We start from the raw sequence: 93,124 nt of genomic DNA on the forward strand, positions 1-93,124 counted from the left end.
GGCACTTTTACACAGCATATGCCTTCACAATTGTCTATTACTCCGTTTATATATAAGAATTTTATGTTTTCATCATATATATTAAATTCTATATTATTTGGTTCAAATAATATTTTCATCATTAATTCTTTTTCTTTTTTTGCTTTGTTTATTATATTTGATATGTTTTTGTCTATATATACTCTCATATAATCATATAATGTTTTTTCAAAATGTTTTTCTGTTATTATTTTTTCTCCTTTTGCTTTTTTCATTACTAAGTCATATGCAAGTCCATTGGTTAATCCTGGTTGTCCTGCTGCGTTATGCCATATTAATTCTTTTACTTTTTCTTCGAATATTTGTCCTGTTTCTTTTTCGTGTTGATTTAGTAAATCATATACTTGTTCTTTTGTAAAGTACGGCACTTCTAAATGTTCTGCTATGTTGAATGGACTGGCATTGTCTTCTAATATTCCGCTTAAGTATCCTACGCTTATTAATATTACACTTCTGAGTTTGTATATTTCCCTATCATGATATATGCTTCGTATTACATGTAAAAATTCATTCATTATTTTTTCATCTAATTTTTCAAATTCGTCTATCATTAATACTACTTCTTTTCCTGTTGTTTCATTTAATCTCATCATAATTCTTCTTATATCATCCATTTCTTCCGGCTCTTCGATTTCTATATTTTCAGAATAAAGTGATTTTATCTTTATTTTGAAATCTCTTACAATTGTTTTTAAGAATGATGTTTTTGTTTTATCCCCATAACTTTCAAATGAAATAAATATTGTTAAATATTTATCTTTTATTTTTTCAACTATATCATTTAGCAGTGTTGTTTTTCCACTTTGTCTTGGTGCTGATACTGTAAAGTATCTCCAATTTTCTATATGATCAAGCGCTTCTTTCATTATATCTGGTCTTTCTATGTAATAACATGTCTTTTTATCAACGGGACCACTTGTGCAGAATCTTCTCATGATTCACCTCCGGTGTTACACGCCTACGGCGGGTTATAGGATAAAGATTAAAGATTTTAAAATTAAAACTTTTCAATATTTTCAAAGAAAATATTCACACTTACGGTGGGTAATAGGATTAAAAATTGGATTTTAATTAAAAAAAATTTTGAGATGTCGCTCTCCTTCGGTAAATATTAGGATAAAATCATTTTATTTTAAAAAATAAATTCTTAAAATATTTGCAAAGCAAATATTTTCGCCTACGGCGGGTTATAGGTTAAAGATTTAAGATCTTAAAATAAAAACATTTCAATATTTTCAAAGAAAATATTCACGCCTACGGGATAAACAATGGTGATTTTTTAATTATTGTCAGACAAAATTTAATAAGAAATTTTTAAGTTTTTCCATTTTTTCAAAATTCCAATATCCTTTTTTAGCTGCTAAACCAAGTGAATTAACGGGTTCTTTTTGCGAAGCCAGATAAGCAAGTGTTTTAGATTTTGAGAGATTTTTAAAGTTCGTTATTTCATTGTTATTTAAACATATAAAAAACTCTTCGAAACATTTTATTTCTTTTTGCTCTTTGATTGAAGATAAGCATAAATCTTCAAGCATCCCTGGACTTTTATGATCTGGCATTATGAATATTCCAATTTTTGGTTTTCCATTTGAAAATGAACCATCTTGATTAACCTGAAATCCAAGATTGGATAATATAGTTACAATACTTTTTAATGAATTGTGAAATGAGTTATCTGCATCTTTTACTATTCCCATGATTTTAATTTTTTCAAAATCTGGAAATTTGGTAATTAATTTCAGTTCTTTTTTAAAGTTTTCTTTTCCTTGAACTGTTAGTATTTGAATATTTGATATGTTTAAGTGTTTTAAGAAGGCTAATAAGAAATTTTCTTCATCTTTTCCTTCAACTAATAATAGTTTATCTGATTCTATTTTCTGATTCACTTATCTCAGCTCCCAATTATTCTGGAGTGATAGGTTTATCAAATCATTCTCATATTCTACGATTTTGAAATTTTCTTCGTTTTTATCAATTCTGTATAATTTTATGTCATTTTCGTTTTTTAAAGTTTTTGAGAATGCTTCCAGGCATTCCCATGAATGGGTTGTTGCAAACACCTGAACGTTGAATTTTTTTGATGCTTCGTTTATGCCAGACCATAATGACTTTAGGGATGAGTAATGTAAACCATTTTCTATTTCATCTATTATTACTATACCGTTTTTGTAATTATACATGGCAGTGAGGATTGATAGCAACTTTACTATTCCATCTCCCATCAGGTTTATTGGAAATAATTTAGGCAACCCTGTATCGCAGTATATTATTCCATCCCCTCCAATTTCAAGGTCTTTTATTGACGGATCTATTTTTTTCAGTATTTCTATTATATCTTTTTTCTTTTTTTCTATTATTATTTTCGAGAACATTTGAGGTAATCCAGGAGTATTTCTTGTTTGTGCATTTAAGAATATTCCGTGAAATTCTTCGTTGAATGTGTTCCCTTCTGTTTTTATTTCAAAATTATTCTCGTGGGTTATTAGATATGTTATTATTTCTTGTTGGTCATATTTTGATATGCTTTTTAAACCTTTTATTGTTTGGATTGGAGTATCCAATGATGGATTTTGATATGTAATATTTGTATTTTGATATGGAATTATTGTTATTTTTCTGGTTTTTGTTATTTTGTTTTTTAGTGTTGCCGTTAGTTCTATTTCTTTTTTTGTATCCATATTTTTAAAAAGCGATTGGATTATATATTCTATATTGGCAGGTGATACTATGAGCCCCCTAAAAGCATTTATGTTAAGATTTAATTGTATGTTTTTTGGTGATGTTAGTAAGAAAATTGATTCTAATATTGCTGTTTTTCCAGCATTATTTTTTCCGACGAAGAGGTTTAGTCTTTTTAGATTGTTGATAGTAAGTTGTTCAAAAAGTCGGAAGTTTTTTATTGTTACTGAAGTGAACATAAAAAACACCTCTTTTCGTACTTTGATATAAGCAATTTTGTATTTTTTCTAAGTTATTTAATAGTAAATTTAGTTCCTTCTGGTGCGTCTTTTAAAATTATTCCAATAGATTTGAATGTGTTACGGATGTAGTTACTGAGTTGGAACTTTTTTTATTTTACATAGTTTATATTATACTACCTTATTGATAAAGAATTAGGTATATTATTTTAGATTATCAATAATTGGAAGTATCTCTTTAATATTATGAACGATATAATCTGCATTTTTAACTTCTTCATCGCCAAAACCATAGGCACATCCTATAGAAATAAAACCATTCTCTTTTGCTGCTTCAATATCCTTGTGTCTATCACCAACCATTATAAAATTCTTATTACCATTTGAAATTAAGTTCAAAACATAATCTTTTTCTGCCCAATCATACATTTCAGCACAATGAGGAGAATCGATATATTTATTCAACCCTTTTTCAAGTAGGGCTGTCATATATTTTATATTACAATTAGAAAGGATGAATAATTTATGATTATCTTTTTTTAATGTTTCCAGAACCTCGAAAACACCATCGAAAAAAATGGTTTCTATATTTTCTTTTTTAATTATATCAATTTCATATAAATCGAGTAATCTAATAGCTTTATTTATAATATTTTTATCTTTAGTTTTTAAAAGTCCTTCAAAAATATCATCAATTGTATAACCAATATATTTTAATATTTCTTTTTTATTTATCTTATAGTTATAACCTAAATCTTTTAATACGTTTCTAATGGCAGGTAAGGCAATATTTTCAGTTTTTACGAGTGTTCCATCAAGATCAAAAACTATATTCATATTCTCCTCCTTATTTTTTGCTTCTGATAGTAATTTCAATTATTTGATTTCCCTGAATATAAATTGAAAGTCTATCTGAGTTTAGTGTTTTTTTAATTATATTTCCCGAAATTTTAATTATATTTAAAGATTGACCAGTTATATTTATTTTAGTTTTTTTATCTGAATTTATAGTTATCCTAAAAGTTCTTTCAGTGTATTTTTTGTTTCTAATGTCATTTAATATTTCAAGAGAAGCAGTTGAATTCCATGATTGCCCTAAATTTATATCAACATATTCATTTTCTTTAGTTTTTGGAAATTTTGAAGATTTATATATGTATTCATTATTATCTTTTTTTGTATACAAATAAACATTTCCCTGAATTAAAGGAATACCTAGGCCATTTTCCTTTGAATTTTTAAATTCTCTGACGATATCAATGTATCTGGATTCAAAAGAAGAAGAATAAAAATTCAGGTTTAAGTAATTAATATCTTCATAATTTTTTATAGTTCCTAACCTTTTGACTTTCGAAAAAACGCCGTCAAAAGAATTTATTTTTCCCAGATTAATAATTGCACTTTCACTTATTATTTCCGGAATATAACTTGAGGATTCAAGAGACAGAGATTTATACACTCTATTTTGTTGTTGCTGGGTGTTAAAGTTATCATCGATTAAAAAAACATTATAATTATTTTCTAAAGTTTTTAAAGATCCATTTATATTATATGTAACAAATAAATCACCATTGGATTTAAGACTATAAGATAAATTCCAACTTAATGGCCTGGAAATTAAAACGGAACCTTTAATATTTTTAGCATATAATTCTTTATTATTTAATAATAAGCTCAAATTATCTTTATCCGTTTTGCACCACAGGTTAATATATTCATTGAAAAAATATATAAAATTGGGATTTAAAGCATCTTTTAAAATTAATGGTTTGGTATTAAGAATGGAAATTCTACTTCCAATAGAATTTTTTAGATCCTCATTTGTTCCTATGATTTTAAATTTAATATTTTCAATATTTAAAGGTTCTATTTTATAAAATTCTGCATTTTCAACAAATATTACATTTTCTTTATCATCTAAAGGTATAGTTAATTCATCAGTCCATGGATATTCAAGATGCATTATACCAATATTTCTGAAAATATAGAAATTTTGAGAGAAACTCATAATAAATAATATCATAAAAGCAAAAATAAAAATTTTTTTCATACCATCCCTCCAGTTTTTATATTATTTCTTTGAAAGTTTATTTTTTTCTTCTAAATCTTTTTCAAGCAAATATCTTTCAAGAGCTTTTCTTGCAATTGGTGCAGCAACCTCAGAACCATAACCACCATTTTCAACAAAAGCAACAATAGATACTTCAGGATTATTTGCCGGCATAAATCCTGCAAACCATGAATGAGGAGATTTTCCACCAGTAACCTCTGCAGTTCCAGTTTTTCCTGCCACCAAACCGTTAAAATCCTTAAAAACATGGTATGCAGTTCCACCATTAGAGCTATTACCGGGAAATGTAGTAACTTCAATAAGTCCTTTTAAAATATTAAAATAATAAACTGGGTTAATGTTGTATGTAAAATTTAGTTTTTTTTCATAAACAACCGGTTTTTCATATATGTTTTTTACATATTTATTTAGAACATGAAATTTATAATATTTTCCTTTAGTTGAAAGAATATTGTATAAACGCAAAATTCCAATAGGTGTGAATTGCATATATCCCTGTCCAATTGAAGTTAAAATTGTCTCACCTATAAACCAATTCTTTCCAAATGTCTCTTTTTTCCATACTCTATCTGGAAAAACAGAATTAATTTCTCCAGTTAAATCTATTCCTGTTTTATCATTTAATCTAAATAATTTAGCATAAGAACTCATTGTATCTATTCCAAGATTTAGTCCAAGGTTATAGTAATATAAATTACACGAAACTCTTAATGATTTTACAAGATCAGTAACACCATGACCAAAAATATTCCAATCGTAATACTCAGCAATAACATTACCCTGAGAATTTTTCAATTCAAATTTACCATCACAAACAATAGTTGACTCCGGAGAAATACCTTCCTCAAGTCCAATTAAAGCAAAAAACGGTTTTATTACAGATCCAGGCGCATATACAGAAGAAATAGCTCTATTAATCAATGGCTGTTTTGTATCATAAATAATCTTTTTCCACTCCTGAATTGATAAACCACTTGAAAACAAATTTGGTTCAACAGATGGATAACTAACAAGAGCTAAAATACTTCCATCATTGGGATTTGACATTATTACGGCTCCAGGTTTTTTATACTTTTCCATTTCATCGTATATATATTTTTGTAAATTATAATCAATAGTAAGATATAAATCCTTTCCTTTTATTGGATCAACCGTTTCTAAAATTTTATCTATTCTTCCTCCAGGTGTAATTTTTACAATTTGATATCCAGGTTTTCCTTCAAGTATATTATTATAAAGTTTTTCAACACCATATAAAGGAACACCTTCAGAATTAACATACCCGATTATAGGATATATTGTATTATCTTTATACTTTCTTATATATTTTTCAGAAACTCTTATTCCTTTAATATTAGAAATTTGTTTTATATTAGCTGGAGTTAGTTTTATATTTAGTTTTTTTTGAAATATTAGTTTGTCAATATATGTTTCTGGTGAATCTGTAATAGTTGAAAAAACATTTTTTAATAATTGTATATCTTTTTCAGAAAAAGATTCATTAAAATTTTCAATAACATATATTTTTTCATTCCAGGCCAATAAAATACCATTTTTATCGTATATATTACCTCTGATAGGGTTTAAAGTTATAATTTTTGTACTTAGTTCTTCAACCTCTTTTTTATATTTTGAATTATGAAAAATTTGTATATACATAGCTCTTGAAATCAAAATAAAAAAAGATAAAAATATTATGGTAACAAATAATTTAAAGCGTGATTCGTTCATTTTTCCCCACCCTTCCAACAATGACAAAATGGGTAATAGAAAGAAGAATATATGATATTAACAAAACATAATAATTCTTATTGATAAAAACTAAAAAAAATAGTGGAATAAAAGTGCTGAAAAGACTTCTTAGATAGCTCTTTTCTAAAAACTCAAATATATGAAAAGAAAAAATTGTTAGAATAAAAAATACAATGGTCATTAATCCAATATCATATTTCGATGAAAAATATAAAATAGAATATAACAGAGTAAAAAAATACATTTTTTCTTTAAGTAAATACTGAACTACAAGAAAAACAATAGGAAAAACAAAAAATAGGATATCCCCCATCCATCTATCCCATGATGACGCAATTAAAGTCATAATGATAATATAAATATAATTCATTATCTCACCCCAAATTCGCTAAAAAACACGACAATAGAATTAATTTTATCGGGCTTTAAATAGTAAATAGTGTTGGATTTTTTATATACAACGCCTTTTAAAATCAAATTTTTATTAAACCAATTTGAATTGGAAATTAAAATAGAAACATTCTCTTTATTTTTAAATAATTCCATCCCTTCAGGAATATTAATTATAATATTTCCATTTCCGCTTTCTTTTATTAATAATTCTGTATTTTTATAAACTCCAAAAATTTCATGATTTCCCCAACCAAATTTTTGTATAATTTTCTCTTTTTTAAATGTATCATAAACAAATCCAAGAAGAATACCATCCTTTGTAAAGACTATCTCGCCCTTTTTAACTTTTTCATCGCTTTTTATATAATAATATTTTCCATCTTCATTTATGAAAATTCCAGGAATTAATTCAATGGATACTTCAAACTCCATATTTTTTATATATATAGATTTACTGTTTTTTGAAATAGCATTTTCCAGAGTTTTTAAATAATCTGCATTTTTTGTTAATAATAAATAATTATTTCTAATCTCAAAAAAAACAATATCCAGAGGATGATTTGCTCTGGATATAATGTGATTAATATCAGGATAAAGCGTAGAAATTATAGAAATGAATAAAAGTATAATGGTATAAGATATAAATTTTCTAAACATATTATTTTTGTAATTTCGATAAATTTTCCAGTATTTTTACTTTGTCTAATACCATACCAGCACCTCTAGCAACAGCTGTTAAAGGGTCTTCTGCAACAATAACCTTGATTTTTGTTTCATATTCAATTAATTCTTTCAACCCTTTTAATAAAGCACCTCCACCGGACAAATAAATCCCTTTCATTACAATATCCGTTAATAGTTCTGGGGGAGTTTCTTCAACTGTTAATTTAATCTGTTCAACAATCTTAAAAACAGGATTATCAATTGCTTCTCTTATTTCATATCCTTTTAATATAATATTTCTTGGAAGACCTGATAAAATATCCCGACCTATAATTTCAATTTCTTCATTATCGTATTCTTCATTTGGCCAGGTATTTCCGATTCTTTTTTTAATTCTTTCAGCTGTTCTTTCACCAATTAAAAGACCAGTTTTATCTTTTACATAACTTATTATAGCTTCATCGAGTTCATCGCCTGCAATTCTAATTGATTTTGAAAGAACAATATTCCCTAGCGAAATTACGGCAATTTCTGTTGTGCCGCCACCAATATCCACAACCATACTTCCTGAAGGTTCTTCAACATTCAATCCAACTCCAATAGCTGTTGCCATGGATTCTTCAATTAAAAATGCTTTTCCAGCCCCGGCATCTAAAGTAGCTTTATGTAAAGCATTTCTTTCCACTTCTGTAGCATCAGTTGGGACGCCTACAACAACAGTTGGTTTAAGAAAAGTAAAAGAGCCAACAGAAGAACTTATAAAATATTTCAACATGGCTAAAGCTGTATTATAATCAGCAATAACACCATCTTTTAATGGCCTCACGGCTATAATATTTGCAGGAGTTTTTCCTATCATTCTTTTAGCCTCTTTACCAACTGTTAAAATTTCTTTTGTATCTTTTTCAATGGCAATAACAGACGGCTCATTAACAACAATACCTTTTCCTTTTACATATACCAGAGTATTAGCAGTTCCTAAATCTATTCCTATATTTGATCTCATCTTTAAATCCTCCTGAAAAATTTTGTTTTAAAAATTATATCACATAATGTTTAATAAACAAAGAATATAAGGTATTATTTAGTCATCATAGTATTATTTAGCATGTCTAAAAAGTCTCAAATGAAATGAAGGCTCGAAGATTGCCTTTACACGCTACCGCGGGTAATGGTTTAAATATTTTTGATTTTAATTAAAAAAACTTTTGAGCTATCGCTCTCCTTTTCCCTTAGATTTTTTATACCTAAAAAATCTAAGCGTAAATGAAAGCCGTCAAAAAAACAGGATGTTTTTTTGAGTGAAGCTTTTTCATGGATGAAAAATCTGAGCGACGGCTGAGAATGAATAATTTTAAGGATAAGCAATCAAGCTGCCTGAGTGAATTTGGCTTTTTTGACAACCTTTATTATTTTATGATTCTATAATTACCATGGCAAAAAGCAATAGCAAGTGCATCGGCTGCATCATCGGGAGTGGGATTTTTCTTCAAATTAAAAACAACCTTTAACATTCTTTGAATTTGTCCTTTTTCTGCACGACCATATCCGGTAATAGCTTGTTTTACTTGATACGGAGTATACTCAAAAATAGGTATATTATTTTTTTGTAAAGTTAGCAAAATAACTCCACGAGCCTCCCCGACCTGAATGGCTGTTTTTACATTTTTGAAAAAAAACAGACTTTCAACAGCTGATTCGTCCGGATTGTATTTTAATATTAAATCATTTATTCCATCAAATATTTCCAACAATCTGGAATTTAAATCGGATTTTTTATTTGTTTCAATTACCCCAAAATCAACTAATTTAAAATTATTTCCATCTTTATCGATAATCCCAAATCCGATCCGTCCATATCCAGGATCTATTCCTAAAATTCTCATATTCCACCTCCAGGAGAATTATATCATAAAATGCGAGTTTTCATTTCATTTGAACATTTTGATACACTCTATCTGGATTTATAAATTTTTATGTTATAATTATATTAAAAGTATGTAGTCTGTAAAAAAACTATGCCGGAGGGGAAAATGAAAAAAAATCTTATTGTATTTGTATTTACAATTTTAATATTAATAATACATGGAATTTCAAATACAATCTGGGAAGCAATCCCGTCTAATTTTGAAGTTATCCAGTATAACAAAAGAATAACATTATCCTGGAATATAAACAGAAAAGTAAGTTTTTATAAAATATATTTTGGAAAAGACTACAAAAATTTAACTTTGATATACAGTGGAGAAAACACAAAATATATATTGGAAGATTTAATACCCAATCAAAATTATTACTGGAAAATAAAGGCTTATGCTGTTGATGGAATTATAGAATCGGATATATATAAGTTTTATCTGCAATTACAGCCACCTAAAATATATGATGTATATCCTAATTTCAATCATAAACTGAATTTTGAAAGTATAACCTTTAAATGGAAAATAAATTATTCTGTTAATTATACTATGAATTTTATATTATATCAGGGAAAAACAAAAATTATAGAAAAAACTCTATTTAATAACAATTATACCGTAACTTTAAAACCAGGTCTGAATTATAAATGGTATATTATTTTAAAAGATGAATTTAAAAATAAATATATATTTGGGCCATATATCTTCACTACAAAATATATAGAATTTCTAACAACAATAAAAAATGAAATATTCAATGTAAAAATATATGGAGAATATATAGAAAAAAATAGAATTTATGCATCTGATATAAATATAAAAAATATAAAAGAATTTAAAAACTTTATTATTGCGAGCATACAAAAAGGCATTGAAATAATACATAAAAGCGGAAAAAAAACATCCGAAATAGCTTTAGAAAATATAAAAGACTTTTTTGTAAAAGAAGCAAATAAAAGTGTATTATTATATATAGTAAATGGTGAATATTTAAAAGTTTATGATATAACCAATCCATACTATCCTTTCATGGTAAAAAAAATAAAAGGAAACTTTATATCCATCACATTAAACGAAGAAAAAATAGTTCTTATAACCCCGGAAAAGGTATTATTAATGAATAAATATTATAAAATATATTTTCAAAAGCAAATAGAAAAATTGCGAAAAATAATATATAATGATAATAAAACACTTATTATCTTATCTGCAGATAAACTAATAAAATTTAATTATAAAAATAATATATTATATTTTGATAGAGAATTGAATTTTTCTGGAGTAATTGATTACAGCGTATATGAAAAGAAAATCGCTTTTTTGACTATAAATAATGAAATATATATATATGATATAGATTTTCACTTGATTAATTATAGATATTTTACAGAAAAAATAGAAAAAATAAAACTTTATGTAGATTATATTTATAAAATATCCGAAGAATTAAAAATTATAGATATGAAGGAGTGATTAATTTGATTGCTGTAATAGGAGGGGGAATTGTAGGCACGCTTATAGCCAGAGAATTGAATAAATATGTAGAAGACGTATGGCTTTTCGAGGCAAAAACGAATTTTGGAATGGGTGTAACAAAATCCAATTCTGCAATATTACATGGGGGATATGATGATCCACCAGGAAGCTTGAGAGCTCAATTATGTTACAAAGGAAATCAATTATATACTCAATTACAGAAAGATTTGAAGTTTGATTTGAAAAGAGTAGGTTCTCATGTTGTTGCCATTGAAGATGAAGAAACAAAATATATATACAGCCTCCTTAAAAAGGCGGAAAAAAATGGTGTAAAAGAGATTCGAATTATTGAGAAATTGGAATTACTAGAAATGGAAAAAAACATAAATCCTAAAGCAAAAAGATCGTTGTTTTGCGAAATAGCAGGTATTTTTGATCCATGGATAGTAGCAATACAAGCAGCTAAATCTGTAAGGGTTAATGGTGGAAGAACTTTAATAAAAAAGCGATTGGTAGAAATTGAAAAGAAAAATGGTAAGTTTTTATTGAAATTTCAGGATAAATCAGAATATTTTGCAGATTTAGTTATAAATGCAGCAGGATTATATGCTGATGAAATAGCTAAAATGTTTGGTGATGAAGTTCCTGAAATATTTCCAGTAAAAGGTGAATATTTTTTACTATCAAAAGACTATCAATATGTTAATTCTGTAATATTTCCTGTCCCAACTGGAATTTCAAAAGGGTGTCTTGTATTGCCAACAGTTGATGGTGGATATCTGATAGGTCCTAATGCAAATAGAGTAGTATCGAAAAACGATACCGCTACAACGAAAAATGGATTAAATGAAATAAGAGAAAAAGGAATGAAATTAGTACCTAATCTTAATTTTAGGAGACATCTTGTAAAAACATTTGCAGGATTAAGGCCTGAAACAGATAAAAAAGATTTTTATATTAATGTTGGAAAAAGTGGAGCTATACATGTTGCAGGAATAAGATCGCCGGGTTTAACTGCTGCGCCAGCAATAGCTGAATATGTAGTTGAATATTTAATACAGGAAAAAATTGGCTTGAATTTGTATAAAAGGGAAAATTATATATCAAAAATTGAAAGAACACCGCATTTGGTTCATATTGAAAGGGAAAAATGGAATGAGATAATACAACAAAATCCTGATGCAGGAGAAATGGTGTGTCATTGTAATAAGGTTACAAAAAAAGAAATAATAGATGCGATAAATCAGGGCGCAAGGACACTGGATGATATAAAATTCATGACAAGAGCGTCATTTGGGGAATGTCAAGGAGGTTTTTGTACAGCAAAGATTTTAAAGATACTGGCAGAATATACTGACAGGGATCCAAGAGAAATAACTCAAAATGAAGATGGAACATGGATTGTGAATGCGAAGGTGAGAATATGAAATATAAAACAGATGTAGTTGTAATTGGTGGTGGTGCTGCTGGAATGGCAGCAGCATATAGAGCTAAAAAAGAAGGGGTAAACGTTATATTATTGGAAAGAGATGAAGACACTGGTGGTGTTTTAAACCAGTGTATACACAACGGTTTTGGTCTTCAATATTTTAAACGTGATTTAACAGGTCCTGAATTCAAAGAACTTGCAAAAGAAAAGCTTGAAGATATAGAAATATTATATGGTACTTATGTATTGGAAGTAAAAAAAGACAAAAAAATAATTTTTGTGGATAGAAGGGGAATACATGAAATTGAAATGAAAGCTTTGGTTATGGCAACTGGAGCAAGAGAAAGACATTTTAATTCATTACCTGTTCCTGGAAAAAGAATAACTGGTGTATTTACAGCAGGACTTGCACAGCGATTTATAAATCTTGAAAACTTAAAACCAGGTAGTAAAGCTGTAATTCTGGGTTCTGGAGATATTGGATTGATAATGGCAAGAAGATTAACCTTAGAAGGTATAAAAGTAGAAGCTGTTCTAGAAATTATGCCATATCCAGGTGGATTAGAGAGAAATATTCAACAATGTTTGACTGATTTCAACATACCATTATATTTATCTCATACTGTAACAGCTATTGAAGGAGATAGAAGACTGGAAAGAGTAATAGCTGCACAAGTTGATTATAAATGGGATCCAATACCAGGTACAGAAAAAGAGTTTGAAGTTGATACATTAATAACATCTGTAGGACTTATTCCGCAAACAAAACCTGTAGATTTTGTTGAAGCTGATCCAGGATTTCTTGTTTCAAATACAAATCAAACAAGTGAAGAATGGATATTTGCAGCTGGTAATTGTACTGTAATATTTGACCTGGTTGATTATGTTGCAAAAGAAGGAGAAAAAGCTGGGAAATATGCAGCATTATATGCAAAGGGAGAATATAAAAAGGGGAAAAAAGTTAAAGTAAGAAAAGGTGAAAATATAGGAATTATTCATCCGTTATATATTGATCCAACCCAGGAATCTACTTTATATATAAGAGTATCAAAGGTTTTTGATAGAGCCAGTATAAAGGTAGAGCCGCTTGGAATAGAAGTAATAGAAAATGAAGCAAGACCTCCCGAAATGGTTGTAATAAAGATAAAACCATTTGATGAAAATATAAATGAAATAGAGGTGATGGCAGATGAGCTCATCTCAAAACTTGGTTAAAGAACTTACATGTGTAAGATGTCCATTAAGTTGTAAAGTTAAAATCGAATACACAAAAGAGCTAAAAGTATTGGAAGTTTCTGGAAATAAATGCCCACGAGGTAGAGAGTATGCTATTCAGGAAATAAGTGATCCACATAGAATTTTAGTAACAAGTGTAAAAGTAAAAAATGGGAAATATTTGCTGGCCTCTGTAAAAACATCTGAAGCCATACCATTGAGATTATTTAATGAAGCTATGAAAATAATAGAAAAATTAGAAGTTGAAGCTCCTGTTAAAAAAGGCGATATTATAATAAATAATTTTTTAAATACTAAGGCTAACCTTATTATTACCCGAAGTGTTGAAAGGTTGTGAAAAATGGCATCAAAAGATATAATCCCAAAAAATATGGTGATTGAAACATATTCCAAAATTTCCGACCTTGTAATGGAATTGAGTTCTTTAAACAACTTATCTCAGCTTGAAAAATCTATACATTCTATAGTAAATAGAGTTGTACCCATAAATGAAGAATTTTTTTTAAAACCACATAAGAGTGATTATATTGAGATTAATGAAAAAGAAATATCAGATGAAATTAAAGATTTAGCTGTTTGGGCAGCTAAATCTTTAAAAATTTCTATTTTCACATTAGAAAATGGAGAAAATGCATTGATATTACCTTTTTCAAAATCTCAAAGGTTGTTGTTATTATATATATGTAAAACAGATGTTGAGGAAATATCAAATGAAATAATGCTCTTTTTAAATATTATGAGTTTTTTAACAGCGACAATTATTGAAAATCTTGAATTATATGAAGAAATTCTAAAAACCAATGAAGAGGTGGAAAAGAATAGAGATTTTTTAAATCAAATCTTAAATTCTATGATTAGTGGATTGGCAGTATTCAATCACGAATATAAAAAGATTTTTACCAATTCAAATTTTGAGAATTTTGAAAAAGAATATGGAGAAGAATTAATAAAATTTATAAAAAATGAATTGATAAATTTAGAAATTGCGGGAGAAAAGATTACAAAAGAATTTGAATTTAAAGAGCATTTTTTATCACTTGATTTTTTAAAAACTAATAATGAAAATTATCTGGTCATTATTTCTGATATTACTGGCACCAAGGAATTAGAACGATTAAAAAGATTAGATCAGATGAAAACAGAATTTTTATCAACTGTATCTCATGAATTGAGAACACCTCTTGCTGCAATAAAAGCTTATTCTGAATCAATTGTTGATAGTCTGGAAATACTTGATATGGAAACGCTTAAAGATTTTATGGAAACAATATTAAATGAAGCAGACCATCTTCAAAATTTACTTGATGAAATACTTGATTTTTCAAGGTTAGAAATGAAGACAATAAATATAAAAAAAGAAGAATTTTCCATAAATGATTTAATTGAAGAGATATATTTGTCGAATAAAAATAAAGCTGAAATAAATGGAGTAAAAATGTATAGAGTTTTACCAAAAGAAAAGATAATTGTAAACTTAGATAGAACAAGATTAAAACAAATTCTGTCTAATTTAATAGATAATGCGATAAAGTATTCTGATAAGAGAAAAGATATGAGATTTATAAAAATAACGGTAAAAGATGAAAAAGATAAAGTATTGATATTGGTAGAAGATAATGGTATAGGTATAGCTAAAGAGCATCATGATAAAATATTTGAAAAATTCTATAGAGTTGATTCATCATTAACCTATGAAATTTCTGGAACAGGAATAGGCTTATCTGTTGTTAAAGAATTAGTTGAAATTCAGGGCGGAAAAATATGGTTGAAAAGTGTTGAAGGTAAAGGAACAAGGTTTTATATAGAGTTTAAAAAAGGATAGTGATAATTATGGCACCAACAATGAAAGAAGTAATAAAAAAAATCTCTGAATTACCAACGCCAGATTTTATATTAAAACGAATAATGGATATAGCTTCAAATCCCTCGTCAAATACCAAAGAACTTGAGGGTGCGGTTTTACAATCGCCACCATTGGTAGCAAAAATATTGAAATTAAGCAATTCAGCATATTATGCATTACCAAGAAAAATAACAAAAGTATCACAGGCAATAAATATATTGGGTTTTAAAACAGTTAGAAATTTAGCTTTAGGGATATTTGTTGCAGATTCTTTTTTCAGAAGAGAGTTTGATTTTCTTGACTCAAAAAAATTCTGGCAACATAGTATAGCTGTTGCCATAGCATCTGAACAACTTGCACAGATAATAAATTATCCAGACAAAGAAGAGATTTTTTTAAGCGGGATGTTACATGACCTTGGTAAAATGGTAATGGGCATAATAACACCTGAGACGGTGGAGATGATATTAAATGTTGCAGAGTATAAGAAAGTTTCATTTTCAAAAGCAGAAGATATGTTAAATGTAATGACACATCAAACGCTTGGCAAAATATTATTTGAAAATTGGAATTTGGCTGAAAATGTAATATATACAGCAGAATTTCATGATATACCTGAAAAACTCCAGATAGACACATTTTCAATGAATGTATATATAGTACATCTTGCAAATATGGCTGTAAATTCCATATATTATGGATATTCTGGATGTTATGATATCCCTGTCCCATCAGATGTTGTATGGAACAAATTTGATATGACATCAAAGAAATTTTTGAATTATTTAAATAATTTAGAAAAAAAATTAAGCGAATCAAATGATTTTATAAATCTTGATGCATTTATAGAAGATTCAGAAGAAGATTCGGAGGAGGAGAAAGATGGCTAAAGAATTTAGAAAAGAAATGATTGAATCAGAAATATTAAAATTAATAAACATGAATATAAATAATTTGAGAGATCCAAAGTTACAGGGTAAAATAATATCAATAACAAGGGTAGAATTGTCACGTGATAAATCATTTGCAGACATATATGTTTCAGTATTAAATGGAGAAATTGATGAAATAATAAATGTATTAACAAAAGCAAAGGGTTTTTTCAGAAATCTAATAGCTAAAAATATAAGAATGTATAAAGTTCCAGAAATAAGATTTCATAAAGACAAAGGATTGGAGGAAAGTATAAAAATACATAAGCTTTTAAATGAAATATCTAAAAAAACGGATAAAGGTGAAAATAATGAATGATGGTTTTTTGTTGGTAGATAAACCTGCAGGTATTACCTCGCATGATGTTGTAGATATAATAAGAAAACGTTTCTTTACAAAAAAAGTAGGACATTCTGGAACACTTGATCCTTTCGCCACGGGATTGCTGATTTTGGGAATTAATAAAGGAACAAAATTATTGGAATACCTTCAGCATCAAAACAAAAAATATTATGTAAAAGCAAAATTAGGAATAATCACTGATACATATGATATAACGGGTGAAATAAAAGAAAAATATAATCTTGAGAAAATACATATAGAAAGATTAAGAGAAATTATATTATCCTTTAAAGGAAAATATATGCAGGTTCCACCTATGTATTCAGCAAGGAAATACAATGGAAAAAAATTATATGAACTTGCACGTGAAGGGAAAATAATCAAAATGCCGCCAAAAGAAGTAGAAATTTACAGTATAGAAAACATCAAAATTTCTGAAAATGGGACATTTGAATTTGAATGTGAGGTATCATCTGGAACATATATAAGATCATTAATAATGGATATAGGATATAAATCTGGAATAGGCGCTGTAACTATGGAGCTGAGAAGATTAAAAATAGGTAAATTCAAAGTAGAAGATAGCATAAAACTTGATGATATTTCAGATATAAATCCTCTTTTTGAAATGCTTTCATTTCCATCTGTACTATTAAATGAAAAGGGAATTCAAAGGGCATTAAACGGTAATCATATATTTTTAGAACATGTTGAAAAATATGAAGAATTTAAAAAAGGAGAATTTATTTCGCTGATAGATAAAGAAAAAAATTTAATAGCAGTAGCAATTGCTGAAAGAAATTCAAAATTTTTAAATACTCTGGAAAAACATGGCAAAAATGAGCGTGTATTTAAAATAAAAAAAGTATTATATCATAATTTAAAAAGCGGGTGATAAGATGGAGGGTAATCATCCTTATGTGAAATGGGCGATAGAGTGTATAGAAAATTTTGTTAAACATGGACAAAAAATAGAATTAAAAGAAGATTTACCAGAAGAATTGCTTACAAGAAAAGCTGCGTGTTTTGTTACATTGCATAAATTAAATGGAGAATTACGTGGTTGTATAGGAACAATAGAACCGGTATATGAAAACCTGGCGATAGAAATAAGAGAAAATGGAATAGCTGCAGCTACACGGGATTATAGATTTTCACCTGTAACAGTGGAGGAATTAAATAGTCTCATGATAAATGTTGATGTATTAAGTGAGCCAGAATATGTAGAATCAATAGATGAATTAGATCCAGAAATTTACGGAATAATTGTTGTTAGTGGTTGGAAGAAAGGAGTATTACTTCCGGCTATAGATGGTGTTGATACTGTTGAAGAACAATTAAGAATAGCAAAATTAAAAGCTGGAATATACTCAAAACCATATGATATATATAAATTTACAGTAGAAAGATACTTTTAGCAGGCAGCGCAGAGCGGCAGCAAGCCCACCGCAGAGCGAAAGCGAGCCCACCGCAGGTGTGTAATGTTCAGGTGAAAGCATGAAAAAAAATCCTATTAAAAAAGCTCAGTTTTATGAAAAATATAAAAATAATATGGTAAAATGTTCGTTATGTCCTCATAATTGTATAATAAAAGAAAATTCTACAGGCATTTGTGGAGTGAGAAAAAATATTGGTGGAGTCTTATATACATTAAATTATGGAGAGATAACAGCATTAAATATTGATCCAATAGAAAAAAAACCATTATTTCATTATTATCCAGGAAAAAAAATATTTTCCATAGGTACATGGGGTTGTAACTTTAAATGTGCATTCTGTCAAAATTTTGAAATTTCACAAATACATCCATATAGTATATATAAAATATCACCCGAAGAATTGGTAGATATAGTTGTGAAAAAAAATATGGATATGGTTGCATTTACATATTCAGAGCCCATTGTATGGTATGAGTATGTATATGATACAGCTAAAAAATTAAAAGAAAATAATATCAAAACAATTCTCATAACAAATGGATATATAAACAGAGAACCTTTATTAAAATTATTGCATTATATAGATGCAGTAAATATAGATTTGAAAGGTTTTAATGATGAGTTTTATAAAAAAGTAATTGGTGGAGAAAAAGAACCGGTAATGGAAAATATAAAAATACTAATAAAAAACAAAATACATACAGAAGTGACAACATTAGTTGTAACTGAAGGTAATGATAATAAAATAGAATTGGAAGATTTATTTAAATGGTTAGGTGAAACATCAAAAGATATACCACTACATTTAAGCAGATATTATTCTGTATACAAATATAATAAACCTCCTACTGATATTATTTTTTTAAAGGAATTATATCAGATAGCAAAAAAATACCTAAATTATGTTTATTTAGGTAATGTTTGGGATAAAAGCTACGAATCCACATATTGTCCCAAATGTGGAAGTTTAATAATAAAAAGAGAAGGATATAATATAAAAATACAGAATATAGATGACAAAGGAAGGTGCAAACATTGCTTAAAAGAAATACCGATATTTTTTTAAAAAACAAAAGCATGTTATACTTTTCAATATTGATTATAGCTATAGTATTAACCATATTTTTTATATTTCATAAACCTTTGCCAGAATACTACGAAAAAAAGGATTTTGCATTAGGGACATGGGTTAATGTTGTAGTTGCAAGCAGTAAAATAGATTCCGAAAGATTAGCAGATATAGCATTTGACGAGATGAAGCGAATAGAAAGGAAATTCAGCAAAAATATTGAAGGTAGTGTAATTTTCAAATTAAATAAAGAAAGAAGTATTGTTGCAGATAAAGAGACATTGTTTTTAATTAAAGCTGCGATAAATTATGCGGATTTAACAGGAAGTGCCTTTGATCCAACAGTTGGTGCAATAATAAAATTATGGGGATTTGATGATATAAATAAAGAAAAAAGGGTTCCTACACAGGATGAAATAAATAATGTTCTTGATGGAGTGAGCTATAAATTTATTAAAATAGAGGGAAACAAAATAACTTTATTAAATGGAAAAACTCAAATCGATTTAGGTGGTATTGCTAAAGGATATGCAGTTGATATGGCAATTAGAAAAATCAAAGATCTTGATAAAAATGCAACAGGGTTTATAGATGCCGGTGGAGATATAGGGATAATAGGTCCTAAATTTGGAAGATTTGCGTGGTCTATAGGAATAAGGGATCCAGATAAAGGACCTTATGATATAAAAGAGAAGGTATATTTAAAAGAAGGAGCAATAGTAACTTCTGGAAATTATGAAAGATTTTTTATAAAAGATGGAGTAAGGTATCATCATTTAATAGACCCGAAGACTGGGTATCCTGTTAACTATTATAAAAGTGTTACTATAATCTCTGATAATGCAATGAAAGCCGATGCAATGGCAACAGCTATATTTATACTTGGTGACAAACTAATAGGACTAAATTCAATGACCAGGTATGGAATACAAATTTACGGCATTACATCTGATGATAAAATCATTAAAACAACAGGATTTGAATATTATCTAAAAGAAGAAAAATAAAATTGGAGAGAAAAAAATGAAAAAAGATATAATATTTGTTTTAATTATATTAATAATAGTTTCTGGAATTATGATCTTGCAAAATATGTTAAAAAATGATTTGAAAGGTGCAGAAGTTTATTTAGAAGGAAAAGAATTATTTAAAATAACAAAACCAGGAACATATGCTGTTTATGATGACAAAGGAGATTATAAATTGAAAGTAGTTTATAACGGTGAGAAAGTAAGGGTTATAGAATCTGATTGTCCATTAAAACTATGTGAATATACTGGTTGGGTGGATAATGCATCACAGGAAATTATATGTCTTCCTAACAAAGTTGTTGTAAAACCAATTGGAAAAGAAAAAAATACAGGAGTTGATATAATTTCATGGTAAAAAACAACCTTCCGAGATTAGCAATATTAACCGCATTATCTTCAGCCGTTTATTATATAGAAACTCTTGTTCCTTTTCCGATACCTTTACCAGGAGCACGATGGGGATTTTCGAATTTTGCAATATTATATTCTTTGAATTATGATGGAATATTGATAAATGGTCTTTATATAGCTATTTTTAAAAATATTTTGGGAGCATTACTCTCAGGTAAATTCTTAAGTCCAACATTTTTTATGGGAATATCCGGAAGTTTGGTTGCAACATTAATTATGTATATTGCAATAAAAACGAAAATATTTGGTATAATAGGAATCAGTGAATCAGGAGCGATATTCAATAATTTAACCCAGGTTACAATAGGCTGGTTATTCATTGTAAAATCAATAGGAATATTCTGGTATCTTCCTCAAATGATATTATTTGGAACATTTTCAGCAATGGCAAATGCTTTTGTTGTAAAATCTGCATTCAGGAGTGTAAACAAATGAAAATAGTATTGGGTTCATCATCACCAAGAAGAAAAGAAATATTGTCAAAATTGGGATTATCATTTGAAATAAGAATATCGAATATAGAAGAATACAGTGACAGAGATAATCCAATTGAATATGTTAAAGAATTAAGCCTTAAAAAATCGAAAGATATAAAAATATATGAAAATGAAATATTGATAACCGCAGATACAATTGTGGCTTTTGAAGATAAAATATTGGGAAAACCTGAAAATAAAAAGGATGCATATGATATTTTAAAAATGCTTTCAGGACAAAAACATGAAGTAATAACAGGAATAACCTTTCGAACATTATCGGAAATATATACAACATATGATATAACAGAGGTTTTTTTTCATAAAATACCTGAAGAAATGATAAAATATTATATAGATAATTATTTACCATTGGATAAAGCAGGAAGTTATGGAATTCAGGATTTTGGTGGAGTCTTTGTAGAAAAAATAAATGGAGATTATTATAATGTTATGGGGTTACCATTAAATAAAATATTTTGGTATTTATATGAAAAACATTTATATTAGGCGGTCTAAAAAGTCTCAAATGAAACGAAGGCTCGAAGATTGCCCTTAAAATTATGAATGTAAGCCGTCAAAAAAACAGGATGTTTTTTTGAGTGAAGCTTTTTCATGGATGAAAAATCTGAACGACGGCTGAGAATGAATAATTTTAAGGATAAGCAATCGAGCTGCCTGAGTGAATTTGACTTTTTTGACATCGTATGAAAAACATTTATATAAAAAAGGAGTTTTTAATGAATACTGAATTACCAAGAGAAAAGTTATTAAAGTATGGTCCAAAAAATTTGACTATTGATGAATTATTAGCTATAATAATAAGAAAGGGAACAAAAGAGAAAAATGTATTTGAAATTTCAAAAGAGATTTCAAATGAGTATTCTCTAAAAGACCTGTTTTTTATGAATATAGAAGATTTATGCAATATAAATGGTGTTGGTGAGGTTACGGCAATAACATTAAAAGCAGTTTTTGAACTTGGAATAAGATTTCATAAAAAAGCATTAGAAAAAGAAAATTTAAAATTAGATTCTCCGGATAAAGTATATGAATTATTATATGATGAAATGATTTTTTACGATAAAGAAGTAGTAAAATGCATATCATTAAACAGCAAGCTAAACCCTATCTCAATAGACACAATTAGTATTGGCACGGCAAATAGCTCTATTTTACATCCAAGGGATGTTTTCAAAACTGCAATAAAAAACAACGCGGTTTCTATTTTGATTGTTCATAATCATCCGTCTGGAGATAGTGAGCCAAGCATTATGGATTATGAAATAACGAATAAACTTGAAAAAAGCGGAGAGTTGCTTGGAATAAAATTATCAGATCATGTCATAATTGGAAAATCAGAATATTACAGTTTTAAAATGGGAAGAAAGGTGATTAGAAATGGATAATATCCCTGATAACTTAAAGGCTTTAATGCAATTAAAAAAGAAATTTGAAAAGGATTTAAAGAAAAAAGGAATTAATATTGAGAAGAAAAAACAGAAAACTGTAGAAAGGGCAAAAATAGAAATAAAATACATATCTGTACCTATTGATGATGTTCAAACAATAGTTGATCTAAATCTTTACGATTTCAAAAACAACAATTTAGAACTGGCACGACATATAGAAAAATTACTTGCAAATAAACCAAAAAGCTCTTATGTAAATCAGGTTGCAGTGGTGCATTTATTAAGGGAAGAATTTGATGAGGTTAAAGAACTAATTGATAATCCATCATTTCCCGAGGATTATTTTAATCTTGGCATGGCTAAATTCTTTCTTAAAGAAAAGGATGCATATGATTTTGCGGAAATGGCAGTAAAGAGATTTCCAAACAATAAATACACAAATTTATTGCTTGCAATGAATGCTGTGTATAATGGTCATTATGTTAAAGCATATAAGGCGATTGAAGAAGCAGCAAGAAGTTCAAACGATCCGTTGCTTTATTTCGTAATCCATTTATACAATAAAGATTATGTAAAAGCAAAAGAATACTTAAGTAAAGTATTTTTGCAAGGTAAAGTAAAATACGTTGCTTCTATATACCAAGGATATCTTCACTATTTATCCCAGGAAGGCGATAAACTTTATCAAATGAGAAAAAATTTTGAAAATAATATTCCATGTGCCAATTGTTTGTTAAGGTATTCAAAAATGAAAGCAATAAATGTACCTCCAGATTATTGTAAATACTGGAAAGTGTTGGAAGCTTTTGAATATGAAACATCCGGAAGATTCGAGACAGAAATGAAATTACCAGAACAATCCATAATTAGTTTCTTAGGTTTTTATAATTATAATAATGAAGAAATGGCAAATAAAAGTTTTGAAGAAATTTCAGAAATGTTTGGTGAGGTTAGAATAGTATTTTTCCCAAATGATTCTCATGTAAAAGGATTAAAAACATTTACAATGGAACCGATAAAAAATGGAAAAGTAGCAAAATTATTTGGACCGGGTGTTTTCCAGAAACTAAAAAATATAATTCAAAGATTAGAGTCAAAAGAAGGAGTACGATATGATTTTGCAATAGATTTACCATTTTATGAAGGCATAAAAATGTTATTTGGATGGAGAACCTGTCAGTTATATTATGGAGGGGATGAGGAATGACAAGAGATGATGCTATAAAATTATTAAAAGAACATGTAAAAAATGATAATTTAATTAAGCATTGTATAGCAGTTGGTGCTATAATGAAAGGCCTCGCAACTGAATTGGGTGAAAACAGTGAGAGATGGGAAATAATAGGTATATTACATGATTTAGATTATGAATATACAAAAGACAATCCAGAAAAGCATGCTAAAAAAACAGTAGAACTTTTAGAAAATGAATTAAGTGAAGAAGAAAAAAATGCAATACTGGCACATAACGAACACGCAGAACTTAATTCAAAATTAGATTATTCATTATATTCAGCAGATCCAATATCAGGTCTTGTAACAGCAGCAGTATTGGTAAGGCCTGAAAAAAAGATAGAAGGATTAAAAGTAAAATCATTAAAAAAGAAATTCAAAGATAAATCATTTGCAGCTGGTGCAAATAGAGAAAACATAAGAAAAATAGAAGAAATAGGAATAGAATTAAATAGATTTTTTGAAATATCTATAGAATCGATGAAGCAAATTGCTGATGAACTTGGATTATAATATGACTTTTTAAATATTCTATATATTAAAAAAATTGTGTATATAGTCGATATATAATATGACACAACCTTAAGAAGGTGATAATATGATTAATCCTGTAAGTGGTGTTTCATATCAATATACACCTCAGGTAATTTCGAGTCAACCGAGAGCAGCGATATCATCATCAGTACAGCAAACATCAAAAGATTTCGAAAAACTTCTAAATGCAATAGTCTACAAACAGGATGGGTTAACCAGAAAATTAGTCAGAATTGTTGGGGAAATGTATAGTGGACAAAAACTTGATATTCTCGCTTAATGCGGGCAGTTTGCCCGCATTAAATTATTATAGGGAGGTTATTTATGTTACTGGATTTACACTCGCACTCCACTTTTTCAGATGGGACATATACACCAGAAGAATTAATTTTAAAAGCTAAAGAAAAAAAATTAGAACTGTATTCTATAACAGATCATGATAATATTAATGCCCAGAAGGAAGCTATATTTTATGCAGAAAAACATAAAGTTAATTATATAACAGGACTTGAAATTAGCTGTAAATTTAAAAATATGTTTGATATATTGGGATATAGAATAGATTTAGATAATAACGCATTAAACAAAACATTGGAAAAGGTTCAGACATTCAGGAAAAACAGAAATAAATTGATGATTGAACGTTTAAACAGTCTTGGTTTTAATATCACATTAGAAGAAGTGGCAGAAGAAGCGAAAGGAGACGTTATTGGAAGACCACATTTTGCCAGAGTATTACTTAAAAAAGGATATGTAAAAGATAGAGATGAAGCATTTGATAAATACCTGGGAGATGGAAAAATAGGGCATATACCAAAAGAAAAAATAGATCCTAAAGAAGCTGTAAAATTGATAAAGGATGCTGGAGGTTTTCCTGTAATTGCTCATCCAAAATCTTTAAAATTATCTTATACTGAATTAAAAAAAGTTATTTTAGAATTAAAAAAGCATGGATTATGGGGAATAGAAGTATATTATTTAAATCATACAGTTTCGGAAATAAAAATGTTCAGGGAAATAGCAGTTGAAACAGGATTATACATAACTGCTGGAAGTGACTTTCATGGTTCAAATAAACCAGATATCGATTTAGGAATAAAAGTTGAAGATGAATTGCTGGAAAAATCCATTAATATACTGCTAACATAGGAGTGAAAATATGGATTATATAAAAAGAGAAAAATTATCTACAAAATCATCGTTAATTTCGATAATTACAAATACACTGCTGGCAATATTAAAAATATTAATAGGATTTTTTACAAATAGTATGGCAATTCTGGCAGATGGATTTGATACAGCAACGGATATTTTAACCTCATTTATGACATTGATTGCCGGTAAGATTTCAAATCGTCCTCCAGACATTGAACATCCATATGGTCACGAAAGAGCAGAAACTATTGCAACAAAAGTTGTTTCGCTTGTTATCATATATGCAGGGTTTGAAGTTTTTATAAATTCTCTAAAAAGACTAATAAACAAAGAAATCATTATAGAAAATATAATTTATGTTGTTATAGTGGCATTTATCTCTGTAATTACAAAATATATATTATACAAATATAGATTATCAATTGGAAAAAAAATAAATAGTAATGCTATTATTGCTGATGCGTTAAATATGAGAAATGATATATTGACCTCGTCATCTGTTTTAATTGGAATAGGAATATTATATTTTACAAAAGTATGGTGGTTGGATCCGTTAATTGCAATAGGCGTTTCATTTATGATATTCAAAACAGGTTTTGAACAATTTATGGAATCATCCAATGAATTTATGGAAAGTTCACAAGAATTAAAAAAAATCTATAATGATGTTATAATTGAAGCAGAAAAATTAAAGTGTGCCAGAAAACCACATAAAGTACGTGCGAGAAAGTTTGGGCATAAAATTTTTGTAGATATGCATTTGGAACTTCCACCAGATATGACAGTAAAAAAAGCCAATGAAATATGTGCAAAACTTGAAAAAAACATAAAGAATAGAAATAATGATATTAGAGATATAGTAATACATATAGAACCATATGGAAATGCAGAAAAAGAATGTTTTGGTCTTTCGGCAGAAAATATAAAAGATTTAAAGGGGGAATGATCTTGTATCCTGTACTTCATATCTATCCTGACAGAATAGAACATAATGCAAAAAATTTAAAGAAACTTTGTGATAGTAGAAAAATTAAAATTACAGGAGTTACAAAAGTAGTTTCTGGAAATATTGAAGTAGCTCAAGCAATGCTGAAAGCAGGAATAACCTCAATAGGTGATTCAAGAATTCAAAACATAATACATATGAAAAAAAATGGGATTAATGCTGAATTTATAATGCTGAGAATTCCTATGAAATCTGAATTGGAATTAGTTGTTGAAAATGTAGATATTACACTTGTATCTGAATTAAAAACGGTAGAGTGGCTAAATGAAATTGCAAAAGAGAAAAACAAAATTCAGGATATAGTATATATGGTTGATGTAGGGGATTTGAGAGAAGGAGTATGGTATGAAAATGCGGTGAGTGAAATAGTTTCAGCTCAAAAATTTAGTAACATATGCTTAAAAGGAATTGGTACAAACCTTGGATGTTTTGGAGGAGTATTACCGAGTATTCAAAATATGAATATATTATTGGAAGTTAAAAATGAAATAGAAGAAATATTAAATAGAAAACTGGAAATAATTTCTGGTGGAAATAGTGCAGCATTACCATTAATAGAAAGTGGAAAATTACCAGAAGGAATTAATCATTTTAGATTGGGAGAATCTATAATTTGTGGAACTGATGTGACAAATAATAGAAACGTACCCGGAAACAGGCAGGATACAGTTATATTAGAAGCACAAATAATTGAACTAAAAGAGAAACCATCGGTACCGGTGGGAGAAATAGGGTTTGATGCATTTGGAAGAAAACCTGTTTTTGAAGATAAAGGAAAAAGATTAAAAGCCATACTGGCTATAGGAGAACAAGACATATCGCCAGATGGATTAATACCTCTTGATGAAAAAATTGAGGTGCTTCATTCAAGCAGCGATCATACCATTGTAGATTTAACTGAATCGGATAATCAATATAAACTTGGAGATACAATAAAATTTAAAATGAGTTATGGAAGTTTATTAAAAGCAATTACAAGCAAATATGTAGAAAAGAAAATTGAAAAATAAAAAAGCCCCATTTCGGGGCTTATTGGTTTATTAGATAGCTTTAACGTTTTTAGCCTGTAATCCTTTTTCGTTTTCTTCAATTTCGTATTCTACTTCTTGACCTTCTTCTAAAGTCTTAAATCCGTCCATAGCAATTGCTGTGAAATGAACGAATACGTCCTGTCCATCTTCACCAGAAATAAAACCATAACCTTTTTTTGCATCAAACCATTTAACTTTACCTTTCATACTTTCCTCCATGTTCCTACCGAGTTACCCATTGCAACTACGGATGTGATTCTTTTCCCTTAAGGGACATATTAATTATATACCTTTTTTTTATAAATGTCAACTATAAATTAAAAGCCCCATTTCGGGGCTTGATTGGTTTTATTAGAGAGTAGTTACATTAACTGCCTGTAACCCTTTATCGTTTTCTTGAATATCATATTCTACATCCTGACCTTCTTCTAAAGTCTTAAATCCGTCCATAGCTAAAGCTGTAAAATGAACAAATACGTCATTTCCATCTTCACCAGAAATAAAACCATAACCTTTTTTTGCGTCAAACCATTTAACTTTTCCTCTCATGTTTTCCTCCATGTTTCTCCGTGTTACCCTTTGTAACTACGTGTGATTTCTCTTATAGTATATACCTTTATTATTACAAACAAACACTTTAATTATTACAGTCTGACAACAAAAGATTTTTAACAAAATATTTATAATAAACCGCAAAAAAATAACCCCCTTCTGTTTTACAGAAGGGGTTATTTTTATTATTTCTCAACAACAACTCTCTTTGTATTATCGTAATTTTCTATAGTTCCTAAACTCTGGATATATTCTTTAACAACATCGGCTAATACAAATCCTGTATCGTATCCTTTTAGACCTTTTAACATTTTATAACCGTCTCCACCACCAGCAATATAGTTATTTGCAGCAACTCTATATTTTGCATTTAAATCAATAGGTTTGCCATTTACCATTACATCAACAGGTTTTTTATCTTTAATCTTATAAGTTACACCTGCAACGTGTAACCATGCACCTTTACCTGCAGGAATAGTTGCGGCGTATTCTAATACTTTCATTAAATCAGCACCAGTCATTTCAAAAACATATGTTGTATTCCCAAAAGGTAAAACTGTTAATATATCTCTATATGTAATTTTTCCTGGTTGAATTGAAGCCCTAATTCCACCACCATTTTGCAAAGCAACATCAGCACCTGTTTTCCAGATTAATGCGTCTGTAATCAAGTGACCAAGATTTGTATCTCCACTTCTTACATGTGCTCTTTCACCATCTAATAATATTTTTGTTTCTCCAATAACTTTATTCAATTCTTCTGCACCTAAAGAATAATAATAATCAGCAATCATTTTTATAAATGGATCTTCTGGAATAGGTTCTGTTACATATTCATATTTGGATTTTCCGTTTTCATCTTTTCCAAGATATTTTTTCATGTTTATAGGAATTGGAGCCCATTCATAATCTACGATTTTACCATTTTCAACCCATAAATCCAATCTTCCTAAATATTTGCCCCATTCTCCAGCCTGGACAACTATAGTTTTATTTATGTATGCAGCCTTATCCATCAATGTATGAGAATGACCATCAACGATAACATCTATGCCTTTCACGTCTTTAGCTAATTGATCAGAAGTAGTATATTCAACACCTAATGGTTGGTATTCACCATCATAACCTAAATGACCGAGAACAACGATAATATCTGCTTTTTTCTTCAGTTCAGGTAGGTATTTTTTAACTGTCTCTTCAACATTTAAGAATTTACCACCATTTAAATGAATAGGTTCTAAAATCTGTGTTTGTTCAGTTGTAACACCAAGGATAGCAACCTTAACTCCACCAACATTTTTTATAATGTATGGTTTGAATAACTGTCTTCCATCTTTTGTAACAAAATTAGCTGATAAAAATGGGAAACCAGCATATCTCTGTTGCATAAACGTTGTTTCAAGTGGATTATCGAATTCATGATTACCCAAAGCCATAGCATCAACACCCATATAATGGAAAGCTACAAAATCTGGAACAGCGTCAAGTTGATCTGATTCAGGAACACCGGTATTAGCATCTCCAGCGTGTAAAAGCAATACATTTGGATTTACTTCTCTTTCTCTGTTGACCAACGTTGCAATTCTTGCAAATCCCCCAATATCAGGATTGTGATACTCACTATAAGGCCATACATGACCATGTGTGTCATTCATGTGAAAAATAACAATATGTGTTGGAGCAGCAAAAGCAGCTACTGTCAAAAGAGTTAATAAAACTACCAAAAACTTCTTCATCATCTTACCCCCTTTAAATAAATATATACTATTTTACAAACAATCTTTTCCTTGAAAAGATTAAATCTCCGATGTTAACCCCTAAATCTCTTGAAACAACCGGACATTTAGCCATCAAAACGAAGTAAATATTTTCATTTTCTTCGCTTAATCCTTCAAAATTCCCCTGACCTTTAGAAATTATTATATCTGCTTGCTTATAAGCAATCATAAATTCCTGATTTACATCGCTTAAAAGCGTTCCTGGTATCTTACTTCCAGAAGAAATTATTTCTGAAGAAACCTCATCTAAGCCAATTTCTTTCGCATCTTCAAGTGTAACATCATTTATTATGGGTGCTCCTCTAACAACAGAAACTACGTGTAAATCAGGAAATTCTTCTTTAATTAGCTTAATGAATAATTTGTCCAAAACAATTTCTCCGGCATTATCATGTATATAAAGTAAGATTTTTGAATTTTCTAATGATTCATAAAAACTCTCAAAATCATCTAAAGCAAATTTTTTTATTTTCAAAATATTTTCCAATTCCCATTCCAACTCACCAAAAGAATTTTTAACACCATAATCTATAACATTACCAAGGGCTGATAATTTTGCTGCGTTTTTAAGTGGATTATCTGAATCTTTCAAAAAAAGATACATTTCATCAAAAACATCCAGAAATGTTTCATTTGATTGTTTTTTTTCTTCTTTAAAATAGTCTGTAGTACCTGTATATTCGCTTAATTTATCGTATATTATTCTTGCCATTTCAATAGGTTTTTTTCCATAATCCGAATATTTTAACATATCAAGCGATATATTTTTCATAATTTCAAATTTTTCTCTTTCGGTATAATTCTTAAAATCTTTATTAATTATACTTTTCATTTGATCTATAATACATACAATACATTCATATTTAGCATACATATATATTACCCCCGTGTTTTATTTCTATAATTAAATTATAGAAATAAAACTTTACAGTTTTAAATATTTAACTTGAATATACCTTTTAGATTTTATTAACCCTTTACAACAGCAACAGGAATTAATTTCACAACTTTTCTTGATATTTTTGTATTTTCTATAATAGTTATAACCTCTTCAATGTTCTTATAAGCTTCGGGGGCTTCTTCGACAATAGTGCTTTTTGACCTGGATATTAAATGTATATTTTTCTTTTTTAATTCATTAAAAACAGTTGATGAATTTAACATTTTCTTTGCCTGTCTTCTGCCAAGGATTCGACCAGCACCATGAGCAGATGAACCAAACGCTATATCCATTTCAGTTCCAGATAGGATAAAAGAAGCTGATCCCATATTTCCAGGGATAATTACAGGTTGATTATTAAAAGCTCGAGTGGCACCTTTTCTATGAACAATTAAATTATATTCTTTACCATGAATATTATGTTTTTCTAATTTTGCGATATTGTGAGTAATATCATATAATAAACTCACGTCAACTCCAAACAAATGTTTGAAAATTTTTCTAATTTTATGTCCGATGACCTGTCTATTTGCAAAAGCAAAATTAGCTGCACCATTCATTGCATAAAAATAATCCTGACCATATTGGCTGCTAAAAGGAGCATTAATCAATTGTTTATCGGGAATCTCTTTATTCCAATCTTTTAAATTATCTCTGAAAATTTTTATATAATCAGTAGCTATTTGATGACCCAAACCTCTTGAACCGGAATGAACGGAATATACAATTTGATTTTCAAACAATCCCCACTTTTTAGCAAAATTCGAATCAAAAATTTTTTCAACCTTCTGAATCTCAATAAAATGGTTTCCTGAGCCAAGAGTTCCTAACTCGTTGGAAACTCTTTTTATAGCAGTTGAACTTATTGCATTAAAATCCGTGTATATAATTTTACCGCTATCTTCAATATTATTCAAATCTTCTGGTATTCCATAATCATTATTAATAGCCCAATAAGCCCCATTTTCTATAATATTCTTCATTTCTTTTACAGAAAATTTAAATAAAGTTCTCGATCCTATTCCAACAGGTATTTCATTATAAATATATTTGATTAATAAATCGAGAGAGTCCTTAACATCATTATAAGTTAAAGGTGTAGTCATTACTCTCACACCACAATTAATATCAAACCCAACTCCTCCAGGAGAAATAATACCGCTATCTTTATCAAAAGCAGCAACACCACCAATGGGAAACCCATATCCCCAATGAATATCAGGCATTGCATATGCTGCATCTATAATTCCGGGTAAAGTTGCAACATTGAGCAATTGCTGTATAGCTTCACGAAAATCATGATTATAAATAGTTTTTGAATCTGTAAAAATTATAGCATCAACATTCATATTACCAAATTTTTTAATTCTCCAGACATAAGGACTTTCTTTAATTATTTTCATAAAAGTCACCTCAAATAAATTATAACATATTTAAAGCAAAATAGGTATCATTATAAAAAAAGTGGCTTACGCCATATCAGTCTGTCGACAAAAATTTTTATACTTAAAAATAACTTTGCCTACAAACTGAGTAGCGCTTGCCACACTATATGATGTCTAAAAAGTCAAACAAGCGAAAACTCAAATATCAAAATTTCTGTTTTTTATAATGGCAAAACTGTTTTACCCAATTTTTCATTCAACACTTCACCCATAGCAGTATAAATCGCAGATGCTCCACAAAAAATACCTTCCCATCCAGCTATAACTTTAATTAAAGCATTTCCTGTAAAATCTCCAATTGCAAGCAAGAAAAAAAGTACCGTTAAACTACCAAAAACAACTTGAAGAGACTTGTTTCCGTTTAATGTTCCAAAAAACATAAATAAAGTAAATATACCCCACATCAAAAGATAAAAAGCTACAGCTGTTGAAGAGGCTGCATTACCCAATCCCATTTTTGGTAATGTCCATATACCAACCAAAGACATCCAGAATAAACCATAAGATGTAAACGCCGTTGCTCCAAAGGTATTATTTTTCTTCATTTCAAAAATTCCCGCAATAACCTGTGCAATTCCACCATAAAATATTCCCATAGCCATAATCATAACATTTAATTCAAAAATACCGGCATTATGCAGATTCAGCAAAACAGTTGTCATTCCAAACCCCATCAATCCAAGAGGTGCGGGATTCGCTAATTTCTCAGAAACACTAACGTTTTTTATTTCCATATCTTCTCCTCCTATAAAAAATTTTAAAATCTAAAAACCCTCGCTATTTTAATAAATAAATATTAATTTTAAGTGAAACATATCTTACAAAAAAAACCGGGATATCTATGTAAGGTTCTATACTTTTTCCAATTCTTCTCTTTTTACCAGTATTTTTAATACTAAATTTGCGTTTGAGCGGCTTTACTTTTTGGACATCGTAATTAGTTTAGTATTAGGCCGTCTAAAAAGTCTCAAATGAAACGAAGACTCGAAGATTGCCCTTAAAATTATGAATGAAAGCCGTCAAAATTACATGGATGTAATTTTGAGCGAAACAATACACGATGTATTGTTTGAGCGACGGCTGAGAATGAATAATTTTAAGGATAAGCAATCGAGCTGTCTGAGTGAATTTGACTTTTTAGACATCATAATATCATATTAAAAAAGTTATATCATTAAATTTTTTGACACTTAATATAAATATGATATAATATGTTCGTTATAAAAATATATCTCAAATAACATTATCAAAATAAAAAGAGGTGATTTTATATGGAATTAAGAGATTTAATTCAATCGGAAATAGAAAGATACAACAAAGATTTTAAAATTATGGAAAAAGATATAGTTTTAAAACCACAAGATGTTGCTCGATATATAGACCATACCATTTTAAAAGCAACGACAACACCAGAAGATATCAAAAGAATATGTAAAGAAGCTAAAGAATATGAATTCTTTTCTGTTTGTGTAAATCCAGTTTATGTTCCACTTGCAAAAGAGGAATTAAAAGGTTCTGATGTAAAAGTTGCTACAGTTATAGGATTTCCTTTGGGCGCAAATGCCATTGATGTAAAAGCTTATGAAACAGATATAGCTTTAAATGATGGTGCAGATGAATTTGATATGGTTATAAACGTTGGAATGTTAAAAAGTAAAGAATACAAATATGTTTATGATGAAATAAAAGCAGTTGTTGAAGCTGCTCAGGGAAAAACCGTAAAGGTTATTATAGAAACATGTTATCTAACAACTGAAGAAAAAATTGCAGCATGTGTTATATCAAAAGAGGCTGGCGCTCATTTTGTTAAAACATCTACAGGTTTTGGTACAGGTGGAGCTACAGTTGAAGATGTAGCTTTAATGAAATTTGTTGTTGGAAATAAATTAAAAGTTAAAGCTTCTGGTGGAGTTAGAAGTTTCGAAGATGCTGAAAAGATGATAAAAGCTGGTGCAGAAAGAATTGGAGCCAGTTCAGGAGTTAAAATCGTAAGTGGTGAAAAATCAGAATCTGATTATTAAAAAAACCGGATTTATCCGGTTTTTTTTTAATATTTTTTAATTTGTTAAGTTGTCTAAAAAGTCAAATTCACTCAGACAGCGATTATCCTTAAAATTATTCATTCTCAGCCGTCGCTCAAACAATACATCGTGTATTGTTTCGCACATTACATCCATGTAATTTTGACGGCTTTCATTCACGCTTAGATTTTTTGGGATAAAAAATCTAAGGGGAAAAGATTTATAATTATATAATAAAAATCTTTTATCCTATACCCGCTGTAGGCGTGTAAGGGCAATCTTCGAGTCTTCGTTTCATTTGAAATTTTTTAGACATCATATTAATTTGTAAGAACTCAAAATTTATGATAAAATATAAATAAATTGTTTAAAAAAGGTGATAAAATGAAACTTTTTTATTTCCAAGGTAAAAATTTTAGCATATCTATAAATGGTTATATAGTGGGTAAAAATGATATAGATGCGCTAAAAAATATAGATAAATCCATAGAAATAGAAAAGTTTGAATACGTAAAAAAAATAAATTTCAGAAAACTAAATACAAAAGAACATTTTAAACTGATAAAAATGCTGAAGGCGTTTATATCATCTGGACTGCAATTTTTTGATGCAATATTGTTTATAAGAGAAAATCAGGAAGTTTCACAAAAAATAAAAATAGCCCTGGACTTATTGATAAACAACATAAAAATTGGCATGCCATACAAAAATGCTATGGATTCTAATACCTATTTTGATTATGAATTTAGAAAATCATTGTCAAAAGCATCTGATAATAATGAAATGTTAAAAATATTGAAAAGACTTGAAAATGTATATGAAAATAGAATAAAAAACACACAGGAGATAAAAAATTTATTATCTTATCCTATTCTGCTCTTTTCAGGAGTAATTAGTTTGTTATTATTTTTACAATTTATGATTATTCCAATATTTAAAAGTACATTCAATACCAGTTTTAATTTTAACATATCATGGTTTCTGGTAGGGTTTATATCAAGCATAACAGCAACATTAATATTATTATTAAAAAACAAAAGAAAATTCGATAGTATATTGTATAAAATTCCAATAATAAAAAAAATATACAGGAAATATGCTTTACTGGAATTTGTTGAAACGACATTAATATTTATTGAAAGTGGGCATACAACTTATGAGGCATTTGAAAAGAGTTCAGAAATTTTGTCATCAAAGAAAATAAAAGAAGATATAATACACATCTTAAATAAACTTGAAGAAGGAAACAATATCATAGATATTCTCCAGAAAACCGATTTAAATGAATTGCTTTTTAGCATTTCACTATCAAGGGATTTAAACGATTTAAAACAGCCTTTTAAAATATTAGAAACAGAATTAAATTTTGAAATAAATCAAATAATACAACGAATAAAAAAGCTTTTAGAACCAGTGTTGATAATGGTTATATCTTTAATAATATTAGAGGTGGCATATGGGTTTTATGGTGGAATATTCAATACAATAAATAATTTAGGGTTATGAAAAAGGGATTTATATTATATGAAATGTTAATATTAATATTAATCGAAAGCATTATGTTCATCAGTTTTGCCATAGTTATAAAAAACTCTTTTTTTGATGATATAAAAAAGAGAATAGATTTTATTGAAATGATGAATTACTTTGTGCAGATAAAATATCATTCAATAAAATTTGAAGATCAAAGCACAAAAATAGTAATATCAAATAAAAGTTATTTTGATGGAATAATATATAAGGAAATACCGTATAAAACACAGGATTATACAAAAATTTTCAACTTTTACAATCTCATATTCAAAAGTCCAGGAAATACATTAAGAATAAAAGACGCAAATTTAGTAATCCTTCCTATAACCTCGTCATTTAGATGGAGTGGTATAGAATGGTGACAAAAATATATTATAACAAAAAATTTATTCATAAATACAAAAATAATAAATTTAAAAACATAAAAATAAATATAGTTGATTATTATGGAATAATAAAAGAATTCACCGGGAAAAAAGAATTGGATAAATATATAATAAAAAATTCCAGAGATAATAACATCTCAACTCAAAAAGTGAAATACATAAAATTAAAAGAAAACATATATTATCTTTATATAACCAAATTCACGAATAAATACAGATATTCGCTGTTATTTGACTATACAATTCCATTAAATTATTTATTATGGAGTACATTAAAAAATAACACAGATGAATTTATAACCTTTAGTGGAAATCAAAATAATATAGTATTTCAAAAATCATCATCGAGTTACATATATGGAATATATATAGACGAACCAATTGGAAAAAAAATAAATCTGGAAACCTTTTTTGAAAAAGAATCCATAACAAATACAATAAAAGGATTAGAAAGGGAATTAAAATGGTAGTATTCAAATCAAATGTCAGATATATACTGAATATAATTTCATATATACTGCTGATAGTTTCCATAATAATATTAACAATCTCATATTTTAAATTCCAGAATAGAATATATTTAAAAAAAATTGAACAAATAAAAATAAATCAAAATATAATAGCCGACTATAAAACAAAAATTGACACGGCAAAAAGAGCAAATGAGAAAATATATAATTTTTTGGATTTTTTAGAACAGATAAAAGCACCGGTATATATACAATCCATAGAATACACCCCTTCAACACTAAGTGCAACAATACTAATAGAAATAATAGATGGACTAAAAATAGTCTCGCCATATCAGATAAAAGAAATAGGAACCCTTGATTTATTATACAAACAATATAAAATACTGGAGCTAAAAAAATGATATACAGATATGCAATATCAATAATATTGATAATTCTCTCAATAATATTCTTAACTCAAAAACCCGAAAATAAAAAAGAGAATATAATTTCATATTTTTCAGTTTCAGATATAAAAGAAGAATATGTAAATCCAGAAATAAAATCAGAAGAAATAAATGAAATATTATCAAAATTAAAAGCGGAAAAAGGTGTGATTATAGAAAAGATTAAAATAGATTCTAATTATAACTTTGATTCAAATACATATTATTCAATATACATAAAAAGGAATATACCCACAAATACTAAAATAATAAAAGATTATGAGTTAAAAAAATACAAAATATTTGATTTTTTAAAAATAGATCTGGAAAAATTATGGCAAAATGCATCAGATGCACCAAATCCAGATTTTTTTGAGTTTTCTGGTGTAATAATAAAAGAAAATCAAAAAAAAGCATATATATATTTTAATGGGGTTTTAAAAGAAATAAATGAAAATATGCAGCTGGGAAATTACAGTGTATTGAAAATATTCAACAATGGTGTATTATTATTTGATAGAAATAAAAAACAATTTGAGGTGCTCAGATGAAAAAAATAACCTTAATAATATTTATACTATATTCCTTGATAATTTTATCATATCAAATAAAAATAGATTATATAAACAACAAAAATATTATAGAAGTTACAGGAGTTTCAACAGATACAAGAATTTTTCAAAACAATACAAAAACAGATTATAAAATACAATTTAAAAATGTCAAATTTGAAGAAAAAGAGTATATATTACCAAAAGGTCCGATAAAACTAATAAAACAATATGATAATATAATAGAAATTATAATGCTATTTCCAACGCAACTAAACATTGACAAAACAAACATTGATAAAACAAATATTGACAAAACAAATATTGAAACATCAAATAAAATAAAAATAACAGCAGAAGGGAAAAAGCGATTAAATGATGAAATATTTCAGTTTAAAAAAATAAAAGCAAAAGATTTACTTGAAATACTACTAAAAGAACTTGGGTTTAATCAATATTATTTAACCGAAATTCCTGATAAAGATATATCTTTAAATATTAAAAACTTTTATCCTGAAGATTTATTCAGATTAATTATAGATTCTACAGGCATATATTATAATTATATAGGTAAAAATAATATATACATATCGAAAAATCCATTATATAAAATCAACTATCCAATTATAAATTCAAAATACGAAAATAATGAAGATTTATATGAAGTAATGCAGACTGATATAAATATATCCAGTCTTATGGAACTTATAGATATACAATATACCAGAATATATGAAGGGTTATATATTCTAAAAGGCGATAAAAATAAAATAGAGATGATAAAAAAAATAATAGCAAAAATACCAGTAAAAAAAACCATGCCAGAAGAAACAAAAAAGCTAATTGTAGAAAAAGAGAAAATATATAAAGTATTTGAATATAAAATACCTCAAAAAAACATAATAAAATTATTCAATATAGAATATACTGAGATATCTGATAATATAATATTATTAAAAGGTTTTAAAGAAGATATAAAACTTTTTGAAGAATATTACTTTCAGGCATATACACTTTATGAAAAACAAAAAACATTAAAAGAAAAAGTATTACAGCAAAAAAATGAAAAGCAAAAAATAGGAAAGTCAAATAAAACAGATATTAAACCAATGGATTTACAACAAATGGAATCGCAGGCCACAATTACAGTAATGAAAACAAAACTGCCAATAGAAAAATTATCTAATATTTTAAATTTAGAAATAAACAAGTTAACAGACGAAATATATATTATAAAAGGAAAAAATAATAATATAGATATACTGAGTAATATAATATCAAAAATCCCTCAACCGCAGGTAAATAAAATTAATAAAAAAAATAACATAAAAAACATAGAAACGGATGAAAAAATTGAAATAATAGAATCAAATTTAGATTTATATCCGTTTAATAAAATTTTTAAAAATGTTATAATCCAAAAGATAGAAAAAAATTATATAATAAAAGGAACACCACAGGCAATAAATACAATAAAAGAATTTAATGAAAAATACAATATTGCTCTAACAAATGATGCCACCAAAAATAACATTACCAATAAAATAATAACTGACAGTGCAACGGTGACCAATGACTATTACATTGCAATAAAAAATGATGAAATTGAATATTTTGAAAAAATATCAAAAAGTATAAATATAACCTATAAAATAATATATGAAAACGAAACAGGAAAGATTATAAAAATCACAGCAAATGAAAAGCAAAATGAAAAGTTTAAAAAAATATGGGCATTAAAAGAAAAAATAAAAGAAGAAAAAACAATAAAAAAAACAGAAACCATCGATAAAAACAATATTAATAGTAACAATAAAAACAAAATTGAAGAATATGAAACGCTATATAAATTGGTTGAAAATTATGCTCTGAAAAACAATATATCGTTAATCAATAATGAAAAGTTAAAAGATATAAAAATATACAATAATAAAGTTCAAAACATAGAAGACTTATTATTAAAAAATGGATATTATATTGAAAAAGGAAAAGATATTATAATAGTAAAAGAAAAAATTCCAGAAATAATTTCCATAGAAATCGCAATAGTGGACTCATCTGTATTAGAAGAAACGATAAAAAATATAGAATCAAAAATATCATCAAAAAGTATAATAGATTCAATAAATCAGGGAATAATAAATCCTCAATTATATAAAGAAATACTGGATACCGCAATAAAAACTAAAAATATTGATTCAAAAACAAATACCAAACTGGTATCAAAGCCAAGAATAATATTAAAATCTGGGACAAAAGCGATTTTTAAATCAGTATACAGAATTCCTGTAATACAGGAAAATTCCATAAAATATATAGAGAGTGGATTAAATCTGGAAATCTCGGGCAAATATATAGAAAACAAAGACCTCATAGATTTAGATATAAGTCTAAAAGTAGGTGAGCCAGAAAAATCATCGGTGTCGAATTATAATGCGGAAAATTCGAGAGAAATAAATACAAAAATGATATTGAAAAACAATTATGTTAGTATAATAGGCGGTTTAAAAATAATGAAAGAAGAAAAATTGAATTCCGGTATTCCGCTATTAAAAGATTTGCCCATAATAGGTTTTTTATTCAAAACAAATGAACAAAGAAATAGAGAATATGATTTGAATCTGTTTATATGGCCCAAAACAGTAAATTACGGGGGCGATTAATATGAAAAGATACCCTGTTGTGGCAGGGACGTTTTATCCGGAGAATAAAAAAGAATTACTCGAAATGATAAGTGAATATTTTCCAAACACTGATAAACCAGATAATAATAATCTGGATGATAATAAAGAAAAAAATTATATTAAACCAACGGGATTAATATCACCACATGCTGGATATATATTTTCTGGAAAAACAGCTTCATATGGATATTATGAAATCTTCAAAAAAGGTAAAATAAAATCTGTTATAATAATTGGACCTAATCATACAGGTATAGGTCCAAATATTTCTGTCTATCCAGAAGGGACATGGATTACACCTCTGGGAGAGCTAAAAATAGATAAAATGGCGAAGACAATAGTAGAAAAATTAGAAATATCAGGAGATTATTCCGCACATCAATATGAGCATTCAATAGAAGTACAACTGCCTTTTTTGCAATATTTGTATGGAAATACATTTAAAATAGTACCTATTATTCTTGGTGATCAAAGCTTATACACATCTAAAAAATTAGCGGAAATATTAAACGAATTAATGAAAGATGGTATATTAATAATAGCATCAAGTGATCTGAATCATTATGAAAATCATGAAATAACCATGAAAAAAGGAGAAATGCTAATAAATGCGATACAGAGAAAAAATCCAGAATTATTATACGAAAAAGTAAAACAATATAGTATTACTGCATGTGGATACGGATGCATAAATACATTATTATACATGAATTTTGAAAAAGTAAAAATACTAAATCATACAACAAGCGCTACTGCTTTTGGTGATTATGACAGAACCGTTGGATATTTATCTGCATTATTGGAAAAATAAAATTGGAGGTGTAATTATGATAGTTGAAACTGAACTTGGAAAGGTAACCATAAAACCAGAAGTATTTAATGAAATAGTGTATAGAGCAGCATTAGAATCATATGGTACAGTTGATATAGGTAAAGGTGGATTTCTAAATAAATTAACAGCAATGCTTCAAAAACCACAAGAAAAAGGTGTTGAAGTAATAGAAGAAAATAACAGAGTTATAATAAACCTATATATTTATATGGAATATGGATTGCCTTTAAAAAGAGTTGCATCAAATGCACAGGAAAATGTATATCATAGAATAAAGGAAGCCTTGGGGGATGTCGATGTAGTTGTAAATGTAAAAGTCGTGGGAATAAAATCATAAAGAGGTGAAGACAATGACAGAATTAAAGGCAAAAGACTTTTATGTGGCATTCAAAAAGGCGGCCGAAACATTATTGGTAAACAAAGATGAAATAAATGCATTAAATGTATTTCCTGTCCCTGATGGAGATACAGGTTCAAATATGTCTTCAGGAATGCTTGAAGCATGTGAATGGCTTGACAAAGTTAAAAATAAGGACAAATTAAAGGATATAATGAAAAATATGAGAGACGGATTATTAATGGGAGCAAGAGGAAATTCCGGAGTTATACTTTCTCAAATATTCAGAGGTTTTACTGAAACACTTGAAGATAAAGAAACAGTAACAACAAAAGATTTTATAGAAGCATTAAAAAACGCAAAAGAAGTTGCATACCATGCTGTAATAAAACCGGTAGAAGGGACAATGCTCACATTAATAAGAAAAGTTGCTGAAAGGGCCGAAAATGAATTATCTGAAATAAAAGATTTTGAAGAATTTCTGGAAAAATTATATGAAATATCCGAAGAAGTGGTTGAAGAAACACCAAAATATCTAAAAAAATTAAGAGATGCTAATGTTGTAGATGCAGGAGCAAAAGGTGTTAGCTATATAATAAAAGGATTCAGAGACGCAATAAAAGGCGATACAACAATAAATCTAAAAGAAATAGAAAGTGCATCAGTAGAGCAGATAAAAGAAATAGCATATGAAGAAATAAAATTTCAATATTGTACAGAATGTGTATTAAAATTGAATAATCCAGAAATATCAAAAGAAGAAATAGACAAAATAAGGGCATTCTTAGAAGAACTCGGTGATTCAATCGTATTAGTTCATCAGGGAGAATTCCTGAAAACACATGTTCACACCAATAGACCAGGTAAGGTATTCGAAGAATTCATAAATTATGGCGAATTATATAAAGTAAAAGTAGACAATATGAAAGTTCAACACGAACACGTTGTAGAAACAGCTAACGCAGTAACCTCATCAGAAGAAGAGCCAATTTACGAAACAAATAATGAAAATTGGGGCATAATAACAGTATCGCCTGGTGAAGGAATAACAAAAATATTTAAAAGTCTTGGTGTAGATAAGGTTATTTTTGGCGGACAAACAATGAATCCGAGCGTAAAGGATTTTATGGAGGCTATAGAAACATTGCCTCAAAAAAAGATATTAATATTGCCAAATAATCCTAATATTATATTAACAGCAGAAAAAGTTGCAGATATGGTAAAAGACAAAGAAATACTTGTAATAAAAACAAAATATATACAGGAAGGAATTTCAGCTTTATTAGCTTTTGATGATAATATGACCTATGAAGAATTAAAAGAGGCAATAGAATCAGAAATATCTTCAATAGTGCCAATACAGGTAACCTATGCTATAAGAGATTCGGAAATTGCTGAAGAGAAAATAAAAAAAGATGAATACCTTGTATTTGTCGGCAAAGAATTAAAAGCGCATAGTTTTGATTTAACAGAGGCTGTAATAAAAGTGTTAAAAGAAAAAATCAATGATGGATATGAAATAATGACCATATTCTATGGTCAAGATATAGAATTAAAAACAGTGGAATTAATTGCAAATGAATTAATGGAAGATTTTCCGGACCTTGAAGTGGAAATTCACAATGGGTCACAACCACATTATCCATTATTAATTTCACTCGAATAGGGAGGAATTGACTTGTATATACAGGATTTAATATTAAAATTGGATAAATTTTGGTCAGAATATGGTTGCGTAATAGACCAACCTTACGACATGGAAATGGGTGCAGGCACATATCACCCATCGACATTTTTTAAAACACTTGGTAAAGAACCATATAACATAGCCTTTGTTCAACCAAGCAGAAGACCTACAGATGGAAGATATGGTGAAAATCCTAACAGAATGCAGAGATTCCACCAATATCAGGTAATATTAAAACCATCTCCCAAAAACTCTCAGGAAATATATTTAGAATCATTAAAGGCGATAGGAATTGATCCTTTAGAACATGATATAAGATTTATAGAAGATAATTGGGAATCACCAACATTAGGTGCTTGGGGAATAGGATGGGAAGTATGGCTTGACGGAATGGAAATAACTCAATTTACGTATTTTCAACAAATGGGAGGAATTTCATTAAAACCTATATCACTTGAAATAACATATGGAATAGAAAGGCTTGCGATGTATTTACAGGGAAAAGAAAATGTATATGAAACCATGTGGAATAAAGATATACCATATGGCAAATTATTTAAAGAAAACGAAAGGCAATTTTCCATATTCAATTTTGAAAAAGCAAATATAAAGACATTATACAACTTGTTTGAAACATATAAAAATGAGTTCGAATCATTAATAAAAGAAAAATTATATTTACCGGCATACGATTATCTTGTAAAAGCAGCACATGCATTTAATCTACTTGATGCAAGAAATGCCATAAGTGTAAATGAACGTCAAAAATACATATTAATCATAAGAGACATGGCGAGAAAGACTGCCCGCACATATTTAGAAGAGATTGGGGGCGAAGGCAATGAATAAATCATTACTAGAAATAGGAGTTGAAGAATTACCATCAAGTGAATATGAAAATATAATAAAACAATTATATACATATACAGAAGAAGAATTAAAATCAAGGAACATATCCTATTCCAAATTACAGGTATTCATAGCGCCAAGAAGATTTGGAATATTATTAGAAGGACTACCTGAAAAAGAACCGGATAGAACAATAGAAAGAAAAGGTCCCGCAAAAAAAGTTGCTTTTGATGAAAATGGTAATCCAGCCAGACCATATCAAGGATTTTTAAACTCATTAAAAGGTGAAAATTATGAAATAGAAGAAAAAGAAATAAAAGGTAATATATATATATTTGCAAAAATAAAAAAAGAAGGTAAAAAAATATCTGAAACTCTATCGGAAATATATCCATCGATAATAAAAAAATTAAGATTTAAAAAACCAATGAGATGGGGTAATGGTGATTATGAATTCATAAGACCAGTACACTGGATAATGGCATTATTGAATTACGACATAATAGACTTTGAATTGTTTGGAATAAATACATCGAGAAAAACATTTGGGCACAGATTCCTTGGAAAAGGTGAAATATCTATAAATCATCCGGAAAATTATTTTAATGAATTAAGAGAAAACTTTGTAATAGCAGATTATACAGAAAGGAAAGAAAGAGTAGAAAAAGAAATAGAAACAATTTCAACAAATAACGAACTAAAAATCGAAAAAGATGAGGAATTAATAAATGAAATAACACAATTAACCGAATATCCAACAGCAGTATTGGGATCATTTAATGAAGAATATCTGGATTTGCCAGAAGAAGTAATAAAAATTACAGTAAAACATCATCAAAGAAGTTTCGTAGCAAAAAAAGAAAATAAAATAACAAATTATTACGTCGCATTTCAAGATGGATTAAGCGAAGAAAAAAACGTTACAAATGGATATTCAAGAGTTATAAATGCGAGACTTGATGATGCAAAATTCTATTATAAAGAAGATCTGAATACAGATGAAGAAACATATCTATCTAAATTAAATGAAATAACCTATCAGGCAGGTCTTGGAACATATTTAGACAAAGTGAAAGCGTTAAAAGAAATATCAAAAATAATAGCAGAAAAACTCAACTACAAAAACCAAACTTTATTAAAAGCAGCAGAACTCTCTAAAATAGATATTCCCACACATATAGTATATGAATTTCCTGAACTTCAAGGAACGATGGGAAGAATATATTTAAAACACAAAGGTTATAAAGAAGATATATACATGGTTCCAGAAGAACATTATAGACCAGTTGAAGAAAATGATGAATTGCCATCAGATTTGAACTCATTAATAGTATCATTATCAGACAAATTATATGATATAATTGGTTTCTTTGGAATCAAAAAAATACCAACTGGTTCAAAAGACCCATTTGCACTTAGAAGAAAAGCATATGGGGTTTTAAGGATAATAATAGAAAACAATTGGGATATAGACCTAAATGAAATAATGAAAGAAATTGCAAAAATTATAAATATTGAATATCTCGAAAAAGAAATCGCAGATTTCTTTAAAGGTAGATTTGAAACATATCTATCTAAAAAAGGAATATCAACCGATGTAATAAATACAGTAACAATAAACTGGAATAAACCACTACGCGCATTAATATCAGCTCAAGCTTTAAATAAAGTAGTATACTCTGAAAACTTTAAAACATTCATAAAAACATTTCAAAGGGTACAAAATATATCCAGAAAACACGACTCTTTAAAATATGAAGGAAGATTATTTAAAGAAGAAGCAGAAAAACAATTATTCAATGAATACCTCACAGTAAAAAGCAAGATGGAAGAAAAAATAGAACATTTGGATTATGAAAGTGCAATAGAAGAATTATTAAAATTAAAAAGTGCAATAGACAATTACTTTGATAATGTTTTTGTTATGGATAAAGACGAAAGTATAAGAATAAACAGATTGGGATTTTTAAAAAACATAGCCAATTTATTCCTTGAATTTGGTGATATTGAAAAGTTGTATAGTTAATGATTTTGAAGATAAATAGAGTGTCCAAAAAGTAAAGCCGCTCAAACCTTAATTGCTAATCTTCAAAAATAGCATATTTTCGCCGGTCGTATCAGACTCACATCCATGTTCGGCTTCACTCAATTTTGCATCCATGCAAAATTGCCCGGCTTCATATGCTATTTTTTCAGGCAATTTTCGAGTTTTCGCTTACTTTACTAATTGGACACACTAAAAATAAAAGTGATTATTGATTTTTAAATTATATTCAAATTAGACTTTTTAGACATTCCATTATGTTCACGTAAATTGATAATTTCAGAAAATAATACTCTCACGTTATTTTTTTGAGATTATTAGATTTTTTTAATTTTATATGTAGCGAAGGCTTGAAAATTCCCGAATGGAAGGATTACGTGAGCCGTCAAAATCACAAGGATGTGATTTTGAGCGCAGCCGAGCACGGATGCGAGTCTAAGCGACGGCGGCAAGTAATCCTGTAATGAGGAAAAGAATTTTCCGCCTGAGTGAATATAAAATAAAAAAATCTAATATAAAAAATATAAAAATTAAAAACGCAGATAGAAGCGGAGCTGGAATTTATGAAAATGGATTTATTAAATTACAGAAACATAAAAAAGTGCAAACATTTTGTTCCAATTTACAAAAGACCAACAAAATACTTCGAAATTAACTATGAAGGAATAACAATAGTAGCCAGCTATGATGAATACGACAATAGAAGAAAAACAGCAAAGATATCCAGAGAATCAAGAAAATTAAAATTAAACCATATATATCATATAATAGCTGTATATCTATACTTTCGAAAAAATGGAAAAGATGTCAGGGGAATAGAAGTAACCCTTGAAAATAAAGTCCATTATTTTTCTGAAAGATGGATAGAAAGAAAAATGCCATTATTAAAAAAAGAAATAGAATATTTTAAAACACCTCAGGAAAAAACACCAGGAAATCACTGTAAATTCTGTAAAATAAAGGTTCAATGTCACAGAGAATTACTAAAAAAAGGGGACATATCCATAGTTCCTGGCATATCAACAAGCTATCTGAAATTATTAAAAGATATAAATATCAACCCTATAAAAGCAGTAGAAGCAAATAAAATAGAACAGGTACCACCACAATTCAGAAAACCATTATATAATCTTAAATCATTACTTGAAAACAAACCAATAATAATAAACAAATTTGACATACCAAAAAAATACATAGTATATGATGTTGAAACATATAGAGACCTTGATTTCCTACACGGAATATTAATAAAAAACAAATACAAAGCATTTTTAAATGTGGAAAATATAGATGATAACCTTGAAAGATTTTTAAAATTCATAGATTCAACAAAAGATATAATAGTTCATTATGATGTTTATGACATAAAAAGACTTCAAATGATAACAAAAAACATATCACATCTATATAAATATCTCTACAAAATCGAAGACAGGTCATATGATTTATACGAAAAAATACAGAAAAATATAGCGATTCCAGTAACATCATATTCATTAAAAGACATAAGCAAATATTTTGGCTACAAATGGAGAACGGATTTAAACGGATATGCCATATTTATAGAGTACAAAAATTACTTAAAAGGACATAAAGAAAGTCTGGAAAAAATAATAAAATACAACGAAGATGATTGCAGGGCAACAGCAATGATAATGGAAAAATTAAGGGAGTTGATGAAATGAAAAGTGGATTTGTAGCAGTAGCAGGAAAACCAAATGTTGGGAAATCCACATTAATAAATGCGATAATGAAAAGAAAAGTGGTTATAGTGTCAGATAAACCACAAACCACAAGAAATAGGGTAAATTGCATATTGAATACACCAGATGCACAGATAGTATTGGTGGATACACCGGGGATACATAAACCATTACATAAATTTGGAGAATATATGGTAAAAATAGCAATAAACGCATTAAAAGGGCAGGATTTAATACTCTTTTTAATAGATCCAATAGATATGGTTAGAGAATCAGACCTGAACATAGCCAGAATAATAAAAGAATCCGGTATCCCCACAATACTGATAATAAACAAAGTAGATGCAGCAACACAAAATCAAATAGAAGAAGCAGAAAAAAGAATAAAAACAGTACTTGACGAAAAATCAAATGTCATAGCAGAATTCAAAATTTCTGCATTAACAGGTAAAAACATATCAGAATTACTTGAAAAAATAATAGAAGTATTACCAGAAGGGCCACAATATTTTCCTGAAGACATGACAACAGACAGGCCGTTAGCATTTATGATATCAGAATTAATAAGGGAAAAAATATTCCATTTAACCTCAGAAGAAATACCGCATTCTACAGCAGTAGTGGTGGAAGAAATAACAAATAAAGAAAACCTTATATATATCAGAGCAGAAATATATATTGAAAGACAATCGCAAAAAGGTATAATCATAGGACAAAAAGGAAGAATGATAAAAAAAATAGGAATGCTCGCAAGAAAGGATATAGAAATGCTACTTGATGACAGAGTTTATCTTGATTTATATGTAAAAGTAAAAGACAAATGGAGACAAAAAGATTCGATAATATTAAATACAATAGGACTGAAAAACGATCTGGAATAAAAACAAAATTTTTTGGATTCGTGTATAATTAAAATAAAAAATATAATAAATATATAATCTAAATATTTCAAAAAATAATATGAGAGAAAGCTTGAAATTTCCTGAAAAATTTTGAATGGAGTCGGTCAAAATCACATGGATGTGATTTTGAGTGAAACCGAGCACGGACGCGAGTTTGAACGACCGGCGGGAATGAAAAATTTTGAAGATTAGAAATTTCACCGCTTGATCGAATATTATTTTGAGAAATATTTAATAGTAAAAAAATAACTATACTATTTCTATTTCTATTTATTCATTAAAATCAATAAGCTCATCTGCTTCAAGTGCAACAGAAGTTGCTTCATGATAATAAATCTGTGTTGTAGAAATATTCTTATGTCCTGCAATCTGTTTCGCAGCTTCTATGCCATGGTTTAAAGCTATTTTTGTAATAACAGTATGTCTGAATGAATGTGCAGACAACTTTTTTCCGCCTCTAAAATCCTTCAAACCCAACTCATTAAAATATTTATCAATAATCATCTGAATAGCTCTTTCCGTTAAAGCATTTCCATATGAATTCTTTGAAAGTGAAATAAATAAAGGATCATTTGGTTTAACCTTTTTTATCTTATTCCTTTCTTTTAAATAATCATTTATCGCTTCATATACATCCTTATGAAGTGAAATTATAGAATCCTTTCCAACATGACCTTTGGATTTATAATGCAGTAAAACCTTATTATTTCTTTTTACAATATCTCTTATTTTTATCCTCGTTAAAGAATATGTTCTTATACCTGTATATGCGAGCAATTTTATTATTGCCATATTTCTTTTTCCAGACAAATTTGACGTATCAATAGTTTGAAAAATCTCTCTTATCTCATCGTCTGTTAATATATCCTTTTGATGTCCAAATGGTCTTTTGGCTCCTTTTACATTCCTTGCAATATTTGCATATAATCCTCTGTCTTCTAAAAAAGCAAAAAAACGCCTTATACCTGATAGGTATAAATTTACAGTATATGGACTTTTTTCCTTTAATAAAAAGGTTTTCCACATTTTAACTGTTTTTGGTGTTGGCTTTGATACATTGCGTTTTCTCAAATAATTTAAAAAATATTTTATAGACTTTGTATATTGTTTTTTTGTCTCATCAGTCACATCATCGAGTTCTTCAAGAAATTCAATGAGAATCTCATCAAATTTATTTATCTCTTTTCTTTCTATTTCCACAGCCAAAACCTCTTTTTAGTGGGATGTAATTTCTTTAAATACCTTATTCCTTCCAATACCCTATAATTTACTGTATCCTTTTCATAATTCCCAAATTCATCTGTTTTCCCAGCTTTTTTATCCATCATTATTTCTATCGCATCATCTACATTTTTTACAACATATATATGAAATTTATTATTTTTAATAGCTTCTTCAATCTCATGATTCAACACAATATTTTTAACATTTTGATATGGAATTACTACGCCATGTTTCGAGTTTAATCCCTTAATTTTACATACATTATAAAAACCTTCTATCTTTTCTATTATTCCACCAACAGGCTGTATATTCCCATTCTGATCAATAGAACCTGTTACAGCAAAATTTTGCTTTATTGGAACAGCTGATATTGCAGATATCAACGCCAAAACCTCTGCAAGAGATGCACTGTCTCCTTCGAGCATAGAGTATACCTGTTCAAAACTTATTGAGGCAGAAAATACCATGTTTTCATCAAGATGATATTTTGAATAAAAATAATTTTCTATAATATACGTTGATTTCCTGTGTATTTTTCCGCTCATATCAGAATCCCTTTGAATATCGAGCAATCCCGCCTGCTTTGCCGAGAAAACTTTAGCTGTTATCTTTACAGGCACTCCAAAGGATAACGTATCTACCTCCATAACCGTTAAACCATTTATCTGACCGATTTTCATACCATCTGTCTCCAAAATCAATTGCCCATCTTTTATTGAATCCATTATTTTATCCCTGTATAAAGAGAACATGTTTTCATGTTTTTTAATAGCCTCTTTTACAGCATTGCCATCAACATATGGTATAGTATCACTATATCTATCAGAAATATAATTTGATTCAAGTATAATGTTCTTTAATAATCCAAATTTTGCAGAAAGCTTATCATTTCTTCCATTAATTCGACATGAATACTTTATCAATTCTTCTATTGCCTTTTTCGTAAAATCCCTTAAATTATTTTCCTTTATTATATTTTTTACAAACTGTGCAAAATAATCAGCATTTTCCTTATTTAAATCTATTTCCGTATCAAAAGGTACCTTTATATTAAATAATTTTTTAAAATCGGGATCATAAGCATATAACATTTCATACATCCACTCTTCTCCTATTAAAATTACCTTTATATCAAGTGGAATAGGATCTGGCTCCAGAGTATGAACAACACTTAATCCCATTTTACCCTCTAAATTCTCTATCTTCACTTCCCTATTCATCAAAGCATTTTTTAACGCTTCCCATACATATGGATTTCTCATAACCTTTTCAGCATCAAGAATTAAATATCCACCATTAGCCTTATGTAGCATCCCTGGCTTTATCATCATAAAATCTGTTTTTAATACACCCATTTGCGAAATATACTCAATCTTCCCTATTAATGAAGAATAAGTTGGATCCGTTGCTTCTATTACAGGAGCTCCACTTATTGATGAATTGTCGATTATAATATTTACAGAATATTTCTTTCTATAATATTTTAATATATTTTCATCGGATAAAATTTCTGGGAAGTTTTCTGACAGGTCGTTTTTTATATCATTTAAATATTCAACCACATCAGAATTTCCATTATACTTTTTTATAAGATTCTCAAATATTCCAGATATTGTAAATAAAGCCCAATATTTTTCAAGATTTCTCAATTGTTCACGATAACTTTTATCAGTTTCTGTTATTTTTATCATAGCTTTTTCCATCAATTGCCTTAAAATAGGAGTTTTTTCTTCATACTTACTTTTTATATCTTCTGGTAATTTTTCATACTCCTCATCCGTTAGCTCTTTACCTTCATATACTGGTATAGTTACAGCACCGTCGGATGTAAATTGTAGCTTAAAACTCAAACTTTCCACTTGTTTTTTCAAATCTTCCCATATTTTTTTTCTTTCATTTAAATATTCCTGCTCTAATTGTGTCCTTTTTTGTGAAAAGTCCTCACCTTCAAGTCCTTTTTTTATAGCATTAAAAGCCATTTCTATGGTTTCTTCAAGCTCGTTTTTAAAAATTTTAGCCTCTCCAGATTTCAATGAAATGGCTTTTGGCCTCATCGAATTCTTAAAATTATAAACATAAATATAATCCTTTGGTGTTTTTTTATTTGTTGAATATTGTGCCAAAATATTTTTAGCAAAAGTCCTCCTGCCTGTATTTACTGGACCTGTTATAAAAATATTATGTGTTTTCTGTTCTATTTCAAGGCCCATTAAAATAGATTCGTATGCTCTTTTCTGACCGAAATATTGTGTTATTGGCTTTAAACTTTCTGTAGTTTCAAAATTCAATTGTGGCATATTAATCTTAAAATCCTCTAATTTTAATTTCAACATTTCACCTCCGTACTCGCCTGCGGTGGGTTATTGGATAAAAAACATTATAAAACCATTATGCTAACTCATTAAAATTATATCACACAATAATAATAAAATAGTGTGTCCAATTAGTAAAGCAAGCGAAAACTCGCAGATTGTCCGAAAAAATAGCGAATGTAGCCGGTCAATTTTGCACGGATGCAAAATTGAGTGAAGCCGAACACGGATGTGAGTCTGATACGACCGGCGAGAATGAGCTATTTTTGAGGATTAACAATCAAGGTTTGAGCGACTTTACTTTTTGGACATCGTATAATAATAAAAGGATATAGCAAATCACTATATCCTTTATTATTATTGGCATATGTTTTTATAATATTAAAAAATAACCTTTAAAACTGGATATTTTTTAGTCTCAGAAGGTGTATCATCAAGTGAAGAAAAATCTGTATTAGAACCACTCCATTTTAAAGTAGAATCCAAATTTTCAAGAGAATCAGCCTTATCGAATTCATCGGTATAAAACACATAAACAACATTGCTGTTAACACTAAAATCAATACTGTCAATGGTGTTCTCAAGGTAATTACCAGCAATTAAAGCACTGATATCAGCTGGCAAAGAATCCTCATTGTAATAATACTGAATAACAGAATTTTCCAGAACCTTCATATCGTTTATAATCTTTGTCATTTTCGCCTTCATTACAACATTATTTACCATAGGAACAGCAAATGCTCCCAGAATAGCAATAACCGCCAATACAATAAGCACTTCATACAAAGAAAACCCAGCTTTATTTTTCAAAGCCATCCCCAAACCCCCTTATATTAATTTTATAAAACAATAATATTATATCATGAAATGAGAAAAATGACAATGAAAAATCTAAATAATTAAATTTTTAAATATATTAAAGTAAATAATGTTATGTTATAATATATTTTATCTAAAAAGTATTATATTACAATAATTTAAGAATAGAAAAAGAAAAATAACGGAGGTGGAATTGTGGCGATATTAATAACAGGTGGTGCTGGATATATAGGATCTCATGCATGTATAGAATTTTTAAATGCAGGATATAAAATTGTAGTTTTAGATAATTTTTCAAATAGCAAACCAGAAGTATTAAATAGAATAAAAGAAATAACTAGAAAAGATTTCAAATTCTATGATATAGATTTATTAAACAAAAAAGATGTAGAAAAAATATTTGATGAAAATCAAATAGATGCAGTAATACATTTTGCTGGTTTAAAGGCTGTTGGTGAATCTGTAGCAATACCTTTGAAATATTATCACAACAACATAACAGGAACTTTAAACCTATTGGAAATAATGAAGGAAAAAAATGTAAAAAAAATAGTTTTCAGTTCATCAGCAACAGTATATGGGAATCCTGAAAAAGTTCCAATAACAGAAGATGCACCATTATCAGCAACAAACCCATATGGAAGAACAAAGTTATTCATAGAAGAAATATTAAAAGATTTATACATATCAGATAATGAATGGAGCATAGCATTATTAAGATACTTTAATCCAATAGGAGCACATGAATCAGGAAGAATTGGCGAAGATCCAAATGGTATACCAAACAATTTAATGCCATATATTACGCAGGTGGCAGTTGGGAAAAGAGAAAAATTATATGTATTTGGAAATGATTATAATACTCATGATGGAACAGGAGTGAGAGATTATATACATGTTGTGGATTTAGTAATTGGACATATAAAAGCATTGGAAAAAATAATGAATGAAGCAGGTGTAAAAGTATATAATCTTGGAACCGGCGTAGGATATAGCGTTTTAGATGTAGTAAAAGCATTTGAAAAAGCAAATAACATAAAAATACCATATGAAATAACAAATAGAAGACCAGGTGATGTGGATCAAATATATGCGGATCCAACAAAGGCTTTAAAAGAATTAGGATGGAAAGCAGAAAGAAATTTAGTCGATATGTGCAGAGATTCATGGAACTGGCAAAAGACTAATCCTAATGGTTATGACAGTTAGTTATACAAGTCTTTAAATTGACAAAACATGAGAGCCTAAAAACTCTCATGTTTTTGTTATATCTAACTATTTTTTATTCAAAAGATACGAAGAAGTAAAATAAGTTCTATAATAGAACGCTTTTTCAAAAAAATAGTTCTGTAAAAAAACGAAATAGAAAAATTAATATAAAAAGAATTATATTAGAACGATTTATGGTATAATACATATGATAATATAATAAGATAATTTGTTTCTGAAGGTGGTTAAAAAATGAAAATCGAGGATATTATTGAAAGATTGGAGTTAAAAACAGAGCGTCTTTTGACAGCTTTGCCAGAAAAAAAAAGACTGTATTTTCAAAATTTAGATAAATATGATAATAGAGGGATGCTATTTTATGGTCCACGAGGTGTTGGAAAAACAACGTATCTATTAACCAAAATAAGAAAAAATAATTTATTTTATATTTCAGGGGATGACCCTTTAATTGCTTCAATTCCCTTTTATGATTTGGCTGAAAATATTTTTTTAAATGGATATAGCGGAATAGTTATAGATGAAGTTCATTATATAAATAAATGGAGTATATATATAAAATCGCTATATGATTCCTATCCGAATAAAAAAATTTGGATAAGCGATAGCAGTAGTATTGTATTAAGAACAGGTATAAGTGATCTTTCAAGACGCTTTATTAAAGTAAGGATTCCATGGCTTTCTTTTAGAGAATATATTCATTTAGTAACTGGGTTAGAAATTGAACCAATAAAAACCCCGTTTAATTTCGATAAAAATGAGTTTTTGAATAAAATAAAAGATTTGGAAATTTTGAAATTATTCAAAGATTATGCAATATCAGGAACAAGACCATTTTTCCTTGAAGGGAATTTTTCTGAAAAAATGGAAAATATATTAGAAAAAACCATATATAGCGATATCCCGTTTTTTTTAAAGTCAACAAATGAAAATCATTTAAGATTGATGAAAGCAATAATTGGTTACTTGATATATTCAAAAATTCCAACAATTAATGTTGAAAAGATGTGCAAAGAATGGGGTATAAGTAAAAATAAATTATATGATTTATTAAATGTTATGTCAGAATCAGAATTAATAAATATTGTGTTAAAAGAGAGAGGTTTTAATGTAAATACAAAAGGAAAAAAAATATTTCTTTCAGATCCTGCGTATTATTATATTTTCAAAGGAGAAATTGGCAATTTTAGAGAAGCCTATACTGTTTTTGCATTAAAAGAAAAAGGGGAAATATTCGCATTAAAAAAAGAAGAAGACGGCGATTTTATTTGGAATGGGATAAAAATAGAAGTTGGCGGAAAAAATAAAAAAATAAAAAAGTCAGATTTTGTTATACGTGATGATATAGATTTGCCAATAAAAAATAAAGTTCCATTATGGATCTTAGGATTTTTATGGTAGTCAAAAGAAGGTTGTGGAGGTAAGTTATGAAAAAAAGCTAATAGAATATATATCTCCACAGCCATTTTTTTCTAAATTTAACAATTTCTTATTTTATTATAAAAACAAAATGTAAAAATTGTGCTATAATTAGATTTGAAAGAAAATACAGTTGGAGGCATGAAATGAAAATAAATTCAAATTTTTTAAAATTAATTGATTATATATTTTTAATGGTTTTTAATTTATATATAACTCAAAACATATATATATCATTTATATTTTCAACATCAATATATCTTGGAATTTACGCATTTAGAACATATGATTTTGAAAATATAGAGAGCTGGAATGATACAATAATTAGAGTTTTTGCTGGAACAATGCTGGGCTTTCTTGTAATATCAACATTTTATGTGATATTTGATGGATATATATTAAAAGAGTATTTTCTGGATAACTTTGTATTCAATATAATAGCTTTGCCAATAATTCATAAAATAAGTTATTATATTTTGTTAAAAAATATAACACCAAAAAAATATATAGTAATAGGGAAAAAGGAAGAATGGCATAAATTAATGAATGAAATAGAGAAAAAAAGTCTTGGAAAATTACAATTTGTTGAATATATAAATCCCTCGCCAGTCAAATTAAAAAAATTAATTAAAGTATATGATGGGGTATTAATAGCAGATCCTGAATTAGAAAAATTAGTAATTGATGAAATAAATGAATTTAAAGAGAATGGTGTAAAAGTTGAATATTTACCAGTGATTGTAGAGAGATTTTTAAAGAGAATACCTATACAAGTTGCTGAAAAATTTAAATCACACTACGAAGTGGCTTTCAGCGAAATAAAAGAATCACCAGCAAAAAGAATTGTGGATATATTCTTTTCCTTAATATTACTAATACTATTTTCTCCAGTAATAATAATATCTTATTTATTAATATTCTTTGAAGATGGAAAACCAGTTGTATTTAAACAAAAAAGAGTTGGTCAAAATGAAAAAACGTTTGTATTGATAAAATTTAGAACATTAAAAGACAAAAAAGATGAAAATAGATTTTCTAATCCTAATGAAAGAATAGATAATCATGTATTATTTTTTGGGAAATTTTTAAGAAAAACAAGGCTTGACGAAGTCTTGCAATTTTTTAATGTGTTAAATGGTACTATGAGTATAGTTGGTCCCAGACCAGAAATGGAACATTTCCACAATATGGCCAAAGAAAATATTCCAATGTATGTGTTTCGTTTAAAATTAAAACCAGGAATTACCGGATGGGCACAAATAAATTATAAACATACGACAACATTAGAAGATTATATAAGAAAAACAGAATATGATTTATATTATATAAAAAATAGAAAATGGTTATTAGACTTTAAAATTATGATACAAACAGTAGAAACAATATTTGGCTTAAAAGGTTCAAAATAATGGAGGCAGCAAAATGTGGCAAATTTTATTAATAATATCATTAATACACATTTTTTTTGTTTTTATAGCAGTAATCTATAATGTTTTAAAAAAATCAAAAAAAGAATATCAAAAGAATATTGAATTTCCTGAAATAAGTATATTAATTCCTGCTTATAATGAAGAAAAAAACATTGAAAATAAGATAAAAAATATATTAGTTCAGGATTATCCACAAGAAAAATTAGAAATATTAGTAGGTTCAGATGGCTCGACAGATAAAACTGTAGAAAAAGCTAGAAAATTTGATAATGTAAAGGTGTTTGATTTCAAACGAACAGGAAAATCTGGTGTGCTCAATAAATTATTTAGAGAATCATCAGGTGAATATATTTTAATATCAGATGCTGATACAGTATTTTTATCTAAAGACGCGATAAAAAAGGCTGTTTTAAGTAAAGCCGAAATGGTTACAGGGATTGTAGGGAGCAAGGAATTACCTGGATTTAAAAAATATTGGAATGTAGAATTTAATATAAGAAACTTTGAAAGTTATTTTGGGAAATGTGTAGTCTCAAGCGGAACATTTATTTTTATAAAAAGAGAATATTTTCCTAAAATTCCAGAAAATATAATAGCAGATGATTTGTTTATACCATTGGGAGTTATAAAAAATGGTGGTAAAAGCATTCAAAATGATGAAATAATTTGTAAAACAGAGCATGAAAAATATACAACAAAATCATATTTTAGAAAAAAAATAAGAATAGTTAGGGGTGGCATTCAAATATTAAAAGAGTATTTTGAATTAAAATCAGATTTTATATCTTTCCTTTTTTTCTTTCTACATAAAATAAGCAGATGGTATATGGCGTTTTTCTTTTCGCTATTTTTATTAGCTTTTAATATAAAGATTTTTGGAATATTTGCAATGATTTCTATAATATTATTTTTGATATCAAGAAAATTTAGAATGTTTATGATTGATTTATTTGTCCCGGTAATAGCAACAATTATAGAATTTATTAAGCCAACAAAATTTGGTGGTTGGGAATTTTAAAAAAGGGGCTGGTAAAATCTCTGAAAATCTTTTGAAGTTTTTATTATTTGGTTTTTTCTGGTTACCAGTTTTGTTTTTTGGTGATGATATAATATATATTTCTGAAATATTTGTTGCTTTTCTTTTTATAAAAATGATAAAAAATAAAAAAATAGAGTTGAAATATTATTGGTATTTTTCACTTCCAATAATTCTTTTTTTCTATAGAATAATACTTTCTTCTTTTGTTGGTACAATATTAGTCCCAAAAGAATACATTTTATTTTTTAAACAGATAGAATATTTTGTTATACTAATTATTTTTTATGATTTTTTTCAAAAAAATAAATATGATGAGATAAAATTATTTAAATATTTAAATATATTGTTTATCTCTTATGTTGCATACATATTATTTGATGGGTTAACTCATTTAGGAGAATTTCATAGAGCAGTTATTCCTTTTAAAAAAGGTGTAAGCAGTAGCTTATCGGGATTATTTTCATCTATTGGTATATATATTTCATATTTAAATATTGTGAATAATAAAAATAAATTATTAAATATATTATTATTGTTATTAAGCGTTGGTGCTTTGGTTCTTACATTCTCAAGAACGTCACTTCTTGCGATGTTTTTGGTATTTTCCATTTTTTATGTTTTTGAGTTTATATATTCCAAAAATAAGAAAAAAATAATATTGAGTATTATAATATTATTATTGATATTGAGCACATTAAGTATTATTTTTAATTCTTTAGATTACAAATATGGAATAAAATCATTTGATTTAAATGGGATAATAAAAATGTTAAAGTATGATAGGTCATTCTATATTAGAATTCATTATATAGCCAAACCTGCAATTAAAAAAAATATAGGAGAGGATACCTTTAGCACGTTTATAAATACTATTTTTGGTAATGTATACAATTCACAAAATATATGGGACAATCAATATCTAATGTTATTCAATAATTTTGGATTTTTAGGACTTACTATATACATATTGATATATTTAAAAATATATTCTATGATATTAAAACAGTACAATCACATATTCAGTAAATTAATGTTTTTAATAACAACGCATATAGTTATTGCTGGCAGCACATTAGAGTCTATGACTAATATATATGTATTTTTGAATATATATTATATACTGATAGCATATTTGATATATAAATCTGGAGGTTATGAAAATGGACACATTAACAATAATGAAAAATATGTATAAAAGATGGAAAATATATTACTGGTTGTCTTTTATCCTAACAATAGCTTTTGGGATACTTTTTATAAGATATTCAGATAAAAAATATACATCAAAAATGCTTATAGAACTAAATGATTCACAAAAAACATCATTTATATCTTCCAACTTGGTTGATATAAACTCTTTAATAGGTAGAAGTAATATTAATACAATAGCTTCTGAAAAGATAAGATTGATTTCAGAACCTGTTATAGAGAAAATAGTTGATGATCTTGATTTAGTGGGTTATTATAATAAAAACTTGAACATCATCAGAAAAATACTTAAAACAAAGATTGAAAAAAGAAATGCTATTAATATTTTGAAAAAACAGATAGTACTTGAAGAAGTTCCTTCAACAAACTATATTTATGTTAGTTTTACTTCAACTGATCCGACACTATCAGCTTCGGTTTTGCAAAAGGTTTATGATTATTATATAGAATACACAACCAATGAACAAAAAGCGTTTTTTAATATTTATAAATCTAAGCTTGAAAATATGAAAAAAACTTTAGAAGAGGAATTGAATAAAAAAAATCAGGAAATTATAGATTTTGAATTAAAAAATAAAATCTTTTCAAGTTCATTACCAAAAAACCTGATAGACAAATATTACGAAGTATATAATAACCTTTTCGAACTGGAATCTCAGAGATTTGAATTAAAAAATAAAATTGAACTGTTTGAAAATAATTATATGAATATAGATGAATCTTTAAAGAAAGAATTAATAGTATCTTCAAACCAGAATATTTCTTCTTTGAAGAAAAGTTTATTAAATGAAAAATTAGAGTTAGAGACACTAAAATCCACAAATCCCAATTCTCCTAAAATTTATGAAATGGAAACCCATATAAAGTTATTAGAGCAGGAAATAGATAACGAAATTGAAAAAATACTTTCTAATGAATATCTATATTTGGATACAGTATCAAAAAATGATTTTAAAGAATATGTTTCTTTAAAATCACAATATGAAAAATTGGATGTATATAAAGCTTTTTTAGAAGAAACATTAAAGAATATTGATAACAAAATGTATTCTCAATCTCCATTATATTATGAATATTTTAATCTCAAAAAAGAACAGGAACTAACTTCAAAAAAAATATCAGAAATAAGCAGTCTAATCAATCAAATAAATTTAAAAGATTTTTCAATCACTCCAAAATTTGATATTATTGAAAAACCATACCCTCCAAAAAGCCCGTCATCTCCAAATAAAAATTTAATTTTTGCCTCATCATTATTTTTAGCAATAATCATGGGCTTTGTAGGTATTTATTTAAGAGAACATTTTAATAATAAAATAGTTGATGTTGAATTGTTTAAACAATACTTTAAAGAACCAGATATATATGATGATTTAAAATTCAGTAATTTTAAAAAATATTTATATAATAATGATATAAAAAAAGCTATAATTTATCCTTTAAATTTTAAAGGATTTGATTATTTATTTGATGAATATGAAATATATGTAATAAGAAAAAATGCACAATTGAAAGATATTAAAGATATAAGAGAAAAAATAAATAAAATAGAAAAAATAATAATAATAGTTGATTCAGACGAAAAGACCGATATAGAGTTATTTAAAGAAATCAAACATAGATTTGTCATAGTAAAAGAAAATATATCTAAAATTGAGGATATAAAAAAAGTTAATAATTTAGTCGAAACAAAATTTATATATCTATAGGAGTGGAAAAAATTGAAAAAAATGTTCTTAATTTCTGGACCAATTGGTCCAGTTGTTGGTAGTAATCAGTCGTTTAAAAACACTTTAATAGAATATTTAAATAATAACTATGAAGTTTATCATTTTGCTTTTTTTTATAAATACAGTAAGAAATATGATTTGAGTGAATTCTTAAACTATAAAAATTATCACTTTTTTGGAACACCAGATTTATTTGAATATTTTAGAAACATAATAAGTAAAAAAAATACTAAAAAAGAAGTAGAAATACCAATTCCTCATCCTGATTCCATCGTAAAACCGGAATCTGAAGTAACATCATTTCAATCAATATTTTTTATATTCTATACCATCTTTGAAAGTATAAGAACTATTTTATTAGCTTTGTTTATAAAACCAGATTTAATTTATTCATATGAAGTTTTTTCAACAATACCAGGATTATTGATAAAGAAAATATTTAAAATCCCAGCAGTAAAAAGATTCCAGGGAACTTATCTTGATTATAATAATCTGAATAATAAAAAACTCTGGTTTCACAAATTAGCCTATAAATTAAAATTTGATCTAGCAATAATGGCAAACGACGGAACAAAAGGTGACAAAGTATTAGAAAAATTAGGCATAACAAATTATTTATTTTTATTAAATGGATTGGACAGCAAATTATTAGAGGAAATAGATAAAAAAAAGATTTCAGATTTAAAGAAAAAACACAATTTAGAAAATACTTTTGTATTAGGAATATTTAACAGATTTCATCCTTTTAAAAGAATAGATAGAGCAATATACCTATTAAAAGAAACAATAAATAATGGAATAAATGCTAAACTTCTCATAGGTGGTATGGGCGGACCTATGAAAGATTCGCTAAAAAAATATGCACAGAAATTAGGTGTTCAAGATAATATAATATGGTTGGGAAGAATTAAATATGAAGATATGAAATATTACTACAATTTATGTGATGTGGTTTTAATAGTTAATGATTATGCTAATACAGGAAATCAAATGTTAGAGGTTTCATACCTTGGTATTCCTGCAATAGCTACTGATGATGGAAACAATTCAAAATTTCTGAATTTTAATAACATATACTATGTAAAACCCGAAGAATTTTCAAAGCAGGCAATAGAAGGTATAAAATATTTCTATAACAGCAAAAGAAAATATCAAAAAAACAGATTAAATACATGGAAAGAAAGAATGGAAATAGAGATAAAAGAAATAGAAAAAATTTTGGAGGAAAAGAAATGAAAATAATCAGTTTAATAGGAGCAAGACCGCAGTTTATAAAAGAAGCAGTATTACATAAAGAATTTGAAAAAAATGGAATAAAAGAAATTCTTGTTCATTCAGGGCAACATTATGATAAAAACATGTCAGATATATTTTTTAAAACATTAAAAATAAAAAATCCAGATTATTATTTAAATATTGGGTCTGGAAATCATGGAGAAATGACTGGAAAAATAATGATAGAATTTGAAAAAATAATATTAAAAGAAAAACCAGATATAGTTTTAGTATATGGAGATACAAACACAACATTAGCAGGAGCAATAGTTGCTAGTAAATTAAAAATACCAGTAGCCCATGTAGAAGCTGGAATAAGACAAGAGCCAAAAGATATGCCCGAAGAAATAAACAGAGTATTAACAGATAGAATATCTAATTATTTATTTTGTCCAAGCAAATTAGCAGTAGAAAATTTAAAAAAAGAAAATATAACAGATGGAGTATATTTTGTAGGAGATATAATGTATGACCTATATAAAATAATGGAAAAACAATTCAAATATGAAATATTTGAAAAATTAAAACTTAAAGAAAATGAATATATATTAATGACAATGCATAGAGACTTTAATGTAGATAAAAAAGAAAAATTGGAAAAAATATTAAACCAAATAGAAAAAATATCAAAAGAAAAAACGATAGTATTTCCAATACATCCAAGGACAAGAAAAAGAATAAAAGAATTTAAACTGGAAAAATACTTAGAAAAAGTAATAAAATTAGACCCCATAGATTACTTAAACCTAATGGGATTAGTAAAAAAATCATGGAAAATAATAACGGATAGTGGAGGATTACAAAAAGAAGCCTATTTTGCACAAAAACAAGCAATAGTAGTAATGCCAGATACAGGATGGCGAGAATTAATAGAATTAAAATGGAATAAACTCGCAAATGAAAACGATTTATACGAAAAAGCATTTGATGAGAATGAAGTAAACTATCCAAAAAATGTATATGGTGATGGGAATACAGGTGAAAAGATTGTTAAAGTTATATATAGTGAGGGATAATCAATGAAAATTCTTTTCATAAATGGGTTGCATCCAAAACCAAATAATAAAATGAGTGGTATTTTTATCACAAATAGATTAAAATATCTAAAAAATTTTTCAAAAATAGAATATTATTCCATTTCTCCAATAATGAAAGATAGTATTTCATTAAAATTTCTAAGAAAGATTATGAATAGACCTTTAAATATAATATATCCATCAAAAATAACTGTAGAAAATGTAGAATTTAATTTTATTAATATAAATACTAATATTTTTACAAGAATTTTTTATAATTTTCCAAGAATGGCAGCTAAAAGCATTTTAAAAATTATAAATATAAAAGAATATGATTTAATTCATGCGCATTGGATATATCCGCATGGATATATTGCGAAAATTATAAGTGAAAAATATAAAATTCCATATATAGTAACGGCACATGGAAGTGATATTCATTTTTTCCCGCAAAAAGATTTTAATGTAAAGAAATTTACAATAGAAACATTAGAAAATTCAACTAAAAATATTTTTGTAAGCACAAGTCTTCTTGAAAAAGCAAAAAAATTTGGTTTTAGCGGAAAAAATTCAGTTGTAATACCAAATGGAGTAGATTTATCTAAGTTTAAAATTTTAAATAGAGAAAAAATAAAAAAAGAAATAGGATTAGATGAAAAAGTTGTAGGATTTGCAGGTGGGCTTAGTTTCGTAAAAAGGGCGGATAAATTACCTGAAATATTTAATATTATAAATAGTAAATTAAAAAAAATTTCTTTTCTTTTAATTGGTGAAGGCAAATATAAAGAGAAAATAATAAATGAAACTAAAAATTTAGATGTAAAGATAATGGGATATATTAATCCAGAAAAAATGCCATATTATTTAAATGCAATGGATATAATGATACTTCCAAGTAGAAATGAAGGCTTTGGAGCTGTTTTAATAGAAGCAATGGCTTGTGGAACATATGTAATAGGCAGCAGTAATGGGGGAATACCAGAAGTTATTAAAAGTTATGGAAGTATAATTAATGAGGGGGGGAATTTTGAAAAAAGAATTGCGGATGAAGTTGTAAGAGTATTAAAAGAAGGATATGATAGAGAAGTATTAAAAAATTATGCTAAAAATTATGATTGGAATCTAATTATAGAAAAAGAAGTAAAAATTTACAAAGAAATACTAGGTGATAAAAAATGTTGAAAATTTTAAATTTTATATATTCATTTTCAAAAACAGAAGAAAAATTAATCACATTATATTATAAATCATATAGTGGATCTAACACTTTGTCATTATATAAATTTATTCCAGAAAATTTTAAAAAAAAATATATTATAAGTTTATACAAAGAAAGAAAAACATCATTGAAAAGTCTTATAAAAAACAAACAATATGATCAGTTAAATAAATTTTTGAGAAAGTATAAAAAAATATTTGAATCTAAAATGTTGATTACCACTCATGGACCGATAATTAAGAAAAAAAAATTAATAAATATCGAATTATGGCATGGTTTTCCTTTAAAATCAATTGGTTTAATGGATAAAAATGAAAAAAATATAAAAAGAATAAAAAAAATATGGAAAAAAACAGATTATATGCTCTCCTATTCTCAGTTATATAATGTACTAATGGTTGCTTGTGAAGGTATAGATATCAATAAATTTGTAATAACTGGTATGCCAAGAAATGATTTTTTATTTAAATCAGACGGTAAAAAAAATCTGTCAAAAATTTTTGAAGTTGGCAATAAGAAAGTTGTTTTTTTCATGCCGACTTTCAGAAAAGGTTATAAAGGAGAAGAAGGAAATAAAAATTTTAATAATGTTTTTGGCTTTGAAAAATTTAATGAAAAGGAATTTTTGAAATTTTTAAAATTAAATAATATTTTATTTATTGCCAAACTTCATCCAAATGAAGAGAATAAAGTAAAAATAAATATAAATGAGGATAATTTTAAATTATTAAAAGATTCAGATTTAGAAAAGAATGATTTAGATCTATATGAATTGATAAATGGGGTTGATTTGTTAATTACAGATTATTCATCAATATACTTTGATTATTTGTTGTTAGATAGACCTATAATTTTTACCCCTGTTGATTTAGAAGAGTATAGACAAACAAGGGGGTTATTATTAGAGCCATATAATCAGTGGACACCAGGAGAAAAAGCAACATCACAAAATTCCCTTCAGGAAACTATATTAAAAGTATTTACAAAAGATAAATATAAATCTAAAAGAAATGAATTAAAAAACATTGTTCATTATTACCAAGATGGTAATTCAAGTCAAAGGGTTTGGAATTTAATAGATAAAATAATGGAGGAATAAAATGACTCTTTTTAAAAAAAGTGTAAAAACATTTTCTTGGTCATTTTTAGGAAGCGGTTTAGGATTTGTTTTTCAATTATTAATTGCTAGAATATTAGGAGCCTCTGAATTTGGTAAAGCAAATGTTATTTTAGGATTTGTTGGTACATATTATACATTATTGAATTTCGGATTACCAACACTTTTGATAAGAGAAAGTGCAAAAAATAAAAATAATTCTATTAATTTATTTTCTAATTTTTTCTATCTATATTTTATTTTAGATATTATTTTTTTACCTGTAATATATTTTACCTTAAGGTATAGTTTGAGAAATATAGGTTTATGGAATATTTTCAATATTGTTATTATCTTGCTTATGATATTTCTTACTCAAACGGCAAATCTATTATATGCTTATTTTATTGGAATAAAAAAACAGAATTACACAAGTTTTTTAAGAGATACATTAACAAGATTAATAAGAATTTTTAGCTTTTTTTTAATCTATATTTTTATTTCTAACTATATATCATATATTTTAGCTGCTTTAATTTCATTTTTTGTCCCTTTATTTATCGCTCTTTTTCGTATAAAAAAGATAAAAAATATTAAAATTAAATGGATTTTAATAAATTCTTGGCAATTTTACTTAATTTCTATTACTTATACTTTATATAACAGTCTTTCAAAAATTTTACAAAAACTATATGCAACTAATGAAACTGTTGGATATTTATCTGTTGGCATTACTTTGGGAAGTATTGGTGTAATATTAGGCTCATCATTAGCTTCGGTATCTATGCCGGAGTTTGCTCATGCTTGGAAAGAGAAAAATATGAAAAAGATAGATTTAATATTTAAAGAGGTTTCGCGTTGGAATGCATATGTAATGTTACCAATTGTAATATTTTTATTACTAAATGTAAAAAGGATTTTAGAATTTCTTGGAAAAGATTATGCAAATGGAACTATTATAGTTTCGATAATATTAATTTCACAATTTTTGAATTCATTTGTTGGTCCAAATGGAACATTATTAAATATGTCAGGATATCAAAGATTTGAAATATATAATGGTATTGCTATGATTATAACTGGAACAACAATAGGTATATTGTTAGGGCCAAAATTTAGTTGGGGAATAGCCGTTTCATTGGCAATAGCAACAATAATAGTAAATTTACTAAAATTTATAGAAGTTGGCATAATTCATAAAATATATCCTTATAATATAAAAACATTTGTGTATATAATTTTAGAGGGTTTTTATTCTTTTATTTTATTTCTATTGTTTAAAAAGATTAATCAAACGATATTATGGTTTTTGTTAAATAGTATTTTGATTTTGGTTACAATAATATTTACATTTCGTTTTTCTCCTAATATTGAAGATAGAAATATAATAAAAAAATTTATTAATAAAATTTTGAGGTGAAAACATGAAAAAAAAAATTGTTATAACATATGGTACTTTTGATTTATTTCATATAGGACATTTAAAATTATTACAAAGAGCTAAAGAACTTGGAGATAAATTGATTGTTGCAGTTTCGACAGATGATTTTAATAAGATAAAAGGGAAAAAATCAATAATTCCGTATGAACAAAGAGTTGAAATAGTGAGAAATATAAAATGTGTTGATATGGTTATTCCTGAAAACAGTTGGGATCAAAAAATTGAGGATATCAAAAAATATAAAGTTGATATATTTGTTATGGGGGAAGATTGGAAAGGGAAATTTGATTTTTTAAAAAAGTATTGTGAGGTTGTTTATTTGCAAAGAACAGAGGGGATATCATCAACAGAAATAAAAAATATATTACAGCATATCTCAAAATTATCAACAACAGAATTAAAAAAAGCGTTAGATATACTTACTAAAATAGATTTCGAGGAGTTAAAAGAAGCTTTTATAATATTAGAACAATTGAGAAAAGATTTGTGGTGAAAACATGACAATACTAATAATAGGATATATGCACCCGAAATATGATAAAAGGGTATATAGAACAGTAAAAGCATTATCAAAAGAGAATAAAGTAATATATCAATACTGGACAGATAAAGATGAAGAAGAATATATAGAAGAAAATATAAAATATTTACCAATAAAGTATAAAAAAAATATTCAGGCAAGTCCTATAATAAAACTAAAAAACAGAAGAAAATTAGATAAAAAAATATTAAAAATTATACAAGCTTATGATTATGATATATTATACATGCATCATTTTTTTGCGAGTATGCCAATTGAACCTTTTAGAATAGCAAAAAAAAGAAAGAAAAAAATAATATATGATATACATGAATACCATCCGGAAAATTTCTTAAATAATTTATCTGGAATAAAAAAACAAATAAAAGAAAAAATATTATGGAAAATCTTCAAAAAACAATTAAAGTTATCAGATAAATTGATTTTTGTATCTAAAGATATACAAGAAGATATATATAATGTGTTGAGTATAAACAAAAGCTATTATATTCAAAAAAATTATGCAGAAATATCAATAAACTCAAAAAAAAAGTTAAAAGAAATATCTTTTGTAGGAAAAATAAATAGAAACTTAGATGAAGAAAAAATAATTTTGAAGAAATTAAATCAAAAAGGTTTTTCATTCAGAATAATAGGAATGGAATCAGATTATTTCAAAGACATACCTCATGAATATACAACATTCTTACCATATGATCAAATGATAAAAGAATTGTCAAAATCATCCTTTTCCTTAATTTCATTTAATACTATAAAAAATAGAAGTTATAAGAATGATTTATTTTCCTTACCAAACAAATATTATGACTCCATAGCAGCAGAAACACCAGTAATAGTAAAAAATACGTTTATTTCAATGGCAAAGGAAGTTGAAAAATTAAAAATAGGGGTAGTTATTAATCCGAAAAATGTAGATGAATCAGTGGGAAAAATATTAGAAGCGTATAATAATTACGATGAATTATTAAACAATATAAAAAAACACAAAAATAAGTTTATATGGGATGAAGAAAAAGAAAAAGAGTTTATTAATTTTGTGTTATCTCAGGGATAAGGGGGAATTATAAAATGAGAAAAGTTTCTGTTGTTATTCCAGCATATAACGAAGAAAAGCACATATCAAAATGTATAGAATCTTTGCTGGCCAATGATTATGAAAACATAGAAATAATTGTTGTTGATGGCATGAGCGAAGATAAAACAAGAGAAATATTAAAAAAATATGATAATATAAAAATAATTGATAACGAATTAAAAATAACTCCTGTAGCTTTGAATATAGGAATAAAAGAAGCAAGTGGAGATTATATTATGATAGCAGGAGCTCATACAACATATTCAAAAAATTACATATCAGCATGTATAAAAAGATTAGAAGAAAACAAATGCGACATAGCAGGAGGCTTGGTAATAACAAATCCTGGAAATAACACATCAACAGCAAAAGCAATATCAAATGTATTATCCCATCCATTTGGAATAGGCGGTGCAAAATACAGATTAAATAATTCAAAAGAAGAATACGTTGATACAGTAGCATATGGAATATATAAAAAAGAAGTATTTAAAAAGGTTGGAATGTTTGTCCCACAATTAAAAAGAAATCAGGATATAGAAATGAATTTAAGATTAAAAAATGCAGGAATGAAAATAATGCTTATACCAGAAGCAAAAGCTTATTACTACGCCAGAGATAATTTTAAAGATTTATTTAAAAATAACTTTTTAAACGGGCTATGGATAATCCTTTCAACACATTATTCCAAAAAAGCATTTTCATTAAGACACATAATACCTCTATTTTTTGTACTGTTTTTATTAATTGGAACAATAGCCTCTATTTTTTCACCAATTGCAAGGATTCCATTTTTTACAATTCTTTCCCTTTACATAATATTATCAATATATTTTTCCTTAAAAATATCATTAAAAAATAAAAATTTAAAATTATTTATACCAACATTATTATCTTTTTGGATATTACATATATCATATGGTATAGGATCTATATATGGATTATTCCTTATACTATAAAATTATACGGTCATATAAAATACTAATATCAAATCGGGCATAAAAAGCCCGATTTTTCATTTAAAGTTTGAACACTTTGGCTTTTTAGAGGTTGTATTATGATATAATAATTATAAAGTAGATAGTCTAAAAAGTCAAATTCACTCAGACAGCTTGATTGCTAATCCTAATAGATTTGAATATAAAGTAAATATGCACTGGGGGTGTAAACAATGAAATTAAAACGACTACCAATAGGAGATAGTGATTTCAAAACAGTAATAGAAGATAATGCATACTATATAGATAAAAGCATGTTAATAAAAGAAATAATAACAGGAGGCAGAGAGGTGGGATATGGAAGAGCAGATTTAATATTAATCCCTAAAAACAAAACCTGGAATAATATTTGAATTCAAAAAATATTATAAAAAATATGTGGAAATAGTAGTGAAAGAATAAGGCTATTCAAAATAGCGTTTAACTAAGAATTAATATATCGCCTGATATATTAATTCGTTTTTAAAAAAAAACAACGGTATCGCAAAACATTTGAAATACAAAACAATTTATGTTAAAATAGCTATGCGTAATATATATATAATATATAATAAAATAATATATAATAAAATTTATGGTGTCCAATTAGTAAAGCGAGCGAAAACTCGCAGATTGTCCGAAAAAATAGCGAATGAAGCCGGTCAATTTTGCACGGATGCAAAATTGAGTGAAGCCGAACATGGATGTGAGTCTGATACGACCGGCAAGAATGAGCTATTTTTGAGGATTAACAATCAAGGTTTGAGCGACTTTACTAATTGGACATCGTAATAAAATTAAATAGACTTGACAATTTAAATTATTATAGTAAAATATACATAGAGGAAAAATTCCTCAAACAAATCTTTTAGCATACAAATAATGATTGGAGGAATACAATGGATCCAGAAATCTATGAAGACGAATTAACTCTTGAAGACATAATACACATATTTAAAAAACGTTTTTGGTGGTTTTTTGCAACAGTAGTAATAACAGTAGCATTGACCATACTTTATTTATTCTTAACAACACCAATATATGAAGCAAGCGTTACATTAAAAATAGAACCACAATCACAAGGGTCAGTTGCAGATATATTTACATCACAACTATCTTCTTCAAGGCCTGAAATATCAACAGAGGTTGAATTAATAAAAAGCAGAACAAACATAGAAAAAGTAATTAACAATCTAAACTTAACAGAATATTTCAAAAATAAATCAAAAGACAGTGAAAAAGAAATAACAAAATTGGATATTATAAAAACAGTGTCGGAAATGATAAGCGTGTCGCCTGTAAAAGACACAAATATAGTAAAAATATCAGTTCAAAGTGATGATCCAGAATTAGCCAAAAACATAGCCAATGAATTGGCAAGCGTATATAACGAATTCTTAAAAACATTATCAAAAAACGAATATACGGTAAAACGAGAATTCATAGAAAAACAAATACCAAAAGTAGAAAATGATTTAAAAGCAGCAGAAGAAAAAATAAGAAAATTCAAAGAAGAAAATAAAGTATTTTTACTCGATGAAGAAGCAAAAAATATTCTTTCGTTTACCTTAGAATATGACAAACAAATAAATTCTTACAATCTTCAATTAGAAGAAAATAATGCAAAAATAAAAGCATTTAATGATTTACTAAAAAAAGTTGATGAAAAAATAATATCATCAGAAACCATATCAACAAACCCGTTCATTAATCAATTAAAGTCAAAATTGATTAATTACAAAGTAGAATTGGCAGGATTAACAAATATATATCCAGAAACAGATCCAAAAGTAAAAGAAATAAAAGATAAAATAGCAGAAACAGAAAAACTATTAAAAGAACAAGTAGCAAAAATAGTAACATCGCAGGTAAAAACAATTAATCCTGCATACCAGGATATATATTTGCAGTTAATTGAAGCGCAATATACAACAGAAATACTGAAATCAACAATACAGGCATTAACAAAACTAAAAGAAACATATAATCAAAAATTTTCAAAATTGCCATTATTAGAACAACAATTATTAGAATTACAAAGAGATATAAAAGTAAAAGAAAATTTATATACATTATTACTTGAAAAATTAGAAGAAACAAGAATAGCAGAAGCTGGAGTAATAGGGACAGCAAAATTAATAGATTCTGCAATAACTCCAAACCAACCAATAAAGCCAAATAAAAAATTAACAGCAGCAATAGGTTTAGTATTAGGAATATTCCTGGGAATTTTAGTTGCATTTATAATAGAATATGCTGATAAAAGTATAAAAGATGAAGAAGAAATAAAAAGAATGGCAAAAGGTAAAATTATACTTGGAAGAATACCAACATTTGAAATGAAAAAAGAATATGAGAACCCAGAATTAATAGTGTTAAATGAACCAATTTCACCAGTAGCAGAATCAATAAAATTAACATCAGCAAATATAAACTATTCAGTAACCCCAGAACCAAAAGTTATATCAATTACAAGTGCAGGACCTGGCGAAGGAAAGACAATAACATCAGCAAATCTTGCCATATCATATGCACAAAATGGACTAAAAACATTGCTTATTGACATAGATATGAGAAAACCAAGAGTTGAAAAAGCTTTAGGTTTAGAAAGGATCAATGTTGGTGTGGTAAATCACATATTAAAGAATGTTCCTATAGAAAGAATAACGCAGAATTATATGGAAAATTTAGATATAATACCAGTTGGGCCATTACCGCCAAACCCAACAGCATTATTAACCTCTAAACAATTTGGAGAGTTAATGGATACATTAAAAGAAAAATACGATAAAATCGTAATAGATTTACCACCAATTCTGGCAGCGGCAGATTCATTGATAGTTTCTAAACATACAGATGGTTTGATTTTAGTAGTAAGAGCAGGAAAAACTCAAAAACATTCATTAAAAATAGCTTTAGAAAATGTTATAACCTCAGACAATACCCTTTTGGGTTTAATAATAGATGATATAAATGAAAAGAATTCAGGATATTATTATTATTATTATTATTATTATTATGAAGATGGGCAGAAAAAGAAAAGAAAAAAGAATAAGAAAAACAAAAATTAACAAAGGATGGGGATTTCATGTTTGATATACATAATCACATATTGCCAGTAGATGATGGGCTAAAAACCATAGAAGAAGCTATAGAAACATTAAAAGAATACAAAGAAAATGGAATAGAAACAGTATTTTTTACTCCGCACATAAACCACCCAACAGTAAAAACAGATATAGAAAAAATAAAAGAAAGCTACGAAAAACTGCAACCATATTGTGAAGAAATAGGTATAAAAACAAATCTTGCAAGCGAATTATATCTACAGCCAAATAAAAATATGGGATTTATTCCACTAAAAGATTATTTCATATTAATAGAATTGCCAACAAAAATATATCCTATGTATTTAATAGACAAAATATTTGATTTACAATTAGAAGGATATGAAATTATCCTTGCACATGTAGAAAGATATCAATGGCTTCAGGATAATGAAAAATTAATAGAAAAATTAAAAACAATGAATGTATACTTTCAAATGAATTTAGAATATCTGGAAAAAGATAAATATTATTTAAAAAATGACTTAATAGATTTTATAGCAACAGATTATCATGGAAAAAAAAGAGGACCAATAGATTTTTCATTATTTAAAAAGTATGAAAATATAATAGAAAAAGGGAAAAAAATATTGAAATTATAAGCGAAGGTGGAAAAATGCATCGATTACCCAAGATTTTAGACTTAATTATAATTTTTGTTGTAAACATATTATTATTCAATTATAGCTGGTATATATCATTAATAATATCAGTAGCTTTATTCTTAGGTTTTTATGCATTCAGGATTTATGATTTGGAAACAATGAAATCATTGAATGAATCGATAATAAGATTATTCGCAGGTTTTTTGCTTGGTTCTGTAATATTGCTTTTCTTTTATCCTTTCTTTTTAGAAAACAATATAAACAGAAATACATTTATAAACAATCTCGTTCTTTCTATAATATTCATTCCTTTTTTCCATAAAATTGAATATATTTTATTTGAAAAACATGCAAAACCAAAAAGATATTTAGTTATTGGGAAAAAAGAAGAAATAGGGCATATATTAAAAGAAATTCAAGAAAAAGCATTAAATAAATTACAGTTTATAGACTATATAAATCCATCACCAATAAAATTGGAAGAATTAGTAAACAATGGATTTTCAAAAAAAGAAGAAACCAGAATAAATAAAATAATAAGATTCACATATAAGAATTATCCTGCAAAATATGATGCAATAATTATAACAGATCCAAAATTAGAAGAAAGAGTAAAAGATAAATTAGAAGAATATAAGACATCTGGTATAGAAATAGAATATCTTCCAAACATAGCAGAAAAATATTTAAAAAGAATACCACTTGAAGTAATAGAAAAATTCAAAGAATATTATTCTATTATTTTTGAACAGGAATATGAATCGCCAGGTAAAAGAATTTTGGATGTGATTGGATCGACAACAGCTTTAGTTCTATTTTCACCATTTATGTTAATAACATCTATCTTGATTTATTTTGAAGATGGAAAACCTATAATTTTCAAACAAAAACGTGTAGGGAAAAATGAAAATCCATTTATAATGCATAAATTTAGAAGCATGAAAAATAATAATAATTCAAATCCAAAGTTTGCAGACCAAGAAAAAGATAGGATATTAAAAGTAGGGAAATTAATAAGACCAGTTAGAATAGATGAAACATTACAATTTTTAAATATTTTAAAAGGTGAAATGTCCATAGTTGGACCAAGACCAGAACAAATACCGTTCGTAAATGAATTTAATAAACAGATACCTTTCTATTATGCAAGACATAAGGTAAAACCTGGACTAACAGGATGGGCTCAAATAATGTTTAAATATGCATCAAACCAAGAAGATACAAAAATAAAGTTAAGTTATGATCTTTATTATGTAAAAAATAGAACCACACTTTTTGATTTAAGGATAATATTACAAACAATAGAAGCTGTTTTTTGGAAGAGGGGAGCGAAGTGACTAATAATAAAATAAAAATTATAGATGTTGCAGGGACTAGTCAAGGTGCTTATAGGTTATTAAGAAATAGAGTAAAAAAAATAAATGAAGATGGAAGGTTTATAAACTATATCATTACTCCTAAAGGCAATTATAATGAAATAATGAAAAAAGAACAAATTCCTATAATTGAGGTTGATTTTACTAGGAAAATAAATATGCAAATTTTTTCTGAAATAAAAATTTTAAGGAATATAATAAAAGAGATTCAACCAAATATAGTTCATTCTCATAGTTCAAAAGGAGGAGCATTAGCTCGTTTAGCTGTTTCAAGATTAGACAATGAGCTTAGATCTAAGATGAAGGTTATACATCAAGTTCATGGGTATCATTTTACAAAATACAATGGTATTAAAAAGTTTATTTTTGAAAATATTGAAAAATATTTGATGCGCTATACTGATTATTTATTGTTTCAAAATAAATATGAATATGAAATTACCAATTGTTGGAAAAAGGATAAAAAAGTAAAATTAGAATTAATAGGTAACGGTATAGAGATAAATGAGATAAAAAAATTTCGAAAAGATGATGAAAGAAAAGAAACTTTAATAGTTTGTATTGCGAGGCTGGAACCAATCAAGAATCATGGGTATTTGATTGAAGCATTAGGTTATCTTAAAAATAATCTACGCTTTTTTGATTTTAAAGTCTATTTTATAGGTGAGGGTAATTCTAAAAAGTTTGAGACGGTTATAAAAAATAATAAATTAGAAGAAAATATTGTATTTACTGGTGTTTTAAATAAAAAAGAGGTTTATGAAATTTTGAGTAAGTCAAAACTTTCAGTATTAGCGTCATTTAAAGAGGGGAAACCTCGTGCTTTGATGGAATCAAGTGTATTGGGAGTACCTATGGTAGCAACAAATGTAATAGGAACAAATGAAGTTGTGCAGCATGGGAAAACGGGGTATTTGGTGGAATTAGATAATCCCAAAGAATTCGCAAAACGAATGTATGAATTGCTAACAAATGAAAAAAAATGGAAAGAGTTTTCTCAAAATGCAAAAAAATATGCAGAAAAAGAATTTGATGAAGATAAAATTATTGAAAAGTTAAAAAAAATTTATACAGAAGAGTTAAGTAATTATATTACATAAAGTAATTTACAAACATTGAGGTGAACTATGAAAACAATTTTAATAACAGGTGCAGCAGGATTTATTGGATATTTTTTATCTAAAAAACTTTTAGATAAAGGATATAATGTTATAGGTATAGATAATATTAATGACTATTATGATGTAAATTTAAAATATACAAGATTAAAAAATTTACAAAAATATGAAAATTTTGTATTTATTAAAGAAGATATATCAAATAAAGAAAAAATAATTCAAATTTTTGAAAACTATAAACCAGAAATTGTAGTAAATTTAGCAGCTCAAGCTGGAGTAAGATATTCCATAGAAAATCCAGATGCTTATATTATAAGCAATATAATAGGATTCTTTAATATCCTTGAGGCATGTAGATGTTATCCAGTAGAACATTTAATATATGCCTCATCGAGTTCTGTATATGGAGCAAATAAAAAAGTACCTTTTGAAGAAACAGATTTTGTAGATAATCCTGTATCATTATATGCTGCAACAAAAAAATCAAATGAACTCATGGCTTATACATATAGCCACTTATACAAAATACCTACAACTGGATTAAGATTTTTTACAGTATATGGGCCATTTGGGAGGCCGGATATGGCATATTTTAGCTTTACCAATAAGTATTTTAAAGGAGAACCAATAAGAATTTTTAATAATGGTGATTTTAAAAATGATTTATATAGAGATTTTACATATATAGATGATATTGTAGCAGGTATAGAAAAACTTATAGATAAACCATCAGACGAAAAAGTTCCTCATCAAGTTTTTAATATAGGAAATAACAAACCAATAAAATTAATGACATTTATAGAAACTCTTGAAAAGTGTTTAAGCAATTCATTGGGAAAAAAGGTTGAATTCAAAAAAATATTTGAACCGATAAAACCAGGGGATGTTCCGGCAACATATGCATCAACGGAAAAATTAAATAAAATAACAGGATTCAAACCAACAACAACAATAGAAGAAGGGCTACAAAAATTTACAGATTGGTATGTGGAGTACTATAAATTAAAATAACTCGAATGAATAAAATATATAAATAAACAAAATAATAAAAATGTAAACGAAAACAAGTACAAAATCAGGAGGTTCCAAATAAATGAAAATAGCGGTAGCAGGGATGGGATATGTAGGATTATCATTAGCAGTATTATTAGCACAACACAATGAAGTAGTAGCATTAGATATAGTACAAGAAAAAGTTGATATAGTAAATAATAAAATATCCCCAATAGTAGATAAAGAAATTGAAGAATATTTAAAAACAAAAGAATTAAATTTAAAAGCAACAACAAATCCAAATGAAGCATATGAAGAAGCAGAATATATAATAATAGCAACACCAACAGATTATGATCCAGAAACAAATTATTTCAATACAAAATCAATAGAAAGTGTAATAGAAAAAGTATTAGAAATAAATCCAGAAGCAATAATGATAATAAAATCAACAGTACCAGTTGGATATACAAAACATGTAAAAGAAAAATATAATACAAATAATATAATATTTTCACCAGAATTCTTAAGAGAAGGAAAAGCATTATATGATAACTTATATCCATCAAGAATAATAGTAGGGGAAAAATCAAAAAGAGCAGAAAAGTTTGCAGAATTATTATTAGAAGGAGCAATAAAAAAAGATATACCAGTATTATTTACAGATTCAACAGAAGCAGAAGCAATAAAACTATTTGCAAATACATATCTTGCAATGAGAGTAGCATTCTTCAATGAATTAGATACATATGCAGAAATAAGAGGATTAAACACAAAACAAATAATAGAAGGAGTATGTTTAGATCCAAGAATAGGCAATCATTATAATAATCCATCATTTGGATATGGAGGATATTGTTTACCAAAAGATACAAAACAATTATTAGCAAATTATAAAGATGTGCCATCTAACTTAATAGAAGCAATAGTAAAAGCAAACTCAACAAGAAAAGATCACATAGCAGAAATGATAATAAAGAAAAAGCCAAAAATAGTAGGAATATACAGATTAACAATGAAAACAAATTCAGACAATTTCAGGCAATCAGCAATACAAGGAGTAATGAAAAGAATAAAAGCAAAAGGAATAGAAGTAGTAGTATATGAGCCAGCATTAAAAGAAGAAAAATTCTTTAATTCAAGAGTAATAAGAGATATAAACGAATTTAAAAAAATATCAGATATAATAGTAGCAAACAGAATATCAAAAGAATTAGAAGATGTAAAAGAAAAAGTTTATACGAGAGATTTATATGGGAGGGATTGAAGAGAAAAGGTTTTAATTTTTCTAAAAAAGGATGGTTTTATGTGTGGAATAAATGGATTTTTTCAATTTGGAAATAAAGCAAAATTAGAAAAAGAACAAATTAAAAATGTAATTAAAACTATGAACGATAAAATAATTCATAGGGGTCCTGATGAAGAAGGGATTTATGTAAATAATAATATTGGATTAGGAATGAGAAGATTATCGATAATAGATTTAAGTGAAGGAAGTCAACCAATATATAATGAAGATAAAACTCTCGTAATAGTTTTTAATGGCGAAATCTATAATTTTTTAGAACTAAGAGATTTATTAATATCAAAAGGCCATATTTTTAAAACACATTCAGATACAGAGGTTATTATTCATTCTTATGAAGAATTTGGTGTTGATTGTGTAAATTATTTTGATGGTATGTTTTCATTTGCAATATATGATATAAAGAACAAAAAACTTTTTATAGCAAGAGACAGGATAGGAGAAAAACCATTATATTATTTCAAAAATGATGATTTTATAATATTTGGTTCTGAATTAAAAAGTTTAATATCCACAGGATTAATAAAAAAAGAAATAAGTATGTAAGCATTACAACAATATTTAACTTTAACTTATATACCATCACCTTATACAATATTTAAAAATGTATATAAATTAAATCCGGCAACCTATATAACAATTGATTTTGATGGAAATATGGATATGAAACAATATTGGGATATTAAGATTGAAAGAGATAATTTAATTCAAGATTATGAATTAGCGAAAAAAATATTGAGAGAAAAATTATTCGAATCTGTTGAAAAAAGAATGATTAGTGATGTGCCATTGGGAGCTTTTTTAAGTGGAGGAATAGATTCCACAACGATAGTTGGAATAATGTCGAAAATATCAACTAAACCAATTAATACCTTCACGATAGGATTTAAAATTAAAGAATATGATGAAATAGAGCAAAAATAGTTGCAGAGTATTATAAAACAAATCACCATATATATTATTTAGATTATAATGATGCACTAAGTATTATTGATAATATAATTAATGAGTTTGATGAGCCTTTTGCTGATTCTTCAGCTATACCTACATATATGGTTTCAAAATATGCTAGAAAATATGTAAAAGTTGCGTTAACGGGCGATGGTGGAGATGAATTATTTGCAGGATATAGTAAATATCTAATTGGTTATTATAGTAATTTATATAAAAAAATTCCGAAGAGTTTAAGAAAAAGTATTATAGAAAAAATAATTTATAAAATTCCAGATAAAAGTGCCATAACAAGAAAAATTAGAAAAGTTATCGATAATTCCGAGAAAGATATATTTGAAATGAGAAAAGAATTAATGAGCTTAGGTTTTAAAGAATCAGAATTAAAATATTTATTGAAGAATACGGAAGAAAATAATCTAAAATTTATTAAAGATATTTATAATAAATTTAGTAATATAGATGATGAAATATTTCAAACATTGTTCACAGATTTAAAAATAGTATTAGAAGGAGATATGTTAGTAAAAACAGATAGAATGAGCATGCTAACTTCTTTAGAATTAAGACCACCAATTTTAGCAAAAGATATAGTTGAAATAGCTATGAAAATACCAAGCGATTACAAGATAAATAGAAAAAATCAAAAAATAATTTTTAAAGATACGTTTAAAGATATAATACCAGAAAAATTATTAAAATTATCGAAAAAAGGATTTGGGGTACCAATTGATTATTGGTTTAGAGGTCCATTGAATAAAGAATTAAATATTTTATTGGATAAAAAACGGATTATTAATCAAGGAATTTTTAATTATGAATATATAAAAGAAATAATAGATGAACATATGAGTGCAAAAAGAAATAGAAAAAATGAACTATGGGCATTGTATGTTTTTCAGAAGTGGTATGAAAATAGGTTTTAAAGTTGATTTTTAAAGGGGTTATAAATTATAATAATATTTTTGTTTGAATTTTTAGATGGTTTAAAAGGTATCGAAAAATTAATAAAATGTTGATAGATTGAAAAAGGAGAAGATAATATTGAAAGTGCTTCATGTTATTAATAATTTAGGTTCCGGAGGAGCAGAAAATTTAATTTCAGAAATGTTACCTATTATGAATAATATTAAAGGAGTTGAAGTTGATCTTCTTTTATTAACAGATAAAAACAATGTTTTTGATAAAAAATTAAAAGAAAAAGGAATAAAAATAGAAATTGTTCCAAAAAGAAAATTGTATTCACCATATAATATTTTTTATATAAAAGATTTTATTATAAAAAACAAATATGATATTGTTCATGCGCATCTTTTTCCAACAATATATTGGGTATCCTTAGCTTCAAAACTTATTTTTAAAAATAAACCAAAATTTATAATGACAGAACATAGTACTCATAATAAGAGAAGGGAAAAAAAATATTTAAGATTTTTAGAGCGAAAGATTCATTTTAACTATGATAAAATAATATCAATTAGTCAAAAAGCACAAGAAAATCTCATTTTATGGTTAAATCCTAATGAAAAACATTTAAATAAATTTATTATTATTGAAAATGGAATAAATGTAGAAAAATTTATTAAAGCAAAACCATATCTAAAGAGAGAAATAAATAAAAAATTCACAGAAGATATTAAATTAATATGCATGGTAAGTCGTTTTAGTGAGCAAAAGGATCATCCCACGGTGATAAAGTCTTTGAAAGAGCTTCCTGAAAATGTACATTTAATATTGGTTGGTGAAGGTAAATTAAAATCGAAAAACATTAAGCTTGCTAGTGAAATTGGAGTTAATAAAAGAGTACATTTTTTAGGTTTTAGAAATGATATTCCAAGGATACTCAAAACAGTTGACGTTGTTGTTTTGTCTTCGAATTGGGAAGGGTTTGGATTAGCTGCAGTTGAGGGTATGTCAGCAGGATTGCCTGTAATTGCTAGCGATGTACCAGGATTAAATGAAATTGTGAAGAATGCAGGTTTATTATTTTCAAAAGGTAATAGTTCAGAATTAGCTTCTAAAATAAATGAACTAATAATGAATAGAGATAAATATAATGAAATATCAAAAAAGTGTTTATTTAAAGCTTATAAATATGATATTAGAAAAATGACTAAAAATTATATAAATTTATATGAACAATTTTATAAAAGCAGTTTTAAATAATTGATAAAATAGCCTGTATTCTCTAAAAAATCAAGAGATAAAATTTAAAAATTTTAATAAATTATTGGTTTTCTTCCAAAAGCAGTGGGTAAAAAAAGAAAAAATATAATATTATAGGAGTGGAAGAAAAAAAGGAGGAGGACCAAAATGATAAATGAATTACCAAGATTTTTTGAAAAAATACTAAATATAAATGAACCATGCGGCTTGACCCCCGAAAATTAGACAAAAAATAAGAAAAACTCATTTTTTCACAGAAACGAAAAAATCAGAAAAATCATAAGACGAAATAAAATCATTAAAATTATCATTAAAAAGATAAAAAACGAAATCATGAGTAAGGTACTTTAAAGACCTTTTGCAGCTTTTCTTCGAAAAGCGAAAAAATAAAATAGTATAATAAATAGATATTACTTATAAACAAACTATATAGTTATTTTAAAATATGAATAACATTAATATTATAAAAATCAAAATTATTTTTTGCGAAGCAAAAATGATCATAAAAATAAATATAGGAAATATAATAATTATAAACATCATCGATATCGTTAAAAGAAATATATTCGACAAATTCTCATTGGACAGAAGAATGAAATGATTCAATAAAAGCTTTTCTTGATTTTCAATCAAGAAAAGTAAAAAAGAAAAGCAATAATAAATAAAAAATCCTAAAACCTGCGGAGCATGTCAGGATCATCAATCGATAACAAATCAACAAGTAGTTTTTTAATATACTCATCATAAACCTTTTCACCTTTAGTATTCAAAGAATAACCTTTAAAATATTTATTTTTTCTACTATAACGATTAACAGTAAAAAACAATCTTGATTTAAAATAGAAAGTGCTACGTTTAATCTTATAACGATTAAGCATATAATTTAAAGAAACACCAAAGTTAGTATATTTATTAATAAACAGTAAATCTCCAATAAAAGTTACTTTCTTTGTTGTTGTCGTTTTTTTTCAAAAAATTAATTTCATCCTCTTGCATTTTAATAAGAAGTTCTTTTTCAAGAAGAAGACAATCATAACGATTGTTCATAATATTTAAGTTTTTTCTCTAAAGCAACAAAATCATTAGTATTATTTGAATTAGACTTAATAATACCAAAGCATTTTGCTTCGCAAAAATAAGTAGAAAAAATTAATATATATAACATATATAAAAAATTTATAAAATAAAAAATCATTCAGCTTGCGCAGCATGATTTAGAAATATCAGAAATCATAGAACTAGGACGACCTTTTTTTGAATGAAACACATTATCGTCATAATTAGAATCTTTATATTTTTTAACCCATCTTTTATCGAAGATAAAAAAGATTTTATATAATTAGAATTTTTACCTATTTATATTTTGCGAAGCAAAATATATTAGAGTTAATGAATCATCAGAAAGATATTCTTTAACTGCTTACAGCAGTTAATAGGATTAAGTGATTTTATAATAAAAAAACATAAATCTTTTCAGCTTTGCTGAAAAAGCCAAACTTAAATTCAGGTTCATAATTAGTTCGTTTTCTCATTAAAAAAAACCCCTTTCTTTTTTTCAATTTTATGATATCACTTTCTTATTTTTTGTCCAAATCTTGTAAGGGGTGAATACAATTAGAAACACCATGGAAACATGGATCAAAAGGAATAAAAAAATCAAGTATAATAGATGAATACATACCAACAATAAAAAACCTAATACAAAAAGGCTATAATCAAATGCAAATATATAGCGAATTAAAAAAAGAAGGATACAAAGGTAGTTATGGACTGGTAAGCATTCATACAAGAAAAATACGACCAGAACAAAAAAATAATTACATAGAAAGAGAAAACATACAAACAATAAAACGAAAAACAATAATTCAACATCTATATAAACCAATAAACAAAATAAAAGAATTAACAGAAGAAATAATAGACAAAATAACTGACAAATATGAATATCTAAAAGAAATATATGAAGCAGTAAAAGAATTCAAAAAAGTGCTATTTTCCAAAAACACAGAAAAATTACATAACTGGATAAAAAAATATGAAAATAGTGCTATTCAAGGGATACAGAGTTTCATACATGGAATAAAACGAGACATAGTAGCAGTAGAAAACGCAATAAAATGAATATAGTAATGGCTTAGCAGAGGGAAAAATAAACAAAATAAAATTAATAAAAAGAATGATGTATGGAAGATGTAAATTTGAAACATTAAAAAATAAAATTCTGTTGATTGAACAGAACTAAACTAATTTAAGCATAGTCACAGTTAATTCAAGTATCTTTGGAAAGAGCCATTTTTCAATTGTAATCACGTCCACCGTTCACTTGACAAATACATATTATTTTCAAAAAAATAAGAAAAACGAGTATCAGGGGGTTAATTGAGAACATTCTTATGAAGAGGTGGGATAAAGTGTCGGTTAATATTTTTAGTATAGTATTAACATTAATAATATTTATAATTTTTTTTAGATCTCAAAATATTTTAGATGATTTAATTATATTAACAATAACAGCTTCACTTTTTATAGAAATGGGTTATTTCATTCGTATTTTTGGATTTGAAATAATGTATTATGATTTCCTTATGGCATTAACTGTAATTGTATCATTTTTAACTAATAAAATAATGATAAACAAAAAACAAATTTTAATGTGTATAGCACTTCTAACTTTAACGTTTGGGGTATTTATATATTTTGTTATGAAAAAAAATCCACCTTTAATATATTCACCAGAAATAGGGATTGATACAGCCTTTTTTTTAGGTTATAAAGCTTTAAAACCATGGGCTATTGAAGTTTCACATCTAAAAAGCATAATAAAGTTAGTGTTTTTTTTATTATTTTTAATTATATTTTATGATAGGTATTTTAATTTAAGTTTTATGAAACGGATGAATACTATTCTTTTGAAATCAGCATTCTTTTTTCATGTTATAATTGCTGTAGTAGATCTTATCACAAAATATATTTTCAAAAAGCCTATTTTTGTACAAATTCTTTTTTGGATTTTTGGATTAAGATCAACTTCTCAAGCTACTAACTACCTAGGAAGATTTGGGTTATTAGGAATTCAAGGGGTATATGCAGAACCAAGTCATTATGCTTTTTATGCATTTTTAGTGGCGACATATATATTTTTTAGTACAAAAGAAAGTTATATTAAAAAAATATTATTAATAAATTACTCTGTTTTAACATTTTTTTCTACAAGTACAACTGGTTTTATTGTATCTGTAATTGTTTTTTTGTATTTTCTCGTATCTTATTTGAATAATTTAAAATCAAAATATGGATTTATTTTTATAATATGGATAATAATTTTATTCGTTTTATTTTTTATGACATTATATACTTATAACTTTTTTAACTCGAATTATATTAAAAGTAATATAAACAAAATTATAGGTTTTTTAAAAGGAAGATCCACGGTAAGTTTTTCAGAGTTAGCTAGAAGAAATTCAATTATAGAAAATTTGAGAATCTTTTCTTCGTATCCGATGTTCGGTATAGGCTTTGGTTCAACAACATCCACAAGTTTTTTAGCTACTCTTTTATCTAACTTTGGAATTATAGGAGTAATTTTATATATTGGTATATTTTTTCCAAATGGAATTAAAATAGATAAAAAACGTTTGGTTTTAGCTTTCTTTTTGTTAATAATGTTGTGGGGAGGAGGAAATCTAAGTACTATTGTATCTCCTTCATTGGTAATTATTATAGCTATATATGGAAAAAAAACAAGATTGAGTCAGATTGCCCCCGAAAATTAGACAAAAAATAAGGAAATCTCATTTTTTCACAGAAACGAAAAAATCAGAAAAATCATAAGACGAAATAAAATCATTAAAATTATCATTAAAAAGATAAAAAACGAAATCAGGAGTAAGATACTTTAAAGACCTTTTGCAGTTTTTCTTCGAGAAACGAAAAAAAATAGGATAATAAAAAGATATTATTTATAAACAAATTATATTGCTAATTTAAAGTATGAATAAAAATAAGAATTGTTATAAAAATCAAAATATATATTTTGTGAGACAAAAATGATTATAAAAATAAATATAGGATATGTAATAATTATAAACATCATAGATATCGTTAAAAGAAATGTATTCAACAAACTCTCTTTAGATAGATGGATGAAATGATTCAATAAAAGCTTTTCTTGATTTTTAATCAAGAAAAAAGTATTAAGAATTAAAATAAAAAATCCTAAAACCTGCGGAGCATATTAGGATCGTTAATTGATAACAAATCAACAAGTGTTTTTTTAATATGGTCATCATAAAACTTTTCACCTTTAACATTTAAAGAATAACCTCTAAAAAATTTATTTTTTCTGCTATAACGATTAACAACAAAAAACAATCTTGATTTAAAATAAAAAGAGATACGTTTAATCTTATAACGATTAAGCAAATAAGATAAAGAAACACCATAAGTTCTATACTTAATAACAATCAAAAAATTACCAATAAAAGTAGAATTTAATCTGACTCATATTTTTTTCCAATCCTTGCTGGAGGTCTTTACGTTGTTATGGTTATAATGGTTAATAAAAATTACAAATTATGAATAAAAAAATGGTAATATCAAATACGTTAGTAATTTTAAGAAATATTAATAAAAACGTACTTAATTGGTAAAATATTGGAAGATGGGGGGCACAGTGATTGGAGGTTATAAATATGGAAAAAAATGTTTTAGTAAGTATAATTACTGTATCTTATAATAGTGAAAAGACAATTTCAAAAACGATTGAATCTGTTTTAAATCAAACTTATAAGAAGATAGAATATATAATAATTGATGGGAGTTCTACGGATTCGACTGTTGATATTATAAGGTCATATGAAAACAAATTTGGAGAAAAAAAAATAAAATATAAATGGATTAGTGAGAAGGACAAAGGAATTTATGATGCTATGAATAAAGGAATTAAATTAGCCAAAGGACTTATAATTGGCATTATAAATAGTGATGATTACTACTTTCCAAATACAATTGAAAGAGTCGTTGAAGCATTTGAAAATACTAAAGCGGATATTGTTCATGGAGATGTTCAAGTTATATATGATAGTGTAGAAGAAATATTTATAAGAAAATCTTCCGAAAAGTTTCTTTATAGAAAAATGTCAATTAATCATCCTGCAACTTTTGTGAAAAAAGAAGTTTACGAAAGATATGGTTTTTTTGATGAACATTTTGAAATTGCTGGCGATTATGAATTAATATTAAGATTTAAGGTTAATAATTTAAAGTTTTTTTATTTAAATGAGACTTTAACTGTTTTTAAGGCTGGTGGAGCTTCTTATAGAAATTTAAATAAAAATATGAAGGAAGTTTATCTAATACAAAAAAAATATTTTAATACAATTTCTGCTACAAAAAATTTAGTTATAAAAAAACTAGACTATTCTATAAAAAATGTATTTAAAAAGTTATTTGGGGAAAAATTTTATTATAAGATGAAGAGGTTACTAAAATAAATATTTTCATAATATGTAAAGAATATTGGTAGTTTATATTTAAATAAATAAAGACAAAAGTAATTTCTTACATGTATATAATTTTGATTAAGTTTTAAATTTAATTAAAAGAAAGGAATGAATAGTTGAATGAAAACCGCAATAATAACCGGAATAACAGGACAAGACGGTAGTTATTTAGCAGAATATTTATTAGAAAAAGGATATATAGTCCACGGATTTATAAGAAGAGCAAGTAGTTTCAACACAAAAAGAATAGACCATTTATATAAAGATCCACATGAAAAAGATGTGAAATTATTTCTCCATTATAATGATTTAACAGACTCAACAAATATAATAAGACTAATACAAAAAATACAACCAGATGAAATATATAATTTAGCAGCACAAAGTCATGTAAAGGTAAGCTTTGAATTACCAGAATACACAGCAAATTCAGATGCACTTGGAACGTTAAGAATATTAGAAGCAATACATTTACTTGGATTAGAAAAAAAGATAAAATTCTATCAAGCATCAACAAGTGAGTTATTTGGAAAAGTACAAGAAATACCACAAAATGAAAAAACTCCTTTTTATCCAAGAAGTCCATATGCAGCAGCAAAATTATATGCATATTGGATAACAGTAAATTACAGAGAAGCATATAACATGTTTGCATGTAATGGTATATTATTCAACCACGAATCGGAAAGAAGAGGAGAAACATTCGTAACAAGAAAAATAACAAGAGCAGCAACAAGAATATTTGTTGGAAATCAAAAAAAATTACATCTTGGAAATCTAAGTGCAAAAAGAGATTGGGGATATGCAAAAGATTATATAAAAGGAATGTGGATGATACTACAACAAGAAAAACCAGATGACTATGTATTAGCAACAGGTGAAACACATGAAGTAAGGGAATTCTGCGAAAAAACATTTAAAAACCTTGGAATAGAAATAGAATGGAAAGGAAAAGGAATAGAAGAAAAAGGAATAATAACAAAAATAGATAAAAATAAAACAAAAGAAATAATAGAAAAAATAAAATCAAAACATCCAGACTTAAAGGATTTTGAAATAAATACAGATCATCTAAAAGAAGGGCAGACACTAATAGCAGTAGATCCAAAATATTTCAGGCCAACAGAAGTAGAAGTATTACTTGGTGACCCATCAAAAGCAAAAGAAAAACTTGGGTGGAAACCAGAAGCAACATTTGAAGAATTAATACAAAAAATGACAGAATATGACCTAGGATTAGCAATAAAAGAAAAACATAGAAATGAATGGATAAAAGAGTAAAAAAAGGGGATGGCTAAATTGGAAAAAACAGCAAAAATATATGTAGCAGGTCATAGAGGATTAGTAGGATCTGCAATAGTTAGGAAACTAAAAGAATTAGGATACACAAATATAATAACAAGAACACACAAAGAACTAGACCTAACAGATCAAAAAGCAACAAGAGAATTCTTTGAAAAAGAAAAGCCAGAATACGTATTCTTAGCAGCAGCAAAAGTAGGAGGAATACTTGCAAACGATACATACAAAGCAGATTTTATATACCAAAATATAATGATAGCAGCAAACGTAATAGAAGCATCGTATAGATATGGAGTAAAAAAATTACTGAATCTTGGATCATCATGTATATATCCAAAATACGCAAAACAACCAATGAAAGAAGAATACTTACTAACAGGAGAATTAGAACCAACAAACGAACCATATGCAATAGCAAAAATATCAGCAATAAAAATGGTGAGATACTTCAATGAACAATATGGAACAAATTTCATAAGCGTAATGCCAACAAACCTATATGGACCAAATGACAACTTCAACTTAGAAACAGCACATGTATTACCAGCATTAATAAGGAAATTTTACCTTGGAAAATTATTAGAAGAAGAAAATTATGAAAAAATAAAAGAAAACATAAAAAAATATCCATTAGGATTTGGACTAGATAAAAAGATAAAATTAAACGATAAAAAATCGATAAAAGAAATATTAAAAGACTTAGGAATAACAAACGAAAGCATAACATTATGGGGAAGTGGAAACGTATATAGAGAGTTTCTATATGTAGAAGACATGGCAGATGCATGTGTATATTTAATGAAAAACATAGAAGCAGAAGAAATGAAAAAAATATCTTCAGATTATTTTGTAAACATAGGAACAGGAAAAGATATAACAATAAAAGAATTAGCAAAGTTAATAAAAGAAATAATAGTATACACAGGAAAAATAATACATGATACAACAAAACCAGATGGAACACCAAGAAAATTACTTGATGTTTCAAAATTACATGAATTAGGTTGGAAACATAAGGTTGAATTAAATGAGGGAATATGCAATACATATAAATATTTAAGTCACCGGTATTAAGTCAAGCGGCTTGATCCTATGGTTTATAAATATTTTAAGGAATAAGAATTTTCAAAAAAATTTTTATATTGTGAGTAAAAATATGTTATTAGTTTACGGTAATAAGTCAAGAGGAGTGTATATAAAGTGGGAAATATTAAGTATTCTATAGGATTACCTGTATATAATAGGATTGATACGATACAAAATTGTGTGGAAAGTGTTTTATCCCAGACATATAAGAATTTTGAGTTGATAATTGTAGACAATAATAGTTTTGACGGAACATGGGAATATTTAAAAACAATAAAAGATCCGAGGATAAAATTATATAGAAATACTAAAAATATAGGTATGATACCAAATTGGAAAAAATGTGTAGAATATGCAGAAGGAGAATACTTTCGGATTATGATGTCAGATGATATCTTAGCTGATAAATCGTTAGAAATATTAAATAAAATTATTTACATAAATAATTCAAAAAAATTACCTATTGTTAATGGAATTACTAAAATTGGCGAAGGAATTGAAAAGATTGTCATAAATTCAAATTATAAAATTCAGATAAAAAATGTAAATACAAGAAAAAATAATAATATGAATCTAAATCTTATAGATTTTTTAAATCCAGGTAGAATTACTGCTCCGTTATATGATTGGAAAGAAGTTTTTAATTCTAAGACCTACTTTGAAATAGAAAAAAATTTAGGAAAAACAGGGCATTTTGTAGATTATTTTATAGGGGAAAGTATACTCAATAAATATAATGAATATATAGAAATTACAGAACCTAAATTTTATGGTTATAGAAAACATGCTAATAATGCTAGTAAAGATTATACAAAAAATATTCTTTGGTTGTTTGGTGGAATGAAATATGTAACTCTTAAAATTTATAATTTTTCATATTTTGAAAGAATTAAATTATATAAAATTTTTTTAAAGGGTTCTTTATATAGAATATTATTAAAGAATTTTTCATTAAAAAATATTTATGATTTCTTAAAACTTTTTATTCTAATTACATATGAGAATATTTTTAATAAAAATAATTTATTTATTGATGAAGAAACTTTTTTAAAACTACAACAAAAGTAATTTAATGGAGGGATTTTCATGAAAATTGTTTTATTAGCAGGAGGATTTGGAACAAGATTAAGTGAGGAAACAACAAAAATACCAAAACCGATGGTAGAAATAGGGGGGAAACCAATATTATGGCATATAATGAAATTATACTCATATTATGGATTCAATGATTTTATAATATGTTTAGGATATAAAGGATACATAATAAAAGAATATTTTTTAAATTATTTTTATCATATGAGTGATATAACTATTGATTTATCTGATGGAGGAGTAAAAATACATAATACTTATGCGGAAAATTGGAAAATTACTTTAGTTGATACTGGTTTAAACACTATGACTGGAGGAAGAATAAAAAAAATAAAAAAGTATATAGGAAATGAGACATTTATGCTTACATATGGTGACGGTGTAGGAAATATAAATATAAAAGAATTGGTGGATTTTCACAAGAAACATGGAAAATTATCCACATTAACAGCTGTACAACCATCAGGAAGATTTGGAGCTCTAACATTAAATGAAAAAAATGAAATTAAACAGTTTATAGAAAAGCCAGCTGGTGATGGAGCATGGATCAATGGAGGTTTTTTTGTATTAGAACCGGAAATATTTGACTATATAAAAGATGACACAACAATATGGGAAAGAGAACCACTTGAAAAACTTGCTGAAGAGAGAGAACTATATGCGTATAAACATTATGGTTTCTGGAAACCAATGGATACATTAAGAGATAAAAATGAATTAGAAAAATTATGGCAGGAAGGTAATGCACCATGGAAAATATGGGAATAAAAAAGACTATACTTATAACAGGTGGAACGGGTTTTATAGGTAAAAACATAACTGAAAAAATAAGAAATGACTATAATTTAATAATAATTTCCAGAAAAAAAAATGAAAATAAAAAGGGGATTCTTCATTATCAAGGAGATATTAGAAATATAGAAATATTTGAAAAAATAGTTTCTGAAAACAAAATTGATACTATTATACATCTAGCTACTTATTATAAACCCAAACATAATATCTCTGAAGTTTCTGATATGATCGATACAAATGTAAAATCTGTGAACAATATACTTGAAATAATGAAAAAATACAAAATAAAAAAGCTAATTAATACAGGAACATGTTTTGAATATGGAATTAAAAAAGAAAAAATTACTGAAAGTACACCACTAAACCCTTGGAATTTATATGCTGAAACAAAAGTATTAGCTGAACATTTGATAAATTATTATGTAAAAAATTCTGAAATAAAAGCTATAACTTTAAGGCTTTTTCCACCTTTTGGTATATACGATAATCCTAATAAATTTATTCCATACATAATATCAAAAGCCTTAAAAAATGAAGAAATAGAGCTTACACCATGTGAGCAAAAATGGGATTTTATCTTTTCAGAAGATATAGCATATGCATATAGGAGAGCACTAGAATATGAAAATTTTGAAGGGCATGAAATATTTAATATAGCTTCAGGAAATGTGATGGAATTTAAAAAGATAGTAGAGCACATAATAAAACAAACAAGATCTAATTCAATAGTAAAATTTGAAAAGCTATATAGAGAAAACGAAATCATGTATCTTGAAGCAGATATTAGTAAGGCTAAAAATATTTTAAATTGGACTCCAAGATATACTATATTTGAAGGAATAAATAAAACAATCAACTATCTGAAAGGCAGAGATCGTTATGGAAATAATTAAAACTAAATTCGAAGGAATATATTTAATAAAAACAAATTTTTTTAAAGATTTTCGAGGGGTATTTAACAAAGTATTTAACTATAATATATTTAAAAAATCTGGTTTAAATTCTGAATTTAAAGAATTTTTTTATTCCATTTCACAAAAAAATGTAATTAGAGGGATGCATTTCCAAATTCCACCATATGAACATGAAAAACTTGTATTTGTATCTAATGGTAGTATTATAGATGTTGTTGTTGATATAAGAAAAAATAGTAATAATTTTGGAAAATTTTTTGAAATTAAATTATATTCAGAAAAAAATATAGCGATATATATATCAAAAGGATTTGCTCATGGTTTTTTATCTCTAGAAGATAATACAATAGTAAATTATTTAACAACTTCAATATACTCAAAAGAGCATGATTTTGGAATAAAATGGAATAGTTTTGGATATAACTGGAATGTAGAACATCCCATAGTATCTGAGAGGGATGATCAGTTTCCTGAATTAATAGAATTTAATAGTCCATTTTAGGAGGTAAATATGTTTAAAATAAATCAATTCTATAAAAACAAAAAAATATTAATAACAGGACACACGGGATTTAAAGGCTCATGGCTTTCATTGTGGTTATTAAAAATGGGAGCAAAAGTAATAGGATATGCATTAGATCCTTATACTCAAAGAGATAACTTTGTGTTATCAAATATTTCAGAAAAAATAATAGATATACGTGGGGATATAAGAGATTATAATAAATTGAAACAAGTTTTTGAAGAATATAAGCCAGAAATTATTTTTCATTTGGCAGCGCAACCATTGGTTAGATTATCATATGAAAC

At 26.8% G+C, this 93,124-nt stretch carries 87 protein-coding genes and 1 pseudogene; 69 read left to right on the forward strand and 19 right to left on the reverse strand.

Translation table 11 applies throughout. The annotated features are described in order from the left end of the window. The 10 genes from XO12_RS05545 to ruvC all read right to left on the reverse strand — a co-directional run. Positions 1–974, reverse strand: a 974-nt coding sequence (locus XO12_RS05545) for an AAA-like domain-containing protein (RefSeq protein WP_175419835.1), incomplete at its 3' end; no start/stop codon positions are given. A gap of 354 nt (positions 975–1,328) precedes the next feature. After that, positions 1,329–1,925 (reverse strand): DUF3226 domain-containing protein, encoded by a 597-nt coding sequence (locus tag XO12_RS05550; RefSeq protein ID WP_047266825.1) that lies wholly within the window; start codon positions 1,923–1,925, stop codon positions 1,329–1,331. Then, positions 1,926–2,957, reverse strand: a complete 1,032-nt coding sequence (locus XO12_RS05555) for an ATP/GTP-binding protein (protein ID WP_175419836.1) — start codon at positions 2,955–2,957, stop codon at positions 1,926–1,928. A gap of 204 nt (positions 2,958–3,161) precedes the next feature. Then, the gene (locus tag XO12_RS05560) at positions 3,162–3,794 is read right to left on the reverse strand and encodes an HAD family hydrolase (protein WP_175419837.1); all 633 of its coding nucleotides are present in this window, start codon (positions 3,792–3,794) and stop codon (positions 3,162–3,164) included. Between the two features lie 10 nt (positions 3,795–3,804). Further along, positions 3,805–5,007, reverse strand: a complete 1,203-nt coding sequence (locus XO12_RS05565; RefSeq protein ID WP_047266823.1) for a hypothetical protein — start codon at positions 5,005–5,007, stop codon at positions 3,805–3,807. Positions 5,008–5,028: 21 nt separating this feature from the next. After that, positions 5,029–6,759: a penicillin-binding transpeptidase domain-containing protein gene (locus XO12_RS05570; protein WP_047266822.1), complete on the reverse strand. Its 1,731-nt coding sequence runs from the start codon at positions 6,757–6,759 to the stop codon at positions 5,029–5,031. Then, positions 6,740–7,150 (reverse strand): hypothetical protein, encoded by a 411-nt coding sequence (locus XO12_RS05575; protein ID WP_047266821.1) that lies wholly within the window; start codon positions 7,148–7,150, stop codon positions 6,740–6,742. The genes XO12_RS05570 and XO12_RS05575 overlap by 20 nt, the downstream gene beginning before the upstream one ends. Next, positions 7,150–7,830 (reverse strand): hypothetical protein, encoded by a 681-nt coding sequence (locus XO12_RS05580; RefSeq protein WP_047266820.1) that lies wholly within the window; start codon positions 7,828–7,830, stop codon positions 7,150–7,152. The genes XO12_RS05575 and XO12_RS05580 overlap by 1 nt, the downstream gene beginning before the upstream one ends. A 1-nt stretch (position 7,831) precedes the next feature. Continuing rightward, positions 7,832–8,842 (reverse strand): rod shape-determining protein, encoded by a 1,011-nt coding sequence (locus XO12_RS05585; RefSeq protein WP_047266819.1) that lies wholly within the window; start codon positions 8,840–8,842, stop codon positions 7,832–7,834. Positions 8,843–9,245: 403 nt separating this feature from the next. After that, on the reverse strand, positions 9,246–9,722 hold the full coding sequence (gene ruvC, locus XO12_RS05590; protein WP_047266818.1) for a crossover junction endodeoxyribonuclease RuvC: 477 nt from the start codon (positions 9,720–9,722) through the stop codon (positions 9,246–9,248). Positions 9,723–9,869: 147 nt separating this feature from the next. On the opposite strand from ruvC, the gene XO12_RS05595 reads away from it, so the two are divergent. The 21 genes from XO12_RS05595 to XO12_RS05695 all read left to right on the forward strand — a co-directional run bounded on the left by XO12_RS05595 (position 9,870) and on the right by XO12_RS05695 (position 27,790). Beyond that, positions 9,870–11,228 (forward strand): fibronectin type III domain-containing protein, encoded by a 1,359-nt coding sequence (locus XO12_RS05595; RefSeq protein ID WP_047266817.1) that lies wholly within the window; start codon positions 9,870–9,872, stop codon positions 11,226–11,228. Further along, positions 11,225–12,658 carry an NAD(P)/FAD-dependent oxidoreductase gene (locus XO12_RS05600; RefSeq protein WP_368493429.1) on the forward strand — a complete coding sequence of 478 codons (1,434 nt, stop codon included), beginning with the start codon at positions 11,225–11,227 and terminating at the stop codon, positions 12,656–12,658. The genes XO12_RS05595 and XO12_RS05600 overlap by 4 nt, the downstream gene beginning before the upstream one ends. Then, positions 12,655–13,875 carry an NAD(P)/FAD-dependent oxidoreductase gene (locus XO12_RS05605; RefSeq protein WP_047266815.1) on the forward strand — a complete coding sequence of 407 codons (1,221 nt, stop codon included), beginning with the start codon at positions 12,655–12,657 and terminating at the stop codon, positions 13,873–13,875. The genes XO12_RS05600 and XO12_RS05605 overlap by 4 nt, the downstream gene beginning before the upstream one ends. Then, on the forward strand, positions 13,850–14,233 hold the full coding sequence (locus XO12_RS05610; protein WP_084822736.1) for a DUF1667 domain-containing protein: 384 nt from the start codon (positions 13,850–13,852) through the stop codon (positions 14,231–14,233). The genes XO12_RS05605 and XO12_RS05610 overlap by 26 nt, the downstream gene beginning before the upstream one ends. Positions 14,234–14,236: 3 nt before the next feature. Continuing rightward, the gene (locus XO12_RS05615) at positions 14,237–15,718 is read left to right on the forward strand and encodes a cell wall metabolism sensor histidine kinase WalK (RefSeq protein WP_052913307.1); all 1,482 of its coding nucleotides are present in this window, start codon (positions 14,237–14,239) and stop codon (positions 15,716–15,718) included. 8 nt (positions 15,719–15,726) lie between these two features. After that, positions 15,727–16,629: an HDOD domain-containing protein gene (locus XO12_RS05620; RefSeq protein WP_052913306.1), complete on the forward strand. Its 903-nt coding sequence runs from the start codon at positions 15,727–15,729 to the stop codon at positions 16,627–16,629. After that, positions 16,622–16,990, forward strand: coding sequence for a 30S ribosome-binding factor RbfA (gene rbfA, locus XO12_RS05625; protein ID WP_047266814.1), 369 nt, complete (start codon positions 16,622–16,624; stop codon positions 16,988–16,990). The genes XO12_RS05620 and rbfA overlap by 8 nt, the downstream gene beginning before the upstream one ends. Next, positions 16,983–17,909 carry a tRNA pseudouridine(55) synthase TruB gene (truB, locus tag XO12_RS05630; RefSeq protein WP_047266835.1) on the forward strand — a complete coding sequence of 309 codons (927 nt, stop codon included), beginning with the start codon at positions 16,983–16,985 and terminating at the stop codon, positions 17,907–17,909. Before rbfA ends, truB begins: the two co-directional genes overlap by 8 nt. Positions 17,910–17,913: 4 nt before the next feature. Continuing rightward, a complete protein-coding gene (amrA, locus tag XO12_RS05635; protein WP_047266813.1) occupies positions 17,914–18,432 on the forward strand; it encodes an AmmeMemoRadiSam system protein A in 519 nt (172 codons plus the stop codon). 79 nt (positions 18,433–18,511) lie between these two features. After that, a complete protein-coding gene (gene amrS / locus XO12_RS05640) occupies positions 18,512–19,519 on the forward strand; it encodes an AmmeMemoRadiSam system radical SAM enzyme (protein WP_047266812.1) in 1,008 nt (335 codons plus the stop codon). Then, positions 19,489–20,529 carry an FAD:protein FMN transferase gene (locus tag XO12_RS05645; RefSeq protein WP_175419838.1) on the forward strand — a complete coding sequence of 347 codons (1,041 nt, stop codon included), beginning with the start codon at positions 19,489–19,491 and terminating at the stop codon, positions 20,527–20,529. Before amrS ends, XO12_RS05645 begins: the two co-directional genes overlap by 31 nt. A 16-nt stretch (positions 20,530–20,545) precedes the next feature. After that, positions 20,546–20,908, forward strand: a complete 363-nt coding sequence (locus XO12_RS05650) for a NusG domain II-containing protein (RefSeq protein ID WP_047266811.1) — start codon at positions 20,546–20,548, stop codon at positions 20,906–20,908. Continuing rightward, positions 20,902–21,399 (forward strand): Gx transporter family protein, encoded by a 498-nt coding sequence (locus XO12_RS05655; RefSeq protein WP_047266810.1) that lies wholly within the window; start codon positions 20,902–20,904, stop codon positions 21,397–21,399. The genes XO12_RS05650 and XO12_RS05655 overlap by 7 nt, the downstream gene beginning before the upstream one ends. Next, a complete protein-coding gene (locus XO12_RS05660; protein ID WP_047266809.1) occupies positions 21,396–21,950 on the forward strand; it encodes a nucleoside triphosphate pyrophosphatase in 555 nt (184 codons plus the stop codon). Before XO12_RS05655 ends, XO12_RS05660 begins: the two co-directional genes overlap by 4 nt. 197 nt (positions 21,951–22,147) lie before the next feature. After that, a complete protein-coding gene (gene radC / locus XO12_RS05665) occupies positions 22,148–22,849 on the forward strand; it encodes a DNA repair protein RadC (RefSeq protein WP_231580412.1) in 702 nt (233 codons plus the stop codon). Then, positions 22,842–24,059 (forward strand): hypothetical protein, encoded by a 1,218-nt coding sequence (locus XO12_RS05670; protein WP_047266807.1) that lies wholly within the window; start codon positions 22,842–22,844, stop codon positions 24,057–24,059. The genes radC and XO12_RS05670 overlap by 8 nt, the downstream gene beginning before the upstream one ends. After that, the gene (locus XO12_RS05675; protein ID WP_047266806.1) at positions 24,056–24,598 is read left to right on the forward strand and encodes an HD domain-containing protein; all 543 of its coding nucleotides are present in this window, start codon (positions 24,056–24,058) and stop codon (positions 24,596–24,598) included. The genes XO12_RS05670 and XO12_RS05675 overlap by 4 nt, the downstream gene beginning before the upstream one ends. A gap of 85 nt (positions 24,599–24,683) precedes the next feature. Further along, the gene (locus XO12_RS05680) at positions 24,684–24,899 is read left to right on the forward strand and encodes a hypothetical protein (RefSeq protein ID WP_047266805.1); all 216 of its coding nucleotides are present in this window, start codon (positions 24,684–24,686) and stop codon (positions 24,897–24,899) included. Positions 24,900–24,943: 44 nt separating this feature from the next. Then, entirely contained in the window at positions 24,944–25,768 is an 825-nt protein-coding gene (locus XO12_RS05685; protein WP_175419839.1) for a PHP domain-containing protein, read from the forward strand. A 10-nt stretch (positions 25,769–25,778) separates the two neighbouring features. Then, positions 25,779–26,720 carry a cation diffusion facilitator family transporter gene (locus XO12_RS05690; RefSeq protein ID WP_175419840.1) on the forward strand — a complete coding sequence of 314 codons (942 nt, stop codon included), beginning with the start codon at positions 25,779–25,781 and terminating at the stop codon, positions 26,718–26,720. Continuing rightward, the gene (locus XO12_RS05695; RefSeq protein ID WP_047266803.1) at positions 26,717–27,790 is read left to right on the forward strand and encodes an alanine/ornithine racemase family PLP-dependent enzyme; all 1,074 of its coding nucleotides are present in this window, start codon (positions 26,717–26,719) and stop codon (positions 27,788–27,790) included. Before XO12_RS05690 ends, XO12_RS05695 begins: the two co-directional genes overlap by 4 nt. A gap of 30 nt (positions 27,791–27,820) precedes the next feature. Here XO12_RS05695 and XO12_RS05700 read toward each other — a convergent pair whose 3' ends face one another. The 6 genes from XO12_RS05700 to XO12_RS05725 form a co-directional block, all read right to left on the reverse strand. Further along, complete coding sequence (locus tag XO12_RS05700) at positions 27,821–28,018, reverse strand: cold-shock protein (RefSeq protein ID WP_047266802.1); 198 nt, start codon at positions 28,016–28,018, stop codon at positions 27,821–27,823. Positions 28,019–28,162: 144 nt separating this feature from the next. Next, a complete protein-coding gene (locus XO12_RS05705) occupies positions 28,163–28,360 on the reverse strand; it encodes a cold shock domain-containing protein (RefSeq protein WP_047266801.1) in 198 nt (65 codons plus the stop codon). Between the two features lie 188 nt (positions 28,361–28,548). Continuing rightward, on the reverse strand, positions 28,549–30,099 hold the full coding sequence (locus tag XO12_RS05710; RefSeq protein WP_047266800.1) for a 5'-nucleotidase C-terminal domain-containing protein: 1,551 nt from the start codon (positions 30,097–30,099) through the stop codon (positions 28,549–28,551). A gap of 28 nt (positions 30,100–30,127) precedes the next feature. Beyond that, positions 30,128–31,015: a DUF89 domain-containing protein gene (locus XO12_RS05715; RefSeq protein ID WP_047266799.1), complete on the reverse strand. Its 888-nt coding sequence runs from the start codon at positions 31,013–31,015 to the stop codon at positions 30,128–30,130. 95 nt (positions 31,016–31,110) lie between these two features. Next, the gene (locus XO12_RS05720) at positions 31,111–32,484 is read right to left on the reverse strand and encodes an RtcB family protein (RefSeq protein WP_175419841.1); all 1,374 of its coding nucleotides are present in this window, start codon (positions 32,482–32,484) and stop codon (positions 31,111–31,113) included. A gap of 203 nt (positions 32,485–32,687) precedes the next feature. Next, the gene (locus XO12_RS05725) at positions 32,688–33,260 is read right to left on the reverse strand and encodes a GPR1/FUN34/YaaH family transporter (RefSeq protein WP_047266797.1); all 573 of its coding nucleotides are present in this window, start codon (positions 33,258–33,260) and stop codon (positions 32,688–32,690) included. 537 nt (positions 33,261–33,797) lie between these two features. Between XO12_RS05725 and deoC the strand changes: the two genes are divergently transcribed. From deoC to era, 14 genes are all read left to right on the forward strand, one after another. Then, entirely contained in the window at positions 33,798–34,547 is a 750-nt protein-coding gene (gene deoC, locus XO12_RS05730) for a deoxyribose-phosphate aldolase (protein WP_175419842.1), read from the forward strand. A gap of 384 nt (positions 34,548–34,931) precedes the next feature. Then, complete coding sequence (locus XO12_RS05735) at positions 34,932–36,053, forward strand: type II secretion system F family protein (protein WP_047266795.1); 1,122 nt, start codon at positions 34,932–34,934, stop codon at positions 36,051–36,053. Continuing rightward, a complete protein-coding gene (locus tag XO12_RS05740) occupies positions 36,050–36,442 on the forward strand; it encodes a hypothetical protein (protein ID WP_047266794.1) in 393 nt (130 codons plus the stop codon). Before XO12_RS05735 ends, XO12_RS05740 begins: the two co-directional genes overlap by 4 nt. Then, on the forward strand, positions 36,436–36,936 hold the full coding sequence (locus XO12_RS05745; RefSeq protein WP_047266793.1) for a hypothetical protein: 501 nt from the start codon (positions 36,436–36,438) through the stop codon (positions 36,934–36,936). Before XO12_RS05740 ends, XO12_RS05745 begins: the two co-directional genes overlap by 7 nt. Then, the gene (locus XO12_RS05750; protein WP_047266792.1) at positions 36,930–37,340 is read left to right on the forward strand and encodes a hypothetical protein; all 411 of its coding nucleotides are present in this window, start codon (positions 36,930–36,932) and stop codon (positions 37,338–37,340) included. The genes XO12_RS05745 and XO12_RS05750 overlap by 7 nt, the downstream gene beginning before the upstream one ends. Further along, positions 37,337–37,915, forward strand: a complete 579-nt coding sequence (locus tag XO12_RS05755; RefSeq protein WP_175419843.1) for a hypothetical protein — start codon at positions 37,337–37,339, stop codon at positions 37,913–37,915. Before XO12_RS05750 ends, XO12_RS05755 begins: the two co-directional genes overlap by 4 nt. After that, positions 37,912–40,578 (forward strand): hypothetical protein, encoded by a 2,667-nt coding sequence (locus XO12_RS05760; protein WP_175419844.1) that lies wholly within the window; start codon positions 37,912–37,914, stop codon positions 40,576–40,578. The genes XO12_RS05755 and XO12_RS05760 overlap by 4 nt, the downstream gene beginning before the upstream one ends. Position 40,579: 1 nt before the next feature. Continuing rightward, entirely contained in the window at positions 40,580–41,410 is an 831-nt protein-coding gene (amrB, locus tag XO12_RS05765) for an AmmeMemoRadiSam system protein B (protein WP_175419845.1), read from the forward strand. A 16-nt stretch (positions 41,411–41,426) separates the two neighbouring features. Then, positions 41,427–41,768 carry an Asp23/Gls24 family envelope stress response protein gene (locus tag XO12_RS05770; protein ID WP_047266788.1) on the forward strand — a complete coding sequence of 114 codons (342 nt, stop codon included), beginning with the start codon at positions 41,427–41,429 and terminating at the stop codon, positions 41,766–41,768. 13 nt (positions 41,769–41,781) lie between these two features. Beyond that, a complete protein-coding gene (locus tag XO12_RS05775) occupies positions 41,782–43,434 on the forward strand; it encodes a DAK2 domain-containing protein (protein WP_175419846.1) in 1,653 nt (550 codons plus the stop codon). Between the two features lie 12 nt (positions 43,435–43,446). Beyond that, a complete protein-coding gene (locus XO12_RS05780) occupies positions 43,447–44,304 on the forward strand; it encodes a glycine--tRNA ligase subunit alpha (RefSeq protein WP_175419847.1) in 858 nt (285 codons plus the stop codon). Then, the gene (gene glyS / locus XO12_RS05785) at positions 44,297–46,330 is read left to right on the forward strand and encodes a glycine--tRNA ligase subunit beta (protein ID WP_175419848.1); all 2,034 of its coding nucleotides are present in this window, start codon (positions 44,297–44,299) and stop codon (positions 46,328–46,330) included. The genes XO12_RS05780 and glyS overlap by 8 nt, the downstream gene beginning before the upstream one ends. Before the next feature lie 581 nt (positions 46,331–46,911). Then, positions 46,912–48,033 (forward strand): TM0106 family RecB-like putative nuclease, encoded by a 1,122-nt coding sequence (locus tag XO12_RS05790; RefSeq protein WP_175419849.1) that lies wholly within the window; start codon positions 46,912–46,914, stop codon positions 48,031–48,033. Beyond that, the gene (era, locus tag XO12_RS05795) at positions 48,030–48,932 is read left to right on the forward strand and encodes a GTPase Era (RefSeq protein ID WP_047266783.1); all 903 of its coding nucleotides are present in this window, start codon (positions 48,030–48,032) and stop codon (positions 48,930–48,932) included. Before XO12_RS05790 ends, era begins: the two co-directional genes overlap by 4 nt. Before the next feature lie 291 nt (positions 48,933–49,223). Here era and XO12_RS05800 read toward each other — a convergent pair whose 3' ends face one another. From XO12_RS05800 to XO12_RS05810, 3 genes are all read right to left on the reverse strand, one after another. Next, positions 49,224–50,153, reverse strand: coding sequence for a tyrosine-type recombinase/integrase (locus tag XO12_RS05800; protein WP_047266782.1), 930 nt, complete (start codon positions 50,151–50,153; stop codon positions 49,224–49,226). After that, the gene (locus tag XO12_RS05805) at positions 50,144–52,507 is read right to left on the reverse strand and encodes a Lon protease family protein (protein WP_175419850.1); all 2,364 of its coding nucleotides are present in this window, start codon (positions 52,505–52,507) and stop codon (positions 50,144–50,146) included. The genes XO12_RS05800 and XO12_RS05805 overlap by 10 nt, the downstream gene beginning before the upstream one ends. Before the next feature lie 363 nt (positions 52,508–52,870). Continuing rightward, the gene (locus tag XO12_RS05810; RefSeq protein WP_175419851.1) at positions 52,871–53,305 is read right to left on the reverse strand and encodes a type II secretion system protein; all 435 of its coding nucleotides are present in this window, start codon (positions 53,303–53,305) and stop codon (positions 52,871–52,873) included. A gap of 198 nt (positions 53,306–53,503) precedes the next feature. Here XO12_RS05810 and galE point away from each other — a divergent pair, with 198 nt between their 5' ends. The 34 genes and pseudogenes from galE to XO12_RS05985 all read left to right on the forward strand — a co-directional run. Next, positions 53,504–54,517, forward strand: a complete 1,014-nt coding sequence (gene galE / locus XO12_RS05815) for a UDP-glucose 4-epimerase GalE (RefSeq protein ID WP_175419852.1) — start codon at positions 53,504–53,506, stop codon at positions 54,515–54,517. Between the two features lie 252 nt (positions 54,518–54,769). Next, positions 54,770–55,936, forward strand: a complete 1,167-nt coding sequence (locus XO12_RS05820) for an ATP-binding protein (protein ID WP_175419853.1) — start codon at positions 54,770–54,772, stop codon at positions 55,934–55,936. Between the two features lie 164 nt (positions 55,937–56,100). Next, entirely contained in the window at positions 56,101–57,363 is a 1,263-nt protein-coding gene (locus XO12_RS05825) for a sugar transferase (protein WP_175419854.1), read from the forward strand. 13 nt (positions 57,364–57,376) lie between these two features. Next, positions 57,377–58,402, forward strand: a complete 1,026-nt coding sequence (locus XO12_RS05830; protein WP_175419855.1) for a glycosyltransferase — start codon at positions 57,377–57,379, stop codon at positions 58,400–58,402. A gap of 31 nt (positions 58,403–58,433) precedes the next feature. Continuing rightward, the gene (locus XO12_RS05835) at positions 58,434–59,618 is read left to right on the forward strand and encodes a hypothetical protein (RefSeq protein ID WP_175419856.1); all 1,185 of its coding nucleotides are present in this window, start codon (positions 58,434–58,436) and stop codon (positions 59,616–59,618) included. After that, positions 59,584–61,341, forward strand: a complete 1,758-nt coding sequence (locus XO12_RS05840; protein WP_175419857.1) for a hypothetical protein — start codon at positions 59,584–59,586, stop codon at positions 61,339–61,341. Before XO12_RS05835 ends, XO12_RS05840 begins: the two co-directional genes overlap by 35 nt. A gap of 21 nt (positions 61,342–61,362) precedes the next feature. Then, positions 61,363–62,598 carry a glycosyltransferase family 4 protein gene (locus XO12_RS05845; protein WP_254867691.1) on the forward strand — a complete coding sequence of 412 codons (1,236 nt, stop codon included), beginning with the start codon at positions 61,363–61,365 and terminating at the stop codon, positions 62,596–62,598. Continuing rightward, positions 62,595–63,653, forward strand: coding sequence for a non-hydrolyzing UDP-N-acetylglucosamine 2-epimerase (gene wecB, locus XO12_RS05850; RefSeq protein ID WP_175419859.1), 1,059 nt, complete (start codon positions 62,595–62,597; stop codon positions 63,651–63,653). The genes XO12_RS05845 and wecB overlap by 4 nt, the downstream gene beginning before the upstream one ends. 3 nt (positions 63,654–63,656) lie before the next feature. Beyond that, a complete protein-coding gene (locus tag XO12_RS05855; protein WP_175419860.1) occupies positions 63,657–64,835 on the forward strand; it encodes a glycosyltransferase in 1,179 nt (392 codons plus the stop codon). After that, on the forward strand, positions 64,829–65,971 hold the full coding sequence (locus XO12_RS05860) for a CDP-glycerol glycerophosphotransferase family protein (protein WP_175419861.1): 1,143 nt from the start codon (positions 64,829–64,831) through the stop codon (positions 65,969–65,971). The genes XO12_RS05855 and XO12_RS05860 overlap by 7 nt, the downstream gene beginning before the upstream one ends. 1 nt (position 65,972) lies before the next feature. Beyond that, the gene (locus tag XO12_RS05865; protein WP_175419862.1) at positions 65,973–67,388 is read left to right on the forward strand and encodes a lipopolysaccharide biosynthesis protein; all 1,416 of its coding nucleotides are present in this window, start codon (positions 65,973–65,975) and stop codon (positions 67,386–67,388) included. 4 nt (positions 67,389–67,392) lie between these two features. Beyond that, on the forward strand, positions 67,393–67,902 hold the full coding sequence (gene tagD / locus XO12_RS05870; RefSeq protein WP_047266772.1) for a glycerol-3-phosphate cytidylyltransferase: 510 nt from the start codon (positions 67,393–67,395) through the stop codon (positions 67,900–67,902). Between the two features lie 4 nt (positions 67,903–67,906). Further along, on the forward strand, positions 67,907–69,004 hold the full coding sequence (locus tag XO12_RS05875; RefSeq protein WP_175419863.1) for a glycosyltransferase: 1,098 nt from the start codon (positions 67,907–67,909) through the stop codon (positions 69,002–69,004). 14 nt (positions 69,005–69,018) lie between these two features. After that, positions 69,019–69,984, forward strand: a complete 966-nt coding sequence (locus XO12_RS05880; protein WP_175419864.1) for a glycosyltransferase family 2 protein — start codon at positions 69,019–69,021, stop codon at positions 69,982–69,984. A 212-nt stretch (positions 69,985–70,196) separates the two neighbouring features. Next, positions 70,197–70,376 (forward strand): hypothetical protein, encoded by a 180-nt coding sequence (locus tag XO12_RS05885; RefSeq protein ID WP_175419865.1) that lies wholly within the window; start codon positions 70,197–70,199, stop codon positions 70,374–70,376. A gap of 525 nt (positions 70,377–70,901) precedes the next feature. Next, positions 70,902–73,073, forward strand: a complete 2,172-nt coding sequence (locus XO12_RS05890; RefSeq protein WP_175419866.1) for a polysaccharide biosynthesis tyrosine autokinase — start codon at positions 70,902–70,904, stop codon at positions 73,071–73,073. Positions 73,074–73,090: 17 nt separating this feature from the next. After that, positions 73,091–73,711 (forward strand): CpsB/CapC family capsule biosynthesis tyrosine phosphatase, encoded by a 621-nt coding sequence (locus XO12_RS05895; protein ID WP_175419867.1) that lies wholly within the window; start codon positions 73,091–73,093, stop codon positions 73,709–73,711. 14 nt (positions 73,712–73,725) lie between these two features. Continuing rightward, positions 73,726–75,051, forward strand: a complete 1,326-nt coding sequence (locus XO12_RS05900) for a sugar transferase (protein WP_175419868.1) — start codon at positions 73,726–73,728, stop codon at positions 75,049–75,051. Continuing rightward, on the forward strand, positions 75,048–76,190 hold the full coding sequence (locus tag XO12_RS05905; protein WP_175419869.1) for a glycosyltransferase: 1,143 nt from the start codon (positions 75,048–75,050) through the stop codon (positions 76,188–76,190). Before XO12_RS05900 ends, XO12_RS05905 begins: the two co-directional genes overlap by 4 nt. Before the next feature lie 27 nt (positions 76,191–76,217). Then, positions 76,218–77,219, forward strand: a complete 1,002-nt coding sequence (locus XO12_RS05910) for a GDP-mannose 4,6-dehydratase (RefSeq protein WP_175419870.1) — start codon at positions 76,218–76,220, stop codon at positions 77,217–77,219. 82 nt (positions 77,220–77,301) lie between these two features. Next, the gene (locus XO12_RS05915; RefSeq protein WP_175419871.1) at positions 77,302–78,468 is read left to right on the forward strand and encodes a nucleotide sugar dehydrogenase; all 1,167 of its coding nucleotides are present in this window, start codon (positions 77,302–77,304) and stop codon (positions 78,466–78,468) included. A 39-nt stretch (positions 78,469–78,507) separates the two neighbouring features. Next, positions 78,508–79,053: an asparagine synthetase B gene (locus tag XO12_RS05920; protein WP_175419872.1), complete on the forward strand. Its 546-nt coding sequence runs from the start codon at positions 78,508–78,510 to the stop codon at positions 79,051–79,053. A gap of 225 nt (positions 79,054–79,278) precedes the next feature. Continuing rightward, a pseudogene (locus XO12_RS05930) lies at positions 79,279–80,384 on the forward strand (asparagine synthetase B). A 124-nt stretch (positions 80,385–80,508) separates the two neighbouring features. Continuing rightward, entirely contained in the window at positions 80,509–81,624 is a 1,116-nt protein-coding gene (locus XO12_RS05935; protein ID WP_368493430.1) for a glycosyltransferase, read from the forward strand. Between the two features lie 1,719 nt (positions 81,625–83,343). Continuing rightward, positions 83,344–83,745 (forward strand): transposase, encoded by a 402-nt coding sequence (locus tag XO12_RS05940; protein WP_175419875.1) that lies wholly within the window; start codon positions 83,344–83,346, stop codon positions 83,743–83,745. A 290-nt stretch (positions 83,746–84,035) separates the two neighbouring features. Beyond that, the gene (locus tag XO12_RS11630; RefSeq protein ID WP_175419876.1) at positions 84,036–85,397 is read left to right on the forward strand and encodes an O-antigen ligase family protein; all 1,362 of its coding nucleotides are present in this window, start codon (positions 84,036–84,038) and stop codon (positions 85,395–85,397) included. Between the two features lie 918 nt (positions 85,398–86,315). Next, on the forward strand, positions 86,316–87,116 hold the full coding sequence (locus XO12_RS05950) for a glycosyltransferase family 2 protein (protein ID WP_175419877.1): 801 nt from the start codon (positions 86,316–86,318) through the stop codon (positions 87,114–87,116). 129 nt (positions 87,117–87,245) lie between these two features. Then, positions 87,246–88,406 (forward strand): GDP-mannose 4,6-dehydratase, encoded by a 1,161-nt coding sequence (gene gmd / locus XO12_RS05955; protein ID WP_175419878.1) that lies wholly within the window; start codon positions 87,246–87,248, stop codon positions 88,404–88,406. Between the two features lie 18 nt (positions 88,407–88,424). Continuing rightward, positions 88,425–89,501, forward strand: a complete 1,077-nt coding sequence (locus XO12_RS05960) for a GDP-L-fucose synthase (RefSeq protein WP_175419885.1) — start codon at positions 88,425–88,427, stop codon at positions 89,499–89,501. A 126-nt stretch (positions 89,502–89,627) separates the two neighbouring features. Beyond that, positions 89,628–90,581: a glycosyltransferase family 2 protein gene (locus tag XO12_RS05965; RefSeq protein ID WP_175419879.1), complete on the forward strand. Its 954-nt coding sequence runs from the start codon at positions 89,628–89,630 to the stop codon at positions 90,579–90,581. 18 nt (positions 90,582–90,599) lie between these two features. After that, a complete protein-coding gene (gene rfbF, locus XO12_RS05970) occupies positions 90,600–91,373 on the forward strand; it encodes a glucose-1-phosphate cytidylyltransferase (protein ID WP_175419880.1) in 774 nt (257 codons plus the stop codon). Then, positions 91,355–92,293 carry an NAD(P)-dependent oxidoreductase gene (locus tag XO12_RS05975; RefSeq protein ID WP_175419881.1) on the forward strand — a complete coding sequence of 313 codons (939 nt, stop codon included), beginning with the start codon at positions 91,355–91,357 and terminating at the stop codon, positions 92,291–92,293. Before rfbF ends, XO12_RS05975 begins: the two co-directional genes overlap by 19 nt. Beyond that, complete coding sequence (gene rfbC / locus XO12_RS05980) at positions 92,280–92,816, forward strand: dTDP-4-dehydrorhamnose 3,5-epimerase (protein ID WP_175419882.1); 537 nt, start codon at positions 92,280–92,282, stop codon at positions 92,814–92,816. Before XO12_RS05975 ends, rfbC begins: the two co-directional genes overlap by 14 nt. Positions 92,817–92,825: 9 nt before the next feature. Beyond that, positions 92,826–93,124: GDP-mannose 4,6-dehydratase (locus XO12_RS05985; RefSeq protein ID WP_175419883.1), on the forward strand; the 299-nt coding region annotated here is incomplete at its 3' end.

The organism is Marinitoga sp. 1154, assembly GCF_013363285.1.
In the GTDB taxonomy this organism is placed as follows: domain Bacteria; phylum Thermotogota; class Thermotogae; order Petrotogales; family Petrotogaceae; genus Marinitoga.

Coding starts and splice junctions, on each gene's coding strand:
- XO12_RS05555 (WP_175419836.1), bottom strand. CDS start 2,957: ATGTTCACTTCAGTAACAATAAAAAACTTCCGACTTTTTGAACAACTT.
- XO12_RS05560 (WP_175419837.1), bottom strand. CDS start 3,794: ATGAATATAGTTTTTGATCTTGATGGAACACTCGTAAAAACTGAAAAT.
- XO12_RS05565 (WP_047266823.1), bottom strand. CDS start 5,007: ATGAAAAAAATTTTTATTTTTGCTTTTATGATATTATTTATTATGAGT.
- XO12_RS05570 (WP_047266822.1), bottom strand. CDS start 6,759: ATGAACGAATCACGCTTTAAATTATTTGTTACCATAATATTTTTATCT.
- XO12_RS05575 (WP_047266821.1), bottom strand. CDS start 7,150: ATGAATTATATTTATATTATCATTATGACTTTAATTGCGTCATCATGG.
- XO12_RS05580 (WP_047266820.1), bottom strand. CDS start 7,830: ATGTTTAGAAAATTTATATCTTATACCATTATACTTTTATTCATTTCT.
- XO12_RS05585 (WP_047266819.1), bottom strand. CDS start 8,842: ATGAGATCAAATATAGGAATAGATTTAGGAACTGCTAATACTCTGGTA.
- ruvC (WP_047266818.1), bottom strand. CDS start 9,722: ATGAGAATTTTAGGAATAGATCCTGGATATGGACGGATCGGATTTGGG.
- XO12_RS05595 (WP_047266817.1), top strand. CDS start 9,870: ATGAAAAAAAATCTTATTGTATTTGTATTTACAATTTTAATATTAATA.
- XO12_RS05605 (WP_047266815.1), top strand. CDS start 12,655: ATGAAATATAAAACAGATGTAGTTGTAATTGGTGGTGGTGCTGCTGGA.
- XO12_RS05610 (WP_084822736.1), top strand. CDS start 13,850: ATGAGCTCATCTCAAAACTTGGTTAAAGAACTTACATGTGTAAGATGT.
- XO12_RS05615 (WP_052913307.1), top strand. CDS start 14,237: ATGGCATCAAAAGATATAATCCCAAAAAATATGGTGATTGAAACATAT.
- XO12_RS05620 (WP_052913306.1), top strand. CDS start 15,727: ATGGCACCAACAATGAAAGAAGTAATAAAAAAAATCTCTGAATTACCA.
- rbfA (WP_047266814.1), top strand. CDS start 16,622: ATGGCTAAAGAATTTAGAAAAGAAATGATTGAATCAGAAATATTAAAA.
- truB (WP_047266835.1), top strand. CDS start 16,983: ATGAATGATGGTTTTTTGTTGGTAGATAAACCTGCAGGTATTACCTCG.
- amrA (WP_047266813.1), top strand. CDS start 17,914: ATGGAGGGTAATCATCCTTATGTGAAATGGGCGATAGAGTGTATAGAA.
- amrS (WP_047266812.1), top strand. CDS start 18,512: ATGAAAAAAAATCCTATTAAAAAAGCTCAGTTTTATGAAAAATATAAA.
- XO12_RS05650 (WP_047266811.1), top strand. CDS start 20,546: ATGAAAAAAGATATAATATTTGTTTTAATTATATTAATAATAGTTTCT.
- XO12_RS05655 (WP_047266810.1), top strand. CDS start 20,902: ATGGTAAAAAACAACCTTCCGAGATTAGCAATATTAACCGCATTATCT.
- XO12_RS05660 (WP_047266809.1), top strand. CDS start 21,396: ATGAAAATAGTATTGGGTTCATCATCACCAAGAAGAAAAGAAATATTG.
- radC (WP_231580412.1), top strand. CDS start 22,148: ATGAAAAACATTTATATAAAAAAGGAGTTTTTAATGAATACTGAATTA.
- XO12_RS05670 (WP_047266807.1), top strand. CDS start 22,842: ATGGATAATATCCCTGATAACTTAAAGGCTTTAATGCAATTAAAAAAG.
- XO12_RS05675 (WP_047266806.1), top strand. CDS start 24,056: ATGACAAGAGATGATGCTATAAAATTATTAAAAGAACATGTAAAAAAT.
- XO12_RS05680 (WP_047266805.1), top strand. CDS start 24,684: ATGATTAATCCTGTAAGTGGTGTTTCATATCAATATACACCTCAGGTA.
- XO12_RS05685 (WP_175419839.1), top strand. CDS start 24,944: ATGTTACTGGATTTACACTCGCACTCCACTTTTTCAGATGGGACATAT.
- XO12_RS05690 (WP_175419840.1), top strand. CDS start 25,779: ATGGATTATATAAAAAGAGAAAAATTATCTACAAAATCATCGTTAATT.
- XO12_RS05695 (WP_047266803.1), top strand. CDS start 26,717: ATGATCTTGTATCCTGTACTTCATATCTATCCTGACAGAATAGAACAT.
- XO12_RS05700 (WP_047266802.1), bottom strand. CDS start 28,018: ATGAAAGGTAAAGTTAAATGGTTTGATGCAAAAAAAGGTTATGGTTTT.
- XO12_RS05705 (WP_047266801.1), bottom strand. CDS start 28,360: ATGAGAGGAAAAGTTAAATGGTTTGACGCAAAAAAAGGTTATGGTTTT.
- XO12_RS05710 (WP_047266800.1), bottom strand. CDS start 30,099: ATGAAGAAGTTTTTGGTAGTTTTATTAACTCTTTTGACAGTAGCTGCT.
- XO12_RS05715 (WP_047266799.1), bottom strand. CDS start 31,015: ATGTATGCTAAATATGAATGTATTGTATGTATTATAGATCAAATGAAA.
- XO12_RS05720 (WP_175419841.1), bottom strand. CDS start 32,484: ATGAAAATAATTAAAGAAAGTCCTTATGTCTGGAGAATTAAAAAATTT.
- XO12_RS05725 (WP_047266797.1), bottom strand. CDS start 33,260: ATGGAAATAAAAAACGTTAGTGTTTCTGAGAAATTAGCGAATCCCGCA.
- deoC (WP_175419842.1), top strand. CDS start 33,798: ATGGAATTAAGAGATTTAATTCAATCGGAAATAGAAAGATACAACAAA.
- XO12_RS05735 (WP_047266795.1), top strand. CDS start 34,932: ATGAAACTTTTTTATTTCCAAGGTAAAAATTTTAGCATATCTATAAAT.
- XO12_RS05740 (WP_047266794.1), top strand. CDS start 36,050: ATGAAAAAGGGATTTATATTATATGAAATGTTAATATTAATATTAATC.
- XO12_RS05745 (WP_047266793.1), top strand. CDS start 36,436: ATGGTGACAAAAATATATTATAACAAAAAATTTATTCATAAATACAAA.
- XO12_RS05750 (WP_047266792.1), top strand. CDS start 36,930: ATGGTAGTATTCAAATCAAATGTCAGATATATACTGAATATAATTTCA.
- XO12_RS05755 (WP_175419843.1), top strand. CDS start 37,337: ATGATATACAGATATGCAATATCAATAATATTGATAATTCTCTCAATA.
- XO12_RS05760 (WP_175419844.1), top strand. CDS start 37,912: ATGAAAAAAATAACCTTAATAATATTTATACTATATTCCTTGATAATT.
- amrB (WP_175419845.1), top strand. CDS start 40,580: ATGAAAAGATACCCTGTTGTGGCAGGGACGTTTTATCCGGAGAATAAA.
- XO12_RS05770 (WP_047266788.1), top strand. CDS start 41,427: ATGATAGTTGAAACTGAACTTGGAAAGGTAACCATAAAACCAGAAGTA.
- XO12_RS05775 (WP_175419846.1), top strand. CDS start 41,782: ATGACAGAATTAAAGGCAAAAGACTTTTATGTGGCATTCAAAAAGGCG.
- glyS (WP_175419848.1), top strand. CDS start 44,297: ATGAATAAATCATTACTAGAAATAGGAGTTGAAGAATTACCATCAAGT.
- XO12_RS05790 (WP_175419849.1), top strand. CDS start 46,912: ATGAAAATGGATTTATTAAATTACAGAAACATAAAAAAGTGCAAACAT.
- era (WP_047266783.1), top strand. CDS start 48,030: ATGAAAAGTGGATTTGTAGCAGTAGCAGGAAAACCAAATGTTGGGAAA.
- XO12_RS05810 (WP_175419851.1), bottom strand. CDS start 53,305: ATGGCTTTGAAAAATAAAGCTGGGTTTTCTTTGTATGAAGTGCTTATT.
- XO12_RS05820 (WP_175419853.1), top strand. CDS start 54,770: ATGAAAATCGAGGATATTATTGAAAGATTGGAGTTAAAAACAGAGCGT.
- XO12_RS05825 (WP_175419854.1), top strand. CDS start 56,101: ATGAAAATAAATTCAAATTTTTTAAAATTAATTGATTATATATTTTTA.
- XO12_RS05830 (WP_175419855.1), top strand. CDS start 57,377: ATGTGGCAAATTTTATTAATAATATCATTAATACACATTTTTTTTGTT.
- XO12_RS05840 (WP_175419857.1), top strand. CDS start 59,584: ATGGACACATTAACAATAATGAAAAATATGTATAAAAGATGGAAAATA.
- XO12_RS05845 (WP_254867691.1), top strand. CDS start 61,363: ATGTTCTTAATTTCTGGACCAATTGGTCCAGTTGTTGGTAGTAATCAG.
- wecB (WP_175419859.1), top strand. CDS start 62,595: ATGAAAATAATCAGTTTAATAGGAGCAAGACCGCAGTTTATAAAAGAA.
- XO12_RS05855 (WP_175419860.1), top strand. CDS start 63,657: ATGAAAATTCTTTTCATAAATGGGTTGCATCCAAAACCAAATAATAAA.
- XO12_RS05860 (WP_175419861.1), top strand. CDS start 64,829: ATGTTGAAAATTTTAAATTTTATATATTCATTTTCAAAAACAGAAGAA.
- XO12_RS05865 (WP_175419862.1), top strand. CDS start 65,973: ATGACTCTTTTTAAAAAAAGTGTAAAAACATTTTCTTGGTCATTTTTA.
- tagD (WP_047266772.1), top strand. CDS start 67,393: ATGAAAAAAAAAATTGTTATAACATATGGTACTTTTGATTTATTTCAT.
- XO12_RS05875 (WP_175419863.1), top strand. CDS start 67,907: ATGACAATACTAATAATAGGATATATGCACCCGAAATATGATAAAAGG.
- XO12_RS05880 (WP_175419864.1), top strand. CDS start 69,019: ATGAGAAAAGTTTCTGTTGTTATTCCAGCATATAACGAAGAAAAGCAC.
- XO12_RS05885 (WP_175419865.1), top strand. CDS start 70,197: ATGAAATTAAAACGACTACCAATAGGAGATAGTGATTTCAAAACAGTA.
- XO12_RS05890 (WP_175419866.1), top strand. CDS start 70,902: ATGGATCCAGAAATCTATGAAGACGAATTAACTCTTGAAGACATAATA.
- XO12_RS05895 (WP_175419867.1), top strand. CDS start 73,091: ATGTTTGATATACATAATCACATATTGCCAGTAGATGATGGGCTAAAA.
- XO12_RS05900 (WP_175419868.1), top strand. CDS start 73,726: ATGCATCGATTACCCAAGATTTTAGACTTAATTATAATTTTTGTTGTA.
- XO12_RS05910 (WP_175419870.1), top strand. CDS start 76,218: ATGAAAACAATTTTAATAACAGGTGCAGCAGGATTTATTGGATATTTT.
- XO12_RS05915 (WP_175419871.1), top strand. CDS start 77,302: ATGAAAATAGCGGTAGCAGGGATGGGATATGTAGGATTATCATTAGCA.
- XO12_RS05920 (WP_175419872.1), top strand. CDS start 78,508: ATGTGTGGAATAAATGGATTTTTTCAATTTGGAAATAAAGCAAAATTA.
- XO12_RS05940 (WP_175419875.1), top strand. CDS start 83,344: ATGCAAATATATAGCGAATTAAAAAAAGAAGGATACAAAGGTAGTTAT.
- XO12_RS05950 (WP_175419877.1), top strand. CDS start 86,316: ATGGAAAAAAATGTTTTAGTAAGTATAATTACTGTATCTTATAATAGT.
- gmd (WP_175419878.1), top strand. CDS start 87,246: ATGAAAACCGCAATAATAACCGGAATAACAGGACAAGACGGTAGTTAT.
- rfbF (WP_175419880.1), top strand. CDS start 90,600: ATGAAAATTGTTTTATTAGCAGGAGGATTTGGAACAAGATTAAGTGAG.
- XO12_RS05975 (WP_175419881.1), top strand. CDS start 91,355: ATGGAAAATATGGGAATAAAAAAGACTATACTTATAACAGGTGGAACG.
- rfbC (WP_175419882.1), top strand. CDS start 92,280: ATGGAAATAATTAAAACTAAATTCGAAGGAATATATTTAATAAAAACA.